Consider the following 114967-nt stretch of genomic DNA (forward strand, 5'->3'; position numbering starts at 1 on the left):
GGATCGCGCGCCGGCCTGACCTGAGGTTGCAGGGGGAAAGCCGCCACTTTATGATGGCATATCAATTTGGTGACGCGCTTTTGCGGAATCTGCATTAAAGACGCGCTCCCGTTCCCCTCCTGCCAAACAAGTTGGACCAAATGCTTCGAGGAATGCGCAAGGCCTCATCAAACTGGCTCGGCAAAACCATTATGGCCGTGGTGATGGGCGTATTGATCATCAGCTTTGGCGTTTGGGGCATCGCCGACATCTTCCGAGGCTTTGGACAGTCCACGGTGGCCACCGTCGGCCACACCGAGATTTCGCTGAACGAGTTCCGCCAGATCTACACCGACCGTCTCCAGCAGATCGGCCGCCAGTTCGGCCGTCCGCTGACGCCTGAGCAGGCGCGCGCCTTCGGCCTCGACCGCCAGGTGCTCCAGCAGACGATTGCGGAAGCAGCCCTTGACGAAGAGGCACGCCGGCTCGGGCTCGGCCAGTCCGACGATCAGATCCGCCAGCTCATCATGAACGATCCGAACTTCAAGGGCGTCGGCGGCAACTTCGATGCGAACCGCTTCCAGGCCATGATCCGCAATTTCGGCTACACCGAGCAGCGTTACGTGTCCGAACAGCGCAAGGTGTCGCTGCGCCGGCAGATCACCGGCACGATCGGCGCCGGCCTCGAGCCGCCGAAAGCCATGCTCGACGTACTGACGCGTTTCCAGAACGAGCAGCGCGCGATCGAGTTCGTCAAGCTTGACGCCGCGCAGGCAGGCACCATCGACGCGCCCTCGCCCGAGGCGCTCGCCGCCTATTTCGAGGATCACAAGGTCCAGTTCCGTGCGCCTGAATTTCGCAAGATCGCCTTCGTCGTGATCTCGCCGGAGGAGATCGGCAAGTGGACCCAGGTCTCCGACGACGACGCGAAAAAGCTGTTCGACCAGCGCAAGAACCAGCTCGGCACGCCGGAGAAGCGCCAGATCCACCAGATCGTGTTCCCGAACGTCGCCGAGGCGCAGGCCGCCCGCGAGCGCCTCGCCGGCGGGCTGTCGTTCGAGGATCTCGGCAAGGAGCGCGGACTGAGCGCCTCCGACGTCGATCTCGGGCTCGTCACCAAGTCTTCGCTCGATCCGGCGATCGGCGATGCCGTCTTCGCACTTCCCGCAGGTGAGATCAGCCAGCCGATCCAGGGGCGTCTGGGCACCGCGATCGTCAAGGTCGACAAGATCGAGCCGGGTGTCGAGGCGAACTACGCCAGTGTCGCCGGCGACATCAAGCGCGAGATCGCGACCGAACGCGCGCGCGTCAAGGTCGCGGAACTGCGCGACAAGATGGAGGACGAACGCGGCGCCGGCACCAGCGTGGTCGACGCCGCGCAGAAGCTTGGGCTCACAGCCGTCACCGTCGACGCCGTCGACCGCTCCGGACGCGCGCCGGACGGCCAGCCCGTCGCCAACATTCCGCAGGGCCTCGACGTGGTGTCGCAGGCTTTCGCCAGCGATGTCGGCGTCGACAATGACCCGATCTCGTTCCGCGGCGGCTACGTCTGGTACGATGTGCTTGCCATCACCCCCTCACGCGACCGCAATCTCGACGAGGTCCGCGACCAGGTCGAGGCGCGCTGGCGCCAGGACCAAATCGCTGCCAAGCTCAAGACCAAGGCGACCGAGATGGTGCAGAAGCTCGAACAGGGCGGCAAGCTCGCTGACGAAGCCGCCGCAATCGGCGCCAAGGTCGAGACCGCGAGCGGCTTCAAGCGCGACGACTCGCCGGCCGGCGTACCGTCGAACTTGGTTGCGGCCGCCTTCCGCACCGCCAAGGACGGCGTCGGACAAGCGCCCGTGACCGGCGGCAGCGAAGTCATCGTCTTCCGCCTCACCGATATCATCGATCCCGCGGCCGACGCCGCTTCCGACGCCGTCAAGAAGCTGAAGGACAGCATCGACCGGGCGCTGACCGACGAGCAGGTCGCCTCCTACGTCAATAAGCTTGAAACCGACATCGGGACCACCATTAATCAGGCCGCCTTCGCGCAGGTGACGGGCGCGAACCAGTGAGTTGAAAGCACGCGATGGACGACCTGAAATCGATCATTGGAAAAGTGGCGACCGGCGCCAGCCTGTCGCGCGACGAAGCGGCTTCGGCCTTCGACGCCGTGATGTCGGGCGAGGCCACGCCCTCGCAGATGGGCGGCCTCTTGATGGCGCTGCGGGTGCGCGGCGAGACCGTGGACGAGATTACCGGCGCGGTCTCGGCGATGCGGTCCAAGATGCTTACAGTCGACGCACCCGCGGACGCTGTCGATATCGTCGGCACCGGCGGCGACGGCTCCGGCTCGGTCAACGTCTCGACCTGCGCTTCCTTCATCGTCTCGGGCACCGGCCTGCCGGTGGCCAAGCACGGCAACCGCGCGCTGTCGTCGCGCTCGGGCGCGGCCGATGTGCTGGCCTCGCTCGGCGTGAAGATCGATCTCAAGCCCGAGCAGGTCGGTCGCTGCGTGCGCGAATGCGGCATCGGCTTCATGTTCGCGCCGGCGCACCACCCGGCCATGAAGAACGTCGGCCCGACCCGGGTCGAGCTCGCCACCCGCACGATCTTCAATCTGCTCGGACCGCTGTCCAACCCGGCCGGCGTGAAGCGGCAGATGGTCGGCGTCTTCTCGCGGCAATGGGTGCAGCCGCTGGCGCAGGTGCTGAAGAATCTCGGCTCCGAATCCGCCTGGGTCGTGCACGGCTCCGATGGGCTCGACGAGATCACCCTCACCGGCCCCACCTTCGTCTCCGCGCTCCACAATGGCGAGATCAGGAATTTCGAGGTGACGCCCGAGGACGCCGGCCTGTCGCGCTGCGAGCCCGGTGCGCTCAAGGGCAGTGACGCCGACGCCAATGCGATTGCGCTGCAAAGCGTGCTCGACGGCAAGCCGAGCCCCTATCGCGACGTCGCGCTGATCAACGCGGCCGCCGCGCTGGTCGTGGCCGGCCGCGCCAAGGACCTCAAGGAGGGCGTTGCGATCGGCACGAAATCGCTCGACAGCGGCGCGGCGAGCGCGCGGCTGAAACACCTGATCGCGGTCTCGAACAGCTGAGCCTTCCCATGTCCGACATCCTGACCAGGATCGAAGCCTACAAGCGCGAGGAGATCGCCGTTGCCAAGCGCGAGCAGCCGCTCTCGGCGGTCGAGGCGAAAGCCAAGGGCCAAGCCGCGCCGCGCGGCTTTGTCCGCGCGATCAAGGCCAAGCACGCCAATGGCGATTACGCGCTGATCGCCGAGGTCAAGAAGGCGTCGCCGTCCAAGGGCCTGATCCGCGCGGATTTCAATCCACCGGAGCTTGCCAAGGCCTATGAAGCGGGCGGCGCCGCCTGTCTGTCGGTGTTGACGGACACGCCCTCGTTCCAGGGCCATCTCGACTTCATGGTGGCGGCGCGCACGGCCACGTCGCTGCCAGTGCTGCGCAAGGATTTTCTGTTCGACACCTATCAGGTGGCGGAGGCGCGCGCGCATGGCGCCGATTGCATCCTCATCATCATGGCCGCCCTCGATGATGCCGCGGCCAAGGACCTCGAAGACGCCGCCCTCGCTTATGGCATGGACGTGCTGATCGAAATCCACGACCGCGACGAGCTCGACCGCGCGCTAAAGCTTCGCTCGCCGATGATCGGGGTCAACAACCGGAACTTACGCACCTTCGAGACCACGCTTGCGACCAGCGAGGCGCTGGCGCCGCTGATCCCCGAGGGCCGGCTGATGGTCGGCGAGAGCGGCATCTTTACGCCCGCAGACCTCGCCCGGCTCGAGCGCGTCGGCATCTCGACCTTCCTGGTCGGCGAGAGCCTGATGCGACAGGCCGACGTGACCGCGGCTACGCGCGCGCTGCTCGCGCGCGAGACCACGGCGCGCGCCGCGGGTACGCGCTGATATGGCGCGTAAGCCGTCGAAGAAGGCGAGCCCTGCCCTCACCCATATCGACGCCTCCGGCGAGGCTCGCATGGTGGACGTGTCTGACAAGCCCGCCACCGAACGGATCGCGGTCGCCGAGGGGCGCGTCGTCATGAGCACGGCGACGCTTGATCTGATTGTCTCGGGCAACGCCAGGAAGGGCGACGTGCTCGGCACCGCGCGGATCGCCGGCATCATGGCGGCCAAACGCACCTCGGAGCTGATCCCGCTCTGTCACCCGCTCGCGCTGTCGAAAGTCACGGTCGACATCGAGCCCGACACCAAACTGCCGGGCTGTCTCGTCCGCGCCAGCGTCAAGGTCACGGGCCCGACCGGCGTCGAGATGGAGGCGCTCACCGCGGTGTCGGTCGCCTGCCTCACCATCTACGACATGATCAAGGCGGTGGAGCGCGGTGTGCGCATCGAAGGAATCCGTCTCGTCGAGAAAACGGGCGGCAAGTCCGGCCACTATCGCGCCTGATCGCACCGTCATTTCAGCGACGAGCTGATCGATCGGAATTTTGCGCTGAGCATGCTGCCCGTGGCGTTCGCGGCATCAAGGATCGTCAACAGGTTAGATGGTTAAGCCTTGGTTGATCATCATGTGACCGACAAGAACTGACCGGCATCGTGAGACCTTGCGACAAATCCTGCACGCCTCCCGCCGCGCGCATCGATTGCATTTGTGTATTGCGGTTCATGGCGCATTAACCGCGCTTCCTAACGTCGCCTCCACATCGTTCCCGTAAACCAACGGGTGTTCTGCGGGTCAAGAACTGACCCTGACGTGTGCACGGCAACGATCCACATGATGACGAGATACGGCAGTCGCCTTTTTGACCATGCCTTCGTGCGCGGCGGACCGATCCGCTGGCTGGTGGTGGGCGGCGCACTCCTGATCGCGGCAATCGCCGTCGGCGCGACGTTGATGGCGCAGAATTTCCGCGAGCGCGCGCTGCGCAACTCTAGCCGCGAGCTGGAAAACACCGTGCTGCTGCTCGCCCATCATTTCGATCAGCAGTTGCAGGATTTCGCCGTCATCCAGAAGGATTTCGTCGACCACGTCCGCGCGAGCGGAATCACGACCGCGGAAGACTATCGCAAGCGCCTCTCCGGCCCGGACATCCACCGGATGCTGCGCTCGAAGATCGAGGCGCTGCCTTACATGGGCGGCGTCAACATCATCGATGCCGACGGCAATCTGATCAATTCATCGACGGCATGGCCGGTCCCCAAGGTCAACCTCGCCGACCGCGCCTACTTCCGGACCTTCCGATACGATCCCTATGCGCCCGATGTGCTGATCGAACCGGTGCATAGCCGCATTTCCGGCGCCTGGACCATCCTGATCGTCCGCAGGATCGTCGCGCCGAACGGCGAGTTCATGGGCGTGGTCGGGCGCGGCATCGAGCCTGCCAATTTCGAGAAATTCTTCGAGTCCGTCGTGCTCGGCGAAGGCGCCACCATCTCGATGCTGCACCGTGACGGTACGCTGCTCGCCCGCTATCCCCACGCCAGCGACCTGATGGGGCGGAATTTCAAGACCGGCTCGTTCGCGCAGCAGAGGGTCTTCGGGCTCGATCACTTCGCCGGGCGCTTCACCAGTCCGGTTGACGGCGACGACCGGCTGATTTCGGCGCGCGCCCTGCCTCACTTCCCGATCCTGATGATGGCGACCACGACACGCGCGGCGGCCCTGGCGGACTGGCGTGAGCAGATCGGCATCCTGATTTCGGTCGCCGGCGCGTCCGCGCTCGCGATTGCAGGCGTGCTGATCGCGATCGTGCGCAAGCTCCTGGAGCAGCACCGCCTCTCGCGCGAGCGGCTGACGCTGGAGAAGCAGCGCCTCGACCGCGCCGTCAACAACATGACCCAGGGCCTTCTGTTGTTCGACGCCTCGCAACAACTCGTAGTCTGCAACCAGCGCTATATCGAGATGTACCGACTGTCGGCCGAGATCGTGAAGCCGGGCTACAGTTTCCGCGACATCATCGCGCATCGCAAGGCCACAGGCTCGTTCACCGGCGACGTGGACCAGTATGTCGCGCGCGTGCTGCGCGACATCCATGTGCGCAACTCCATGGTCGTCGACACCAGTGACGGCCGTTCTATCCAGATCGTCAACGAGCCTCTCGGCGACGGCGGCTGGGTGGCGACGCACGAGGACATCACCGAGCGCCGTCGCATCGAGGAGCGCATCACCCACCTTGCCCATTACGACGCGCTGACCGACCTGCCCAACCGTGCCATGTTCCACGAACATTTGCGCGAACTGCTGGCCACCATCGTCGACGGCGAAGAGCTTGCGGTCCACTACATCGACATCGACGAGTTCAAGGGCGTCAACGACGCGCTCGGACATCTCGTCGGCGACGAGCTGTTGAAGTCGGTGGCCACGAGTATCAGCCACTGTACGGGTCCGACCGATTTCGTGGCGCGGCTCGGCGGCGACGAATTCGCGATCGTGCAGAGTGCGGTGACCTCGCCGGACCAGGTCAACGATCTCGTCGCGCGGGTCTTCGCGGCGATCCGCACGCCGTTCGACTGCATGGGCCATCACCTCACCACCGACGCCAGCATCGGCATTGCGCTGGCGCCGGGACACGGCAGTGCGCTGGACCAGATCCTGAAGAACGCGGACATGGCGATGTACGCCGCCAAGGCCGCCGGACGCCGCACCTATCGCTTCTTCGAGCCCGAGATGGACGCCAAGGTGCGCGAGCGGCGGCAGCTCGAGATCGACCTGCGCCAGGCCATCGCCCATGGTGGTCTAGAAGTCTACTACCAGCCCTGCCTCAGCCTGAAGGACGATCGCATCACCGGCTGCGAGGCTCTGGTGCGCTGGCGCCATCCCGAGCGCGGCATGGTCTCGCCGGCCGAATTCATCCCGATCGCGGAGGATACCGGCCTGATCAACGAGATCGGCGAGTGGGTGCTGGCGACCGCCTGCCGCGACGCGGCCGCCTGGCCCGACGACATCCGCCTCGCCGTCAACGTCTCGCCGGTGCAGTTCAAGAGCGGCACGCTGGCGCTGAAGATCATGGCGGCGCTGGCCGCCTCCAACCTGCCAGCGAGCCGGCTCGAGCTCGAGATCACCGAGGCCGTGCTGATCCGCGACGACGACACCGCGCTTGCGATCCTGCACCAGCTCCGTGCCATCGGCGTGCGTATCGCGCTCGACGATTTCGGCACCGGCTACTCGTCACTGAGCTATCTGCACCGCTTCCCGTTCGACAAGATCAAGATCGACCGCTGCTTCGTCAACGACATCGCAGGTCCCGACGGCTCCGCTAGCATCGTGCAGGCCGTGGTCAACCTCGCCAGCGCCCGCCGCATGACCACCACGGCCGAGGGCGTCGAGACCGAGGAGCAGCAGCGCCTGCTGCGCACACTCGGCTGCTCGGAAATGCAAGGCTATCTGTTCAGCGCCGCAAAGCCGGCCGACAAGGTGTTGGAGCTGTTCGCGCTTCATCGCAGCCGGCTCGCCCAGCGCGGTGGCAGCGAGACCCGCCGCCGCGAGGCGGGCTAGCACCAGCGCGGTTTACCGAGGAGCTCTCCGTCCCCACCTCGCCCCGCTTGCAGGGCGAGGGCATCCAACGCCATCGCGGCGAGGCTTAGTTCGGCACCGTCGTCTTCGGCGCCGGCTTCGCGGCCACCGCATTCACCGTGACGCCATGCAGGAAGTCATAGGCGGCGCGCAGCGCCTTGTCGTCCTTCTCTTCCGGCGGGACGTAGGACTGCGAACCCGTCTGCTCGGTGCCATCGGCGGCCGAGAGATGGCCGCGCATCTGGGACTCCGCCATGGTGTCGACCCGGCCTTTCAGCTCGGGCGGCACGTCCTGGAGGATCTCGATGTCGGGCGCGATGCCCTGGGCCTGGATCGAGCGGCCCGACGGCGTGTAGTAACGCGCCGTGGTCAGCGCCAGCGCGCCGTTGCCGGCGCCAAGCGGAATGATGGTCTGCACCGAGCCCTTGCCGAACGAGCGCGTGCCGATGATCGTGGCACGCTTGTGATCATGCAGCGCGCCACCGACGATCTCCGACGCCGAGGCCGAGCCGCCATTGATCAGCACCACCAGCGGCTTGCCCTTGATGAGATCGCCGCCATGGGCGGTGAAGCGCTGGGTCTCTTCCGGATTCCGCCCGCGGGTTGATACCACCTCGCCGCGCGCCAGGAACGCGCTGGACACCGACACTGCCTGGTCGAGCAGGCCGCCGGGATTGTTGCGGAGGTCGACGACATAGCCCGCGAGCTTCTCGGGCTGGATGTCCTTGGAGATCGAAGCGATCGCCTTCTTCAGGCCGTCGGTGGTCTGCTCGTTGAACGACGTGATGCGGATATAGCCGATGTCGCCGTTCTCGACGTGGAAGCGCACCGGGCGCACATGGATGATCTCGCGCGTGATCGCGACGTCGAGCGGGGCGTCCGCGCCCTTGCGCACGATGGTGAGCTTGGTCTTGGTGTCGACCGGGCCCTTCATCTTGTTGACGGCCTGCTCCAGCGTCATACCCTGCACGGCGTCGCCGTCGATCTTGCTGATGAGATCGCCCGACATGATGCCAGCCTTGGACGCCGGGGTGTCGTCGATCGGCGAGACGACCTTGACCAGGCCGTCCTCCATGGTGACCTCGATGCCTAGGCCGCCGAACTCGCCGGAGGTGGTCTCCTGCATCTCGGTCCAGGCCTTGTCGTTCATGTAGCGCGAATGCGGGTCGAGCGAGGTCACCATGCCCGTGATCGCGCCTTCGATCAGCTTGGAATTGTCGGGCTTCTCGACATAGCTCGCCTTCACCCGCTCAAAGACTTCGCCGAACAGGTTGAGCTGGGAATAGGCATCGTCCGCGCTGGCTGCCGCCCGTGCCGCCCATACTCCGCCGTGCGGGCTGGCTACGAGAAGGGTCAGACACGCTCCAGTAAGCGCGCCCAGGGGGAACAGCAGGGTTTTCCGCATGGAATGGTTGGCCTTTTCGCTTGGGGCTTGAGAGGCGCCATGCAAATGGCGATCCAGCCCGGTTCTCACAATATCATTCTGGTTTCTTCAAGGCCGGCATGCCACGCCGGCGGGTACAGTACAGAAATCCCTTCGTCCGGGCCTAAACTTTTGGCAACCTCCGGAAACCGCCTGGCGCAAAGCGGGAATCGGTCGACCGGCCCACGCCTCGCAGCTATGCGATTTTAGGATGGTTTTGGAGGCCTGGACGGGATACCCGATGGCATAAGGCTTCAAATTCTCGGGAGGACAACAATGAACGAAGCGCTCCGGCCACAACGGAACGTCGAACTCGGCGCCAGCAACGAGCCGTTCCAGAACCTGCACGAATTCATCCGGAAGGCGCGCTCCAACCTCAACCAGAACGCCTGGGACTATATCGTCGGCGCCGCCGAAACCGAGACCACGATGCGCCGCAACCGCATGGCGCTGGACGAGATCGCGTTTCGTCCGCGCGTGCTGCGCGACGTCCGCAAGGTCGACGGCTCGGTCGAGCAGTTCGGCCGCAAGATGCGCCTGCCGGTGGTGCTGGCCCCGGTCGGCGCACTGGAAATCTTCGACCCGCACGGCGCCGCCAGCGTGTCGCGCGGCGCCGGCACCTTCGGAGCGGCGCACATGCTAAGCTCGGTATCTGAGCCCGGCCTGGAAAAGACCGCCGAGGCAGCCCCCGATGCGCTACGCCTGTTCCAGCTCTATGTCCGCGGCGACGATGCCTTCGTCGCCGATGTCGTCAGCCGCGCCGAGAAGAACAATTATGCCGGCTTCTGCCTGACGGTCGACACAGCCCATTACAGCCGTCGTGAGCGTGACATCGCCAAGCGCTACGTTCGCGAGAGCCGGCTGCGCGCCACCGGCGGCGATTTCCAGAAGGGCCTGGAGTGGCGGACCGTGAAGATGGTCAAGGACAAGTTCAAGATCCCCCTGATCCTCAAGGGCATTGCCACCGCCGAGGACGCCCAGATCGCGGTCGATCACGGCGTCGAGTGGATCTACGTCTCCAACCATGGCGGCCGCCAGCTCGATCATGGCCGCGGCGCCATGCATGTGCTGCCCGAGATCGTCGATGCCGTGAAGGGCCGCGCCAGGATCATGGTCGACGGCGGCTTCTGCCGCGGCACCGACATCGTCAAGGCGATCGCCGCTGGCGCCGACCTCGTCGGCATCGGCCGGCTGCAATGCTGGGCACTGGCGGCGGCCGGTGAAGCCGGCGTGACGCGGATGCTGGAACTCCTGGAGGACGAGGTGCTGCGCTGCCTCGGCCTGCTCGGGGCCACCTCGTTCGCCGAAGTGAACAAATCCTGCCTGCATGCAGCGACGGCCACCAACGCGCCGAGCGTGTTCAGCGCGTTCCCGCTGTTCGACACCGAGCCGTATCGGTACTGACCTGAAAGGATGCAATGACCTCGCTCTCTCCCGGCAGCGCCGACGCGCTTCTGTTCGATCTCGGGCGCGTGGTGCTCGATATCGATTTCTCCAAGGCGATCGCCTGCTGGGCGGGACATGCCGGCTGCAAGCCCGAGGCCATCGCCGCGCGCTATATGCGCGACGAGGCCTACCGGCTGCACGAGGTCGGCAAGATCAGCGACGAGGCCTATTTCGAATCGCTGCGCGCGTCACTCGGGATCGGCATTTCGGATGCGCAGTTCCTGGAAGGCTGGAACGCGATCTTCGCGGGTGAGATGCCTGATATCGCGGAGCTGTTGCCGCGGGCGGCGAAGCAGATGCCGCTCTACGCCTTCTCCAACACCAATCAGCCGCATGTGGACCATTTCTCGAAGGAATATGCCGACCTCCTCGGCCATTTCCGCGAGGTGTACCTGTCCTCCAGCATCGGCCTGCGCAAACCGGATGCGGAAGCCTTCGACCATGTCGTGGCTGCGATCGGCGTGCCGGCGCAGCGAATCGTGTTCTTCGATGACCTTGCCGAGAATGTCGAAGGCGCGCGGGCGTGCGGGCTGACCGCGGTGCATGTGACCTCGCCCCGCGATGTCGGCGACGCGCTGAAGGCACTGGGAATCTGACCGTTGGCGAGGCCCTCCAGTCGGCCGATTCCGGAACAATTTCACCCGGAAATGAGGAACCAGAACACTTTGTGCATTTTTGTACGGAGTTCCAGGAACGGAATGCTGCTTCCGGACTCTTGAGTCCGTCGGGACTTCTACGGACGGACGCATCATCGTGTTGGGCAAAACCTACCTCACCAAGCAAGCCTTTCTCCTTCTCCAATTCGCCAGAACCACCTCCGATTCGGACCTTTCGGCAAAGCTGATCAGCAAGGCCGCCGACCTGAAATCCCAGGCCGATCCGCTGCCCGACAGGGATCAGGGCCCCAAAGCTCCTGATGTGGCGCCGGACGTCAGTCCGGGCCAGCAGACGGGAAGTTGATCGATGCTGGCCATGGCGCGCGTCATTCTCATCCTCGCCTTGGCCACGCTCTTACCGATCCGTCTCGTCTTTCGGATCGTGCCGCGCCGGACCTGACGCCAGCCTCTCGCAATGCAGAGCCGGCGATGCAGGATGAGTAATCCCGCTCCGCAGCTGCTTTGCCTCTGCGCCCGCACTCGGTTAGAACTCTCGCCGCCCATTCGCCCGAACGGCGCCAAGCAGGAGTTTTCACCCGTGGCCTTGATGCCGGTTTCTGACGCGCTTGCCGCGGTGCTTGCCGGCGCTGAGCCGCTGTCCGAAGAAGCGGCCCCGCTGGACGATGCCTTCCATCGCGTGCTCGCGCGCGATGTCGCGGCGCGGCGCACGCAGCCGCCGCAGGCGATGTCGGCGATGGACGGATATGCCGTGCGCGCAGTCGACGCGGCAAAGATCGATTCCCAGCTGACGGTGATCGGTGAGGTCGCGGCGGGCCGGCCGTTTGCCGGAACGGTCGGCGCCGGCGAAGCAGTACGGATCTTCACCGGCGGCGTGGTTCCCGACGGCGCCGACGCCGTCGTGATCCAAGAGGACACGGTCGCAGACGGCAGGCGCATCACCATCAAGGAAGCTGCCATCCGCGGACGGCACATCCGCCCCGCCGGCATCGACTTTCGCGAGGGCGACATGCTCTTGCTCAAGGGCACCAGGCTCACGGAACGCGACCTCGCGCTCGCGGCCGGCATGAACCATCCGCAGCTTCCCGTCCGCCGCCGTCCGAAGGTCGCGGTCCTCGCCACCGGCGACGAACTGGTGATGCCCGGCACCACGCCCGGTCATGGCCAGATCGTCTATTCCAACGGCTACGCCCTGCACGCGCTCGCCCGCCGCGAGGGCGCCGACACCATCGATCTCGGCGTTGCCGCCGACACGCTGGAGGCCACCACGGCGGGCATCCGCCGCGCGCGCGAGACCGGCGCCGACATCCTGATCACGACCGGCGGCGCCTCGGTCGGCGACCACGACCTGGTCCAGCCGGCGCTCAATGCCGAAGGTATCTCGATGGCGTTCTGGAAGATCGCGATGCGGCCGGGCAAGCCGATGATGCACGGGCGGCTCGGCACGATGCGGGTGATCGGCCTGCCGGGCAATCCCGTGTCGTCCTACGTTTGCGGTTTCCTGTTCATGGTGCCGCTGATTCGTGCGCTGTCGGGCCGCGAAGTGATTCATCATCGCCGCGAGCGCGCCGTGCTCGGCCGCGATGTCGGCGCCAATGACCAGCGCGAGGATTATCTTCGCGCGCGTCTCGAGGTGCGCGACGACGGCACGCTCGTCGCCCTTCCGGTCAATCATCAGGATTCCTCGCTGCTCGCGAATCTCGCTGCGGCACAGGCACTTCTCGTGCGCGCGCCGTTTGCACCGAAGGCTGAAACAGGCTCGCCCTGCGAGGTGTTGCGGCTCCCCGCCTGAACGTCTGGACCACATGCGTTCCCTGAACTTTGCGGCGTTCACGGTAAATTAAGCAGTTGCGGAACACATATCGAACATATAGTGTCCGTTCATGATTTGTTTCGAGCATCTAGCGGCTCGCCGCTGAATTGAACGTCTCGGAACCGAACGACATCAACCGGGGGATTTTGATCGAGATGCTAACGCGCAAACAATACGAGCTTCTGCGGTTCATCAGCGAACGCTTGAAGGAAAGCGGCGTGCCGCCCTCTTTCGACGAGATGAAGGACGCGCTCGATCTGCGCTCGAAATCGGGCATCCATCGCCTGATCACCGCGCTCGAGGAGCGCGGCTTCATCCGGCGCCTGCCCAACCGCGCCCGCGCCATCGAGGTGATCAAGCTGCCCGAGCTCCAGGCCGCCGCCGGCAGCCGCCGCGGCTTCACCCCGAGCGTCATCGAAGGCAACCTCGGCAAGGTGCGCGCCAGCTCCAGCGGGCCCGCGGACGACGGCGAACGTCCCGTCGCGGTGCCGGTGATGGGCCGTATCGCGGCCGGTACGCCGATCGAGGCCTTGCAGACCCGCAGCCATACCATCAGCGTACCGCCTGACATGCTCGGCTCGGGCGAACACTACGCGCTCGAAGTGCGCGGTGATTCGATGGTCGAGGCCGGCATCCTCGACGGCGACATGGCGCTGATCCAGCGCAACGAGACCGCCGATACCGGCGACATCGTGGTGGCGCTGATCGACGACGAGGAAGCAACCTTGAAGCGCTTCCGCCGCCGTGGCGCCTCGATCGCGCTCGAGCCGGCGAACGCCGCCTATGAGGTGCGCATCCTGCCGCCCAACCGGGTGAAAATTCAGGGCAAGCTGATCGGGCTTTACCGGAAGTATTAAGCCTATTGCGCTCGGCCGCTTGGCTGGCGGCCGCGCGTTCACGATTGGAGCGGACGATTGTCCGCTCCGGCTGGATAGTCTTTCTGGTTTTGCACAGATTATCCGGCCCCCTCTCCGGCGCTACATCCTCGGCACGCCGCACGAAGCATCCATCGCTTCGCAGGCCTTTGAGAGACCGAGGAGACAACCATGCGCAAGATCATTCTGAGCACAGTCACGGTGGCGCTGATCGCAGCATCAGCGTCGCAAGCCTTCGCCGCACAGTCGCAGCACCATGCCCGCAAGGCACCGCAGGCGACGAGCGAGCAATTCCGCGATGCCCGCAATGCGGTTGAACGGCCGTCGCAGCCGGCCTGGCAATATTCGGGTTGGTCGGCGCCTGCTGGCCGCTGACGTCGAAGCTCCCCAAATGCACGAGTGCAGGCATTGTTCCTCGTGCATTTGAAAAAGATATTGTGATTGTGGCTCGCGGACCCAAGCCGCAGATTTGCCCACAACCAAGCAGAGGGTTGCAGGCTTCCACTCTGATAGAGGCCTGCGCCTCAGAAGAGGCGCGGGTGCTCTATCCTGAATGAGGAGCACCCGATGTGTGACTATAGCCTTCATGCCGTCGCGACGCGTCCCGCAGAAGTCGGCGAGACGATCGTCACGACGACCTTCCGCGGCACCTCGACGCGCGGCTTCGCCTCCGAAGCCGACATGTCCGTCGCGGTCTGCCTGCTGCCGGGAACGGAGCTCGCCTTCGCCGACAGCGTCCGCTACGACAATCGCTGGATCTGGACGCGCACCATCAACTCCCGCGTCGGCAAGTTCGGCAAGGTCGATCCGCACATTCCCGATCGCCATCATGACGCGATCGAATTCCCCGACGGCAAATACGTGCTGGTGACTCAGCTCGTCGAAGGCCAGCGCGCAACCGTGCTGCAATTGCCGGTAACCCAGCCGGTCGGCGAACGCGAGCACAAGCCGCAGATCACCGCCGACAGGCAGCCAACGATCACCCGCCTGCCGATCGGCTGACGCAGCCTTCCCCCGGCCATGGCTGGGGCGAGGATTGAAATGTCCATCGCCGGCCGAGGCCGGCGAGATGGAGTGGTTTGCGTCTCTTTATCTCCCGCCGCACGAAGTTTGCGCTGCCCTGCCTGAATTTTGAACGTCCGCTCCGCTGCCAAATGGCCGATGCTGTTCGCGGCTTGAGGCGGCGGACACGCTCGATGAAAACCTTCATTCGCGTCGTTGAACTCTGGGTGCCTGACCGGACGCGCGTGCGGCTGGAGTTTGGCGGCGGCCTCTACAGCGAAGGCCTGTCCGCATTCAAGGCCGCGAGCGAGAACCTCCGCTTCGGATATGACCAGGGGCTTCCCGGCAAGGCATGGGCCAGCGGCCACCCGGTGATCCTCACCAAATTCGCCAACTCCTATTTCATGCGGACCGATCAGGCTCTCAAGGCCGGCTTGACCTGCGGCGTGGCCGTGCCGGTGTTTGCCGGCGAATTTTTGCAAGCCGTCATGGTGCTGCTCTGCGGCGGCGACGAGGCGCATGTCGGCGCGATCGAGCTCTGGCACAACGATGCCGAGGTCTCGCACGAGATGGGGCTCGTCGACGGCTATTACGGCAGCGCCGACATCTTCGAGTTCAACTCCCGCCACACCAAATTTCCCCGCGGCTTCGGCCTGCCCGGACGCACCTGGAAAGCGGGCCTGCCGCTGATCATCAGGGATCTGCACGATGCAAAGAGTTTTCTGCGCTGGGAGGACGCCGCCAAGGTCGGGATCAATCTCGGCGTCGGCGTGCCCTACCGGACCGGCACCAACCAGACTTGGGTCCTGACATTCCTCTCCGCCCAAGCCACGCCGATTGCGCGCCGCGTCGAGACCTGGGTCCCGAACGAGGCCCGTTCGGCGCTGGTGTTTCGCGCCGGCGATTGCAGTGCGCAGACCGACCTCGCCGCGCTCTATGCGACCAAATCCATCGCCAGGGGCGAAGGCAGCATCGGCGGGGCCTGGGCCACCGGTATACCCGCGCTCAACGATGATCTTGCGCATGACGGATCAGCCGTGGAGGCTTGCGCGGCCGGACTGAGCCGGATGGTGGTCCTGCCAGTGATCGACGGCGCAAGGCTCGAAGCCGTGCTGGCCTGGTACCTTTAGTCAGTCCGCTCAATCCTCGGCCTGCAAATCGGCTTCCGCAGGCGTAGCGTCCCGGTTGCGGGGCGCGACCGCTTTCGGCGCAAGACTCGTGTCGAAATCCCCCGCGCCGGCGGTAGCCGGTGACCAGGGACGATCTGCGCCCCTGGCCTTCACCGCCTGAACCGCAAAGCCGTCGCCGCGCCGCGTCAGCGCCAGCGCGCCCTGGCTCGCCAGACGCTGCCGATCGACCACCATCGCCGTACAATCGGGCGGCGCAGGCCGGGCCGTCACCACCAGCGCGGCGCGGCTGCAATCATCGGCCAGCGCCTCGATGCGCAGCGCCAGCGCGACCAGGCGGCCATCGGCAAGCGGCGTCACGCAGCCTGAATCGTCGCACGACACGTCGTTGGCGAGCGAGGCGCTGCCGGCATCGCGGGAGTCAGCATCGGCCGCAAGCCACTCCTTGAGCAGAAAGCTGTCCTTGTTCGTCCTGATCAGATGCAGCTGCCCATCCCTGCCCCTCACCGCAACGCTCTGCCCGTCACCGGCAATCAGGATATCGGGTTGCCGGACGGACAAACCCCAAAGGATCGCAACGAACAGCACCAGCGCGCCGGACCAGCGCAAAGGCGTGCGCAACAGGCCTATCAGGACGAGCCCGAGGCTTGCCGCGATCAGCGGCGCGGTGCCGAAGGCGCCGACGTGCCCGATGGCGCCGGGCAATGCCGCGACCCAGCGCGACACTGCGACCATCCAGTCGATGCCGATCCCCATCAGCCACCAGAACACGCCGTCGAGCCCGAAGGGAGCGGCAAGCAATCCCAACAGCCCGGCAGGCATGACCAGTGCCGAGACCACCGGCATCGCCCCGAGATTGGCGAGCACGCCGAACGGCGTGACACGGTGAAAGTGGAAGGCGGCATAAGGCGTGGTCGCCAGACCCGCGATCATCGAGGCCATGAACAGCATCGCGATCTCGCGCCCGCCCCACATCGCGATGCGCGCGGTCGCGGAATGATCGGGTGATGCGAACAGGTTCGGCATGCCGATTTGCACCAGCGCCACGAGCCCGAGCGTGGCGGCGAAAGACATCTGGAAGCTCGGATGCACCAGAGCCTCCGGCGCGACCGCAAGCACGATCAGGGCTGCCACCGCCAGCGTGCGAAAGGTGATGGCGCGGCGATCGACCATCACCGCGATCAACACCACCGCTGTCATGAAGAACGATCTTTGCGTGGCAACCTCCGCGCCCGACAGCAGCAGATAGAAAGCGGCCGCGACCAGCGCCGCAGCCGCCGACCATTTCTTGATGGCGAAGCCGCCCGCCAGTCCCGGGATCAGAGCGAGCAGCGCGCGCACCGCGAAGAAGACGACACCGGCAACGACCGCCATGTGATAGCCGGAGATCGAGAGCACGTGGCCGAGACCCGAGATGAACATGGCGTCGTTGACGGGCGTCGTGATCGCATCGCGCCGACCGGTGAGCAGCGCGGTCGCGATCGCGCGATTGTCGCCGTCGAGTGTCGCGCGAATGCGCGCGTCAATCGCATCGCGCAGTCCCTGCATCATCGCGGCGTAGCGCAGCCTGATCCCCCCGGTCTCGGCCGGCGCCGCCACCGTGATTGCACCCATTGCAAAACCGGAAGCGCCGATCCCCTGGAAGAACATGTCACGGGAGAAATCGTAGCTGCCGGGCCGCAACGGCGAGAGCGGCGGCATCAGCCGCGCCCTCAACTGCACGAAGCTGCCGACCTCGGGGGCGGTGCCCTTGCGCACGGAGAGGCGGACGCGCTCCAGCTTGACGTCGCTGCGCTGCGCTTCCATCGCGGTGACGCGCAGCACGAAACGGTCGGTGCGCTCGCGGATGTCGCGGGTCTCGACGAAGCCCGACAGCAACACGGAATAGAGCGGCTTTGCCAGCACGGTGTGACCGATGCGCGCCGTCTTCCAGGTCGCCATCGCAAAACCGGCCGCGACCGCCGCGATCATGATGGTAGGCGCAAACAGCCGGCTCCGCCGCAACAGAACGGCGCCGAGCATCAGTGCGACCGCCGTCGCAGCAACGACCCAGAGCACCGGCTCATGATCGGCGGCGAAATAGAGCGCGATGCCACAGCCGAAGGCGACGGGCACCCATGGGAACAGCCGCCCGGCGCCGGCCTCGGCGCGCGCCCATTCGCGCAGCGTCTCGACAAGCGCGGGCCAAACGCCAAAGCCCGCCGGCGCAAAGCCGCCGGCCGACGCAGGTCGGCCAACGGGCCAAGTCCCCGCGATACCCTGGGACCGAACTGGCCGCCCCGGCTCCGCCATTCCCCTGCACCTTACGATATGCGATGGGAGCGGAGGCTACCGGAACGTGCGGACGGACGAATAGCGGTACGGATCAGGAACGGGCCGCGTCAGCCCCTACTTTTCCTCTTCCATCGTCACGGCGACCGCCGCCTTGGCCGAGAGCCGGACCTTGTTACCCTCGATATCGGCGACGAGCCCCTTGTCGATGAAGTGATGGTGGCCCTTGTGGCCGCCCTCGCCGCTGTCCTTCTTGGTCAGCTTGATGCGGTTGCCCTCGACCTTGTCGACGGTGCCGATGTGGACGCCATCGGCGCCGATGACTTCCATATGCTCTGCGATGTTCTGCATGGGGGATCCTCATTGGGGACCCACACAACGCGCGGGATGCCCGTTCGTTGCCTCCGCCGGAATGACGTTGCCGTGGGCGGCGTCAGATCAGCGGCGCTTGTGACGAGGCGTGGTGGTTGACGATCTTCCAGTCGCCGTCCTCGCGCAGGATGACCCAGCTCATCTTGACGATGAGATCGGGGCGCTCGCCGGCGATGTCGAACGAGATGGTCGCGGCCATGTTGATCAAGTCCGGGCCGGCCTGCGCCGCGTTCACCTCGGAAAACGCCGCGCTCGGCTTTCGCCATCGCGGCAGGCCGTTGAAATAGTCCGTCACCCCGTCCCTGCCCCGATAGAGTCTTGGGTTGGAGCCAAAGAAGAACGCGTTCTTCGCATACAGCGACGACAGCGCGGCGGCGTCGAGCTTGGCGAAGCCGGCGCACCATTTCGCGATGATGGCGGAAACGATGTCACTGGCTTTGCTGCTCATTGTCCCCTCAGCCCTTGGCTACTTCCTTCGCAAAGGTGTCGCGCAATCCGATGGTCCTGGAGAACACCGGCTTGCCGGGCGTCGAGTCCTTGTCGCGGACAAAATAGCCCTGGCGCTCGAACTGCATCGGCTCGGTCGAATTGCTTTCGGCGACCGATGCTTCGATCCGGGCGTCCGTCAGAATCTCCAGCGACTGCGGATTGAGATCGGCTGCAAAATTCGAGGCGTCCGGGCTCGGGTTGGCGAACAGCTGATTGTAGATGCGGATTTCCGCGGGCACCGAGGTCGCCGCCGGCAGCCAGTGCATGGTGGCCTTGACCTTGCGGCCGTCGGGCGCATTGCCGCCCCTGGTCGCGGGGTCGTAGGTGCAGCGCAGCTCGACCACCTCGCCGGCATCATTCTTGATCACGCCGGTGCACTTGACGAAGTACGCGTAGCGCAACCGCACCTCGTTGCCCGGTGACAGGCGGAAGAACTTCTTCGGCGGGTTCTCCATGAAATCGTCGCGCTCTATATAGAGCTCGCGGCCGAAGCTGATCTTGCGCGTGCCGGCGGAGGGATCGTCGGGGTGGTTGATCGCCTCGAGCTCCTCGACCTGCCCTTCCGGATAGTTCTCGATCACGACCTTCAGCGGACGCAACACGCCCATGCGCCGCTGCGACGTGCGGTTCAATTCCTCGCGGATGCAGAATTCGAGCATGCCGACATCGACCACGCTGTTGGCCTTGGCCACACCGATGCGCTTGACGAATTCGCGCAGCGCTGCCGGCGGCACGCCGCGCCGGCGCATGCCGGCCATGGTCGGCATGCGCGGATCGTCCCAGCCCGCGACATGGCCCTCGCGCACGAGCTGGGTCAGCACGCGCTTCGACAGCAGCGTGTAGGTCAGGCTTAGCCGCGCCATTTCGTACTGGTGCGGCTTGGAAGGCACCGGCAGTTTCTCGATGAACCAGTCATAGAGCGGCCGGTGGTCCTCGAACTCCAGCGTGCAGATCGAGTGCGTGATGCCCTCGATCGCGTCCGACTGGCCGTGCGCATAGTCGTAGCTCGGATAGATGCTCCATTTGGTGCCGGTGCGCGGATGGTGCGCATGCAGGATGCGGTACAGCACGGGGTCGCGCAAATTGATGTTGCCCGAGGACATGTCGATCTTGGCCCGCAGCACGCGCGCGCCGTTCGGGAATTCGCCGGCCTTCATGCGGCGGAACAGGTCGAGATTCTCATCGACCGAGCGGTCGCGGAACGGCGAGTTTTTGCCGGGCTCTGTCAGCGTGCCGCGCGAGGTGCGGATCTCTTCCTGGGTCTGGTCGTCGACATAGGCGAGCCCGTCGCAGATCAGCTTCTCCGCCCATTCGTACAGGCGGTCGAAATAATCCGAGGCGAAGAACAGGTTCTTGCCCCAGTCGAAGCCGAGCCAGTGCACGTCGGCCTGGATGGAATCGATATATTCCTGCTCTTCCTTGACCGGATTGGTGTCGTCGAAGCGCAAATGGCAGCGGCCCGGAAACTCCTGGGCGATGCCGAAATTGAGCGCGATCGACTTGGCGTGGCCGATATGCAGGTAGCCGTTCGGCTCCGGCGGGAACCGGGTCACGATCTCCCTGTATTTGGCCTGGTCGAGGTCGGCCTGGATGATGTCGCGAATGAAATCGCGCCCAACCTCAGTCGCCACCGGTTCTGTGCTCATCCTGCAATCCTGTAGGGAAATCAGCGGCCCTTCTGCCAAATTCGCGTGGCTGAGCCAAGGGCTTAAGCAAGGCCTGGCAGGTCCGCTGCCGGGCTTTAGTTATGCTCCGGTCCTGTTATATACCACCGCCTCCAATGCATAGGCCCTGCCGAGAATGACCGATTCCGTCGTCACACGCTTTGCTCCCTCCCCGACCGGCTTCCTCCATATCGGGGGCGCCCGCACGGCGCTGTTCAACTGGCTCTATGCGAAGAAGCACGGCGGCAAGATGCTGCTCCGGATCGAGGACACCGACCGGGAGCGCTCCACGGAGGCTGCGATCGGCGCCATCCTCGACGGGTTGAGGTGGCTCGAGCTTGGCTGGGATGGCGACGTCATCTACCAGTTCAGCCGCGCGGTCCGTCACCGCGAGGTCGCCGAGCAGCTGCTCGCCGACGGCAAGGCCTACCGTTGCTACGCTACAGCCGAGGAGCTCACCGCCATGCGCGAAAAGGCGCGCGCGGAGGGCCGCACCCGCCTCTATGACGGCCTGTGGCGCGACCGCGATCCGGCGACCGCCCCGTCCGATGTGAAGCCGACCATCCGCCTGCGCGCGCCCCAGACCGGCGAGACCGTGATCGAGGACCAGGTCCAGGGCCGCGTGGTCTGGCAGAACGAGAACCTCGACGACCTCGTGCTGCTGCGCGGCGATGGCAACCCGACCTACATGCTCGCGGTGGTGGTCGACGACCACGACATGGGCGTCACCCATGTCATCCGCGGTGACGACCATCTGATCAACGCCGCGCGCCAGAAGCAGATCTACGATGCAATGGGCTGGGCGCTGCCAAGCATGTCCCACATCCCGCTGATCCACGGACCGGACGGCTCGAAGCTGTCGAAGCGCCATGGCGCGCTCGGCGTCGATGCCTACCGCGCCATGGGCTACCTGCCGGCGGCGCTCCGCAACTATCTCGTCCGGCTCGGCTGGAGCCATGGCGACCAGGAAATCTTTTCGACCGAGGAGATGATCGCGGCGTTCGACCTTTCCAGCGTCGGCCGCGCCGCCGCCCGCTTCGACTTCGCCAAGCTGGAAAACCTCAACGGACACTACATCCGCTACGCCGACGATCAATCACTCGTGAAGATGTTTGAGGACGTGCTCGACCACGTCGTGCCCAGCCGCGACGAGATTAAGGCCAAGTTAAACGACACCACGCGCGCGCAACTGCTCAAGGCCATGCCGAGCCTGAAGGAGCGCGCCAAGACGCTGATCGAGCTGATCGACGGCGCCTATTTCATCTTCGCCGACCGGCCGCTGGAGCTCGATCCCAAGGCGGCAGCGCTGCTGACACCGGAAAACCGCAAGCTGATCGGCCAGCTTCATTCCGCGCTGGAGAATGTCGAGAGCTGGAGTGCGGCTTCTGCGGAGGCCGCGCTGCGCGCTTTTGCCGAGGAAAATAGTCTCAAGCTCGGCGCAGTTGCCCAGCCGCTGCGGGCGGCACTCACCGGACGGTCGACATCGCCCGGCATATTTGAGGTTTTGGACGTGCTGGGACGCCAGGAAAGCCTGGGCCGGCTTAAGGATCAGGCCAAGGACTAGGCTACGACGTAAGCAGGCCATGCGTGCGGTGATCTTGCAGCGCACACAGCAATAATATACCCATCTTGACCGTACCTTCTGGAATATCCGGCCTGCCCCACCATCTTGTTGGGGCCTCCCGGGTCCGGCCCGTTTCACCACACATCGGGGACCTCTGATGGACGCAAAAGCAAGCAACAAGACCGCCACGCTGACGGTCGGAAACAAGAACTACGATCTCCCGATCCTTAGCGGCAGCGTTGGGCCTGATGTCGTCGATATCGGCAAGCTCTACGGCCAGTCCGGGCTGTTCACCTACGATCCCGGCTTCACCTCGACCGCGAGTTGCCAGTCCAAGATCACCTATATCGACGGCGATGCCGGCGTGCTGGAATACCGCGGCTACCCGATCGAGCAGCTCGCAGAGAACGGCGACTTCCTCGAGACCTGCTACCTGCTGCTCTTCGGGAGTCTGCCGACCGCCGCGCAGAAGAAGGATTTCGACGACCGCGTGATCCATCACACGATGGTGCACGAGCAGATGGCCCGCTTCTTCCAGGGCTTCCGCCGCGATGCTCATCCGATGGCGGTGATGGTGGCGTCAGTCGGCGCGCTGGCCGCGTTCTATCACGACTCCACCGACATCAACGATCCGAAGCAGCGCATGATCGCTTCCATGCGGATGATCGCCAAGATCCCGACGCTGGCGGCGATGGCCTACAAGTATACGGTCGGCCAGCCCTTCGTGTATCCGAAGAACTCGCTCTCTTTCGCCGAGAACTTCCTCAACATGTGCTTCGCGGTGCCGTGCGAGGACTACAAGATCAACCCGGTGCTTGCGGAAGCGCTGGACAAGATCTTCATCCTGCATGCCGACCACGAGCAGAACGCCTCGACCTCGACGGTGCGCATCGCCGGCTCCTCCGGTGCCAACCCGTTCGCCTGCATCGCCGCCGGCATCGCCTGCCTCTGGGGCCCGGCGCATGGCGGCGCCAACGAAGCGGCGCTTGCGATGCTCGCCGAGATCGGCACCGTGGACAAGATCCCCGAGTTCATCGCCAAGGTGAAGGACAAGAACAGCGAAGTCCGCCTGATGGGCTTCGGTCACCGCGTCTACAAGAACTACGATCCGCGCGCCAAGATCATGCAGAAGATGTGTCACGCCGTGCTCAAGGAGACCGGCCATGGCGACGATCCGATGCTGAAGGTGGCGCTCGAGCTCGAGAAGATCGCGCTCAGCGACCAGTACTTCATCGACCGCAAGCTCTACCCGAACGTCGACTTCTATTCGGGCATCACGCTGAAGGCGATGGGCTTCCCGGTCTCGATGTTCACCGTGCTGTTCGCGGTCGCCCGCACCGTCGGCTGGATCAGCCAGTGGAGCGAGATGATCGAGGATCCGCAGCAGAAGATCGGCCGTCCGCGCCAGCTCTACACCGGCGTCACCCGCCGCGACTACGTGAAGATCGGCGACCGGAAGTAAGTTCGGACCTCATGGTCCTTCGGAACGGCGCCATCGCGAGATGACGCCGTTTTTTTCGCGGAGACATTGTGGGTGGGCAAAGCGAAGCGTGCCCACCGCCTCTCAGCGACTGAAACAGCATTGGTGGGCACGCTGCGCTTTGCCCACCGATTACAGATCAAAGGACACCCTGATGCTGAGCGGAAGCTGCCTCTGCGGAAGCGTTGCCTACGAGGTCGACGCGACCCCGGGTGCCATCGTGCACTGCCATTGCGCAACCTGCCGGAAGACGCACGGATCGGCCTTCTCCACCGTCACCAACGTACCGCGCGACCGCTTTCGCTGGACCAAGGGCGAAGAATTGCTGCGCGGCTTCGAATCCTCGCCCGGCAAGACGCGCTATTTCTGCTCACAATGCGGATCGCACATCGTTGCCTCGCGCGAAGGCAAGGACACAGTGCTGCTGCGAATGGGCTGCCTGGACACGCCAATTGCCGAACGGCCCGAGGTGCACATCTGGCGATCGAACGCCGCCGTCTGGTACGACCCGAAGGCTGAGCTGCCGGAATGGCCGGAAGGCACCCAGCCGCCCGCCCCGCAACTTGCGGATCATCGGGCGGTCAGGGATGGTCGCCCTTAGGTCGCGCAGCGCAGTACCGGCAAGGAATTTCCAACTGGCATCAGCTCATAGGGCGGCTTCCAGCCTCGCAGTGCTGCGATCCGCTCGCGCCATGCATCGATCGCCGGAAACGCCGCGCGAAGATCGAAACCGGTCTCCTCGACCGGGTAGTACAGGTATCCAACGAGCGAAAAATCGACGATCGTGGGCCGCTCGCCCAGCATAAAACGGCGTTCGGCGAGATGCTTCTCGACGACCGAAAGTGCGCCGTGCGCCCTCGCGCGCACATAAGCCTGCACGTCCGGATGCAGCGGCTCCGGCGTCATGGATTGGAGCACGCGATGCGCGGCAAAGCTTCCAGTGAACCGATGGTTGTCGAACAACAGCCAGCGCGCCGTCTCGAACCGCTCCTCCGCGCCCGTCGGACCGAACGCGCCATGGGTCTCGGCGAGCCATCCCAGGATCGCACCTGACTGACTCAGGCGCCGGCCATCGACTTCAAGCACCGGGATCTCGCCCATCGCGTTGGTCGCAGCGCGCCAGGCCGGATCGCGGGTTTCACCACCCGCAAAGTCGACCCCGACCGGCTCCCAGTCGATCCCGGCGCAATTGAGAAACAACGCGACCTTGAACGAATTGCCGGACGCGCCCACGCAATGCAGCCGATATCGCGCCATTAGACAGACCCCGCGCTGGTTCGATCACCACCACGATCATCTTCGCCGGCTGCTGACAGCGTCATGGCAATAGCCCCGGCATTGCTGCCGCGCACAACAACAAGTCGACGCAACGCGTCGGCAGGCGCTTGACAGTTGAAAGGCTCCGCGCGCAAATTCTTACACTAAGTAAGAATGACGACAGGGATGAAAATGCCGGAGCAGCCGAGAAGTCGGCGGCAGACGCGCGCTGCCATTTTGACTCATTTGCTCCAGTCGGGCGGCTCGTTTCGGCCGCCGCTGGCCAAGGCCGTGCGCCTGTCTGAAGCCAGCCTGTCGCGCATCCTGTTTGACCTGAAGGCCGAAGGCCTGATCGAAGAAGTGCGGCGCCCCGCCCCTTATGTCGGTGGCCCCACGGGTCTGGTGTCGCTCGATCGCTCGGTGGCACTCGCGGCCCTTGAGCTGACCGGTGATCGGCTCAGCGTCGGCATTGGCAGCCTGTCGGGCGAACTGCATTACACCGAGCGTCTTCCGCTACCTGCAAAGCCGACCGTCGAGTCCGTCGGCCAGGTGTTTCACGAGGCGCTGACTTTGCTGCGCGACTGGACGCGGCGGCGGCGCATCAGGCTCGCACAGATCGGCGTTTCCGTTCCGGGCCTCGGCCGCTTGAGTGAGTTCGGAAACCCGATCATTCCCTGTGACGTCGCGTGCATTCGCGAGATGATCGACGAGACATTTGCCGGCGCTCCAGTCGAGTTCACCAATTCGGTCGTGGCGCATGCCATTTTTCATCGCTGCCGCACGGAAAACTACCCGTTCAGTGGTGCGCATCTGTTCGTTTTTGTCGGCCAGGGCGTTGCCGGCGCCTGGATGGACGATCCGATCGAGGACGACGCCCTCCAGCCGGTCGAACTCGGCCACATGGTGTTCGGCGCCGACGGACCGCTTTGCCGCTGCGGTCATCATGGCTGCGTCGAGGCCTATACCTCGCTTCCGGCGCTCGCCGCACTCCTCTGCATGCGCGAGGCCGAATTGCTCCAGCTCGGCAGCGAATGGGTGAACACCATCCCGATCTCATCGCGCGTGCGCCAGGAGTTGCGCCAGCGGCTGTTCCGGCTGGGCCTTGCGATCGGCAACACGCTCAACGTCAAACCATGCCGCGGCGTCGCGATCAGCGGCTGGCCGTCGCTGCTCGATGAGGACGATCGCAAGGCCGTGGTCGAGGGGATCGACGCCTGCCTGCTGGGCGGCCGGAAACTAGCGCAGGTGTCGCTCGCCTTCATGCCGCCCTCGACCGGCAATGATCCACGCGCCGCGCTGGCCTTCGCCGCCTTTTGTCTGGCGAGCCGCGGCGGCATGCCCGCCGCATCGACGGAGGCCGCCTGAACTGAGCCGCGCGGCCTCAACGCACCAACAATTTCACGCCGGGAGGAAATTGCCATGCCGATCACAACAACAAGGCGCCGTCTGCTCGCTGGATCTGCTGCCGCACTCGCGCTGCCGGCATTTGCCCGCGCGCAAAGCGCGGTCAAGCCGCGACTGACCGTGATCTCGCAATGGTCCGCAGGCAGCGACGGGGCGGCTATCACGGCGCTCGGCAAGAAATTCGAGGAGAAAGGCGGGGTTTGGCAGCACTCGCCTGTCCCCGGGTTCACCACAGAGATGATGAACAAGCTACGCGCTCAGATCATCGCCGGAGATCCGCCGGCCTGTTCGCAACTCAAGGGCCCCGAGATTGCAGCCTGGTCGAAGATTGCCCCGACCGTCGATCTCGACGCCGTTGTCGCGGCCGCCGGCTACGAAAAGGTTGTCGCTCCGGACCTTGCACGATTGCATAGGCCGGGGGGCAAGTGGATTGCACTGCCGTTGCAGATCTACAGCACCAACATGCTGTTTCTCTCCAAGCGCGCGATGGACAAAGCCAAGGCCGACAGGATCCCGGTTACCTGGGCCGACTTCAACGATCTCGCCGAGAAGATGAAAGCGAGTGGAATCACCTATCCCATCGCCAATGGTGGCACCCGCCCCGACGATGGGCAAAAATTTGAGGCCTCTCTCGCCGGCATCAGCCCGACTGCATACCGCGCAGCCATCATGAATCTCGACGAGAAGGCCTTGAAGGGCCCCGAGGTAAAAGCTGCTTTCGCACAGGTGCGCAAGATCGCCGACTGGTCGGATCCAAATGTCGGCGCCCAACCCTACGCCACCAACCTGAAGCGCTTCGTCGACGGCGACATGGGCATGTTGATCATGGGCGGGTGGGCGCAGGGCGTATTGCGCAACGCCGGCTTCAAGTTCGACGATTTCATGATCACGCCGGGCCCGAGCGACAATAGCAAGCCGGTTTTCCTGTTGAATGCCGATGCCTTCATATTCTGGCAGCGCAAGGAGCCCGATCTACAGGCCGGTCAGACGCTGATGGCCCAGCTCGTCATGGATCCGGCGATCCAGACCATGTATTCGCAAATCACGGGATCGATCCCTGTGAGGACCGATGTCGATCTCTCCGGTGAAGGCTGGTCGGATGGTCAACGGCGGACTGCTGCAGCTCTGAAGGACGCTGTCGCGAGTAATCAGGCCGTCCTGAGCCTCGCGCACAACATGGCGCAGGAAAACGGCCTGACCGCAGCGATGATCGACGTCATCACTGAGTACGTGAAGAACAAGACGATTACGCCGGAGCAGGCGATCACCCGCCTCGCCGAGGCCGTCGAGGGCGCACGTTGACCAACGCCGTCTCGACAGCAACGCGGCCGGGCCGGCCGGCGACCCCTGAAATGGTGCGTCGGCTGCCCGAATATCTGATGATCTGGGTGCCGCTGCTCTTGTCCGCCGCGCATCTCATTTCGTTTTCGCTGTGGACGATCTGGATTTCGTTCACCCCATCCACCCTTGTTCCGGTCTCGGGCTGGGTGGGCTTGCGCAACTATACTGCAGTCATGGCGAGCCGGAACTGGCAGATCGCCTTCGACAATCTGTTGCTGTTTGGCACCGCTTTCGTGCTGCTGAGTTTGATCACCGGCCTCGTGCTTGCGATCCTGCTCGATCAGCGCATTCGCGGCGAGAACGTGCTGCGTTCCATCTTCCTGTACCCGCTGGCGGTGTCGTTCGTCGTCACCGGCACGGTCTGGAGCTGGCTGCTCAATCCTGGCATTGGGATCGAGAAGCTCGTCCACGACCTCGGCTGGACCTCCTTCCACTTCGACTGGCTGGTCAACCGCGACATGGCAATCTGGACGATTGTGATCGCTGCGATCTGGCAATCCTCGGGCTTCGCCATGGCGCTCTTCCTTGCCGGCCTTCGCTCCGTCGACGCCGACATCATCAAGGCCGCGCAGATCGACGGTGCTGGACCGATCCGGACCTACCGACGCGTCATTCTGCCGACGCTTTGGCCGATCACCATAACTGTCGTCGTCGTCCAGCTGCAGTTCGCGATTTCGGCCTTCGACCTCGTCCGCGCACTCACCAATGGTGGGCCCGGAATCGCGACGCAGCTGCCAGCCCTTGTCGTCTACGACCTGATGTTCCAGCGCAGCCAGCTCGGCCGGGGAGCGGCGGCGGCGGTGCTCATGTTGCTCATCCTTCTCGCGGTCCTGCTGCCGTATGCAGCGTGGCGTTATGTCCAGCGACGGCAGGCCACCCATGCGTGACCGCAGCTTCGCGCCGAGCCGAATTCTAATCTATCTCGTCGTTTCTTTGTTCGCGGCAGCTTATCTGGCGCCCCTGGTTGTCGTCGTGCTGAACTCGCTCCGTACCAACGAGGAGATCGCGCAGGGCTCAATGATCGGCTGGCCAAAACAATTGGCCTGGGGCAACTACGTCGCTGCCTGGAGCGGTTTCTGCGTCGCCGAGACCTGCGCCGGCATCCGGCCGTACATGCTGAACTCTGCGCTCATTACGATTCCCGCAACAATTTTCTCGACCATGCTCGGTGCGGTTGCCGGTTACGCCGTGTCGCTCTGGCGTTTTCGCGGCGATAACTGGATCTACGGCATCGTGACCCTTGGCCTCTTCCTCCCCCAGCAGATGCGCTTGCTGCCCTGGACCATCGTGCTGCGGGACATCGGTCTCATCAACACACTGACGGGTCTCGTGCTGATTCACACGATCCAGGGGCTCTCCTTCACGACACTGTTCTGCCGAAATTACTATGTCGCCATTCCACATGAATTGATCAGGGCCGCGCGCATCGATGGCGCCGGGTTCTTTCGCATTTTCTGGCGCATCATTCTGCCGCTCTCGTCTCCCATCCTGATTGTCACCGTGATCTGGCAGTTCACGCACATCTGGAACGAGTTCCTCTATGGCGTGACATTCACGACGGGCCAGCAGCAGCCCGTCACGGCCGCTCTCATCGCGCTATCTGCCGCAATCGCAGATATCCCGCAGCATGGCGTGCAGAGCGCTGCGGTGATCATCGCGGCCCTGCCCACTTTGTTGATCTATCTCCTCGGCGGCAGGTACTTCGTGCGCGGCCTTACCGCCGGCGCAGTGAAATGATGGGGTTGTCATGGCAGCACTAAGCATTCGCGCCCTGTCGAAGCGCTACGCCAATCTTGAGGTGCTGAAGGGCATCGACCTCGACATCGAGAGCGGCGAGTTCACCGTGCTGGTCGGGCCGTCCGGCTGCGGCAAGTCCACGCTGCTCAACATCGTCGCGGGGCTCGATCGCGCCAGCGCAGGCACCGTGGAAATCGGCGGACGCATCGTCAACGACGTCGCGCCCAAGGACCGCGACATCGCCATGGTGTTCCAGTCCTATGCGCTCTACCCGTCGATGACGGTGCGCCAGAACATCACCTTCGGCATGGAATGCCGCCACGTGCCGAAGGCGGAGCAGGAGAAGGCGCTGGCGAATGTCGCCCGGCTGCTCCAGATCGAGCCGCTGCTCGGCCGCAAGCCGTCGCAATTGTCCGGCGGCCAGCGCCAGCGCGTGGCGATGGGCCGGGCGCTGGTGCGCGATCCCCTGCTGTTCCTGTTCGACGAGCCGCTCTCCAATCTCGATGCAAAACTGCGCGTCGAGATGCGGATGGAGATCAAGCGGCTGCACCAGCGCATCGGCGCTACCATCGTCTATGTCACCCACGACCAGATCGAAGCGATGACGATGGCAACGCGCATAGCGGTGATGCATCGGGGGGTGGTGCAGCAATTCGCCGATCCGGACACCGTGTATCGCTATCCGGCCAATCTGTTCGTCGCACGCTTCATGGGCTCGCCGCCGATGAACACGATGCCGGCACGGCTCGAGGCCGATACCGGCGGGCCGGCCATCGTGATCGGCGCGGGACGACCGGACGAGGTCCGTTTCCCACTCCAGGGATACGACGCAGCCGCGCCCTTTGTCGGCCGCGAGGTGGTGCTCGGGATCAGGCCGGAATGCATTGCCGAGGGCAGCCGCGTCTTCTCGGCCGAGGCGCCCGTCCTCGTCACGGCGCCGGTCGAAATGGTCGAGCCCACCGGCGCCGAGACCATCGTCCTGCTGCGGCTCGGCGGCGAGCAGGCGCTGGCACGCATCACGCCGGATATCCGCCCCACGCCGGGCGCCCCTGCGCCCTTCGCGCTCGATACCCGCCGCATTTGCCTGTTCGACCCCGAGACGGAGCGACTGATCGCATGACCCAGACGAACTATGCCGGCCTCGCGGACCGCGTGGTGCTGATCACCGGGGGCGCCAGCGGCATCGGCGCGGCCTTCGTGCGCGCCTTCGCGGCCCAGGGAGCCCGGGTCGCCTTCCTCGACATTGATGCGGATGCCGGCCAGGCCCTCGCGCGCGAGGTGGCGAGCACCTCCGGCTCCGCACCGCTGTTCGTGCGATGCGACCTCCTGGACATCGACGCCTTGCGCGCCGCGATGGCTGAGGTCCACAGGTCACTTGGCGATGCGGCGGTCCTTGTCAACAACGCCGCCAATGACCAGCGCCAGGTGCTTGCCGAGGTGACGCCGGCCGAGTTCGACTGGATGATCGGCGTCAACCTCAAGCACGTCTTCTTCGCTGCACAGGCGATCGTGCCGCAGATGCAGGCCCGCGGCGGCGGCTCGATCATCAACATGTCTTCCATCGCTTGGATGCGCGGCGCGCCGGCATTGCCGGTCTACGCCGCAGCAAAGGCGGCGATCGTCGGCTTCACCAACTCGCTGGCCCGGCTGGTCGGTCCCGACCGCATCCGTGTCAACGCGATTGCGCCGGGGATGGTGATCACCGAGCGCCAGCGCCGGCTGTGGTATCCGAACGAGCAGACCATCGCCGAGCTGCGCACACGCCAGGCGGTTCCCGATGCGGTGACACCCGACGACATCGCGAATATGGCGCTGTTTCTGGCGTCCGACGAAAGCCAACGGATCACGCGCCAGTGCTTCCAGGTCGACGGCGGCCTCGGCTAGCTAGCCCGCCCGCCTGCCTTTGCGCATCGTCGCCAGCACGATGTCGGCGGCGAGCACGCTCGGCGATTTGTTGCCGGTCGACATGATGGTGTCGAGCTGGGCGAACGCATCCACCTGCTGCCGGCGCAGCGGCGAATCCGTGAGCACCTCGGACAGCGCCGGTGCGAGCTTCTCCGGCGTGCAGTCCTCTTGCAAAAACTCGGGAATGACCTCCCTGCCGATCACGAGATTGGCGAGGATCACCGAGGAGACCTGGACCGCGCGGCGCAGGATGAAGGCTTCGATCGGGTTGACGCGGTACGCCGTCACCATCGGAATGCCCGACAGCGCCAGCTCCAGCGTCACCGTGCCGGATTTCGCCAACGCCGCGCGCGCGATGCGGAAGGCCGCACGCCGCTCGGCTTCGCCTACGACGATCTGCGGCTTGACCGGCCAGCTCGCGACACCCTCGCGCACGGTCGCTTCGAGATGCGGCATGGTCGGCAACATCAGCTCGAAGGCGCGGCCCTCGGACTGCAACCGGTCGAGCGTCGCACCGAACACCCCGAGATGATGCCTGATCTCGCTGCGGCGGCTGCCGGGCAGCACCAGCAAAACCGGCGGCTCGGAATCGCGCCGCCTCTGCTCGTCCACATTCGGCCGCAGCGACGGCAATTGCTCGATCAGGGGATGGCCGACATAGCTGCATGGCGGCCCGCCGAGCTTGCGGTATTCCGCCGGCTCGAACGGCAGCAGACCGAGCACATGATCGACATAGCCGAGCATGGCCCGCGCCCGGCCCGGCCGCCAGGCCCAGACCGAGGGCGAGACGTAATCGACGACCGGGATCGCGGGATTGCGCGCACGCACGCGGCGGGCGACGCGATGGGTGAAGTCGGGACTGTCGATGATGACGAGCGCGTCCGGCGTGGCCTCCGTCACGGCGCCCACGGTCGCGCGGATCAGCCGCAGGATTTTTGGCAATTGCTGCACCACCGCGGCAAAGCCGACGATCGAGAGCTCCTCGATCGGAAACAGCGACTCGAGCCCCTCGCGCGCCATGGTATGGCCGCCGACGCCTTCGAACTGCACACCATCGCCGAGCCGCTGGCGCAGCACCTTCATCAGCGCCGAGCCGAGCCGGTCGCCGGATTCCTCCGTCGCGATCAGGAAGATCTTTCGCTTTGGATCGCGGCCCTGCATCACGCCGGCAGGCCGATGATGAAGAGATATTTCGCGTCGGCCAGCGCGATCATCGCCTGCGGCTCGGCGGCGATGGTGTTGCCGGCGATGACGGCGATGCCGGCAAGGCCGGCTCTCGCGACGCCCTCGATGGTGCGCGGGCCGATCGTGGGCAGGTCGAAGCGCAAATCCTGCCCGCTCTTCGGGACCTTCACCAGCACGCCTCGCCCGGTCGCCGCGCGGATACGCCCCTCCTCGCGCAGGCGCGCCACGCGCGCGAGCAGCGCGTCGGTGCCCTCGATATCCTCGACCGCCACCACATGGCCGTCGATCACGACCGCAGCCTGGCCGATGTCGAACGAGCCGAGCGCGACCAGCACCGCGCGGCCGCGCTCGATGTCCGTCTTGCCATTGTCGCTCGGCCAGGCGCGACTGATGCAGCCCTCGGGCATCAGGAGATCGGGCGCGACATCCTTGATCCCGACCATGCGAAAGCCGCCTTGTTCGAGAATGCGCCCGACGCCGGACAACAAATGATCGTCGCCGCCGCGGAAGGCGCGGATGACATTGCCGAGCAGCCGCAACGTCGTGAAGTCGAACCGGATCTCCGAGAGCGAGGGGCGCACCAGCGTGCCGATGAAGACCAGGTCGCGGCAGCCCTCCTCGCGAAACAGCCGCATCGCGCGGCCGAGCTGGCCGACCGAGATCCAGCGGTGGCGAAATTTTTCCACCTGCGCCGGATCGCAGGCACCCCGGAGGGGAAACAGCACCGGCGAGATGCCGCGCGCGGCAAGCGAATCGGCAACCGCGAACGGCATCGCGCCGCCGCCTGCGACCACGCCGACCGGTGATGAAATCCCTGGCGCCGCCGATGTCATGACCGCGGCCATCCCAGGATCATTTCTCGATGGCGGGAAGACAGAGCGGGCGCTTGCCCTTGCCGATGAAGTCGAGCATTTCGGCGATGGCGGGATCTTCGCTCGCAAGCGGCCGCACCGCTTCGAGCCGCTCGGCGAAGATGCCGGGGCCGTGGAAGAGTTTCTGATAGAACGCACGCACGGTGGCGAGGCGTTCCTTCGTGAACTTGCGCCGCTTCATGCCGATGAGGTTGAGACCTTCCAGCGCGGCATACTGGCCGTTGACCAGCCCGAACGGGATGACGTCGTCACGCACGCCGCAGACGCCGCCGACCATCACCTGCGGGCCGATCCGCGTGAGCTGATGCACCGCGGACAGGCCGCCGATATAGACGAAGTCGCCGATCTCGCAGTGGCCTCCGAGCGTCGCCGAGGTCGCGAAGATCGCATTGTTGCCGACCATGCAGTCGTGGCCGACATGGCTGTTGTTCATGAAATAGCCGTCGTTGCCGACGCGCGTCAGCCCGCCGCCCTTGATGGTGCCGACGTTCATCGTCGCGCCTTCGCGGATGGTGCAGCCGGAACCGATCTCGAGCTTGGTGGGCTCGCCCTTGTAGCTGAGATCCTGCGGCGCCCCGCCCAGCACCACGAACGGCGAGATCACGCAGTTGTCGCCGACCGAGGTATGGCCGATGACGGTGACCTGTCCGATCAGCTTGCAGTTCGCCCCGATCCGGGCGTCGCGGCCGATGATGCAAAAAGGCCCGATCTCGGTGCCCTCGCCGATCACGGCGCCGTCTTCCACCCGTGCGGTGGGGTCAATCTTACTCATCAAGAAGGTCTGACTATGTGTTGAAGTTGCTAGGTTTTCCGCTGGTTAGCGCGACTTCGCCCGATCTGTCCAGTGACGTATCATCTCGGCTTTGTTTCAAGCGCACAGAGCGGGACGGAGCCTTATTCGCTACTCCCTACTCGCCATTCGCCAGTTCGCCGTCAATCCGTCAACATGGCCCCGACATCGGCTTCCGCGACGACCTGGCCGTTGACCTTGGCGTCGCCGTGAAACCACCACATGGTCTTGCGGCGGCCGATCGAACGCATGTGATACTCGATGGTATCGCCGGGCATCACGGGCTTGCGGAACTTGCACTTGTCGATGGTGAGGAAATACACCGCCCGCGGCTTCTCGGTGCCCTCGACCGATTTGATGCCGATCACGCCCGCGGTCTGCGCCATCGCCTCGATCATCATCACGCCGGGATAGACCGGGCGATCCGGGAAATGGCCCTGGAACGGCGGCTCGTTGAAGGTGACGTTCTTGATGCCGATGCCGCTGTAATCGGTGCGGATGTTGATCACGCGGTCGATCAGCAGCATCGGAAAGCGGTGCGGGAGCGTTTGCAGGATCATATTGATGTCCACAAGCTCGAACCTGACCGGTGCTTCCTCCGTCATTCCCGTCCCTCATCCTTCGGATCGGCCTTGCTGTCGCGCGCCAGGCGCTCCACCGCCAATATCTCTTTGAACCACTGCCTGGTCGGCTTGGCAAAAAAGCCGCCCCAGCGCCCGCCCGCCGGAATGTCGTCCTTGACGCCGCTCATGGCTGTCACCTGAGCCCCGTCGCCGATCTTGAGGTGGTTGTTGATGCCAACCTTCGCTCCCAGCGCCACGTTGTCGCCGATGGTCAGGCTGCCCGCGAGCCCGATCTGGGCCGCCAGCAGGCAGTGCCGGCCAATGGTCACATTGTGGCCGATCTGGACCTGATTGTCGATTTTGGTGCCCTCCCCGATCACGGTATCGCGCAAGGACCCGCGGTCGATGGTCGTGCCGGCGCCGACCTCGACATCGTTCTGGATCAGCACCCGCCCGGTCTGCGGCACCTTCAGATGACCCTCGGGGCCAAAGAAGATGAAGCCGTAGCCATCCTGGCCGATCGAACAGCCGGGATGGATCAGGACGTTGTTGCCGATCAGGGCGCACTGGATTACCGTGCGGGCGCCGACATTGCAGTCCCGGCCGATCTTGACGCCGGGGCCGATGACGGCGCCGACGCCGACCACCGTGCCGCTGCCGATCTCGACATCCGGACCGATGACGGCCAGCGGATCGACGATGACGCCGTCCTCGAGCCGTGCCGAGGGATCGATGATGGCCGAGGGCGCAATGCCGTCATTGCCGACCCAGGATTGCGGCCTGAGCGCGTCGCCGTGCCATTCCCGCGCGATTCCGACGAAGGCGCGGAACGGCTGCGCCACCCGCAGCACCGCCACATGCGCAGGCACCTGGGCCTCGAAGCGCGGGCTCACCAGGCAGGCGCCTGCCATGGTGAGCTTGAGCTCGTCGGCATATTTCAGATTGTCGAAGAACGTCAGATGCATCGGGCCGGCTTCGTCGAGCGAAGCAAGGCCGGTGATGACATGACCGCCCCGCGAGGGGTCGACCAGTTGCGCCTTCGTCAGCGCGGCGATGTCAGCCAGCGCTGAGGCCGGCGGCTTTGTGAAGAAGGTCGGCTGCGCCATTCCACCCCGTCGCGGTCCGGCTTCGGCATGAAGCGGCCAGGCCGCATCATGCCTTTTCTCATGGATTGAGCACGATCTTTCTGGAAACCGGCCCCAAGGAGTTTCCGAGCGGCCGGATCATGCCCTGCTGATCGAATTAGAACGTCGTGCCGCCGCCGAACCGGAATTCCTGCGTACGGTCATACTTGCCCTTGGTGAGCGGCACCGCGTAGTCGAAGCGCAGCGGACCGAACGGCGAGGCCCAGATCAAGCCGACACCGACCGACGAGCGGATGACTTTGCTGTCGTCATAGATGAGGCCAGTACAGGTTCCAGGGGACGCACCCGGGGAGATCGTCGACGGCGTACAGTTCGAGTTCCTGGGCGTGGTCAGTTCGTTGGTGACCGACCAAGTCGTCGGACCCTGGTAGTCGTAGAGACCGCCGGCGTCGGCATAGACCGCGCCCTTCAGGCCGACTTCCTTGGGCAGGAACCAGAACGGCATCTGCAATTCGAGCGAAGCGCCCCAGTACTTGGTGCCGCCAAGCGCGTCCTGCGTACCGTACGGATTCAAATCGCGCGGGCCGATGCCGTTCGGGGCAAAGCCGCGAACGAGATTCGGACCCATCTGGAAGTGATCGAGCATGCGCAGGTCGCTGCCGACCTTGGTCAGAACACCGCCCTGGAGATGGACGAGACCGACGAGATCCGACACCAGCGACTGGTAGTACTTCGCATCGGCGGCGGTCTTGAGGTAGGTGACGTCGCCGCCGACGCCGGCGAAGTCCTGCTTGAAGTCGATGAGCAGGCCGTCGGTCGGGTTCTTGTTGTTGTCCAGCGTGTTGTAGGTCAGCGAGTAGCCGAGTGCCGAGGTCAGCGTCTTGCCATTCGCGAGTTCCTTGCGCACCGGCAGCGAGGCTTCGCCGTCGCTGTAGCAGCCGAGGCCGCTGGTCGAGCTCAGGTCGATGCCGTTGAGATTGGCAAAGGCGGGGCTCGGATTGAACGCCGGATTCGGGGTGCCATCAGGCAGCGTCTGCACGTTGTTACAGTTCGCCAAGTAGGACGGCAGCGTGATTTCCTGCTGGTAGACCGAGTACCGCAGCTGGAGCGCCAGATCTTCACGCAAGGAGAAGCCGAGGCGCGGGCTGAAGCCCAGCGTCTTGGTGCCGTAGGAGATGTAGCTGTTGGAGAGCTGGGTGCGCTGATAGAAGTCGAGACCCAGCGCGATGCGGTAGTCGAGCAAATACGGCTCGACGAACGACAGCGAATAGCCGCGCGCATACTGGCCGTAGGTCACCGACGCCTTGGCGAACAGGCCGCGGCCGAGCAGGTTGCGCTCGGATACCGAGACTTCGGCCAGCGCGCCGTCGGTCGTGGAATAACCGCCCGACACCGAGAAGTCGCCGGTCGACTTCTCTTCGAGATCGACGATCAGCACCACGCGGTCGCTGGAGGAGCCCGGCTCCGTCGTGATCTTCACGCTCTTGAAGTAGTCGAGATTCTTCAGGCGGCGCTCGGCGCGGTCGACCAGCGCGCGGTTGTAGGCGTCACCCTCGGAGAGGTCGAATTCGCGACGGATCACATAGTCGCGGGTACGGGTGTTGCCGCGGATGTTGATGCGCTCGATATAGGTGCGCGGACCCTCGTCGATGTTGAACACCACCGACACGGTGTGCGCATCGAAATTGCGATCGCCGCCCGGACGCACCACGGCGAAGGCAAAGCCGCGCCGCGAGGCCTCGATCTGCATGTCCTCGACCGACTTCTCGACCGATTCGACGTTGTAGAGCGAGCCGACATTGACGCGCGAAAAGGAGCGCATCGTGCTTGGGTCGAAATTGGCAATGCTGGTGCGGAAATCGACGGTACCGACGCGGTACTGCTGGCCTTCCTCGATCTTGAAGGTGACGAGGAAGCCCTTCTTCTCCGGGTCGTATTCGGTGAGCGCGGCGACGACCTGGACGTCGGCGAAGCCGTTCTTGAGATAGAAGCGGCGGATCAGGTCGCGGTCGGCCTCGACGCGATCGGGATCATAGATGTCGTTGCTGGCGAGGAAGCTCAGCAGATTCGATTCGTGCGTCTTGATGATGTCGCGCAGGCGGTAGGACGAGAACGCGTTGTTGCCGACGAACTCGATCGACTTGACGCCGGTCTTGGCGCCCTCCTCGACCGTGAAGATGAGGTCGACGCGGTTGTTCGGCTGCTCGATGATTTCGGGCGTGACGCGCACGTCGTAGCGGCCGGAACGGCGATAGATTTCGGCGATTCGCAGCGTGTCCGACTGCACCATGGCGCGGGAGAAGGTGCCGCGCGCCTTGGACTGGACCTCGGCGGTGAGCTGCTCGTCCTTGATCTTCTTGTTGCCCTCGAAGGCAATGCGACCGATCACCGGGTTTTCCACCACGGAGACGACGATCTGGCCACCCGCGCCGCGGTTGATCTTCACGTCCTGGAACAGGCCGGTCTCGATCAGCGCCTTGAGGCCGTCATCGATGGCGCCTTGATCAAGGTGACCACCGGGGCCCGCCTTGAAATAGGAGCGGATCGTCTCCACCTCGACACGGCGATTTCCTTCGACGGAAATCGACTGGACGGTCTGAGCAAGCGCAGACGAAGACACAAAAACAGCCCCAACCGGGGCAAACACCGGCGCGCCGAACATGATCAGGGTGGCAAGCAAGCCCCCCCGGAGTCGCAGTCCAAACTTCATGCGCAACGCGCCCTTATCATTCCCTACCAGAGCCAACCCCAAGGCCGGTCTGGAGATTCCCCAAGTTCAAGCCGCTTGTAGCCAATTTCGCCGACGCCGCAAACGGCCGAGCGCACCGCAATTTCAATTTCATTCCAAGACGTTGCTCTACAGCAACGCCACAAAAAAGCCCCTATCAGGAAGCCGCCATCCGCAGGATGTCGTTGTAGGTCGCGAACACCATCAGCATCAGCACCAGACCGAGTCCGATTCGAAATCCCATCTCCTGGGTCCGCTCGGACAGCGGCCGGCCACGGACCACTTCCGCCGCGTAGAACATAAGATGACCGCCATCGAGCAGCGGGATCGGGAACAGGTTCAACAAGCCGATCGAGACCGACAGCACGGCGCAGAGGTTGATCACGAACTGGAACCCGGCACTGGCCGCCTGCCCCGACATCTTCGCGATGCCGAGGACGCCGCTGACCTCGTTCGGATTGCCGTTTCCGACGAACAGCGAGCCCAGGAACTTGAACGTGCTGGTGATGATGAACCAGACCTGCTCGACCCCGATCTTGAGGGCCTCGCCGATCCCGACCGGTGCGGTCGAGGCTTCACCGGCCTGAGATTTGTGCTCGACCCCCAGCACGCCGACGCGGTGGCTGTTGCCGAACGGATCCTTGCGCTCCAGGAGCGCCGGCGTCGCGGTCAGCGAAACGACCGTGCCATCCCGCTTCACCTGGAAAACAAGCGACGAACCCGCGCTCATCGCGACGATCCGCTGCATGTCGGCAAAGCTCTCGATCGGCTTGCCGTCGATCTGCACGACGACGTCCCCGATCTTGAAGCCGGCCGACGCGGCAGCGCCGTCGGCGACGACGCCGTCCACGCGTGCGATCGTGCTCGGCTTGCCGTAGTACAGGGCCATGCCCGCGAAAATCAGCGCGCCGAGGATGAAATTGGCAATCGGTCCGGCCGCGACGATGGCGGCGCGCGGGCCGACCTTCTTGTGGTGGAAGCTGCCAGCGCGCTCCTCGGCGGTCATGGCCGCGAGCGTCTCGGCCGACGGGGTGGACGCCTCGCTCTCGTCGCCGAAGAATTTGACGTAGCCACCAAGCGGAATCGCCGAGATCTTCCAGCGGGTGCCGTGGCGGTCGTTGAAACCAACCAGCTCAGGTCCGAAACCGAGCGAAAAGGTTAACACCCGAACACCCGCCCAGCGCGCGACCAGGAAATGGCCGAGCTCGTGGAAGAACACGACGATGGTCAGGACGAACAGGAAGGGGACGGCGTAGCCGAGGAGCCCATGGCTCAACGTATTGAAACTATGGACGAAAAAGTCGATCATCGAATTCCCTCATCCAGCGCCGCAAGGCCCTGGCCCCGAACCACCTAGGATGCCTTTAAGGCAATTTGAGGCAATAGGGCGGCGGCTCTATTTCGCGAAACATGGTCAACGGATATTGCATCGTCCGCCGAGGTCATGGGGGCCTGGTTCCCGCTCCGGATCCAGTCCTCCAGCGTCGCCTCCACCAGCCGTGCAATGGCGCCGAACCGGATCTTGCCGGCGATGAACGCGGCCACGGCGACCTCGTTGGCGGCGTTGTAGACGGTGGTCGCCCCCTTCCCCGTCCGGAGCGAATCGTAGGCCAGGCGAAGCCCGGGGAACCGTTCGAAGTCCGGCGCCTCGAAGGTCAACTGGCCGATCTTGGCCAGATCGAGCTTGGCCGCGGGTCCCTTGATCCGGTCTGGCCAGCCGAGGCAATGGGCAATCGGCGTACGCATGTCAGGCGAACCGAGCTGGGCCACGACCGAGCGGTCGGAGAACTCGACCATGCCGTGGATGATCGACTGCGGATGAACCAAGACGTCGATCTCGTCCGGCGTCAGCGCGAACAAATAGGACGCCTCGATCACCTCGAGCCCCTTGTTCATCATCGAGGCGGAATCGATCGTGATCTTCTGGCCCATGCTCCAGTTCGGATGCTTCAGCGCCTGGGCGAGCGTGGCCTGCTCGATGTCGGCGCTCTTCCAGGTCCGGAACGGGCCGCCTGATGCCGTGATGATGACGCGGACGAGCTCGTCGCGATTGCCTGAGCCAAGCGCCTGGAACAGCGCGTTGTGCTCCGAGTCGGCCGGCAGGATGCAGGCGCCCGCTTTCGCCGCGCGCTGCATGAAGAAATCACCGGCACAGACCAAGCATTCCTTGTTGGCGAGCGCGACATGCGCGCCGCGATCGACCGCAGCCAGCGCCGGCTTCAGTCCGGCGGCGCCACTGACGGCCGCCATCACCCAATCGGCCGGACGCGCGCCGGCTTCGATCACCGCGCTTTCGCCGGCGCCGCATTCGGTGCTCGTTCCCGCAAGTGCGGCCTTGAGCTCGGCGAGCTTCGAGGTGTCGGCAATCGCGACGAAGCGCGCGGAAAACTCTTTCGCGAGCTTTGCCAGCGCTTCGACATTGCCGTTCGCCGTCAGCGCCTCGACGCGGTAGCGCTCGGGCGCCGCGCGGATCAGGTCCATCGTGCTGTCGCCGATCGAGCCGGTGGCACCGAGGACCGTGACGCTGCGGACGGTCGACGCCGCAGCCTTGTTGTTACGCAATGGGACCGCGCTCATATCTTCACCAAACCATAAGACCGCTTCCGGCGCTATGCACACCATGGCGGAGGAAGCCGATAATCCATGCCATCAGGATGGCAGCGACAAAGCCGTCCAGTCGGTCCAGAAGCCCGCCATGACCGGGAATTAAGTGACTGGAATCCTTGACACCGAAGCGGCGCTTGATCGCGGATTCGAAGAGATCCCCGAGCTGCGAAACCACGGTCAGGACGGCGCTCACGAGCAACAGCGGAACCGCCTTGCCGAGCCCGCAGGCCGCAAATCCGGCCGCAACCGCAAGGCTCGCGGCAGAGCCGCCGAGCGCCCCGGCCCAGGTCTTCTTGGGGCTCACCCGCGGCCAAAGCTTCGGTCCGCCAAAGCCGCGACCGGCGAAATAGCCGCCGATATCGGTCGCCCACACCACGAGCAGCACGAACATCAACGCGGCAAAACCATTCACGGGATCCTGGCGCACCAGGATCGAGGCCAGCAGCGCAGCCGATGCATAGGCAAAGCCCGAGGCGGCCCAGACGAACTTGCCCCGCGCGAGTAGCGTCACGATCGCGCCGCCGACGAAGCCGGTGATGACAGCGGTCTTGAGCGCGCCGAAGGCGACGCAGAATCCCATGATAGCGAGGACGATCGTCCCGGACGAGGTCAGCACGGCCGACCCTGCGCTCACCACCATGAGCCATTCGGCGAACAGTCCGATCGACACCAGGGTGACGAGAAACGCCCATAGCCAGCCGCCGGCATAGGCGAGCGCAATGGCGAGCGGCGCCAGCACGAGCGCTGCGAGGACTCGCATCACGAAATTACTCGAGGCCGGCGCTGAGCCTGCCGGTGCGGCGTCGGGTTTGCTCACGAGGCGGTTTTCGCAACGAGGCCGCCGAAACGGCGCTCGCGCCTGGCATATTCGGCGATCGCGCTTTCCAGCGCGGCCTTGTCGAAATCGGGCCAGTGGATCGGCACGAACACGAGCTCGCTATAGGCGGCCTGCCACATCAGGAAATTGGACAGGCGCTGCTCGCCGCTGGTGCGGATGATAAGGTCGGGATCGGGAATGTCGGGCGCGTCGAGATGGGCCCCCAACGTCTCGGCGTCGATCGAAGCCGGATCGCGCCTGCCCTCCGCGACTTCGCGCGCGAGCTCCCGCGCCGCCTTCGCGATCTCCTGCCGCGAGCCGTAATTGAAGGCGACGACCAGCGTCAGGCGCGTGTTGTCGCGCGTCAATTCCTCCGCCTCGTTGAGGAGCGCGCAGATGTCGCCCTCGAGCCCGTTCCGCTCGCCGATGATGCGCACCTTGACGCCGTCGCGGTGCAGGCTCGCGAGATCGTTGCGGATGAAGCGGCGGAGCAGGCCGAAGAGATCGCCGATCTCGCTGGCCGGGCGCGACCAGTTTTCCGAGCTGAAGGAGAAGATGGTGAGATAGCGGATGCCGAGCTCGTGCGAGGCGCGAACCACGCGGCGCAAGGCCTCCACGCCGCGGCGATGGCCCTCGGCCCGCGGCAAGCCGCGCGCGGCCGCCCAACGCCCGTTGCCATCCATAATGATGGCAACATGCGCAGGCGCCTCGGACCTGTCGGGTCCCTCCGTGACGGGCGCGGCGGCGTTGGACATGACGGCAGCCTTAGACGGTGAGGATTTCTTTTTCCTTCGCGGCCAGCAACTGATCGATTTCGGCGATCGTGCTGTCGGTCGCCTTCTGCACGTCGCCGGCGAGACGCTCCTGGTCGTCCTCGGACATCTCGTGATTCTTTTCGAGCTTCTTCAGGACATCGAGGCCGTCGCGGCGGACATGGCGCGCGGCGACCTTGGCGGCTTCCGCGTATTTGTGCGCGACCTTGACCAGTTCCTTGCGGCGCTCCTCGTTGAGCTCGGGAATGCGCAGCCGCAGCACCTGGCCTTCGGTCGCGGGCGACAGGCCGAGATTGGAATCGACGATCGCCTTCTCGACCGGCTTGACCATCGACTTGTCCCAGACCTGCACCGAGATCAGCCGCGGCTCCGGCACGCTGACGGTGGCGAGCTGGTTGAGCGGCATGTGGCTGCCGTAAGCCTCAACCTGGACCGGGTCGAGCATCGATGCCGAGGCGCGCCCCGTGCGCAAGCCGCCGAGCTCGTGCTTGAGAGACTGCACGGCGCCCTGCATGCGCCGCTTCACTTCGTTGATGTCGAAATTACCCGTGGCCATCTCGCTTCTCCTTCAAAAACCCGGCGACATCGCCTGCGCCCTGCCCCCGGGCGACTGGCGAAACGTCAGCCGGCGACGATCGTCCCGTGGCCGGTGCCACGCAGCATGGCGCCGATCGATCCGGGCTCCGCGATCGAAAATACGATGATAGGCAGCGACGTCTCGCGGGCAAGTGCGAAGGCGGTCGCATCCATCACCTTGTAGTCGCCTTCGATGGCCTGCGAATGGGTCAGCCGGTCGAACCGCGTGGCGGTCGGATCCTTCTTCGGATCGGCCGAGTAGACGCCGTCGACATTGGTCGCTTTCAGCACCGCCTGGGCACCGATTTCGGCGGCGCGCAGCACCGCCGTCGTGTCTGTCGTGAAGTACGGATTGCCGGTTCCACCGCCGAGCAGCACGATTCGGCCCTCGGCGAGGTATTTGTGCGCCGCAGTGCGGGTGAACAGCTCGGAAATCTCGGGCATGACGAAGGCCGACAGCGTGCGCGCCGGCGTGCCCTTGCGCTCGATCGTGGCTTCGAGCGCGAGACAGTTCATCATGGTGGCGAGCATACCCATGGTGTCGCCGGTCGGACGCGACACGCCGCGCGAGGACACCTCGACGCCGCGAAAAATGTTGCCGCCGCCGATCACGACCGCAATCTCGGTGCCGAGCTGGCGGGCGGCGATCAGATCGTCCGCAACCCGGTCGATGGTCGGCTGATCGATGCCAAAGCCCTGCTGTCCCGCGAGATATTCGCCAGACAGCTTGATCACGACGCGACGATAGACCGGATCTGTCATGAGCACTTTCCTTGTCCGGGCGCCGCTTCCGGCGGCACGCCGGAAGGAACGTTCCGGCGCTTACTTCTTGCCGCTGGCCGCCGCGACCTCGGCCGCGAAGTCCGATTCCTGCTTCTCGATTCCCTCACCAAGAGCATAGCGCACGAAGCCGGCGATCTTCACGGTGCCGCCGACCTTGCCCTCGGCCTCCTTCACCGCCTGCGCCACCGACTTGCCGGTGTCGTGGATGAAGGCCTGCTCGAGCAGGCAGACTTCCTTGTAATAGGTCTTCAGGCCGGACTCGACGATCTTCTCGATCACGTTCTCAGGCTTGCCCTGCTGGCGATATTTGTCGGCGAGCACGTCCTTCTCGCGCTTGACGACCGCCGGATCGAGACCGGACGGATCGAGCGCGAGTGGGTTGGCGGCCGCGACATGCATCGCGATCTGGCGGCCGAGCGCTGCGAGCTCGTCGGCCTTGCCGGGCGATTCCAGCGCCACGATCACGCCCATCTTGCCGGCGCCCTCGATGACGGCGCCGTGCACGTAGCTCGACACCACGCCCTGGCTCACTTCAAGCACGGCGGCGCGGCGCAACGTCATGTTCTCGCCGATCGTGGCAATCGCGTCATTGATCGCGGTTTCGACCGTGACATCACCGACCTTGGCGGCCTTGATCTTCTCGACATCGGCGCCGACGTCGAAGGCGACCTGCGCGATCATCTTGACCAGGCCCTGGAACTGGCCGTTGCGCGCGACGAAGTCGGTCTCGGAGTTGACCTCGACCACGACGCCCTTGGTGCCCTTGGTGAGCGCGCCGATCAGGCCTTCGGCCGCGACACGGCCCGACTTCTTGGCGGCCTTCGACAGGCCCTTCTTGCGCAGCCAGTCCTGCGCCGCCTCTAGGTCGCCATTGGTCTCGGTCAGCGCGGCCTTGCAGTCCATCATGCCCGCGCCGGTCGACTCACGCAGGTCCTTGACCATCGCAGCTGTGATCGTTGCCATCGTTGAAAATCCTTTTGCCTGCCGGTTCACCGCGGCGCGGCATCGAAGCGCCCCGCCGCGGTCCATCTCAGGAATTCGCGTCAACTGAAATGGTGGCCGGATCCTGTCCGGCCAACCCATCGCTCTTTTTGACTATTCCGCTTCCGCGGTCAGCGCCTTGGCCTTGGCCACCCAGGCATCCGCACGGCTGGGCAGACCGACTTCTTCGCCGATCTTGTGCGCGGTGTCGTGATCGAGCTCGGCGAGCTGCCAGAAGTGGAAAATGCCGAGGTCGTTGAACTTCTTCTCGATCGCACCCGACACGCCCGGGAGCTTCTTGAGGTCGTCGGCGGTGCCGCGCGGGCCGGCAAGGCCCTGGAAGCCGGCGGTCGAGGGCAGCTCTTCGGCGACCGGACGGGCCGAAGCACCGATGTCGACACCGGAATCGCCCTGGGCGCGCGAGATGCCGTCGATCGCCGCGCGCGCGATGAGATCGCAATAGAGCGAGATCGCGCGACCCGCGTCGTCATTGCCCGGCACCACAAAGGTGATGCCCTTCGGGTCGGAGTTGGTGTCGACGATCGCAGCCACCGGGATGTTGAGGCGCTGGGCCTCCTGGATCGCGATGTCTTCCTTGTTGGTGTCGATCACAAAGATCATGTCGGGCAGGCCGCCCATGTCCTTGATGCCGCCGAGCGAGCGGTCGAGCTTGTCGCGCTCGCGCTGAAGCGTCAGGCGCTCCTTCTTGGTGTAGGAGTTGGCTTCGCCGCCGGCCAGCACCTCGTCGAGGTGACGCAGACGCTTGATCGAGGCCGAGATCGTCTTCCAGTTGGTCAGCGTGCCGCCGAGCCAGCGCGAATTGACGAAATACTGCGCGCAGCGCTTGGCTGCGTCGGCAACGCCGTCCTGCGCCTGGCGCTTGGTGCCGACGAACAGGATGCGGCCGCCCTTGGCGACTGTGTCGCTGACCGCCTGCAACGCGGTGTGCAGCAACGGCACGGTCTGCGCGAGGTCGACGATGTGGATGTTGTTGCGGCTGCCGAAAATGAACGGTGCCATTTTCGGATTCCAGCGGTGAGACTGGTGACCAAAGTGCACGCCAGCTTCGAGCAGCTGACGCATAGTGAAATCGGGTAGCGCCATAGTTCTAATTCTCCGGTTGGTTCCTCCGGAAGCGTGTGAGCAAAACAGAGCGTTGTCGCCCCGGCTGCCACCGGACGGCCTTGTGAGCCATGCTTCCGTGTGAGATGGCGCGCTGTATAGCGCGATTTCGGGCAGAAGCAAGGAAATTAGGGCCTCTGGAGGGTGTTTTGACACCCTCCTCCCTGCTGCCCGGCTTCAGGCCCCGTTGCCGGGGGATTCCGCGCCCTTCCCTGGCCCTCGCCTAGCACTTCGGCTGGTTCGGCGGGCATTTCTTCGGGGCCGCAGGGCGCGGCGGCGGAGCGGCCGGACGCGGCGGGGCTGCGGCCACCCGGGGCGGCGGTGGCGGGGCCGGCCGGGCTGCCGGCGGCGGCGCAGGCCGCGCGGCTGCGACCGGGGGCCGCGGTGGAGGCGATGCCACCCGCGGCGGCGGCGGTGGCGTCGGCCTCGCCACGGCCTGGGGTCGCGGCGGCGGAGCCGACGGCCGGGCCACCTGCGGTGGCGGGGCCGACCGCTGATTCTGCGGCCGGATCTGCTCCCGGGCGACTGGCGGCGGGGCGACCGGCTTTGCGGCAGCGGCTGGAGGCTTACCAGCCGCCGCTCCTCCTGCCGGCGTCGAAGTGGCCGGCTCATGGGTCGCTGCCTTGGCGCGATCCGACGGGCCCGCCGCGGTCGGGGTCTGCGCTCCGGGCCGCTTCGGCGGCTGACCGGGCGTCATAACTGCGGTCCCGGCGGGCGTCGTGGCCGTCGCCGCTCCCAGCGGGTGGCCCGGAGGCGTGTTGTTCGTCGGTGACTTCGGCGGCTGGCCCGGCGCCGTGACCGCGGTCCCGGCAGGTGCCGTCGCCGTCGCCGCTCCCGGTGGGTGGCCAGGAAGTGCGTTGTTCGTGGGGGCTGTCGCAGTTGGGGCCAGCCGGCCGTTTGGCAACGGCCCAGCCCCGGCCGGTGCCGGCGGCGTATTCTGGGTCCCCGGAACCGGAAGCGCGTGGCCGGCCGCCGGTGGCGCCTGCGGAGCGACTACAGCCGGCGCGACGCTGACAGGCCTCACGTGCATCGCTGCCGGTTTTGCTGTCGGGTTGCTGACAAACGCCGCCTGGCTCGGCTTGAGCTGCTGGTTGGGATTGGCCTGGATCGCCTGTGCCTGCACCTTCACCGCGGTTGGCACCGCCGTCATCCCGGCCGCGCGCCCCGGACCGTTCGCCGCAACGGCTGCGGCCGCGGCGGCATTCCCGGCCGGCAGCGCCGCCGGCGCCTGGTTGATCACGGTGTTGATGACCGTGGTGTTGTGGATGTTCGCATAGATGATGTTGTTCGGCGGCGGCGCGACATAGACCGGCGGACTGACGAACACCGGGATCGGCACGAACACCGGCTGCGGCAGCACGAACAGCCCAACAACGGCGAGCGGCGGCGCCAGCACGACGAAGTCCGGCGGCGGCGGCGGCAGGTAGTAGACCGGCGGCGGTGGTGGCGGCGCGAAATCAAATCCGGGATCGCTGAACATCAGCACGGGACGATCGACATAGAGCACCTCATCCGGTGGCGGCGGCGGCACGTCATAGTCGATCATCGCAAAGCTCGGCGGCGGCTCGACCGGCGCGGTGAGGATCGCCAGGCGCCGGCGTGCATCGCCCGCATGCGGACCGCGCGGATAGCGGCGCAGATACGACCAGTACGCTTCCGGCGTATCGGTCCGATAGGTCCGCCGCCAGGTGATGGCTTCGCGGCGTGCCGCCACGATCACCATCACGCGCTTCGACATCGGATCATTGGGATAGGCGCCGAGAAACTCCTCATAGGCCGGCAGCGTGTCGCGTTCGAGCACGGCCGCGTAGGCATCCTGCGCGCCGAGATCGCGGATCGGCTTGTTGCGGGTCGCCGCAGCCTGGTCCGGCGCGGCTGGCGGCGGCGCGTCGGGCCCGCGGTCGAAGAAGGCGAATTGCGCGCTGATCTTCTGGTCGTCCCACGGCACCTGCGCGCCCTTGCTGGCCTCGTTGACGCGCAACCTGACGCGGTCGAACACCTCCGGCAGCGACAGGCCGCCGGTGCGGATCATCTCGGCCAGCGATTGCGCGTAGATGCTGTAGGGCCCGGGCTCCTCCGGCGCTACCGTGCCGGGCGCGGCGTTGAAGGCGATCAGCATGTTCGCCTCAGGCTCGACCAGCGCAAGCCCGCTCGCGATCGGCTGGCCGCCCTCGATGAAGGGTTGCGCGCGGCCTGCGTCGAGCACGACGATGTTGGCCTTGAGCGGGATGGACGCGAGCTGGCGGACATAGTCGCTGACGCGCAAGCCTTCCGTCGGAACGTCGGTATCGCGCGTGATGTTGGAATCGACCGGGATGAAATAGTTCTCGCCGGCCAGCTGCACGCCGTAGCCGGCCAAATAGACCATCGCGACGGTGTCAGGGCCCGAGGCCTGCGCCTTCTGGATGAAGTCGCGAAAGCTCTTGCGCAGCGTGTCGCCGTCGAGATCACGCGCGCCGACCACGTCGAAGCCCGCCGCTTGCAGCGTCTGCGCGATCAGCCCGGCATCGTTCGCAGTGGTTGCCAACGGCGAATTGGCATAGGCGCCGTTGCCGACCACGAGCGCGATACGCTTTTCCTGCTGCTGCGCGCGCACCGGATCGAGCGTGCCCGCGGCCAACAGCAGCATCGGCAGAACGAAGCAAATGAAGACCTTGTGTGTCCCGCGCATGGCTTGCTTGCCCGTTATTGTTGTTGAGGTGCCGGCACGCATGAGGCGCGTGGCCAGCTGAACGGCGCTTGAACGAAAGGCTGGGATTGAGGCGGCGGCATGGCATACGATTCCGACGTCAGCTTCGCGTAAGCTTCAGTCTTTTACGCAAGTTTCAGCCTTTTCACGCGAGCTTCAGCCTTGCGCGATCAGATCCACCGTTCCGGTCGTGAGCCGGTAGATGCCGCCGACGACCTTCAGCTTGCCCTGTTCCACGGCTGCATTGAGAATCGGCGCGGCCGACTTCAGCTTCGCGACATTGTCGATCACGTTCTGCCGGATCGCCTTGTCGAGCACCTCCCCGCCCTGCTGCATCGCAGCGTTTGCGGCGGGCGCGATCGCATCGACCAGCGCGGGAATGTGTCCCGGCGGCGGCTTGTCGTCCTTGAGCGCTTTCAGCGTCGCATCGACCGCGCCGCAAGCGTCGTGGCCGAGCACGAGGATCAGCGGCGCACCCAGCACCGCGACCGCGTATTCAAGGCTGGCGATGGTCTCGGTGCCGGCGAAATTTCCGGCGACGCGGCAGACGAAGAGATCGCCGCGGCCGGTGTCGAAGGCATATTCAGGCGCGATCCGCGAGTCGGCGCAGCCCAGCACCGCCGCGAACGGATTCTGGCCGCCGGCCAGCGCTTCGCGCTCGTGCTTGAAATCGTGGCGCCGCGACACGCCGTCGACATAGCGCGCATTGCCTTCCATCAGCCGCTTCAACGCCGCATCCGGCGACAGCACGTTCTGCGGCTTGGGTGGCGGCTTGGTCTCCTTGGCGAAAGCGGCTCCGCCGGCAAGGGCCATGCTCAGAGCGGCGGCAGTCAAGTGGATGAGCGACCTCCGCGAAGGACCTATGTGGGCGCCGCGATCATGGACGCAATTCTCGCACATGCTCTGTTCCTCCAAGCCGCGCCGCCCGCGTTGATGCCGCGGCAATCATGCCGCGCATCTTAGTCGACGGCTTGCAACTCGGCGAGCTTCGTTCGTGCAGTCGCCTCGTCCAGCGGAACAAGCTCGGCCGGCCCGGGATTCGCCTCTCCAGCCGTCGCGGCGGAAACGACCGCAAGCCCGGCAGGCCGCCGAGTATCGCTCCCCCCGGCACGACGACTTTGTCGAATGCCCGGCCGGCTGCAAATGCTACAGCTGCTGCACGTCGACGACACCCACGACCGCCTTGATCGCGCCGGCGATCTGCGGCGAGACCTTGAAGCGGCCGGGGAGCTTCATCTCCACCTCGGTCTCAAGGTCGAGCATCATCACCAGCGAGACCTCGCCGTCGCCATTGGAGCGCGGCGCGATGCCGGGACTGCCGATTTTTGGCGCGGCGCCGTTCGAGCCGGCCATCTCGGGTCCCGCCAGACGCTTGGCGATCGATTCCAGCGGCCTGGTGTCGCGCACGAAGATGCGCAGGCCCTTTTGCGTCTTGGCGGCGGCATCATCCAGCGGTTCGGCGTGCAGCACGCGGGCGCGGACGTCCTCACCCTGAAGCTCGGCACCGAGCTGGAGCAGCACGGCGGCACCGGGCTCCAGCACGTCGCGATATTGCGCGAGGCCTTCGGAGAACAGCACCGCCTCAAAGTGGCCCGTGGGATCAGAGAGCCCCATGATGCCCATCTTGTTGCCGGTCTTGGTGCGCCGCTCCATCCGTGACACCACGGTGGCTGCGACCTTGCCGGCGGTGGCGCCGGTCTTCACCGCGCGCGAAAACTCGGCCCAGCTCTGCACCCGCAGCCGCTTCAGCACGGTGGCGTAATCGTCGAGCGGATGGCCCGACAGGAAGAAGCCGATCGCGTCATATTCGCGGCGCAGCCGCTCGGCCGGCAGCCACGGCTCGATCTGCGGCAGCATGATGGTCGGCGCGTCGGCCGCGCCGCCGAACATGTCGTTCTGCCCGATGGTCGCCGCTTCATGGGAGCGTTGACAGGCCGCAAGCACCGCATCCGCGCCGGCAAAGACGCGCGCGCGGCTGGGCTCCAGCGTATCGAATGCGCCAGCGGCCGCCAGGCTCTCGATGATGCGCTTGTTGACCGCACGCGGATTGACGCGCGCGGCAAAGTCGGCGAGCGAGGTGAACAACCCGTTCTTGGTCCGCTCCGCGATGATCTGCTCGACGGCCGCAATGCCGACGCCCTTCAGCGCGGCGAGCGCGTAGTAGATGGTCTTGTCGCCGACCTCGAAGGTCGCGCCGGAGCGGTTGATATTGGGCGGCTCGACCTTGATGCCGAGGCGCTGCGCCTCGGCGCGGAATTCGGAGAGCTTGTCGGTATTGTTGAGATCGAGCGTCATCGACGCGGCGATGAACTCCACCGGATAATGCGCCTTCATGTAGGCGGTGTGGTAGGACACCAGCGCATAGGCCGCCGCATGGCTCTTGTTGAAGCCGTAATCGGCGAATTTCGCCAGCAGCTCGAAGATGGTCTCGGCCTGCGCCTTCGGCACGCCGTTCTTGACCGCGCCCGCAACAAAGATGTCGCGCTGCTTGTCCATCTCGGCGCGGATCTTCTTGCCCATGGCGCGGCGCAGCAGGTCGGCGTCGCCCAGCGAATAGCCCGACATCACCTGTGCGATCTGCATCACCTGTTCCTGGTAGATGATGACGCCGAAGGTCTCCTTCAGGATCGGCTCCAGCACGGGGTGGAGATATTCCGGCTCCTCGTCGCCGTGCTTGCGCGAACAATAGGTCGGGATGTTCGCCATCGGACCCGGGCGATAGAGCGCGACCAGTGCGATGATGTCCTCGAAGCGGTCCGGGCGCATGTCGATCAGCGCGCGCCGCATGCCCTGGCTTTCAACCTGGAACACGCCGACCACGTCGCCGCGCGCCAGCATCTGGTAGCTTTCGGCATCGTCGATCGGCAGCGTGGCGAGATCGACGTGGATGTCACGCGGCTTGAGCAGCTTGATCGCGACGTCGAGCACGGTCAGCGTCTTCAGGCCGAGGAAGTCGAATTTCACGAGGCCGGCCGGCTCGACCCATTTCATGTTGAACTGGGTCACCGGCATGTCGGATTTGGGATCGCGGTAGAGCGGCACGAGCTCGCTCAAAGGGCGATCGCCGATCACGATGCCGGCTGCGTGCGTCGAGGCGTGGCGCGTCAGGCCTTCGAGGCGCTGCGCGATGTCGAAGGCGCGCGCCACCACCGGGTCTTCATCGCGAAACGCCTGGAGTTTTGGCTCGCTCTCGATCGCGGCGGCCAGCGTCACCGGCGCGGCCGGATTCTGCGGCACGAGTTTCGTCAGCTTGTCGACCTGGCCATAGGGCATTTGCAACACGCGACCGACGTCACGCAGCACGCCGCGCGCCTGCAGCGTCCCGAAAGTGATGATCTGCGCGACCTGGTCGCGGCCGTAGCGCTGCTGGACGTACTGGATCACCTCGCCCCGACGGTCCTGGCAGAAGTCGATGTCGAAGTCCGGCATCGAGACGCGTTCGGGATTGAGGAAGCGCTCGAACAGCAGACCGAACTTGATCGGATCGAGATCGGTGATGGTCAGCGCCCAGGCGACCAGCGAGCCGGCGCCGGAGCCGCGGCCCGGTCCGACCGGAATGCCCTGCCCCTTCGCCCATTTGATGAAGTCGGACACGATCAGGAAGTAGCCCGCGTACTTCATGCGCATGATGACGTCGAGCTCGAACGCCAGCCGCTGGCTGTAGTCCTCGTCGGTGGTGCCCTGCGACAGGCCGTGGACGCTGAGGCGGTTGGCGAGCCCCTCCTCCGCCTGGCGCTTCAATTCGGCGGCCTCGACCGCGGCGGCATCCGAGCTCGATGCGGCACCGACGGTGAAGAACGGCAGGATCGGCTTGCGCGTCATCGGGCGGAACGAGCAGCGCTCGGCGATCTCGACGGTGGACGCCAGCGCCTCCGGAATGTCGGCGAACAGCACCGCCATCTCGGCGCGCGTCTTGAAGCGGTGATCCGGCGTGAGCTGCTCGCGCTCGGTCTCCGCGATCAGCCGGCCACCGGCGATGCAGAGCAGCGCGTCATGCGCCTCGTAATCGTCGGTCGCGGCGAAATACGGCTCGTTGGTTGCGACCAGCGGCAGGCCTTTTGTGAAGGCAATGTCGATCAGCCCGCTCTCGATGCGCCGTTCCTTGTCGATGTTGTGGCGCTGCAGTTCGATGTAGAGGCGATCGCCGAACAGGCCGGCCAGACGCTCGCAGCGCATCGCCGCAAGCTCGGAATGGCCGGCGCTGAGCGCCAGCGAAATCGGCCCGTCGGGGCCGCCCGTGAGCGCGATCAGGCCCTCGGTCTCGCCCTCGAGCCAGTCGAACTTGATGTGGGAAGAGTGAGTGTCGGGCGTCTCCAGGAACGCACGCGAGTTCAGCCGCATCAGGCTGCGATAGCCGCGCTCCTGCGCCGCCAGCAGCACCACGCGCGACGGCAGCAGCGCGTTGCGCGCATTCGGATCCTGGTCGCCGAAATCGATCGCGAGCTCGCAGCCGACGATCGGCTGGATGCCGGAGCCCGCCATCTTGTCGGAGAACTCCAGCGCACCGAACATGTTGTCGGTGTCGGTCAGCGCCAGGGCCGGCTGGTGATCCTTCTTGGCAAGCTCGGCGAGCTTGGCGATCTTGATCGAGCCCTTGAGCAGCGAATAGGCCGAGTGAACATGAAGGTGGACAAATCCGGCGCTCGGCATGGTCGCGTGACCGCCTCTTGCAGATGAGATGGAGCGGTCGCCGGCTCCTCAAGGCATCATGCACTCGCCCGGCCGACTCGCCTCACAATAGTGGGGGCTCGCGGCGCCAGAGTCCACGCCGGAGCGGCCGGTCGGCCGCGTCGTCCCGCTTTTCCCCAAGCCGGCACCTCGAAAAGGCTTCAGTCGGGTTCCTGAGCATCGGTTTACAAAACCGCTGCCCTAGAGTTGCGGTAGTACCTGGGCCCAGATCGCGATCATCCCGACGAACAGCGCGATCGACGTCAGTGCGGCGGCTTCTTCCACGAAAATCCTGAACATGGCCTGCTCCTTCGCTAGAACGTATGAAGAACATTGTTCTCATTTCGTTCTCGGGAGTCAAGCGATCTCGGCCACCTCAAATTGCGATGGTTAACGCCATGAATTTAAACAATAAAAAAGCCCCGGCCAATGGCCGGGGCTTTCGACGATCGCTCAAACAGAGCGACTGGTCTCAGTACCTGCCGATCATCGGGCCGCCGAACTTGTAGTTCAGGCGGACGAGGCCCATGTCGACGTCCTGCTTGATGTGGTCAGTCTGAACCAGAACACCGGCGGTGGTGAAGTTCTGGTCGTTGCCGCCCAGGAAGATGTGGTTGTACTCGGCGCCAATCGACCAGTTCGGAGCGAAGCCATATTCGAGGCCCACGCCGACCGTGCCGCCCCAGCGGGTGTCGTTGGACGAAGCGACAAACGCGCCGCCCGCGGTGTTGACGTCGAACTTGTTGCCGACCACAGCCGCGCCGCCCTTCACATAGACCAGGACGTTGTTCCAGGCGTAGCCGACCTGACCGGTGATCAGACCGAACGAATCGATCTTGGTGCGGTTGTTGAAGCCGGTAAACGCGCTGGTGTTGCTGCCGGAGAAGTCGGCCCAGTTGCCCTGGCCTTCCACGCCGAACACCCACTGGCCCGACTGCATGCGATAGCCGATCTGGCCGCCGACCGTACCCCCGGTCGCGTCGTGCGAGCCTTCGCGGCCGAAGCCGGCGAGATCCCACGTCGCGTGCGACGAACCGCCGCCGCCGTTGATACCGATATAGAAGCCGCTCCAGTCGTAGATGGTGGCGACCATCGCAGGCGCCTTGGTGTAAGGCCGCGCCGCGAGATCAGCAGCCACCGCCGGCGCAGCCGCGCCGAGCGCGATGAGGCTGGCAGTGACAAGCAACAAACTCTTCTTCATTTGAATCCCGTTCCAGTTTCTTCGTAAGGCCCCCGGGCCGTTGCGACGTCTTACCAGCGATCGACGGAATTGCTGTAACCCCGACGCAACAGTTCGCCCCAAAGGCCCGCGCTTCATTAATGAAAGTTTATCAGAGGATGCGTGGAAACCCTTTGAAACAAGAGTTTTCAGCAGATCCAATGTCGAATACACATCGTACACTGTGAGCGCGCGTAACAACGCCGCGCGCACAATCGTGTGATCGGAGAATCGAAGATGCGGGCACTGCTTTCTCTCCCCATTGTCGCCACATTTTCGCTCGCGATCGCCACATTTGCTTTCGCATTGACCACAAGCACGCCGGCCCGCGCGTTCGGCACCGCTTATGCGTTCTGCCTGACCGGCGATGAATGGCCGGGGCTGAGCAATTGCAGGTTCGACAGTTACGCACAGTGCCAGGCGAGCGCGTCGGGCCGCGCGCTGACCTGTATCGCGAACCCGTATTTCGCTGGACAAAGCGATGATCCCTACGCGTATCAGAACCGTCCGCGCGCGCAGACGCCGGGCTATTTCCTGCCGCGCTGAAATGCGTAGCGCATGCCTCACGCTCGTTGCGATCAGCACGCTCGTCGTGGGCGTATCTGCGCGCGCCCAGACCTATGATCCGAGCTATCCGGTGTGCATGCAGATCTACGGCCCCGTCGGCTATCTCGACTGCCGCTACGCCTCGCTGGAGCAGTGCAGATATCTCGCCGTCGGGCGCTCCGCGACGTGCGTCGTGAACCCGTATTTTGCACAGAAGAAACCGGCGGCTGCGCGCCGGTCGACGCGCGCCCACTAGGGCGAACCCGCAACGCTCGCGCAATATCCGCAGCGCCTCTGAAGCGGCCTCACCAGGTCATGGATACGATCACCGCGATCGACAACGCGGCTGTTACCAGGACCAGGGATTGATAAATCCAGAGCCGACGGCGGGTCATTGGCGCACCTCCCCTCAAACCAGAGAAGCGCTCGGCCACAATGGTGCCTGTTGAGCCAGATCAATGAATGCTGCGCTAAAGCATAAAGAGGGCAAAGGCGATCAACGCCACCGGCAGCAAGCCGAGCCCGATCACCAGAATGCGAAAACGCAACTCGTTCCCCATGGGGAACAGGTTAGGCGGACAAGATTGCTGTGTGATGTGCAGTTTGTGCCAATTCGGGCCTATTGTGGCGGCCGCGGACTGGAAGGGGTCAGCCACTCATCGATGTGAGCAGCCGTCTCGGCTTGATCAGCCTTCCTCAGAAGCTCGTCGCGGCGAACGCAAGGTGGCATGCCTTCAGCCTGCTTGCGCAAATTCCTCGCCTCCTTGTTCGGGCGATCTCCGAGCGTCGATGATTGCTTGATGCGGCGTCGCATGTGCTGCTCCTCGATCGGCGGGAGCGCGACCGGCGTTCTCATCACCGGCAACTGCCAAGGATCGGACGGTGACGGTTCCTAACGCCCAGAACCGAATCTGGTTGCCGCTTCAAAGCGAATTGGGCCATTGCATCTGTGATGACCCGCGTTCGAATGGCGGCCACGCGCATATCGGGACGCTGATATGCGACTTGCCTCGCCTTGAGTCTCCGCTGTTGACGCGGACCGATCCGGGTCTAACTACAGCACATAATATTCTGCAGGGGTGGCGACGTTCGCTGGGCTGGTTCCCGTTGACGCCACCAATGCAGGACACATGACGATCTCGTCTCAAGCGACCTCGCTCCGCGCGACCTCGATCGCGGCTTCGGCTCCCCCTCACCTTGGCGTCATCCTGTTCTCGCTCGCGATGGGCGGCTTTGCGATCGGAACCACCGAATTCGCATCGATGAGCCTGCTGCCGTTTTTCGCCGCCGACCTCCGGGTCGACGAGCCGACTGCGGGACACGCCATCAGCGCCTACGCGCTCGGCGTGGTGCTGGGCGCGCCCCTGATCGCTGTGCTCGGCGCGCGGTTCGCGCGACGCACGCAGTTGCTGGTCCTGATGGTCGTGTTTGCACTCGGCAATGCGCTCACCGCGCTGGCGCCGAGCTATGGCTGGATGATCGCGGCCCGCTTTCTCGCAGGCCTGCCGCACGGTGCCTATTTCGGCGTCGCCGCGCTGGTCGCGGCCTCGCTCGTTCCGCAACATCGCCGCTCCCAGGCGGTCGGCCGCCTGATGCTCGGCCTGACCTGCGCCACGATCATCGGTGTGCCGCTGGCCAATCTGATTGGGCAGGCGGTCGGCTGGCGCGCGAGCTTCGGCCTGGTGTCGTTGCTGGCGTTGCTCACGGTCCTGCTGTGCGCCCTGTTCGCGCCGCGCGACCACGCCGGCAGGTCCGATCCGCTGCGAGAGCTCGCCGCCCTCAGAAGCGGACGCATCTGGATCACGCTGGCAATCGGCGCAATCGGCTTCGGCGGCATGTTCGCCGTCTATACCTACCTTGCGACGACACTGATCGAGGTCACCAAGGTCAGCACCGCGGCCATTCCGTTTTTCCTGGCCGTGTTCGGCATCGGAGCCACGCTCGGCAATCTGTTCGTGCCGCGCTTCGCGGACCGCGCGCTGATGCCGACCGCGGGCGTCATCCTGCTGGTTTCGGCCAGCGCGCTGCTGGTGTTTCCACTTGTCGCCGGCAATCCTTGGGCGCTTGCGGCAGATATCTTCGTGATCGGCGCCGGCGTCGCGCTTGGGGCTGTCCTTCAAACGCGGCTGATGGACGTTGCGGGAGACGCGCAGGCGCTCGCTGCCGCCCTCAACCATTCGGCGTTCAACACCGCCAATGCGCTCGGCCCGTTCCTGGGCGGCCTTGCCATTCGCGAGGGGCTGGGCTGGACCTCCACCGGTCCCGTCGGCGCCACGCTGGCGCTGCTGGGCTTCCTGATCTGGATCGTTGCCGCCCGCGACACCGGACCCGCTCCGGTCAAGGTCACCTCAGGAGGCGACGCTGCTCCACTGGAGAACGCTCCCGTGAGGCCGGCGCCACCGCTGGCGCCGGATTACCGAAGCCGTTCGGACCGTCCCAAGGATCCGGTGGCCTAACACTCCGGACGGGCGCGAGGTCGCGGACCGCGATCGGCCGATTGCGATGATGGCGTCGCCCCGGCACGCCACCGAAAGTTGTGACTGCGGCGATCGTCGTATAACGTCAGAATCGTCCTTCATCGCGCTTGGCTCCTCCAGTTCATGCTTGCCCGTATTTTGCTCCTCGTGGCCTCGCTGTCGATTCCCGGCGCATTGCATGCAGAAGGAACGGCGGTCGAGAAGGCCGGGCTTGAGTCCAGGCTGACGATCTATCTTGCCAAGGGGCCACCGGACGCGTGCGGGCCGGGCTGCGACCGCTGGATCGCCATCGAGGGCGAAGTCGATCAGGATGCGGCGCCGCGCATTCGCCGCTTCCTCGCCGGCGTCAAGGACATGCAGCGTCCGATCTACCTGCATTCGCCCGGCGGAAACGTGGAGCAGTCCTACGTCATCGGGCGGTTGCTGCGCAGTCGAAAGGCGATCGCGCGGGTCGGCCGCACCACTGCGACCGCGTGCGCCGCAGGCACGCAGGTGGACGCCGCGTGCCTCAAGATCAAGAACGCCGTCGGCGAGGTCGAGGCCGAACTCACCACCCGCAATGCGATGTGCAACTCGGCCTGCGGTTACCTGTTTCTCGGGGCGACATCTCGCGAGGTGGCACCCGATGCGACGATGGCGGTCCATAACTCCAGGCTGGTCCTCGTCATTCACGGGCATCCGCCAGCGAAATTGCTCGCGGAGGCCAGGCAGCGTCAGATCGAGACCTCCAACAGCCAGCGCGCGGCGTTCGTGGTGGCAATGGGAATCAGCCGCGAGCTTGACGGCCTGATCCGGACAGTGAAGTTCGAGAGCCCGCACACGCTGACGCGACCCGAGCTCTATCGTTTCGGAATCGACACGCGGCCGTTGGCCGAGACGATGTGGACGCTGGAAAAGGGAGCGCGGCCGTTCATCAGCAAGTTCGCGATGATGAAGAAGGAGAACGGCTCCGCGTTCCGGACGATGGAGTGGCGCCTGTCCTGCGAAAGCAGGAATCGCGTGCCGCTGAGGTTCGCGGGCGAGGTCGACGAGGCCACCGTCGGCAAGAGCACGATCCTGATGGCGGCGAGCGCCGACACGAACGCGGAAGCCGGAGGGCTTGCGGTGCGCCTCGGCAAGTACGAGGTCTGGAGCGGCGCCGTCGGCTCCGACATGATCAAGGCGATCCTGGCGTCCCGCCACCTCCAGGTCCGCGAGAACACCCCGATGCCGGACGGAAAGGCGGACATAACAAGATTCGACATCGACATGACGGGCCTGGCGTCGGTGTGGACGCAGCTCGTGGCGTCGTGTTCGTCGGCGACGACGGGCGCGAAGGGCCCTTGGCCCGCAATTCCGCTCTCAAACGTCAGCGCAACGCCTCCGGCTGCGCCGTCGCCGTAAGTGCGAAGGGCGCAACCGGCGAGCCTGTTGATCACCTTCAGATCTGGCACGCCCCTGTCGCGAATGTCCCAAACCGGAAAATGCTGTCGAGGGGTCCGGTAGCGGACAGACGTCGAACGATCAGGAGCGCTAAATTTCCCTCCAGTCTGTCCGGCGCCTGGTCCGCGCGAGTTTTCCGTCATGAAGAAACGGCGACGATCCGAACCGCATACATTTGAAAGCTATATTGCCGCCTCCAGAGAGCGTCTTGAGGCAGAGGCTTCTCAGCTTTCAGACGGTCCTGAAAGAGAGTGTCTGCGCGAAAAGATCAGACAGCTCGAGACTGCGGCCGCCATGAACACGTTGTTATCTGCCGATAGGTAACCGCCATGTCCACCGGCAAACCCGACGCAGTCGCACCTTCGCCCCTCAGGAAACACGCCACGGATGCGCTCCGCAGAGCACGAAAGTTGCCGGTTGGGCACGCGAGAAACGATCTAAGGCAAATGGCGATGGGGCTTCTCTGGCTCGAGAGGCGCGGCACGTCGGAGACAGTGCGGCGTGTCGCGGCGGCATTCCGCGAAATCGGAAAGAAGGGCTGAGGCCGTTATGCCGAAACCCGATCCCGAGCTGTTGCCGATACGTCCACGGTGCCCCGAATGTCAGATGCGGATGATCAGCACCAACGTCGTCGCCGAGGCCAATGGCTTTGAAGATAGAACCTTCCAGTGCAGCAAATGCGGACATATCGAAACCAGGCGGATGGCCACCGGTCCTCTGGCGTTGCCGCCCGACGTGGCCGGGACCAAGGGCAGGTTAAAGCCGCCGGAGTAGGCTTCGATTTCCGTCAAACTAAAGCATGATCCGGAAAAGTGCGCAGCGGTTTTCCGAAAAGATCATGCTCAAACAACAACCCAAAGCGCGATGACGACATCCTAATTTCATCGCGCTTTAGGTGAGGGTTGCCGCCTGCTCCAGGAGGGTCTCGTAACACTCGCAGGACAGCAGCTTCAGCGCGTCTCGATCCAGAATTTTGATGACGCCGCGCGCATATGTGATCACGCCTTTGTCTTGCATCTTGCGCGCGACCTCCGTGACGGAAGTCCTGCGGACGCCGAGCATTTCTGCGAGCAGTTCCTGGGTCAGGGCAACAGTATCGCTCGCGGCGCGATCGGAGGATTGCAGCAGCCAGCGGCAGAAGCGCTCGTCGATCTGGTGCAGCGCATTGCAGGCGGCGGTGATGCGGGCCTGTGTCAACATGACCTCGTTGTAGCGCACGCAGACATCGCGAAGCGCATCGCTGGCACCGACCACTTTCCTGAATGGCGCCGCAGCGATTTTGCTGACCTGAAGCGGCAGCTGGACGACCACTCGAACGAGTGACGTGTATAAGCCCAGTCCGGCCATTGCACCGACCACGCCTTCGCGCCCGACCGTCGCGGTTTCGATTGCCTTGCCGTCCCGCATCACCGCAAGCATCGAAAGCATGCCGTTGTGAGGGAAATAGACGTGATCGACCTCGGCGCCGGCCTCATAGATGACTTCGCCCTGCGCCAACGACCTCGTCACCAAATGCGGTTCGAGCGCGTCGAAATCCTTGCGTGGCAACGACGCAAGTAGCTTGTTATCCAGCGAACTGGGCGAAGGTGCGTGCAAATGCGGCTTTCGGCCCGATCGGTCGGGCATGTTGCCGCAGGGGTAAGATTGCGCGCTCCGAGGGGGCGCTCCGCGGGGATTTGCCTGATACTAGGATCGGCACAAGCCCTTGTCGGTCCGGTACCCGTCTTGGGCCGGTCCTCGGCCATTTCGGCGGATACTGCCGCGAATATAGTACTTTCTGGCGCGCTCGTGTGAACTATTCGCGTCCCCCCTCTCCCTATGTACGCCGTACGACCAAGTCGCGTCCGTTGCGAGCAACCGGGAACGGTATCGCTGGTTAAGAAAAATATCTCCAAACGGCCATAAATTTGACTGTGGCCGGAACGAACGACGGAATTCGTTGTTCGTTCCCATAACACCGCCTTTGTCCGGTATCCGACAAAGGAACAGGGTGAAGCGCATCTGCCCGAGAAAGCGGGCATACTGGCGCATTCTGCGATATTGCCGAGGAAGCCACGTCATGCAGCATCGCGCCTGCACTCGACCCCTCGTGCTCATTGTCGAGGATGAGGTTCTGTTGCGGTGGACGGTCGCCGAAGCCCTTGAGGCGGCCGGGTTTGACGTTGTCGAGGCCGGCAGTGCAATCGAAGCCATCTCGATACTCGAAAAGCGAGCGGATATTTGTGCGGTCTTTACCGATATTCAGATGCCCGGCTCGATCGACGGTCTGAAGCTTGCCCACCTCATCAGCTTCCGTTGGCCGCCCATCAGGATCATCGCCACTTCCGGTCAGCTCAAATTGCGAGACGACGATTTGCCGGAGGGCGGGCGTTATCTGCAAAAGCCATTTCCCATGGCCGACCTCACAGGCATGCTCGGTGAGATGATGGGTAAATGACAGCGTCGCGCAGGGTTTGTAAAAATACTTGTCGACGGATGCGAGTACGGTTTGCGCTACTGGGATCGCGGCATTTCCGTGCGGTGATGCATTTGGTCGTTATTTTTATTTAGCGACAGACTCATTTCCAGAGGCCGACGAGCGGCCAATAGGAGAACATGAACAGCACGATGAGGCCGTACATGATGGCCGCGAGCGGCAGGCCGAGGCGCATCATGTCCCGCGTCGTGAATCCGCCGGCGCCGTAAGCGATCATGGCCGGAGCTGAGGTCACGGGGATGATCGCGAGGCACTGCGCTATAACAGCGACACCGAGCACGATGCCAACGATCGGCAGGTCCGGATTGTGCAAAGAGACCAGAAAGCCGATGATCGCAGGCGTAATCGCGGTCAGGCATGACGTGATGCTGGTGAAGCAGAAGCGAACGAAGAACACGACCACGAAGATCGTGATCGCCAGCGCCGTAACCGACAGGCGTCCCATACCGGATTCGACGAACGCTACTTTCGACAACCACGCCGCACCGCCAGTCCTGGTCAGCATCTCCGCCATCGAAATGCCCGCGCCGAACAGCAGAATCGAGTTCCAGTCAATCCGCTTGTAGAGATCGTTGCAGGTGGTGACCCCGACGCCTGGCAAGACGAGGAGCAGCACGCAGAGGACCGAGATCGCGGATGCTTCGACGTGGTGGACCTTGTCAGTCGCCCAAAGCAGAATCGTCAGCGCCATGATGACCGAAGTTCGCTTTTCCGCGCTGGACATCGGTCCCAATTCCGCGATCCGAGCGGAGATGTAGTCACTCCCTCCCGGCAACTCTGTAAATTCAAACTTGAAGAGTCGGGTCGCCAGAACATACAGAGCGCCGGAAAATGCGATCGTGAACGGGAGCAAATAGACCAACCAGTCGACATAGCTGACCTGGACCTGGCCCGCGCCGGTGAGAAAATTGACTATCACCGGATTGGGCGCGGCACCTGTCAGGACGCCAACCCCGGTCACCGACGGCAGAATGCCTGCCAACAAAAGCATGGCCTTGCCGATCTGACTGCTGCGCGGCAGACCGAACGCCTCGGTCAATCCGATGACGATCGGAACGAGCGTCGCTGCCCGCGCAATTACCGAAGGGATAAAGAACGTGAGCGCGAAGGCGGTTAGGATGATGCCGAGCATGATCGCGTGCGTTCTCGCGCCGACCAGCTTCAGGATCAGGTAGGCGACGCGCTTCTCGAGCCCGGTGCTCGTGATCGCCGCGGCCATGGCCAGACCCGCCGCGACGAACAGCCAGCCACCGTTCGAGAACCCGCTCAGCGCGAGCGGTATGGCCTTTGCCGTTCCAAGAATTGTCCCCGGGTCGTTCCCCGTGGGCGAGAACCCGAGAGCGAGGATCAGGAGAAATACCAGCGCGACGGCGCTTACGCCATAAGGGATCGCCTCGGTGATCCACATCAGCACCACGAAGGCCATCACGGCGATGACGCGCTGGCCGGCCAGCGAAAGTCCGGCCGGCGACGGCGCCATGATGATAGCGGCCATGATCGCAAGACCGATGAGGACAGTCAGCAATTTCCTGGTGCTGACCTCGGTCGTTGCGGACGCAGCATGAACCAACGTCGACATGCGTATCCTCCATCTGTTTTTTGTGATCGGCAGATGCCGACCCTTGTTCAGGCTTGGTCGGCTGCCCCGAGCACCGCGACGCCGTCGGCGGCCCGCACCCCCTTCCCGTCCGGCAGGACGAAGACGGGATTGATCTCGGCCGCGATCAGGCGCTGGCCGAGCTGCGCCACCATCAACGAGAAGGCCACGATGGCCGACACCATCGCTTCGACGTCGGCTTTCGGCCGCCCTCGAAATCCGTCCAGCAACGGCCAGGTGGTCAAGTCATGCAGCATCGAGAGCGCCTCCTCCCGGCGCAGTCCGCTTCGCAGCGGCAGGAGACGCATGGTCGTATCCTTGAACAGCTCCGCAGTGACGCCGCCCATGCCGATCAGAACCGCGCTGCCGAGCGGGTCGCGATGTAGCCCCAGGATCAGCTCAGTACCGCCCGAGACCATCTCCTGGACGAGGAAGCGTTGTGGAAGCCAGCCGGTGGTCGCTTCCACGTCGACCGCCATGCGCGTCAGTCGGCCGCCGATCGTATCCGGCGTCAGATTGACAGCGACCCCACCCACGTCACTCTTATGCGTGATCTCGCCGGACAGGATCTTGAGCACGACCTTGCCGCCAAGCTCACGCGCCGCCGCTTCCGCCTCCGTCGACGTCCTGACGATCCGCTCTGCGACTGTGGGAATGCCGAACCGGGCGAAGAGCGCCTTTGCGGCCGCCTCGTCGAGCGAGCCTGCGGAGAAATCACTGATGTCGACGCAGCTCTCGGCGGTCGTTGCGATTTCGATCTGGAACGACCGCACGGCCTGAAGCAGACCCGAGAGCGCGGACGCACAGCTTTCCGCCGACGTATAGGCCGGCACACCACGGGCAGTCAGAACCGCGCCAACATTCGGCGCGTGCGGACTGACATAGGCGATGACCGGTTTGTCGGACATTGGCAGGCAGTCATGCACGGCATCTGCAAGCAGCGCCGGAGAGCCGACGGCCGAAGATCCCGCAATGATCACCAGAGCGTCATAGGACGGACTCGCAAGCAGGACGCGAATAGCACCGCGCAGAATGTCCGGGTGCAGGCCGGCCAGGGTCAAGTCGATCGGGTTGCGGTCGAGGTTGGCATGGGAGCCCGATTGCAGGGACTTCAGCTGCGCGGCGGTCGCCGCGTCGGGCGTGGGAGTCTCGAACCCGGCGACACCGAGACTATCGGAGACGATCGTTCCGGCGCCTCCGGTCGAGGTGAGGACCGCCACGCGTTTGCCGGCGAGCTTTCGTCCGGTCGCGAGAGCAGCTGGAATGTCAAGCAAGTCCTCGAACGTCTTCGCCCGGATCACGCCAAGCTGCCTGAACAAGGCATCGTACATGCGATCCGAGCCGGCCAGCGCGCCGGTATGCGAAACGGCCGCCTTTGCTCCAGCCTCCGAGCGGCCGATCTTGAAAGCCACCACCGGCTTGCCGGACTGGCGGGCTTTTCGCACCGCCTCGCGGAAGCGGGCCGGATGCCGGATTGCTTCGACATACAACGCGATCACCCTGGTGGCTTCGTCGGCGGCAAGAAACTCGATGAAGTCCGAGAGCTCGAGGTCGGCCTCGTTGCTGGTGGACACGAGCTTCGACAGCCCGACGCCGCGCGCAGCTGCACGGGAAAGCAGCGCGCCGAGAATGCCACCGCTTTGCGACACCAGCCCGATGGCGCCGGCAGGAAAGCTATCCATCGCCAGCGCCCCCGAGGCCGACAGCACGATGTTGTCGGTCAGATTGACCAGACCGATCGTATTAGGTCCGAGGATTCGCATCGTGCCGGCAGCCTCGAGGAGCTGCTTCTGGCGCAAAGCCCCCTCCTCACCGGTTTCGGTGTAGCCGCTGGCCAGCACGATGGCCGCGGCGGCACCTCTTTTCGATAGCTCCCGCACGGCGAGATGCGCGCGTTCCGCCCCGAGCAGAACGATACCGACATCGGGCACGGTGGGAAGCGCGCCCACATCCGGATAGCAGGCGAGCTCGCCTATGCGTTCGACCTTCGGGTTGACGGGATAAATCTCGCCAGAGAAGCCGTGCTTCTGCAGGAACGCCACCGGCCGTCCCGAAGTCTTGGCGGGATCCGCCGAAGCGCCGATGATGGCGACACTGCGCGGCCGAATGAGGCGTGCGATGGCGTTCATGGCATTACTCCTTCGCTTCAGATTTTGCGAGGAACGCCATTACCGCTTCGCGGTGCTCGGCGCTTGTGTAGCAGATGGCTTGCGCCTGGCTGCCAAGATCAAAAATCTCGTGCGCGGATCGCTCAAAGCTCTCGTTGAGAATTCGCTTGCCCAAAGCCAGCGCGGTGGAGGAGGCCTGAGCAAGCTCGGCTGCCCACGCTTGCGCGGCTGCAAGCAACTCGGCGGACGGCACCTTGCGATCGATGATGCCGAGGGCGAGAGCCTCGTCGGCCTCGACCATACGCCCCGTGAAGATCAGCTCCTTCGCCTTGGGAAGCCCGACCCGGCGCGGCAGGAAGTAGAGGCCGCCACCGTCAGGGATCAGTCCGCGCTTGATATAGGACCAGGTGAATTTCGATCGCTCCGAGCCGATCAGAAAATCGCATGCGAGCGCGGTGTCGGCGCCGAGGCCGGCTGCTGCGCCGTTCACGGCGGCGATGGTCGGCTTGGGCAAGTTGAGCAGCAAGGATTGCACGCGGTGCACGCCCTGCTGCCGGCTCCAGCCGTTGAACGCGACCTCGCCTTGCGGAGATTCCAGACGCCGCTTCATTCCGCTGATGTCGCCGCCTGCGCAAAACGCACTGCCGCGCCCGCTCAGCACCAGCGCTCTGATCGCCTTGTCGTACGCAACCGTCTGAAGGGCCGAGACGAATTCCGAGCGCATGTCGTCGCTCATGGCGTTTCGGCGATCGGGCCGGTTCAGAGCGATGGTCGCCACGCCGGCGTCGACCGAGAATTCGATGAGCTGATAGGTCACGGGCAAGCCTTCGATTGTGGTTGGTGATAGGCGCGGATTTCATTGCAAGAGGACGCACGGGTCCGGCCGCGCCGGCTGGTGCCGATGCGGGACTCCTGGCGCGAGGGCGCCGATGGGATCAACGATGTATCGATTTCAATCCGGGCGTCTGTCGCGTCGAAGTCGACGAAGCGGACCAGCCGGACGTTACCCAACAGGATCTTGAGACATTGCGTTTCGTACCCCCGAGATGCGTTGCGTTTGTTTTATTGCTTGCTTCTATACTCAATTGTCATAAAAGCGGGTACCCCTGCATTTCCACTAAATGGAATTTGGCAAGGAAGGCACCATGGCTTCGCTGCGGCAATATTCGGGTGGCGCAAATGGAAACCGGTCGCTGGAGAGGGGCATCGAGATCCTGCGTGCCTTTCGGCCCGGCGTCGATACGCTCGGCAACGGCGAGATCGCCGAGCGCACCGGCCTGCCCCGCTCCACTGTCAGCCGGCTGACCAAGACGCTGGTCGCATTCGGCATGCTCGATGAGGTCCGAACCGAGCGATACTATCGGCTTGCAGGCGCGGTTCTCAGCCTTGGCCACGCTGTCCGTATGGGATCACCGGTGCTTAGGGTCCTTGGTCCCTTGATGCGGGCCGAATCGACGCGGCGCAAGTTGAACGTCGGTCTCGCAACGGCTGATCGCGCGATGATGGTTTATCTGGAATCCATCCGCTACAATCCGCGTCCGACGCTGCGCAGCATCGTCGCCGGTCAACAGGTGCCGATGGAGTTGACCTCGCTCGGCCGCGCCTATCTCGCAGGTATCCCGGAGGACGAACGGGACATGCTGATCGCGCAATTCAGGCGACGCAATGCTGCCGCCACGAAGGCGCTGATCGCCGACGTGCAGAAATCAATCCGGGCCGTCAGGCGCAACGGATATTGTGCGGTCTCTTGGCAGCCCGGCGTGCTCGCCGTCGCCACGCCGATCATGATCGAGGGCCTGCCGGTTTATGCGCTCAACATGAGCGCGCAAGATATCGAGCCCGCTGACGCTTTTGCCGAAGAGATTGGCGAATACCTCATGGCCTTCGCGGCACGCTGCCAGGAAGCGCTTTGCAGCCCGCCAGATTCCATGGACACACGTGCGCTCGCCCCGAAGCAGCCTCGAATACACGTCTAGCTAGATCAAGCACTTTGTTGACGGCTGGCCTCTACGGGTCTCCCCCCTCAACCGGCGTATAGATCACGAGCTTCAGCGCCGGATCGTCATTGGCCTGAAAGCTGGTGTGCTCGAAATGCAGCACGCCCTTGGCGGGATGGTTCATGGTTTTGCGGCCCGACGCCGTGCTGCGGATCTCGTGCGCCTCCCACCATTTGACGAATTCCGGACTGCCCTGCCGCAGCCGCGCCAGCAATTCCATGAAGGCGGGATCGCCGGCCCAGACGTCGTGGGTGGCGCGAAACATCGCCACCATGCCTTTGGCCACGTCCGCCCACCCGGCACCGTAGGATTTTCGCGTCTGCTTGTTGGTCATCATCAGGAGCAGCGTGTTGCGATCCTGTTCCGGCAGGCGGGCGAACGCAAAGACCTCCTCGGCGGCGTCGTTCCAGGCCAGCACGTCCCAGCGCCGTCCCGTGATGTAGGCCGGCTGGTTCAGGCTTTCGATCATGCGCCGGATCGGCGGTGGAACGATCTCGGGCACGAAGGCGCGCCTGTCGCCGTCGCGCGCCAGCGCCTTCAAATGGGTGTGCTCGGTCTTGGTGAGACGCAGCGCACGCGCCAGCGCATCGACGGTGGTGACCGAGGGGCTGACGGTGCGGCCCTGCTCGAGGCGGATGTACCAGTCGACGCCGATGCCGGCGAGCTGGGCGACCTCCTCGCGGCGCAGACCCGCGGTGCGGCGCCTCTGCCCTGCGGGAAGGCCGACGGTCTTCGGCGACAGCTTTTCGCGGCGTGAGCGGAGGAAATCGCCGAATTCGACGCGGCGTGGGTCGGTCATGGTTTGCTCCCGCGATGGAGGGTCTGGAGAATACTAGGATAATACCAGGCCTTCCTGGCCCTGCAAAGGCGGCGCATATGAGCTGCACCCGAGTTTGAGGTGAACATCATGAAAGCCGCCGTACTTAAATCCTTCGGATCTCCGCTCGTGCTCGAGAATGCCCCGGAACCGGTGCTCGGCACCGGCGAGGTCATCGTCGATGTCGTCGCCACGCGTGTGCTGTCCTACATGAACGAGGTCTTCAGCGGCGAACGCAATTATGCGCTCGATCTGCCGATCATCCCCGGCCCCGGCGGCATCGGCCGGGTGCGCGCGATCGGCCCGGACGCAACCAAGCTCAACGTTGGCGACTGGGTGTTCTGCGACCCGACGGTGCGCTCGCGCGACGATGCCGTTGCGCCCGACATCGCCCTGCAAGGACTCACGGCCGCCGGTGCGGGCGGCATGCGCCTGCAACAGCATTTTCGCCACGGCTCGTTTGCCAAGCAGATGCGGGTGCCGACCGAGAACGTCAAACGCCTCGGTGCGATCACGTCCGAGGACGCCACCCAATGGTGCGCGCTGGGGACCCTGCTGGTACCCTATGGCGGCTTCCTCGCCGCCAACCTTCAGCCGGGCGAGACTGTGCTGGTAAGCGGGGCCACCGGCAATTTCGGCAGCGCGGCGGTGTCGGTTGCGCTCGCAATGGGCGCGGCCTGCGTGGTGGCGCCCGGCCGCAACGAGACAATTCTCGCCGATCTCGTCCGCCGCTTCGGCGAACGGGTGAAGCCGGTGAAGCTTACCGGCAATGAGAACGACGATCGCGAGGCCATGAAGCGCGCGGCACCAGGGCCGATCGACTGCGTGTTCGACATCATGCCGCCCTCGGTGAGCACGAACGTGGTCCGCGCCGCGATCATGACGGTGCGCGCTTATGGACGCGTAGTGCTGATGGGCGGCGTCGGGATGGCGGGCGGCGCGGGGCTCGACCTGCCCTACCCCTGGATCATGCGCAACTGCATCACCATCCACGGCGTCTGGATGTACCCGCCGGATGCGGCAGCGCGCCTGATCGCGCTGGTGCGCGCCGGGCTGTTGCGGCTCGGCGAATACGAGACCACAGCCTTCGACCTCGACCACGTCAATGAGGCGGTGGCGCATGCCGCGGCCAATGGCGGACCGTTCAAATTGACGGTGATCCGGCCGTAACCCGCCTGACGCGGCGGCGGTGCGCCGTCGCGGCTATTTTGCCCAGCGCGTCAAATGGCTGGCAGGCGTCACCCCGGCAATGGCCGGCTACTGTGCATGGGGTTGTTCTCGACTTTTTTATTCGAGCTCGACCACCTGGCCGTCGGCCAGCGACACTCGCCGGTCCATCCGGCCGGCGAGTTCCATGTTGTGGGTCGCAATCAGCATCGAGACCTTGGTCGCTTTGACGAGCTGCATCAGGGCCTGGAAGACGTGGTCCGCGGTGTGCGGATCGAGATTGCCGGTCGGCTCATCCGCGAACAGCACCCGCGGCGCATTGGCCACCGCGCGCGCGATCGCGACGCGCTGCTGCTCGCCGCCCGACAGCTCCGCCGGGCGGTGCGTGATGCGGTCGCCGAGCCCGAGATAGCCGAGGATCTCCTTGGCGCGCTTGACGCTCTCGGACTTCTTCAGGCCGCGGATCATCTGCGGCATCATCACGTTCTCGAGCGCCGAGAACTCCGGCAACAGCCGGTGCGACTGGTAGACGAAGCCGATCTCGGTGCGGCGGAGCTGGGTGCGCTCGATGTCGGGCAGTTGCGAGGTCGGCGAGCCCCCCACATAGACCTCGCCGGAATCCGGCGCTTCCAGGAGGCCCGCAATGTGCAGCAGCGTCGACTTGCCGGAGCCCGACGGCGCCACCAGCGCGACCGACTGTCCGGCCCACAGCGCGAGCTTGGCGCCATCGAGGATCGTCAACGGCACCTCGCCCTGAAGATACTGCCGTTTTATCTCGTGGAGATAGATGACCGGTACATCTTCCGCCCCCTGCTCCCGCTCCATCAGCCCCTCACTCGTACCGCAGCGCTTCGACGGGATCGAGGCGCGCGGCGCGCCACGACGGATAGAGCGTCGCCAGGAACGACAGCGTCAGCGCCATGATGACCACGGCCGTGGTCTCGCCGACGTCGATCTCGGCGGGCAGCTTTGAGAGGAAGTAGAGCTCCGGCGAGAACAGCTCGGTGCTGGTCAACCAGGACAGGAATTGCCGGATCGACTCGATATTGAGGCAGATCACCAGCCCGACGATGAAGCCGACCAGCGTGCCGACCACGCCGATCGAGGCGCCCGTGATCAGGAAGATCCGCATGATCGAACCCTGCGAGGCGCCCATCGTGCGCAGGATCGCGATATCGCTGCCCTTGTCCTTCACCAGCATGATCAGGCCGGAGACGATGTTGAGCGCCGCGACCAGCACGATCATGGTCAGGATCAGGAACATCACGTTGCGCTCGACCTGGAGCGCGTTGAAGAAGGTCGAGTTGCGCTGCCGCCAGTCGACCAGGAACACCGGCCGGCCCGCGGCCTCGGTCACCGACTTTCGAAACGAGTCGATCTTGTCGGGATTGGTGGTGAATACCTCGATCGAGGTGACGTCGTTGCTGCGGTTGAAATAGGCCTGCGCCTCTGCAAGCGGCATGAACACGAAGCCAAGATCGTACTCGGACATGCCGATCTCGAACACCGCGACGATCTTGTACGGCTTGATGCGCGGCGTGGTGCCCATCGGCGTCACCGCACCCTTTGGCGCCACCAGCGTCACGCTGTCGCCGGCATGCAGCGAGAGCTGATCGGCAAGGCGGCGGCCGATCGCGACCCCCTGCCCGTCGTCAAAGCCCTCGAGCGAGCCCTGCTTGATGTTCTTGGCGATCGAGGTGAGGTTGTTGAGATCGTCGGAGCGGATGCCGCGCACCAGCACGCCCGAGGCGTTCCACGGCGAGGACGCCAGCGCCTGGCCGTCGACCACGGGAGCCGCGAGCCGGATGCCCTGGACCTGGCTGATGCGCTCGGCGACGTCCTTCCAGTCGGTCAGCGGCGATTCCAGCGGCTGGACCAGGATATGGCCGTTGAGGCCCAGGATCTTGTCGAGCAGCTCCTTGCGGAAGCCGTTCATCACCGCCATCACGATGATCAGCGTCGCCACGCCCAGCATGATGCCGAGGAAGGAGAACCCGGCGATGACCGAGATGAATCCCTCTTTGCGGCGCGCCCGCAAGTAGCGCGCCGACAGCATCCACTCGAATGGCGCAAAAGGCGCGGTTTTCGCGGTCTCGGTCATGGTCTCATCCATCGCTCGATAATCCCATGATTCGGGGTCAATTGTGGCCGCATTGGCGGCCTTGACTTCGCGCGATGAACAATATTCAGCCGACCAGCCGCGCGACCGCGTCCGCCGGCGACATCGTCTGGCGTGAACCATCGCTACGCCGCTTGAGCTCGACCTTGCCGTCGGCAAGCCCCTTCGGCCCGATCATGATCTGCCAGGGGATGCCGATCAGGTCGGCGGCGGCGAATTTGGCGCCCGCGCGCTGGTCGGTGTCGTCATAGAGCACGTCGACGCCCTTGGCGCTGAGCTCAGCATAGAGCTTTTCGCAGGCCGCATCGACCGCCGCGTCACCCTGCTTGAGGTTCAGCACCACGGCGCGGAACGGCGCCACGGCTTCCGGCCATTTGATGCCGGCATCGTCATGGCAGGCCTCGATGATGGCGCCGAGGAGGCGCGACACGCCGACGCCGTAGGAGCCGCCATGGATCGGCACGTCGACGCCGTCAGGGCCCGCCACCATCGCCTTCATCGGTTCGGAATATTTGGTGCCGAAATAGAAGATCTGACCGACCTCGATGCCGCGGGTGTTCAGCCGCTTGTCCGCGGGCACTTCCTGCTCGAACCGCGCGGCGTCGTGAACGTCCTCGGTGGCGGCATAAACCGACGTCCATTGCTTGATGATCGGCGTCAGGTCGCCCTCATAGTCGACGTCCTCGCCCGGCACCGGCAAGTCCAGCACGTCGCGATTGATGAAGACAGCGGATTCGCCGGTCTCGGCGAGCACGATGAATTCGTGGCTGAGATCGCCGCCGATTGGGCCGGTCTCGGCGCGCATCGGAATCGCCTTCAGCCCCATCCGCGTGAAGGTGCGCAGGTACGCGACGAACATCTTGTTGTAGGCGACGCGCGCCGCTGCCTCGCTGAGATCGAACGAATAGGCGTCCTTCATCAAAAATTCGCGGCCGCGCATCACGCCGAACCGAGGACGCTGCTCGTCGCGGAATTTCCATTGGATATGATAGAGATTCAGCGGCAGGTTCTTGTAGGACTTGACGTAGGCGCGGAAGATCTCGGTGATCATTTCCTCGTTGGTCGGCCCGTACAGGAGCTCGCGCTTGTGGCGGTCGGCGATGCGCAGCATCTCCGGGCCGTAGGCGTCGTAGCGGCCGCTCTCGCGCCACAGGTCGGCGAGCTGGAGCGTCGGCATCAGCAGTTCCAGCGCGCCGGAGCGGTCCTGCTCCTCACGCACGATCTGTTCGATCTTCTTCAGCACGCGGAAGCCGAGCGGCAGCCAGGCATAGATGCCGGCCGCCTCCTGCCGGATCATGCCGGCGCGCAGCATCAACCGATGCGAGACGATCTCCGCCTCTTTCGGATTTTCCTTCAGAATGGGCAGAAAGAACCGCGACAACCGCATGGCAATACTCGAAGAATCAGTGACGGATTGCAGTGAAACCGGATTGGGAGCGAAAACACAAGACCGGGAATGAGGAAAAGCCGCTAACACAGCGGAATTCCTTGTCATTTTTCCGTCGACTTCAGGTTCAGCTTGAACCGCGCGGACATCATGGCGGCGTCACCTCGAGCTCGTCCTCGAGCGTGATCTTCTCGAAATCTGTCACCAGCGCGTCGATCCGCAGATGCCAGCGGCCGGCGAAGGGAAGCGCGACCTTGCGCACATGCCAGTAGCCGTCGGGCCCGAGCTCGGCGTCGCGCTCGATCGGCTCGATGCCGCGCTCGGGCAGGCTCAAGGTCAGCGTCGCCTCCTTGGCCTTGAGCGGCGTCGCCTCGCCGGTCATGAGCTGAAGCACGAAATCATCGACACCGGCCTTGCCCGGCGACACCAGCACCTGGAACATCGCCTTGTCGGTGTGGATGTGGATCGCCAGCGGCGTCTCCGGAATGATCGTCCGTGGCGGCGGCGTGAAGCGCCAGCCCGCGACGACGGCGAAGATGCCGAGGGCGACGATGCATTCGAGCACGATCGCGCGCTTGAGGGCGGGCGCGGCCTTGTGATCCCGCACCAGCGCCGGCGTCAGTCGGAAGCGGTTGAGCGCGGCGAGTGCCAGCAGAGACAAAACCAGCGCCAGCTTGATCGAGAGGATGAGGCCATAGCTGGTCTCGACGAGCGCCGACAGCTTTTCGAGCTGGATGATCGCGAGCAGCAGGCCAGTCAGCGCCAGCGCGGCGACCACCGGCACGGCGATACGGGAAAAGCGGTTCAGAACAGGTAACGTCGCGGCCGTCGGCTTTGACACCAGTGCTGTGAGCGGCGCCAGGGCGCCGATCCAGAAGGCGACCGCGAGGCCGTGGAGGAAGATCGCCGGCCGCGTCAGCATTTCGGGCGGCGCCGTTGCGGCGTGTCCGGTCATCGCAAGCGACAAGCCCACGCCAACAAACCCGATGGCGGCAAAAGCGCGTGCGTACCACGCGCTGCGCAGCGCCATCAGCGCGTGCGACATGGCGACGATGGCGACCAGCAAGGCAGGGCCTGCGCTGGTCGCGAAGGCGATTGTCCAGGGGGCCATCGTTACAAGAGCCGCCGGCGGCAGACCGAGGAGATCGAGCCCCAACGCGCCCAGGGAGACAACGGCGCTCGGGAGGCCGATCGCGAGCGCAGCGCGCGGCACGGTCATGCCTATCATCGACCATGCAATCGCGCGCGCAAAGAACACCCCGCCGACGCCGACGAAAAGCCCGAGATAGAGACCGATCCGAGCGAGCCAGATCAGCGCGTTCAGCCCGCCGTCGACATTGGCCGGCGGCTTCGTCGCCGTCGGCGCGCCGATCGAGAAGATCACCGATCCCGCGACGGGATGGCCGTCCTGCGAGATCACGCGGTAGCTCACGACCGCTGTGCCCTGCGGCAGGTCCGGCGGCATCGCGACCGAAATGCTCTCGCCCGTTGTCGTAACCCGCGCATCGTCCCGTGCCCTGCCCGCTCCGTCGATCAACTGGATCGCGCCCGGCGTCACCGCCTCGTTGAAACGCAGCTCCACTGCCTTCGGCGCGCTCGCAAGGATGCTGCCGCTCGCCGGCTCGACCGAGATCAGCGCCGCATGCGCGAATGCGCCGGTCGAATAGCCGACGAGGATCAGCAGTGTCGCGAGCGCAGCGAGAAGGCGCATTACGGCGTTGGCAACAGCTTCACGCCCGGGGCCGGCGACTTGTTCTCATGCTGCCTTGCCCCTTCCGCCGGGATTTCGATCCAGCGGCTGACACCCTTCTCGCATTCCTGCACAACGGGGAAATACAGCATGGAGTTCGGCTTCAGCGTGTCGGTGAGAAAGCTGCTGATGACGAACTCGTCGTAATTGTGGTCCGGTAGCTTGCCGCCGGACCAGACCACTTCCTTCGCTCCCGACGACAGCTTGTTGCCGTGATAGTCGTACTCGCTGGCATATTTGCCCTCGACGACGTCGACATTCCAGCCGGCCTTCGGCATCGGCTTCGCGGCGATGACGCCTTCGGGGATCTGCACGCGGATCTTGACTGTCGGCGAGCCCGAACAGCCATGCGGCACGGCGAAGACGGCCTTGTAGGACGCGCCGACCGTGGCCTGCTTGCCTTCCAGATAGACGTGTGCTTGCGCAGGCGATGCGGCGAGCACAGCCATCAGGATCAACCAGGGTGTCTTCGACATGTTCGGTCTCCCGGGAGTTAGATCGCGCTCGTCACATCTTCATTCCCGAATGATCGGGCATTTTCTTCATCATCATGTGGCCGCCATCGCCGGGTGCCTGGGCACCGACACCCTGGACATCAAGCGCCACGGTAACCTTGCCCGCCTTCTCGAACTCGAGCGTGACCGGCACCTTCTCGCCCTCCTTGAACGGGCTCTTCAGCTCCTGGAGCATCAGGTGGTAACCGCCAGGAGCGAGCTTCACCGTCTTGCCAGGCTCGATGACAAGGCCCTTGTCCAGCGGGCGCATCTTCATCACGCCATTGTCCGTCGTCATTTCGTGGATCTCGGCCTTGCCCGCAATATCAGCAGAAACGCCGATGAGCTTGTCGGGCGCCGAGCCCTTGTTCTCGATGGTCAGGAAGCCGCCGGCAACCTTGGCGCCGCCCGGCGTCGCCCGGCTCCAGGCCTGGGTGATGACGAGATCGCCGGCCTTGACGTCCTCGGCGCGCGCCGGCGCGGAGAGCACCGCCGCCGAGAGTGCAGCGAGTGCGAAAATGCGTGAGAGCTGGTTCATATTGATTGCCTTTCTTGTCGCCGTTGAGATTGTCCCACCCGTCAGAACGTATACTTGCCGGCGAGAACGAAAGTTCGTCCCGGGAACGGATGGAACAGGAAGTATTGCTCGTTGAAGAGATTATCGATGCCGAAGTCGAACGCGAAATTCTTCGTCGCGTTGTAATGGATCTTCAAGTCCACAACGAAAAAGTTATCGAAGGCGCCGTAGACGTGAGGGATGATATCCGAGTTGTCCAGCGTCGAATATTGCTTGCCGCTGTAGCGCGCCGCAACCGTGTAGGCCCAGCTGTCGTTCGGCCGGTATGTGACGCCGAACTTGGCGCGCCAGTCGGGCACAAAGGGCACGCGCTTGCCGACCACACTGGTTGGGCCCTTCCAGTTCGGATCGGAGATGATCCTGGAATCGACGTAGGTGACGCTGCCGAACACTTGCAGGCCGCTCACGAGCAAATTGTCCTTGTCGCCTGACAATTCGACGCCCTGCATACGAACGGCCGCGACGTTGCTGACCGCCGTCTGCACCGATTGCGCGCCGCCCGCATCAGTCACCGTTGTCGATTGCGAGATCAGCGCATTATTGGTCCGCTCGCCGAAGACGGTGAGCCGCACCCGCCCGTCGCCCCAGCGCCGCTCGAGATTGAGCTCTCCGGTGAAGTCCTGCTCGGGTGACAACAACGGATTGGCCAGATAGGTGACACCACCGACGCTGATGTTCTGATAGAGCTCGGTCACCGTCGGATAGCGGTAGGCCTCGCCGAAATTCGCAGTGATGTTCCAGTCCTTGTTGGGATCAAACGACAGCGCCGCCTTCGGCGAGAAATTGGTCGAGGACAACCCCGGCTGCCACGTCGGCACGACCGACGTGATGACGCCGGCACTGGTAGCGGTGGTGTTGAGGTTGAAGCCTTCGACCGCTTGCCAGCTCTCGAGCCGTCCGCCCAGCGTCAGCTTGACGATTGGCGTGATCTTCCAGGCGTCCTGCGCCCAGAGTGCTTCGGTGCGCGTCTCGCCGACGCCGGTCGAATAGAGCTGGCCGTTGCCGGTCGAGGGGGCGTTGTACCAGACCGTCGAGGCATAGACGGGGTTTTCGAGCCGGTAACGGTCGCCATGCACGCCAAAGCTGATCTCGTGCTGACCGTCGATCCCGAACGGACGCCAGATGCCCTTGGCGTCGGCGTTCTGCCAGTTGGTGCCGTCCATCCGTGTCACTTTGCCGTTCAGGGAGTAGCCGAGGCCCGGTGACGGCACGACCGTATAGGGATTGACCAGAGTGTCCTGGAGATAGTTGTAGCTCGAGGCCGAGAGGTCGAAGTCGAAGATGCCCTTGGTATCGCTTCTGACCGACACGGCGTTGCTCACATGGAGCTGATCCCAGGTGTATTTGCTGCTGGCAAAGCCGCTGACGCCTCCAAAGGTCGGCAGGCCCGTCGCGGCCGATTTCAGATAGGTCTGCGGATCCGAGGTCTGGTGATTGTTCCAGATGCCGAACGAGTACGTCGCCTGCACCAGCGGCGTGATGTCGTAGGCGAGGCGCAGATTGCCGGACGTCTGCTGCGAATGCGCCAGCACTCCGGTGCCAACGACGTCGGCGATACCTCCGGTCTTGTTGAGTGCGGCAAAGCCGCCTGTCGTGCCGGCAGGAAATGATCCGTTGGTGGTGTACGTCAGCGGCTGCTGAAAACTGTCGAGATGATTTGCACTGACGAGCCATGACAGCTTGCCGTCGCGATTGCCGGCGGCGGCGCTGGTCTGGCTCGTGACGTAGGTGTCCTTGGTGCCGTATTGTTTCCACGGCATCACCGAGACTGTTTCCTTGGCCACGGCAAACGGCTTGTCCGGCATCTTGGAGGTGATCAGCAGCGCGCCGCCGATCGAATTGCCTGGATAGGCGGCGGCAAACGGACCATTGAGGAAATCGACCCGCCCGATCGCTTCGGGCGAGATCAGGTTCCATTTCGGCGAGGCGCCGGAGTTGTTGTTGCCGATCAGCGCCGAGATCAGCAGGTCGTCGTAATAGATCAGCGTGCGTGCACTGGAGTTCAGGCCCCAGCTTCGCGTCGCCAGCACCGCCTGGTTGTCGCCGTCGTTGCGCTTCCGCACGAACAGGCTCGGCATGTATTTGACGGCGTCCTCGGGGTCCTTGAGGTTGATGGTCTCGTCGGCCTCCTTCGCCGTAATGCTGAAGGATCGCTGCGGCAGCTGATAGCGCGCCACCGCTGCCGGTGGGTCCAGCGACGCTCGAGCGCTGCCGGCGCCTTGGTCATTGGTAGCGGTCACTGCGGCCGCACGGTCGGCCACCGGCCTTGCCGATGACCTCCTGGCTCCAGCAGTCTGCACCACCGCCGGCCAGCGCGGCTTGGGTTTCACCGTCGCGGGTGCATCGACGGTCACCGCCGGCAGCGCTCGTTCGCTGCTCTGTGCGAAAACGCTGCTTGACGACGCAAGCAGCGTGGCCTGAACGGCAACGACACTCACGCCGCGGCGGGCATGACGACGTAACATGGGGCATTCCTGACGCCGGCAGCCATTCGCCGGCCAATTGACACATCAATCGCCGGCGGACGGACCGCGGCGACACCGAGGGTCGTCAGGAAAGATGGGGAGGCCCGCGCGCCTGGGCGATTGAGCCGTTATGGGTGGCGACGGTGGGCGCATCCGCATCATGCCACATCACGCGTTCGGCGTGGCGGAAGGGAGTGGAGAGCGTCGCCTGAGGCGGCGAATCGAACGACGCGTTGGCGTGCGCCAGGCAACACAGCGCGCAGGCGCCGGCGTGCGCTGATGGCGCGCCCTGGTCGTCCGGACCGCCCCTCTCGCTTGCGCTATGGCAGATGACGGCGGCCTGGAGCGGATCGGCAACGGCCTGGCCGGCCGCCCAGCAGGCGGCAATCGGCGCCAGCACCTGCATCACCAGCGCGAGCAGGACGATCGGTAGGAATTTCTGCAGCCGTGCGCGCATCCGCCGAACCATTTATTCGCCTACTAACTAAACACGACCGGCCACGGAGTCGAGAGCGCTTTTTGGACGAGATCGACACAGGTCAAACTCAATGCTGCGCTTGTCCCTATTCAGTTCACAAGGTGAATAGCGGGATGCATCGTGCCAAGCCCCCCGACGACGGTCAGAATGGCAAGGCCGAGAGCAAGCTCGATGGTGCTGTTGCGCGTGAGCCGGCGCAATGCGTCATTGCCGGACGGGGCAAGCCGCGGCGTCACGGAGAACCGGTTGATCAAGGCGAGTATCAGCATAAGCGCGAACAGGACGAGTTTGAGCAGCAGCAACTGCCCATAGCCAGTGACGAACAGCGCGTGCACCGAGCCGACCAGGATGACAGTGTTGATGAGCCCTGTTGCCACGAGCGTTACCACGCTGACCATGCCCATGATCGAAAACCGCCCCACGACGTCGCGGGCTAGCGAAACCGCCTTGCTTCGGCAGGCCGCAGCAAGGAACAGGATCAATGATGCGAGGCCGCCGATCCAGGCCGCGGCCACCATCAGATGCAGCGCATCCGCGGCAAGATGCAGGTCGCCGGCCTCGCCAACGGTTGAGCCGGCATGACCGCACCAGGCGAGGCTTGCGACAAATGCGAGCCCAGCCGCAAATCCAAGCCATTGCACGATCGGCACACGATCGTAGACGAGGCAAGCCGCCAGCCAGATCGCAAGGCCTGCTCGAACCGTTGTCACCTGGCCGAACTGTGTTTCGTTGATCACCGTCGAGAGCACATCCGCGGTCAACGCTTCGAGCGGCATCCCGCTCATCGACACGGCCTGAAGCAACAGCCAGATCCCGCCAGAGATCACGGCAACGGCGAGGCCGATCCATGAGACCCGCAGGGTCGGCGTCGCGAACGGAGTTGGCACGGTCGCTTCCGGGCGCAGGGCCGGCGCAGCGATGGCGGTCCGAAAGACGACATCTCCAACCGTGATCGCGGTCGCCGCGAAGTGCACCGCGCGCGTCGCTACCAACGGCGCCTCTGCTGCAGACCAGTCCATCGGCGGTCAAGTCCTCATGGACCGACCTGGAAGGTGAAGCTCCCGTCGGTCGTATGGGTATCAACGGAGAGCACGCGCCAGTTCACGTGGAAGGTACCAGTGCCGCCCGATTTCAGCGAGACCGACATCTGGTTGCCGCTGACGCGCGCCTTGCCGGCATCCACGCGCTGCCCGGAGGGACCTGTGACGGATATCGAACTGAACGCCGCTTCCAGCTTCTGGGTGAACCAGAGCGTCACCTCGCGCGGAGGGCTCGCGACCTTGTTGCCGACGCGCGGCTCCGCATGGTCGAGAAATGCGTGTGCGCTCGCTTCGCCGGCCATCAGCGACGCCAGGAGGAGCAAGATCGAACTCAGGGAACCTCGCATCGCTCAATTCCTTGCAAAGGGGCTTGCGGGCTGGACAGCGCCGCCGAAAATGGGCTTGCCGATGCCACGCGGGTCGATGTCGTCCAGATACAAATGCAATTGGGCGATAAAGCCGACATTGGTGCCACTTTGTCGGTTGATCGGAATCAGCGCCTCGACGGCGACTTGAAACGTGTTGCCGACCCAGATGACACCGGGATTGATCGTCCCCGTCGTCGTCGTGCCTGAGGTCAGCGTGTTTGCCACCGGCGTCTGCAGGTTGGCTTCGACGAGCGGGATCAAATGATTGATGAACTCCGGGAGCCCGAGATCAACGACCGAGGATTTCAGATAGGGCATGCTGTATTGAATGGTGCCGCCCCAGTTCAGCACGCGCGCATGGAATTCGGTGTCCGCAGTCAGTTCGCCCGTATCCGGATCAATCCCGACACTGGTCGAAAAATTCCTGCCCGGGATCGCGTAGCCGACCTGGCCCGTGATCGCCACCGGCCGCAACCACGAGAACGTATCAGGAAGATCACCAAGGCCTTTGCCGAAATAAATCGTCGGCGTGTAGGTATTGAACGGGTCCGCACCGACGCTCTTTGCGCCCGTACCGCCCCATTCCACGCTCAAGCCCACCGACATCACGAACTCATGCTCGGGGTTCTTGAACACGCGATATTTGAACGTCGTATCCAGATTCTGGAATCCATTGGCTCCGGGAACCGTCCGATCGATCGGCCCAAGGAAGGTGTAAGTCGTGCCAAACGACACCGCGAAATCCTCGGTGATACGCTTGGAGAACTCACCCGATACGTCGCGTTGACGGACAGGAGGAATGTCGCCCGTCTTGAAGCTGTCGACCGTGGGAAGCGACAGCTCGTCGTTGACGCCGGGATCATCGATGCCGAGCGTTGCCGGGAAGAAGCGGTTGCCAACGATTTCGTGGGCTACGCCGCCGGAAAGAGGAATAAGCGCAATCGCGGTGCCCCAAAGGCCCGCACGCATGTGAGAGATCGACATGAAAGGTCTCCGCAGATTGACGTGCCCGTTCAGCGGCCGGTTTGGCCGCGAAGCTCACGTCGCCTGCGGTGGTGCGCGCGCCTGCGCGTTGGAGCCGCCGCGCGAGCTGACCATGGCGGCGCCAGCGTCGCGCCAGACCACGCGCTCGGCGAGTCGGAATGGCGTGGAGAACGTCGCCTGCGGCGAATCGAGCGACGCGCTGACCTGCGCCAGGCAACAGATCGAACAGCTTCCGGCATGTGCAGCTGGCACACCGGTCTGACCCTCCGCGCCAGCGCCCGACGGATCAGTGCTGTGGCAGATGACCGCGTTTTGGAGCGGATCGGCAACGGCCTGGCCGGCCGCCCAGCAGGCGGCTATCGGCGCCAGCACCTGCATCACCAGCGCGAGCAGGACGATGGGTAGGAATTTTTGCAGCCGTGCGCGCATCCGCCGAACCATTCGTTCGTCTGCTAACTAAACACCGGGCCGGCCCCGAGTCGAGGTCCGTTCCAACGGCTTCCTGGCCCAGCGCAAACTTCCCGAAAACTGTGGCCGGGGGTGCCCATCCGGAGAGGACGTCCGGCATTTGAGGCAGTCGAACCGTCCTGCCTATCCACAGATTTCTTATGTTTATCATACGCTTACAGGGTCAATAATCCGATCATTTCGTCAATTGCTCGAATTTTGAACAATCGTTGCCGAAAATGATGACAAGTGAGAAAAGTTGATCTAGCATCCCTCTTGCTCAGGCTGGCCGCGAGGTCGAAGTCTGGTGGTCCAAGTCTCGGGAGGAGCCCCTGGCGCGCAAAACGCAGCGTCGCCCCGCCAATCAAGATCAAATCTTAGAATCGGGGATAATAGGGTCGACACAATTTTGAGCGGGGCTAGGGCCCCGCTCTTTTTTTGTCCGCATGGCCTCTCTGCCGATGAATGCTTCCTCTAATCTGATCGAACAGAGCCTCGAACTTGCGGCGGCGCGCTGCGCGGATCTCACGCCGCTCGTTTACCAACGTCTGTTCGATGAGCATCCCGAAACACCCACGATGTTCCGCTCGCAAGGCAGCGAGCTCGTGAAAGGATCGATGCTCGCGCTGACGATCGAGGCAATTCTCGACTTCGCAGGTCAGCGCAGCGGACATTTCCGGCTGATCGCCTGCGAGGTCGTCTCGCACGATGCCTATGGCACGCCGCGCGAGCTGTTCATCGGCTTCTTCGCCGTCATCAGGGATACGCTACGCGACCTGCTCGGCGACGAATGGTCGCCCGAGATGGCGCAAGCCTGGGACACATTGCTCGTCGATATCGACGCGTTCGCTGGCATCGCAGCGTAACGCTTTGCGCTGCACCAACGCGCCCCACGACGATTTCCCGCGCGATTGCAGATTGGGTGGCGTGATCTCCTCGATTGTGAGACACTTTCCGTATCGGTCGCGCAAACAATGACGCGCCGACGATAAAATATATGGGAGCGAGCGATGTCCGGCACGAAAGATTTCTCGACGACGAGGCGCGATCTTCTTCAGGCGGCAGCGACCGCCGGCGCCGCGACTGCCATGCTCGGCAGCATAGGCATAAACCCAGCACTTGCAGCCGAAGTCGGACGATCCGAGAAGCCGCTGAAGGCGGCGTTCTCCAACGCAGGCCTCCAGGCGACCTGGTGCGCGCAGGGCAAGCAGGCCGCTGAATTCTGGGGCAAGCTGTTCAACGTCGAAGTCACCTGGTTCGACGGCCAGCTCGACGCGGTGAAGCAGCGCGCCGCGATCGACAACATGGCCTCGCAGAAATGGGATTTCGTCGCGATCCAGGCCTTCGGCATCGGTACCCTCACCCAGCCCGTGCAGAAGATGATCGACGCGGGCACACCCGTGATCGACATGGACACGCTGATTGCTCCTCTCGATCAAATCAACGTCCACTCCTTCCTCGCGCCCGACAACGAGTTCATGGGCGCTTCGGTGACGCAGGCGCTGTGCAACGCGATGGGCGGCAAGGGCAAGATCATCATGACCCAGGGCGCGCTGGGCCACACCGGCGCGCAAGGGCGTGCCAAGGGCTTCAACACGGTCGTCAAGCAGTTCCCTGGTATCGAGGTGCTCGACACCCAGCCGGCCGACTGGGACGTCTCCAAGACCGCGCGCCTTTGGGAGACCTATCTGACGAAATATCCGCAGATCGACGCGGCGTTCTTCCACAATGACGACATGGCGCTTGCCGCTGCCAACATCATGAAGGCGCACAACCGCACCAACATCCTGATCGGCGGCGTCGACGCCATGCCACCGGCGATCCAGGCGGTGAGCGAGGGACGGATGTTCGCAACCGTACGCAATCCGTCCTGCCGCATCCATGGCGGCGCGATCATTGCGGGCGTCGCCGCGGTGGCGGGTGGCGAGAAGAGCGGACAGGGCATTCCCAAGAACGTCGTCACCGACGGTCCGGTCGTGACCAAGGCCAACGCCGCCGGCATGCAATGGATGCAGGATCACTTCCTGATCTGAGCCTCCATGCCAGAGGATCGTTCGCCTATCCTGGAACTCCAGGGCATCACAAAGAGCTTCGGCGGTGTCGAAGCGCTTCGTGGTGTCGATTTTGCGCTCTCACCCGGCGAGATCCACGGTCTCGTCGGCGAGAACGGCGCCGGAAAAAGCACGCTGATGAAGATCATCGCCGGCGTGCACACCGAATTCTCTGGCCGCTTCCTGATCGACGGCAAGGAGACGCATTTCCGCTCGGCCCGCGATGCGCGCGCGGCCGGCATCGCCATGGTGCACCAGGAGCTCAGCGTCGCACCCGACCTCACGGTCGCGGAAAACGTGTTCCTGGGCAATCAGCCGACCAACCGGCTCGGTCTCGTGCAATGGCGGCGCATGGCGCGCGAGGCCGGCGAGCAGCTCGCCCGCTTCGGCATCGACGTCGATCCGATGAGCCGGCTCGGCGATCTCCCGATCGGGCTCCAGCAATTGATCGAGATCGCCCGCGTGCTGTTCTCCGGCGCCCGCATCGTCATCCTGGACGAGCCGACCTCCGCCCTCTCCCCGCCGGAGGTCGAGCGACTCTTCTCCACCCTCCGACGATTGCGCGAGCAAGGCACCGGCATCGTCTTCATCTCGCATTTCATCGAAGATATCTTGCGGGTGTCCGACACAGTCACCGTATTCCGCAACGGACGGAAGGTCGCCGAAACCACAGCCTCAGCAACCAGCAAGGGCGCGCTGATCGAGGCCATGATCGGCCGCGGCGGCGAAGCGCTCGAGCACAGCTACAGCGACGATTTGATGCTGCCGCGGTCGAGCGACAGCTCGGTGGTCCTGAAGGCTGATCAGCTTTCGCTGGCCCGCAGCCTTCAGGACGTTTCGTTCGAAGCGCGCGCCGGCGAGGTGCTCGGCATCTACGGTTTTATGGGCTGCGGCCAGCAGGAACTGTCCCGCATCCTGTTCGGCAAGCTCAAGCCGGACAGCGGCACCCTCGCCGTCGAGGGCACCCCGAAAACCTTCGCCAGCACTGCCGCCGCGCGGCGCGCCGGCGTGGCGCTGGTGCCGGAGAGCCGACGGGCGATGCTGTTCCTCCAGGAGCCGGTCTACAAGAACATCTCGATCAGCATTCTGGATCGCATCTCGGCGCTCCTGCTCAAGCCAACCCAGGAGCGCGATATCGCGAAACGGCAGGTCGACCAGTTGCAGATCAGGCCGCCGGTGGTCGGCCTCGACCTCGGCATGCTCTCCGGCGGCAACCAGCAGAAGGTCGCACTCGCAAAGTGGCTGACCTACCCGCCGAAGCTGCTCGTGCTCTGCGAACCCACGCGCGGCATGGATGTCGGCGCCAAGAACGACGTCATCAACATCGTCCGCGACCTCCGCGCCAAGGGGCTTGCCATCATCGTGCTGTCGACCGAGCCGGAAACGGTGCTGTCGCTGGCCGACCGCATCCTCGTGCTCAAGCGCGGCGCGGTGGTGCGGGAATTTGCGAACGAACCGGTCAGCAAGGACCGCCTGCTGGAGGCGGCGTGACGGAGAAGCCAATGGCGAGCAGCGAGACAGTTCCAGCGGCCAAGCATGGGGCCAGCGGCCTCCGCCCCTTCCTGCGCTCGCAGATGCGCAACATCGCACCGTTCCTGACGCTGATCTTCCTGTCGGCCTTCTTCGCCCTTGCGAGCCCCTCCTTCGCGACGCTCGACAATCTCGGCAACATCCTGACTCAGGTGTCGGTGACCGGCATCATCGCCGTCGGCCTCACCTTCGTGATCCTCTGCGCGGAGATCGACCTCTCGATTGCCAGCATCGCCAACGTCACCGGCATCGCAGTCGCCTATTTCACGCTCCAGGAATCCTACGTCAACATTCCCAACATCCCCCTTCCCGGCGCTGCGGCGATCCTGCTGGCCATTTTGCTCTGCGCGGCTCTCGGCCTCGTCAATGCGCTTGGGCTGACCGTGATCGGCATCCCCTCCTTCATCATGACGCTCGCCATGATGCAGATCGCCGCCGGCATCTCGGCGCTGCTGGTGCGGGGCCAGATCGCCTACAAGGTGCCAGACCTGATCACGACACTCGGCTCCGGCTCGATCGGCGGCATTCCCTGGATCGTCATCGTCGCCGCGATCATGCTGCTCGGCGGCCATCTGGTGCTGACCTACACGCGCTTCGGCCGCTACGTCTATATGGTCGGCGGCAATCGCGAGGCGGCCGAATATTCCGGCCTCAATGTCAAGCTCATCCTCGGCGCGGTGATGGTGATCTCGGCGGTGTGCTCAGGCATCGGCGGCATGCTCGGTGTCGCCCATTTCGGCAGCGCGCAGCAGAACGAGTTCGATACCTACCTGCTCGACTCCATCGCTGCCGTCGTGGTCGGCGGCACCAGCCTGTTTGGCGGCCGCGGCGGCATCGGTAACACCATCGTCGGGCTGTTCGTTCTCGGTGTTCTGAATAACGGCCTCGACCACGTCAACATCGACAGTTTTTTGAAGATCCTGATCCGCGGCGTGATCCTGCTGGCGGCACTGATCATCAACGTCTATGCGCAGCGGCTGCGGGAGAAGGCGGCGGAGTAGACCGTCCTCAAAACAAAAACGCGAAAACAACCCCATGCACAGTACAAATCATTGAGAGATTTGGCATGGAGTGACTCGAGTGCCTGCCGCGACGACGTTTGACTCGTCGGGCAAAACAGGAGCACGGTGTCATCATGGCACCGTGTCGATGGACTCAGGACCGCTCCCCACGCTCCGTCATTGCGAGCGCAGCGAAGCAATCCAGACTGTCACTGCGGAAGGATTCTGGATTGCTTCGCTGCGCTCGCAAGGGCGATGTGGAGGCAGAGGAGCAATCTAGTCCGACGGAAGCCGCGAGAATCGGAAATCGCAGTGGCTCGCGCCGCCAGCCAGCGTTTGTGTCCTTTCCAGGCGGATGCCTCGCGTTGCGTAGGCATCGAAATCAAGTCCACAAATGTTCGGCAAGAGTTCTTTGTCTCCATGGCGAGCCGCGAATTTGCAGAAGCCGCAAGCCTTGTAGTTGATGCCGAATTCAAAATTGTCCCCCGGGCCCGGCGCGACGAAATCGTAGACGAAATCTTCCGGAAACTCTTTCTGATGGCTTTTTGTAGCGCTTCTTGTCGCCTGCTCGCGCAGCAAAGTCTGGTTTTCTGACGACATGAATTGACGCCCCGAAGCGAGACGTTCGGCTTCGGGCACGGTGAGCAATTGCGCCTTGTAGGTCTCTCGCTCGATTTCGCCGATCAACGACAGCGACAACCCGTGTCGGCGGAGCACCCGGCTGATGGCCATAAAGCCCATGAGACGCATGAAAAAATCGCTCATGCGATTTGCCGCGCCTCCGACATAGGGCATTTGGGTGAGCACGATTTCGAATTCGTCCATCACCTCCTGCCTGATCCCATCAATGTTGGAGAGAGGCGTGCGCTCGCGCAACATCGCTTCGGCGAGGTCGATGCGATGATGCATGGCGGCCTCCATTGCACCGCGATGCGACTCGTAAAAGGGATGGATGCTCTCAGTCATTGGACAGCTCTCTAACACGAGTAGCCTGGTCGGCGGGCCATGCGATCTCCGGACGTTGCGAACCGAACGTAACCGGGGACGCCAAGTCGGCGCAAAGCATCGTTCCTTCGGTCAAGCACTAGAAAATCTATTGCAAGGCCGTGGCCCATCAGTGTCAAACTACAGCGCGATGACCTACACGCTTCCTCCACTCAACGCGCTCCGCGCATTCGAAGCCGCCGCGCGGCATCTCAGCTTCAAGCTGGCCGCGCACGAGCTGCACGTAACGCCCGCCGCCGTGGGGCAGCAGGTGAAAGCGCTGGAGGCGCGCCTCGGCGTACGCCTGTTCGAGCGGCTGCATAAGCAGCTCATCCTGACCGCGGCGGGTCAGGCCTATCTGCCCGGGATATCCGATGGTTTTCGTCGCATTGCGGACGCAACCTCGCAATTGAAACCGGCAGGTGCGGTGCTGCTGCAGTTGGGAATCCATGCCAGCTTCGACCTGCGCCGCCTTGAATTGGCGGAGTTTCGCAGCGCGCATGCGGACATCGGTTTGCGGGTGCTCCAGCCCGCCGGCTTGCACGAGTTGGTCGAGGGCAAGGTCGACCTGCTGATCGCCCGCGGTCTTGGCCATCATCCGGGCTATCGCTGCGACCGGGTCAATACGGGATCCGGTTTGGGTGATTGGCTGATTGCGCCTGAAGGCACCGCGGATTGCCCCGAGGTCATAAGCTTCCGCGAATGGCTGCGCGCCCTGCCGGCCGAGAACCGGCTGGCAAGCCGCCGCCCTCGTCTGGTCGGCATCGTCGGAAGTTGAGGCGACCGCGAAGCCGCAAGAATTCGGCGGCCAAGGCCCGGAGGTGGCCGACGTTTCCACCGAGCTTCAGAAGCGAATGGACAGCCCTACAAAGCACTGTTGAGAGCATCACTCGGAGGCCAGTGCCGCCTGACCGGCAATCTCCTCCGCCCGCCAGCATCGCACCGAATGCCCATCAGGACGCGTTTCCAGCGCCGGCCCCGGCTCGCGCCGGCACACCGCTTCCGCATAACGACAACGCGGGCTGAACGCACACCCGTCCGGCGGATTGAGCGGATTTGGCAGGTCTCCCCCTGTCGTCGCAAGCGGTGCATGGCGCAGCGGATCGGGGATGGCTGAGATCAGGGCTTGCGTGTACGGGTGCGCCGGCCGTTCGAAGATTTCACGCCAGTCGCCATTCTCGACGATGCGGCCGAGATACATGACGGCGACCCGGTCGCTCATGTGTTCGACGACGCCGAGGTCGTGGCTGATCATGATGTAGGAAAGGCCGAGCGTGTCCTTCAATTCCAGCAGCAGATTGATGATCTGGGCGCGGATCGAGACATCGAGCGCCGATACGGGCTCGTCACAGATGACAATCTTGGGATTGAGAATCAGGGCGCGCGCAATGCCGATGCGCTGACGCTGGCCACCCGAGAATTCGTGCGGGTAGCGGTCGGCCTGTTCGGGCCGCAGGCCGACATGCCGCAGCATCGTGGCAACCCGATCCTCGATCTCGCTTGCGACGGTCACGCCATGAACGCGCAGGGGGTCTTCAAGCGTGCGACGAACGGTCTGGCGCGGATTGAGCGAGGCGTAGGGATCCTGAAACACCATTTGCACGATGCGGGCCAGCGCCTTTCGATCGCCGGATGGCCGCCCCGTCACAACCTGCCCGTCCAGCACGATGCGGCCGCGCGTCGGCGTTAGGAGGCCAAGGATCGAAAGTGCCACCGTCGACTTGCCGGAGCCGGACTCGCCGACGAGGCCGAGGCATTCGCCGCGCTTCAGCGTGAGATCGACACCGTCGACGGCACGCAAGAGACGCCTGCCGCGCCCCAGCAGGCCGCCCCCCAGCGGAAAATGAACCGCGAGATCCTCGACGCTGAGAATGACATCGTCGCCTGGCCTCCCGTGACCCGATCTGTCTTGCGGCTCATGCATGGTGGTGGCACCTGACCAAACCGCCGGCCTCCAGCCATGTCGTTTCCGGCACAATGGTCCGGCAGATATCGGTCGCCTGTGCGCAGCGCGGATTGAACCGGCAGCCATCCGGGAAATTCGTGATGGCCGGGACGACGCCCGCGATCTCCTGGAGCCGGGTACGGCCAAGCGCGGCGCGGCTGCCCAGCCGCGGCAACGAGTCGACCAGGCCGCGCGTATAGGGGTGCGAGGGTGCCCGGAAAATATCGGCCGAGCCGCGCTCCTCGACGATGCGGCCGGCATACATGACGGCCACGCGGCGACAGACGTTGGCGACCAGGCCGAGATCGTGGCTGATCATCAAAATGGCCGTTCCTCGCTCGGCGCATAAATTCCGCATCAGCTCGATGATTTCCGCCTGCACGGTCACGTCGAGCGCGGTCGTCGGCTCGTCGGCAATCAGAAGATCCGGACCACATGCCAGCGCGATGGCGATCATCACGCGCTGGCGCATCCCGCCGGAAAGCTGGTGCGGGTAATCCTTCACGCGTCGCTCGGGCGCGGGAACGCGGACGCTTGCCAGCGCTTCGACCGCAAGCTGGTTGGCCTCCCGCCAGCTCTTGCCCTTGTGCAGCACGAACATCTCGGCGATCTGCCGGCCTACCGGTGAGACCGGATTAAGCGCCGTCATCGGTTCCTGGAAGATCATGGCGATACGATTGCCGCGCAGCTCGCGCTGTCCGGCGGCTGGGAGGTTCTGGATCTCCCGCCCGTCAAATCGGATGACGCCGCCGCCGATCGACAACGGCTGCCGCAGCAGGCCGATCAGGGCGAGCGCCGTGATGCTCTTGCCGCAGCCGGATTCGCCGACAAGCCCGAACGTCTCGCCGCGATCGAGGCGGAACGAAACACCCTCCACGGCAGGAACCTTGCCGGATCCGTGGTCAAGATCGATGCGCAAATCCTCGACTTCGATCAGCGGCGCGCCCGTCATGTCCGCCGGCTCCGCGATTGTGGATCGAGGATGTCGCGCAGGCCATCACCGAGCAGGTTGAGGCCGAGCACGGTCAGGAAGATGGCGAGGCCGGGAAAAACCGAGAGCCACGGCGCCGTCGTGATCTGGTCGCGGGCCTCCGACAGCATGCTTCCCCAGCTCGGATACGGCGGGCGGACGCCGAGGCCGAGGAACGACAATGCGGCTTCGGACAAGACCGCGCTGCCCATCCCCAGCGTGCCGATGACGATGATGGGCCCCAGCATGTTCGGCAGTAGCTGCGTGATCATGATGCGCAAATCGCCGTAACCGAGCACGGTTGCAGCCTGCACATAACCCTGACTCCTCAGCGACAGCGCCGACGCCCGTGCGATCCGGCACGTGAAGGACCAATTGGTCAACCCGAGCGCGATGAGCAAGCTTGTCAGACCGGGTCCAAGCACCGCCATGATGGCAAGCGCGAAGATCAGGGAGGGGATCGCGAGCATGAGATTGGTCAGGCCGTTGACGACGTCATCCCACCAGCCACCCAAATAACCGGCGCTCAGGCCCAGTGCCACGCCGATAACGCTATTGATGAGCTGCGAGACGATGCCGACCGTCAGCGAAATGCGCGCGCCGTACAGCACGCGGGAATAGATGTCGCGGCCCTGCCCGTCGGTCCCGAACCACCAGGTCCAGCTCGGGGCCTCCTCCGCATTCATCAAATTGGCGTCCATGACAGGATCGGTGTGCGCCAGCCAAGGCGCGAGCAGGCCGACGACGATCGCAACTGCGAACAGCGCCCCGCCGATGACCAGATTGGCGCGGAGCTTCATGCGTATCTGATCCTGGGATCGATCACGCCGTAGAGCACGTCGATCAGCAAGTTGATCGCGAGAAAGAACAGCACCACCACGAGAATGGAGCCCTGGACGGCGGGAATGTCGCGCTGGAGGACACTGTCGACGAGCAGCGAGCCAATGCCGGGCCAAGAGAACAATTTCTCGACGACCACCGCCTGCCCCATCAGCGCGCCGAATTGCAGACCGACCGTCGTGAGAATGAGGACGAGCGCGTTGCGCATGACGTGCCATTTCACGACCCGGGTCTCGCTCATGCCCTTCGAGCGCGCCGTGCGGACGAAATCAGCGGTCATGATCTCGAGCACCGCGGCGCGCGTGGTCCGGGCCAGCAGCGCCATCGGCGAGACGCCGAGTGTCACGGCCGGCAGGATCAGATATTTGCCGCCCCCATCGCCATAGCCGAAACTCGGCAGCCAGCCGAGTTTCAACGCAAACAGGTACATCAACAGGAGCCCGAGCCAGAACTTGGCCATTGAAAGGCCCGACACCGCCACGACCATCGATGCGGTGTCGACGAGACTGCCCGGCCGCAATGCAGCGATGAAACCGAGCGGCACGCCGATGACGATCGCGAACGCCATGGATGCGAATATCAGTTGCAGCGTCGGCCACGCCCGTTTGGCGATCATGGTCGTGACCGGCTCGCGCGTCCGGAACGAGGTCCCGAAATCACCGGCCGCAAGCTTGGCGATATAGGAGCCGAAGCGCTGGTAGACTGGCTCGTCGAGACCGAGCTGCTTCTTCATGCGCGCCTCGACCTGCGGATCGCTGTCGTCGCTCATGGTCGAGACGATGCTGCCCGGCACGACACTGAACAGCGCAAAGACCAGCAGCACGACGGCGAGCACGGTCGGTATGGTTTGCAGGATTCGACGGATCAGGAAGGAAAGCATCGGCATTTTTCCTCTCTCCCTCCATCGTTCGTCGCGATGGAGGGAGCGCGAGAGCGCGTATCACTTCGCGGGCGAGGTCTCGTCGACCCAGAGGTCTTCGACGTTCTGATGGGTCAGCTCGGTGGCGTTCAGCTGAATCCCCTTGAGCCACGGCTGCACCGCCATGACCGCCTTGTTGTAGTTGAAGAACCAGACCGGTGCCTCTTCATAGAGCAGCGCATTGGCCTTCTGCAGCAGCTGGCCGCGCTTTGCGGTGTCGTCGGTCTGCCCGGCCTCATCGATCAACTTGTCGAAGTCGGCATTCCTGAAGTTCATGTAGTTGCAGGCGGATTGCGGCGTCGCAGAGTGGAAGCATTTCAGCGCCGCCTGGGGATCCGGGCCGGTCTGCTGGGAATAGATGAAGGCCTGGTAGTCGCCGCTGCGAACCACCTCCGACAGCACCGCGGCCTCGACCTGCTTGACCTTCGCCTTGATACCCACCCTGTCCAGCATCGGGATGACGGCCGTGACAATCGGCAGGCCCCAGCTTTCGTTCTGGCTGGTGGTCCATTCGAATTCAAAGCCGTTGGGATAGCCGGCGTCCGCGAGCAGCTGCTTGGCCTTCGCGGGATCGAAGGCATAGGGCTTCATGGTCTTGTCGTAGAGGGGCGAGGTCAACGGGAGCCAGCTGGTGGCACGATAGGCCTTGCCTTTGACCAGCTTGTTGATGATCAGATCGGTATCGATCGCGTAGTTGATCGCCTGCCGGACGCGCTTGTCGGCGAACGGCTTGAAGGCGGGGTTCATCCCCATGTAACGCGTGAAGACCTCGGCGACTTCGACGATGGTGCCCTTGAGGTCGGGGTCGGCCTGATAGGCGACATACTGCGCGGGTCCCAGCACCGAGGTGTCGATCTCCTTGTTGCGGAAGGCGACATCGCGTGCCGCGGCCTCGCCCATGATCGACACGATCATCTTGTCGGCGTAGGGCTTGCCGGGCTTGTAGAACCGGTCCCACCGCTCCAGCACGATGCGCGATCCCGGCACGTGCTCGACGAATTTGAAGGGTCCAAGACCGATCGGTTTCTGGAGAAAGGTCTCCTTGGTGGCCTCGTCGGCGGGATAGATCGAGGTCAGCGCGGTGAAGAGGTAGAAGCCCGGATCGACCTTCTCGGTGAGCTTCATCTCGAGGGTGAAGTCGTCGATCTTCTTCAGGCCGGAAATCTCCTTGGCCTTGCCCTTCTCCACGTCGGCCGCGCCCTCGATCACGCGGACATAGCGCGCGCCGGGATAGGCCTTGCTGCCGTCCATGATGCGGTTGTAGGACCAGATGACGTCGTCGGCGGTCATCTTGCGGCCATTGTGGAAATAGGCGTCGTCGCGCAGCTTGAAGGTGTAGACGAGACCGCCGCCCGAGACGATGACCTCCTTGGCAAGTTCCGGAACCGGCTTTCCTTCCGCGGAATCCCAGATGTAGAGCGACCGGTGCAGACCCTTGGCGAATATCTCGTCCTGGGCGCGCTGTGTCGTATGAATGTCCAGGCTTGTGAAACTCGAACCATAGGGCGCCGTCATGCGGATGGTCCCGCCCTTGCGCGGTGTCTGGGCCTCCACTGATCCGGCGAGCGCCAGTCCCAAGCCAGCGACGATCGCCATTGTCCTGAAGATCATTTGTCCTCCAACGATGCAGGTGCCTTCCGGTCGGCGAGTTGACCATTCACAGCATGTCGAGCGCAAGCTCCTCGTTTGGTCCGGAGACCAACGACGGTCGCCAGGGTCGATCCCGGTTCCGGAAGATCGCCCTCCGCTCGCGAGCCGTGGCGTGCGGGAGCCCCGATTTATCAATACTCGCTCTAACCGGTCGCAAACTCAGGCATCCAGGTGCGCAGCTCACGGGCGGCTGTCGTGACGCTGGCGATGTCGGGAAATTCTGCCGTATCCACCATCAGGGCGCGGGCCAACCCGACGCTTCGCGCCTCGCTCACCGCCCGCTTGCGCGGGTCCTCGACCAGCTCGAAATCAATGTTGTGGGCGAGACCGAAGATGCGGCGGTTGATCTTGGCTCCGGCAAAGCCGACGGCGTCGCCGAACAGCCGCTGCATATAGGCCTTCCGCTCGGCTTCCAGCCGCGCACTTCCCGTCTCACCGGCAAAGAGCGTGGCCGGATACGCATCGCCCCTGGCATCAGCCCGCCACAGATCAAGGAACTTTCGCGCGAACTCGTTCCAGACCTGCTCGACCGTCCCGAGCACCCAGGCCTCGAACGCACGCCGCTCGTCAGGCGAACGCTCATGACCCGCCGATGCAAAATACGCCATCAGGAGATTCGCGATGACCGCGCCGACGTCAAACCCCATCGGGCCATAGAAGGCAAATTCGGGATCGATCACGCGTGTCTGATCGTCCGTCACCATGATCGAACCGGTGTGCAGGTCGCCATGGATCAGCGCTTCCGGGCTCGCCATGAATTTGAGCTTCAGTCGGGAGACGGCGACGTGCAGGTTCATGTCCCCGCGCAGGCTCGCGGCGAACTGGTTGAGGTACGGCACAGTCCAGCGGTTCTGCACGGCGATACGGTAGGGATCGGTGAAGATCAGATCCTCGGTGATCTTGCACAGCGCATGGTTGCCGGCGAAGGCCGCGATGGCCTCCTTCTTCTCGGCGGCAGAAAGCGCGAGGTCGGAGGTAAAGAACAGCGTCCGCGCCATGAAGGTGGTGATGTCGTCGACGAAGCGCGGATATTGGGTGCCGGCGACCAGCCCCTTGCGCATGATGATGTGGGGCTCGAGCAGCTCCATCACCGTCAGCGCCAGCGTCTCGTTGTGATGCAGCAGCGTCGGCACCAGGCCGGGCGCGAGCTGGGCCTGCCGGGACAGGGCGAGATATTCGTAGTGAGCCCGCGACAGCGGCAGCGGCCAGCTCTCGCCGACGAGGCGGACATAAGGCAGCGCCTGCTTCACGGCGATGCCGCCACGGTCACCCTTGACGATGAAGACGAGATTGAGATTGCCGTCGCCGACCTCGGTGATCGACCAGGACACCGGCTCGGCGCCGAGCAGCGCTGCGATATCCGGCAGGCCCGCGAGATAGTCCCGCAAGGCCGCCTCATGCAGAATCCGGTAGTCCCCCGCCTTCCCCTGCGCCATGATGATCCCATCCCATGCTTGGCATGGCCGGATCGTTACTCCCGCTCCAGGAAGCTCGAGCCGATCTCGGCCTTTCTTTTGATCGGATCGTAATCGCAATAGACGCTGTCCGCCACCAGCGTGTAGCTGGCGCTGACGGTGTATTTGTCGAGCTTGACCGAGTTCAGCCCGATCACCGAGGTGCTCTTGCCCCCGTTCCACTTGAACGGCGTCGAGCTCTGCGTCCGCTCGCAAGCCATCACCGCCTCGTTGAAGACATAGCCCTCGACGAACGCCTTCAGCGTCCGCACCTGCACGGCCATCTTCCACTCAAAATAGCCGATGCCGCCGAGGCCGGCGACGATCAGCACCAAGAGCGCAATGACTATCCTCTGAAAAGTCATTCGTTCCCCCCAAACAACCACGCAACCGGAAATTCCAGCCGAGAAATCTAGAACGGCATTCCCATCAATTTCGACAAGCGTTCGACCTGTAGATAGCCGGCGTGATAGGCCGCCAAACCGAGGGCAAAGATGACCGCCGAGATGATCGTAGTCCAGATCAGTTTGCGCCGCATGCCGGTCAGGATCGGTGCGCCGGGATCGGTGCCGGGCGCACCAGCACCGTCTTCATGCTGGCTGCGTATGCCGAACGGCAACGTCAAAAACAGCGCGATCCACCAGATCACGAAGTAGATCGCGAGCCCGGTCGAGATTTGATAGGCCATGGTCCGGCCCTACGCCTGCTCGATTTCGACCAGCGCGCCCGAAAAATCCTTCGGATGCAGGAACAGCACCGGCTTGCCGTGGGCGCCGATCTTCGGCACGCCGTCGCCGAGCACCCGGGCGCCCTCCTTCACCAGGGTATCGCGCGAGACGATGATGTCGACGACCTCGTAGCAGATATGGTGGATGCCGCCGTCGGCATTGCGTTCGAGGAATTTCGCGATCGGCGAGGCCTCACCGAGCGGCTCGATGAACTCGATCTTGGTGTTGGGCAGCGTCGCGAACACGGTGGTGACGCCATGCTCGGGCAGCGCGACGGCCTCCGAGATCTGCGCCCCGAAGGCTGCTCCGTAGATTTTTGCGGCCTTGACGGCGTCCTTGGTCGCGATCGCGACATGGTTGAGCCGGCCCAACATGGTTCTCTCCCTCAGTGCACGATCCGGAAAGCGCGTGAAGCGGCTTTCCGAGCGATCATGCCTACACAGTTACACTGTCAGGACGTGTACCAGACAGGGGGGCTTTTTACCCCAATGTTCGTTGATCACCGCCCGGACAGCGCGCCGCACCGACTCAGCCAGGGCATCCGCATCGCGGCGGCGCGCCTTCGGCAGGCCCTCGATGGTGGAGACCACGGCGTCGAAGACGAGATCGTCGAAGGGCTCGCCGGCCCGGTTCTTCTCGGGGATTCCGACGAGATCGACCTCGGGATCGTCGGCAAGCTCGCCCTGCTCCGTCATGGCGACGGCGACGAAGGCGCAGCCCGAAAACGCCATCCGGCGCCGCTCGGCCACCGCGCGGGATTTGGAGTCCTCCAGGATCGTGCCGTCCTTGTAGAGACGGCCCGCCGGCACCTGGCCGACGATTCCGGGATCGCCGGGGCCAAGCTTGACGAGATCGCCATTGCGGACGACCAGCACGCGCGGCACGCCGGCGGCGCGCGCGAGCTTGGCGTGCTCGTGCAGGTGCAGGGCCTCACCATGGACGGGGATCAGAAGCTGCGGCCTGACCCAGCCGATCATGTCGCGCAACTCGTCGCGGCGAGGATGGCCGGAGACGTGGACCAGATGGTCGCGGTCGGTGATGACCTCGACGCCCTGAAGCACCAGATTGTTGATGATCGAGCCGACGGCCTTCTCGTTACCGGGAATGGTACGCGAGGAAAAAATCACGCAGTCGCCGCGGTTGAGCGTGATCTCGGGATGGTCGTCATTGGCGATGCGCGCCAGTGCTGCGCGGGCCTCGCCCTGGCTGCCGGTGCAGAGCGCCAGCACCTTGTCCTGCGGCAGATGGCCGTAGACGTCGGTCGAGCGGAAGCTTTGCACGCCGTCGAGATAGCCGGTCTCGCGCGCGACCTGCGACACGCGCTCCATGGCGCGGCCGACCACGACGATTTCGCGATCGGCGGCCTTGGCGGCATCCGCCACCGCCTTGATGCGCGCGACGTTGGAGGCGAAGGTGGTCACCGCGACGCGCCCCTTGGCGGCCTTGACCAGCCCGGCAATGGTCCTGGCGACCTCGGCTTCGGAGGGCGAGCGGCCGTCGCGCACCGCGTTGGTGGAATCGCCGATCAGGGCGAGCACGCCCTCCTCGCCCAGTTCGCGCAGCCGCTTTTCGTCGGTCGGGCGACCGATGATCGGGGTCGGGTCGATCTTCCAGTCGCCGGTGTGCAGCACCGTGCCGATCTCGGTGTGGATCGCCAGCGCATGCGATTCCGGAATCGAATGCGCGACCGGGATGAACTCGACGTTGAACGGGCCGATATCGACGCGCCCGCCCGACGGCACCACCGTCACCGGGATCTTCGGTGCGTTGCGCTCGGCAGCGCATTTGGCCTCGAACAGCGCGGCGCTGAACTGGGTCGCATAGATTGGGCATTTCAGCTTCGGCCAGAGGTCGATGATGGCGCCAAAATGGTCCTCATGGGCATGGGTCAGCACCAGCCCCATCAGGTTCTTGCGTTCCTTCTCCAGGAAGCTGATGTCGGGCATGATCAGGTCGATGCCCGGCAGATGCTCCTCGTCGCCGAAGGAGACGCCAAGATCGATCGCGAGCCAGGCGCGCTGCTGGCGGTTGCCAAGCCCGTAGATCGACAGGTTCATGCCGATCTCGCCGACGCCGCCGAGCGGGGCAAACACCAGTTCGTCAGGTTTCGCCATCACGCAGCTCCCACGGAGGCGGCCGAGCCAAAGAACACCTCGCCGGCCGCCACCGGCAGGCGTCGGCCGTCAGTGGTGCGGACGATCAGGCAACCGGTGTCGTCGATCGTGTCGAAAATGCCTTCGAGCGTCATCGTTCCCGTGTTGATCGCGACCCGCTCGCCGAGGCCAGCCGCGCGCTCGAGCCACAGCCTGCGGATTTCGGCAAAGCCGCGGCCGTTGTCCCAGATGCCGCGGAACTCCACCCAGGTATCGGAGAGCGCCGAGAACAGCTCCTCCGCGCTGATCTGGACGCCAAGGGCTGCGAGGGACACCGCGGGCGTCGGCGTGCCCTCCGGAGCCACCACGACGTTGGTGCCGATACCGACGACGACGGCGAGGCGGTCGCCGACGGCTTCGGCCTCCAGCCCAATGCCGACCAGCTTCCTGCCGTTGGCCAAGACGTCATTCGGCCATTTCAGGGCGTATCGGGGCCTGTCAGGGCCAAGCCGCAGCGCGGCCTCGAGGCTGACCTTCTCAAGGGCGGCTTCCTCCGCCAGCCCCGCTGCAAAACCGATCGTGGCGGCAACCGCAGGGGCCACGTCGACGACCTCGAGCACGCTGGCCGCCAGATTGCCACGCGGCGAGATCCAAGCGCGCTGGCGCCGGCCGCGGCCGGCGGTCTGCTCGGATGTCACGAACCAGGTCGGACCGCGTTCGCCGGCGCGCGCGCTTTCGATCGCGTCGGTATTGGTCGAGCCGGTCCGTTCAGAAGCTGCGAGCTTGTAGCCCGCCGACAAGGCGCGAGGACCGAGCGCGAACCCCATCCTAAAACAGCGACTTGGCAGCGGCGGAGGCGACACTCACCACCGGGCCCGCGAACAGCGCAAACAGGATGTTGAACAGGCCCGCCACCGCCAGCACCGTCTTCACCTCGACGCGCACCGGATCGACCTGGCCGGCCGGCTCGTCGAAATACATCGTCTTGACGATGGTCAGATAGTAGTAGGCGCCCACCACGCTGGAGAGCACGCCGATCACCGCCAGCGTGAACAAATTGGCCTTGATGGCCGCGACGAAGACGTACCATTTGGCAAAGAAGCCGGCGAGCGGCGGAATGCCGGCGAGCGAGAACAGCAGCATCGCGAACATGAAGGCGAGCAGCGGATTGGTGCGCGAGAGGCCCGCGAAATCACTGATCTGCTCGACGGCCTGGCCGTTGCGCTTCATCGCAAGGATGATCGAGAACGAGCCGAGCGTCATCGCGACATAGATCACGATGTACATCAGCACGCCCTGTGCGCCCTCGACCGTGCCGGCGGCGAGGCCGACCAGCGCAAAGCCCATATGGCCGATCGAGGAATAGGCCATCAGGCGCTTGATGTTGCTCTGGCCGATCGCGGCAAAGGAGCCGAGCACCATCGAGGCAATCGCCACGAACACCAGGATCTGCTGCCACTGCGAGACGATACCGGGGAATGCGGTCAGCGTGACACGGGTGAAGACGGCGAGCGCGGCGACCTTCGGCGCCGATGCGAAGAAGGCGGTGACCGGCGTCGGCGCGCCCTCATAGACGTCCGGCGTCCACATGTGGAACGGCACGGCCGAGACCTTGAAGCAGAGGCCTGCGAGCAGGAAGACGAGGCCGAACACCAGGCCGACATTGGCGGCCGTCGCGGTTGCCGCGATGCCGGTGAAGGTGACCGTGCCGGTGAAGCCGTAGATCAGCGAGGCGCCGTAGAGCAGCATGCCTGAGGACAGCGCGCCCAGCACGAAATACTTCAGCCCGGCTTCGGTCGACTTCGCGTTGTCGCGGTTCGAGGTCGCCACGACGTAGAGCGCGAGCGACATCAGTTCCAGGCCCAGATAGAGCGAGATCAGGTCACCGGCCGAGATCAGCACCATCATGCCGAGCGTCGAGAGCAGCACCAGGATCGCGTATTCGAAGATGCGGCGGGACGGGTCGGACAGGAACTCGGTCGACAGCACCAGCGTCACCGCCGAGCCGATCAGCGCCAGGATCTTCATGAAGCGCGCAAAGTCGTCGACGATGAAGCTGCCGCCGAAGGTCACCTGCTTGCCCGCAGGCAGCATGTATTCGAGCACGCCGACCACGATCAGGAGCAGGACCGCAAGCGTCGTGACCGTCTTGGTCGTCCCCTGCCCGCGATAGGCTCCCAGCATCAGCAGTGCCATGGCGCCGACCGCGAGCACGAGCTCGGGCAGCACCGGCGCCAGTTGATATCCTGCAGTCTCAAAGCTCATGGCGATATCCTGACCTGCCCGGTCACTGGAGCAGTGCGGCGGCCTTCACAGCCGTCACAGCGGTGTTGTAATTGTTGACGAGTTGCTGGACCGAGGCCGCCGACATATCGAGCACCGGCTTCGGATAGACGCCGAACAGGATCGTCAGTGCGATCAGCGGGAACAGCGTCAGGCACTCCCGGAAGGTGAGATCTTTCATGCTCATCAGCGACGGCTTCACCAGCGCCCCGAACACGACCTTGCGGTAAAGCCAGAGCGCGTAGCAGGCCGACAGGATCACGCCGAAGGTGGCGAAGAACGCGGTCGGGATCGAGACCTTGAAGGTGCCAAGCAGCGTCATGAACTCGCCGACGAAGCCGGAGGTGCCGGGCAGACCGACATTGGCCATGGTGAAGACCATGAAGGTCAGCGCGTAGAGCGGCATCCGGTTGACGAGGCCGCCATAGGCCGCGATCTCGCGGGTGTGCATGCGGTCGTAGACCACGCCGACGCAAAGGAACAGCGCGCCGGAGACGATGCCGTGAGAGATCATCTGGAACACGCCGCCGGAGACGCCCTGCATGGTGCCAGCGAAGATGCCCATGGTGACGAAGCCCATATGCGCGACCGAGGAGTATGCGATCAGCTTCTTCATGTCCTCCTGCATCAAGGCCACCAGCGAGGTGTAGATGATGGCGATGGCCGAGAGCACGAAGACCAGCGGCGCGAAATCATGCGAGGCCAGCGGGAACATCGGCAGCGAGAAGCGCAGGAAGCCGTAGCCGCCCATCTTCAGCAGGATCGCGGCCAGGACCACCGAGCCCGCGGTCGGCGCCTCGACGTGCGCGTCGGGGAGCCAGGTGTGCACCGGCCACATCGGCATCTTCACCGCAAAGGACGCGAAGAAGGCGAGCCACGCCCAGGTCTGCAAGCTGCGCGGCACGGCCGTGTGCATCAGGGTCGGGATGTCGGTGGTGCTAGCGTTCCAGTACAGCGCCATGATGGCGAGCAGCATCAGCACCGAGCCGAGCAGCGTGTAGAGGAAGAACTTGAAGGACGCGTAGACTCGGCGCGGGCCGCCCCAAACCCCGATGATCAGGAACATCGGGATCAGGCCGCCCTCGAAGAACAGATAGAACAGCACGAGATCGAGCGCCGAGAAGGTGCCGATCATCAGCGTTTCCAGGATCAGGAACGCCATCATGTATTCGCGCACTCGGCTCGTGACCGACTTCCAGCTCGCGATGATGCAGAACGGCATCAAGGCGGTGGTCAGGATCACGAAGGGCAGCGAAATGCCGTCGACACCCATGTGATAGGTGATGCCGGTGGCGAGCCACGACGCCTTCTCGACGAACTGGAAATCGGCGACCGACGGATCGAAGCGCAGCACCAGGAGCACCGACACCGCGAAGGTGATCAGCGTGGTCCACAGCGCGATCCAGCGCGAGTTGCGCCGGGCGGCCTCGTCATCGCCGCGGCTGAGATAGACGATCAGCGCACCGACCAGCGGCAGGAACGTCGTGACCGATAGGATGGGCCAGGTCGTCATTTACTGGCCTCCAAAGCCGAACATGAACCAGGTGATCAGGCCAGCGGCACCGATCAGCATGGCGAACGCGTAGTGATAGAGATAGCCGGTCTGGATCTTCACGACGTTGCGGGTAACGTCCAGCACGCGGGCCGAGATGCCGTCGGGACCGAGCCCGTCGATGATGAAGCCATCGCCCTTCTTCCAGAGCTGATAGCCGATCCACTTCGCCGGACGGACGAAGATGAAGTCGTAGAGCTCATCGAAGTACCATTTGTTGAGCAGGAACTGGTACAGCCCCGGCTGGGTGTTGGCGAGTTCAACCGGCAGATACGGCCGGCGGATGTAGAACAGGTACGACACCAGGAAGCCCAGCACCATCATCACCGTGGGCAGGAACGCGATGGTCTCGGGGATGTGGTGCATCTCCTCGATGATGTGCGGGTTCATCTTCACGGACTCGCGGAAGAACTCCTCGATGCCGTGGCCGGCGAACAATTCCTTGAACGGAAAGCCCGCGACGATCGAACCGACCGCGAGAACGCCGATCGGGATCAGCATCCAGATCGGGGCCTCATGCGCCGCCTCATAGTGATGCTCGTCATGCGGCTCGCCGTGGAAGGTCTTGAAGATGAGGCGCCACGAATAGAACGAGGTCAGGCCGGCCGCGATCACCGTCATCAGGAAGCCGTAGATCGCAAACGGATTCTGCGAGGCGTAGGCGGACTCGATAATCGCGTCCTTGGAGAAATAACCGGCCGTGAGCGGGAAGCCCGTGAGCGCCAGCGTGCCGACCACCATCACCGCATAGGTGTACGGGATCTTGCGCCACAGGCCGCCCATGTTGCGGATGTCCTGCTCGTGGTGCATCGCGTAGATCACCGAGCCGGAGCCCAAGAACAGCAGCGCCTTGAAGAAGGCGTGGGTGAACAGATGGAACATGCCGACCGAATAGGCCCCTGCCCCCATCGCCACGAACATGTAGCCGAGCTGCGAACAGGTCGAGTACGCCACGATGCGCTTGATGTCGTTCTGGACGAGGCCGATGGTCGCGGCGAAGAACGCGGTGGTCGCGCCGAAGAACATCACGACGGCCTGCGCATTCGGTGCAAGTTCGAACAGCGGCGACAGGCGCGCCACCATGAACACGCCGGCGGTGACCATGGTCGCGGCGTGGATCAGTGCCGAGACCGGGGTCGGGCCTTCCATCGCATCCGGCAACCAGGTGTGCAGCAGGAACTGCGCCGACTTGCCCATCGCGCCCATGAACAGCAGCAGGCAGGTCACCGTCAGGGCATCCGCGTGCCAGCCGAGGAAGTCGATGGTCTTGCCGGTCAGGCCGGGGGCTGCATGGAAGATCGTCTCGAAATCGGTCGAGCCGACGAGTGCGAAGATCGCAAAGATGCCGAGCGCGAAACCGAAATCGCCGACGCGGTTGACCACGAAGGCCTTGATCGCCGCCGCGTTCGCCGACGGCTTCTGGTACCAGAAGCCGATCAGGAGGTAGCTGGCGAGACCCACGCCTTCCCAGCCGAAAAATAGCTGCACGAGGTTGTCCGCCGTCACCAGCATCAGCATGGCGAAAGTGAACAGCGAGAGATAACCGAAGAAGCGGGGCCGGTACGGGTCCTCATCCATGTAGCCTATGGAATAGAGGTGCACGAGCGAGGACACGGTGGTCACCACCACCAGCATCACGGCCGTGAGCGTGTCGACCCGCAGCGCCCACCAGACTTGGAGGTCGCCGGAGAAGATCCACGGCAGCAGCTGGATCCGGGCGTCGTGGTGCATGAAGCCGACGTCAACCAGCGTCATCCAGGACAGCGCCGCGGACACGAACAAGAGCGCGGTCGTGATCAGCTCCGCCCCGCGCGAGCCCGCCGCAGCCGGCTCGACCGGGCCGTGGTCGTCGTGCGCGTGATCGTCGTGGCCATGATCATCATGGGCGGCCGTCGCATGGGCGTCGCCGTGACCGTGATCGTCGTGATGCTCGACGGTGTCGCCCGAGGGGTTGCGGGCATGCGCGCCGAACAGCGCGATCAGGCCGGCCAGAATGGCGCCCAGCAGCGGCAGAAAAACGATTGCCTGGACCATAGCCGGGTTAACCCTTCATCAGATTGACGTCCTCAACCGCGATCGAGCCGCGGTTGCGGAAATAGACCACCAGGATGGCGAGACCGATCGCGGCTTCAGCAGCCGCAACGGTCAAGACCAGCAGCGCGAAGACCTGGCCGACGATGTCGCCGAGGAAGGTCGAGAATGCCACCAGATTGATGTTGACCGAGAGCAGGATCAGTTCGATCGACATCAGGATGACGATGATGTTCTTGCGGTTCAGGAAGATGCCGAGGATGCCGAGCGTGAACAGGATCGCGCCGACCGCCAGATAGTGTCCGAGCCCGATCGTCATTTCACCCACTCCGCCGCATCGGCGTCCGAGAGCCCCTGCCCCGACGCCACCTTGCGCATCGCCATCGCCATCTCCGGCGTGCGTGCGTTCTGAACGTTGATGTCCTGCCGCTTCACGTTCGCCTTGTGGCGCAGCGTCAGCACGATGGCGCCGATCATCGCGACCAGCAGCACCATGCCCGAGAGCTGGAAGTAGTGGATGTACCTCGTATAAAGCACGAGGCCGAGCGCTTCGGTGTTGCTGACATTGGTCGGGATCGCCGCCGTGATCGTCCTGGCGACGCCGGGATTGATGACCCAGAAGCCGACGGTGAGCAGCAGCTCGAACAGGAAGATGCCGCCGATCACCAGCCCAACCGGCAGGTACTCGATGAAGCCCTCGCGCAGCTCAAGGAAGTCGACATCGAGCATCATGATCACGAACAGGAACAGCACCGCGACCGCACCGACATAGACGACGATCAGGATCATCGCCAGGAATTCGGCGCCCATCAGCACGAACAGGCCGGAGGCGTTGACGAAGGCCAGGATCAGGTACAGCACGGAGTGCACGGGATTGCGCGAGACAATCACCATCACCGCCGAGGCGACGCAGACGCCGGCGAAGAGATAGAAGAACAGCGCGGGAAGGATCATGCTCTCATCTCACCGGTAAGGCGCGTCGAGCTCGATCGCCTTCGCGATCTCGCGTTCCCACCGGTCGCCATTGGCGAGCAGCTTGGCCTTGTCATAGAACAGTTCCTCGCGGGTCTCGGTCGCGAATTCGAAGTTCGGGCCTTCGACGATGGCGTCGACCGGGCAAGCCTCCTGGCAGAGGCCGCAATAGATGCACTTCACCATGTCGATGTCGTAGCGCACGGTGCGGCGGGTGCCGTCGTTGCGGCGGGGGCCGGCCTCGATGGTGATGGCCTGCGCCGGGCAAATCGCTTCGCACAGCTTGCAGGCGATGCAGCGCTCTTCGCCGTTGGGATAGCGGCGCAGCGCATGCTCGCCGCGGAAGCGTGGCGAGATCGGGCCCTTCTCGAACGGATAGTTCAGCGTCGGCTTCGGCTGGAAGAAATAGCGCATGGCGAGGAAGAACGCCGAGACGAATTCCGACAGCAGGAGCGAGCGCGCAGTGGCGTTGATGTTGATACCCATGACGGCCCTCACTTCGGCGCGATGCCGGCGAAATGCAGCACGCCGGCCACCACCACCACCATCGCCAGCGACAACGGCAGGAACACCTTCCAGCCGAGGCGCATCAATTGGTCGTAGCGGTAGCGCGGCACGATCGCCTTTGCCATCGCGAACAGGAAGAACATGAAGAACACTTTGAGCGAAAACCAGATGATCCCCGGCACCCAGTTGAAGGGCGGCAGGTCCACCGGCGGCAGCCAGCCTCCGAGGAACAGGATCGTCGCCAGCGCGCACATCGTGACGATCGCGACATACTCGCCGAGCATGAACAGCAGATACGGCGTCGAGCCGTATTCGACCATGAAGCCGGCGACGAGCTCGGATTCCGCTTCGACCAGGTCGAACGGCGGACGGTTGGTTTCCGCCAGCGCCGAGACGTAGAACACCACGAACATCGGGAACAGCGGCCACACATACCAGTTCAGGATGGTGAGCTGCGGCAGCCCGATCAGGCTGGCAAGGCCGCGGATATGCTGCGCTTCGACGACGGCCGAGAGGTTCAGCGTGCCGGCGCAGAGCAGCACAGTGATGATGACGAAGCCGATCGAGACTTCATAGGACACCATCTGCGCAGCCGAGCGCAGCGCGGCCAGGAACGGGTATTTCGAGTTCGACGACCAGCCGGCCATGATGATGCCGTAGATCGACAGCGACGAGATCGCGAAGATGAAGAGGACGCCGACGTTGATGTCGGAGATCACCCAGCCGAGATTGGTCGGGATCACCGCCCAGGCCGCGAGCGCGAGCACGCAGGACACCAGCGGCGCCAGCAGGAACACGCCCTTGTTGGCGCTGGCCGGAATGATCGGCTCCTTCAGCACGAACTTCAGCAGGTCGGCGAAGGACTGGAACAGGCCCCAGGGCCCGACCACGTTCGGGCCGCGACGGATCTGCACCGCCGCCCAGATCTTGCGGTCGGCGAGCAGGATGTAGGCGATCGCGACCAGCAAGACGACGAGCACCAGCACGCTCTCCGCGATCATGATGATCAGCGGCCAGAGGAAACCGGTCCAGAATGCGCTCTCGAAGAATTCCATCGGCTCACTCCGCTGCGGTCAGCATCTGCCCGGAGGCAAGCCGCGAGCATTCCGCCATCACGGCAGACGCACGCGCGATTGGGTTGGTCAAATAGAAGTCCTCGACGAGCGGCTTGAACGGCGCCTTCTCCGTCGTGCCGCCCTTCCCCGCCAGCTTCTTGATCTGGTCGGCGGAGCCGGCCTCGATCTGGTCGAGACGGATCAGATGCGGGACCGCCTTGAAGATCACCTGGCGCAGGGCCGAAAGCGAGTCATAGCCGAGCTTCTTGCCGAGCGCTTCCGACAGTGCGCGCACGATCGCCCAGTCCTCGCGAGCTTCGCCCGGCGGGAACGCGGCGCGGCCGGTCATCTGCACGCGGCCTTCGGTGTTGACGTAGATCGCCGACTTCTCGGTATAGGCGGCTGCCGGCAGGATCACATCGGCGCGGTGCGCACCGCGGTCGCCATGGGTACCGATATAGACGACGAAGGTGCCGTCCGGCGCCTTGATCTCATCGGCGCCGAGCAGGAACAGCAAGTCCAGCGTGCCGAAGGTCGTCATCTGCGCGGCGTTCAGCCCGCCGGGACCTGCGACGAAGCCGATATCGAGCGCACCGACGCGCGAGGCGGTCTCGTGCAGCACGCCAAAGCCGTTCCAGCCGTCCTTCACCGCGCCGACATCGAGCGCGAGCTTGGCCGCGCTTGCGAGAATGGCGGCGCCGTCGTGACGCGACGCCGCGCCCGCGCCGACCAGGATGATCGGCTTCTTGGCGTTCTTCAACACGTCCATGAAGGAGTGCTTGCCGGCCGCGAGCTCGCTGAGCGTCTCGCTGCCAGCGCCGAGATAATCGTAGTCATAGGTCATGTCGGCCTTGGCGCCGATCACGCCGACCTTGAAGCCGCCGGCGCGCCAGCGCTTCCGGATGCGGGCGTTGAACACCGCCGCTTCCTTGCGCGGATTGGCGCCGATGATGAGCAGCGCATCGGCCTGCTCCACACCGACCAGCGTCGGATTGAAGATGTAGGAGCCGCGGCCGAGCGCGGGATCGAAGGCGTCCCCGCCCTGCACCGCCAGATTGGCCGAGCCAAACCTGGCCAGCAGATCCTTCAGCGCGAACATCTCTTCGACGCCCGAAAGATCGCCGGCGATTGCGCCGATCCGCTTGCCGTCGGTGCGAGCCACCTTGGCGGCGATCGCGGCGAAGGCCTCCTGCCAGCTCGCCGCGCGCAGCTTGCCGGCTTCGCGGATATAGGGCCGGTCCAGCCGCTGGGTGCGCAACCCGTCGACGACGTGGCGGGTCTTGTCCGAGATCCACTCCTCGTTCACGGCCTCGTTGATGCGCGGCAGCACGCGCATCACCTCGCGGCCGCGGGTGTCGACGCGGATCGCCGAGCCGATGCCGTCCATCACGTCGATCGACTGGGTCTTGCCGAGCTCCCACGGGCGCGCAGCGAAGGCATAAGGCTTCGAGGTCAGCGCGCCGACCGGGCAGATGTCGACGAGATTGCCCTGCAATTCCGACGTCAGCGCGTGCTCGAGATAGGTCGTGATCTCCATGTCCTCGCCGCGGCCAGTCGCGCCCATCTCGGGAGCGCCGGCGACTTCCGCCGAGAAGCGGACGCAGCGCGTGCACTGGATGCAGCGGTTCATCGAGGTCTTGACCAGCGCGCCGAGATATTTGTCCTCGACGGCGCGCTTGTTCTCGGCGAAGCGGCTGGTGTCGACACCATAGCCCATCGCCTGGTCTTGCAGGTCGCACTCGCCGCCCTGGTCGCAGATCGGGCAGTCCAGCGGATGGTTGATGAGAAGGAATTCCATCACGCCTTCGCGCGCCTTCTTCACCATCGGCGAACGCGTGGAGATTTCCGGCGGCTCGCCCTTGGGACCCGGGCGGCAGTCGCGCACGCCCCAGGCGCAGCTTGCGACCGGCTTCGGGCCGCCCTTCACTTCGACGAGGCACATCCGGCAATTGCCGGCGATCGACAGCCGCTCGTGATAGCAGAAGCGCGGAATCTCGGCGCCGGCGGCCTCGCACGCCTGGAGCAGCGTGTACTCGGCCGGGACATCGATCTCTTTGCCGTCGATGATGAGCTTGGTCATGCTTCCTACTCCGCCGCGACCATGTTCACGGGATCGCGGACGCCGGCATCGTCGATGTCGGCTTTGTGCGAATACTGGTCGATGCGCGCTTCGATCTCATGACGGAAATGCGCGATCAGGCCCTGGATCGGCCACGCGGCTGCGTCGCCGAGCGCGCAGATGGTGTGGCCTTCGACCTGTCTTGTCACCTCTAACAGCATGTCGATCTCGCGCTTGTGGGCGCGGCCCTCGGCCATACGGGTCAGCACGCGCCACATCCAGCCGGTGCCCTCACGGCACGGCGTGCACTGGCCGCAGCTCTCGTGCTTGTAGAAATAGGAGATGCGGGCGATCGCGCGGATCAGGTCAGTGGACTTGTCCATCACGATCACGGCCGCGGTGCCGAGGCCCGAGCGCAGCTTGCTCAAGGAGTCGAAATCCATCGGCGTGTCGATGATCTGCTCGGCCGGGACCATGCGCACCGACGAGCCGCCAGGGATCACGGCCTTGAGATTGTCCCAGCCGCCGCGGATGCCGCCGCAATGCTTCTCGATCAGCTCACGGAACGGGATGCCCATGGCTTCTTCGACGTTGCAGGGGCGCTCGACATGGCCGGAGATGCAGAACAGCTTGGTGCCGACATTGTTCGGACGGCCGATGCCGGCGAACCACGCCGCACCGCGGCGCAGGATATCGGGCGCAACGGCAATGGACTCGACGTTGTTGACGGTGGTCGGGCAGCCGTACAGGCCGACATTGGCCGGGAACGGCGGCTTCAGCCGCGGCTGGCCCTTCTTGCCCTCGAGACTTTCGAGCAGCGCGGTCTCCTCGCCGCAGATATAGGCGCCGGCGCCGTGCGCGACATAGATGTCGAACGGCCAGCCATTGACGTTGTCCTTGCCGACCAGCTTGGCCTCATAGGCCTGGTCGATAGCGGCCTGGAGGTGCTCGCGCTCGCGGATGAACTCGCCGCGGACATAGATGTAACAGGCATGCGCGTTCATCGCGCAGCTCGCGATCAGGCAGCCCTCGACCAGGAGATGCGGATCATGCCGCATGATCTCGCGATCCTTGCAGGTGCCGGGCTCGGATTCGTCGGCATTGACGACGAGGTAGCTCGGCCGGCCGTCGGTCGATTCCTTCGGCATGAACGACCATTTCAGACCGGTCGGGAAGCCGGCGCCGCCACGGCCGCGCAGGCCGGAGGCCTTCATCTCGTTGATGATCCAGTCGCGGCCCTTGTCGATGATGGCCTTGGTGCCATCCCAGGCGCCGCGGCGCCGCGCACCCTCGAGCCCCCAATCGTGGAGGCCGTAGAGGTTCTTGAAGATGCGGTCCTTGTCCTCGAGCATATCAGTGCTTTCCGATCAACGATTGGCCTGCTTGTAGGCAAGCCCGGCGGCGCAGACGGCGAAGGTCAGCGCCCAGAGCAGACTGGTTTCCTGCGTCGCGTTCATCATGAAGCGCTGGAGCAGGAACATGAAGGCGGCCGCGCCCGCGGCATGCATGGCAACGAAGCCCCATTTCTTCACGGCTTCGTTCCCTTCGATTGCTTGAGACGGGAGACCCATCAGGAGGTCTCCTTCAGCGTGGTCGGCCCGCCCGCCGGCGCGGAGAACTGACGGCCGTTCTGCGGACCGGGCTTCGGCGGATTGCCGGAAGCGAAACCGTCGAGCACCTTGCCGAAGGTCTCCTTGGTCAGGTCCTCATAGGTGTCCTTGCCGATCAGCACCATCGGCGCGTTCACGCAGGCACCCAGGCACTCCACCTCTTCCCAGCTGAAATTGCCGTCCTTGGAGAGATGGAAGGGATCGTGATGGATCCGGCTCTCGCAGACATGGATCAGGTCTTCGGCGCCGCGCAGGCGGCACGGCGTGGTGCCGCAGACCTGGACGTGAGCCTTCTTGCCGACGGGTGCGAGCTGGAACATCGTGTAGAAGGTCGCGACCTCGAGCACGCGGATATAGGGCATGTCGAGCATGTCGGCGATCGCGCGGATCGCAGCTTCCGACACCCAGCCGTCGTGCTGTTCCTGGGCGCGCCACAGGATCGCGATGACGGCGGAGGCTTGCCGGCCGGCCGGATATTTTGCGATCTGCTGTTTCGCGAACGCAAGGTTCTCGTCGGTGAACGCAAAGCTCGCGGGCTGGACTTCCTTGGGCGCTAATCGGCGGACGGACATCTCTTATTCTCTCACTGCATGCGGCGCGCGGTTTTCGCATTCAGGGCATTGATCCTGTCCTGCCAGAATGCGCTTGCGGTGCCGAAAACGTTGTAGCCGACGTGGGTCGAGACCTTGATGCGGTCGAGGATCGACAGCTCCGTCACGGTCTCCAGCCGGTTGGTGCGCGGATCGAGCACGATCAGCTTCATCGGAGTCTGTTCGAGGATGTAGCGCGACACCGCATGGCTGCGGTCGCTGCCGTGCTCCTCGCACATGATGACGCTGTCGGCCTCGAGCAGCCGGGCGCCGCCCTTGATCGCCTCGATCTCGACGCCCTCGACATCGAGCTTGATCAGATATTTGCCGCTGGCTGCGACCTTGCCGTCGTCGATGAGGTTGTCGAGCGCGATGACCGGAACGTCCTCGCCGCCGGCCGACGCACCACCGGCGATGCTGAAGGCCTCGTGCTTGGTGCCGGACAGCCGCGCGGTGCCGCGGGCCGCGCCGATCGCGCATTTCATGGTCTCGAAGCGGTTGCCGTTGACGCGCACATTGTTGGCAAGCTTCGGATAGTTCTGCCCGGACGGCTCGATCGCGATCGCCTGGTGGGCGCCGAACGGCTTGCTCGAAACCAGCACCGACCAGTAGCCGTAATTGGCGCCGCAATCGAGCAGCGTGTAGTCGACGTCGATGGAGTCCGCGAACAGCAGCTCGAGCTCGTCTTCGTAATTATAGGAGCGGTTGAGCAGCTTGCTCCAATAGCCGTCGCCGTAAGGGAATTCGAACACGGCGTCGGGGTTGAGCTTGATCGCGATGTTACGCTCGGGCAGAGCCTTGCGCAGCAGATTAGCGCAGGCGATGTAGCCCATATGCGAGAAGTGCGACGAGATCTTCGATCCCGTCACCAGCGCCAGCGCAGCCGTCCGCTCCCACAGGTTGGCCCCTTCAAGGACCCCCGAGGCACGGTCAAACTGGATTGGCGCCTGCGCCATCACCGATCGACCTCTCCGAACACGATGTCGAGCGAACCGAGGATCGCCGAAACGTCGGCGAGCAGATGGCCGCGGCAGATGTGATCCATCGCTTGCAGATGCGCAAAGCCCGGCGCGCGGATCTTGCACTTGTAGGGCTTGTTGCTGCCGTCGGAGACGAGATAGACGCCGAACTCGCCCTTGGGCGCCTCGACCGCGGCATAGACCTCGCCGGCCGGCACGTGGACGCCTTCGGTATAGAGCTTGAAGTGGTGGATCAGCGCTTCCATCGAGCGCTTCATCTCGCCGCGGCGCGGCGGCGCGACCTTGTTGTCCTCGACGACGACGGGCCCCTTTCCGTCCGGTGCGTTCAGCTTCTGGATGCACTGCCTCATGATGCGCACGGACTGACGCATCTCTTCCATGCGGATCAGATAGCGGTCGTAGCAGTCGCCGTTCTTGCCGATCGGAATGTCGAAATCCATCTCGGCGTAGCACTCATACGGCTGTGACTTGCGCAGATCCCAGGCAGCGCCCGAGCCGCGCACCATCACGCCCGAGAAACCCCACTCCCAGGCTTCCTTCAGCGGCACCACGCCGATATCGACGTTGCGCTGCTTGAAGATGCGGTTGGCGGTGAGCAGGCGATCGAGATCCTCGACCACTTTCAGGAACGGATCGCACCAGGCCTCGATGTCATCGACCAGCTTCTGCGGCAGGTCCTGGTGCACGCCGCCGACGCGAAAGAAGGCCGCATGCATGCGACTGCCCGAGGCGCGCTCGTAAAACACCATCAGCTTCTCGCGCTCTTCAAAGCCCCACAGCGGCGGGGTCAGCGCGCCGACGTCCATCGCCTGCGTGGTGACGTTGAGAAGGTGCGAGAGAATGCGGCCGATCTCGCAATAGAGCACGCGGATCAACTGGCCGCGGCGCGGCACCTCGATGCCGAGCAGCTTTTCGGCAGCCAGACAAAAGGCGTGCTCCTGGTTCATCGGCGCGACGTAGTCGAGCCGGTCGAAGTACGGGATCGCCTGCAAGTACGTCTTCTGCTCGATCAGCTTTTCGGTGCCGCGATGCAGAAGGCCGATATGCGGGTCGACGCGTGCGACGACTTCGCCGTCCAATTCGAGCACCAAACGCAGCACGCCGTGCGCAGCCGGATGCTGCGGGCCGAAGTTGATGGTGAAATTTCGGAGGTTCTCAGGTTGCTCGTTCATGATCAGACCTTCGGCCCTGCTTTTTCATCGCCCGGAAGGACCGGATAGTCGGCGCCCTCCCACGGCGACAAAAAGTCGAACTTGCGGAATTCCTGGCTGAGCCGGACCGGCTCGTACACCACCCGCTTCTCCTGGTCGTCGTAGCGGACCTCGAGAAAGCCGGTGGTCGGGAAATCCTTGCGCAGCGGATGCCCCTCGAAACCGTAATCCGTGAGAAGGCGGCGCATGTCGGGATGACCGACAAAGATCACGCCATAGAGGTCGTAGGCCTCGCGCTCGAACCAGTCGGCACCGGGAAACACGTCGATCAGCGACGGCACCTGCGTGGTCTCGTCGGCCTGAGCCTTGAGCCGGATCCGCGTGTTCAGCGTCGGTGACAGGAAGTGATAGATCACGTCAAACCGCTTCTCGCGGTCAGGATAGTCCACCGCCGTAATGTCGGTGAAGTTGATGAAGCGGCAATTCGGATCGTCACGGAGGTACTTGACCACCTCGACGATCTTGCTGGCCTCGACATCAACCGTGAGCTGGTTGAAGGCCACCGCGTGAGCGGTGGCGGCGCCCGGAAGCGCGCTAACGATCGTTTGCCCCAGGGCGTCGAGCTTGCCATCGTCCATGACGTAAAACCTTAGCGTTCGATGGTGCCGGTGCGCCGGATCTTCTTCTGGAGCAGCAGCACGCCATAGAGCAATGCTTCCGCCGTGGGCGGGCAGCCCGGCACGTAGATGTCGATTGGCACGATACGGTCGCAGCCGCGCACGACCGAGTACGAATAATGGTAGTAGCCGCCGCCATTGGCGCAGGAGCCCATCGAGATGACGTAGCGCGGCTCCGGCATCTGGTCGTAGACCTTGCGCAGCGCCGGCGCCATCTTGTTGGTCAAGGTCCCTGCGACGATCATCACGTCGGACTGCCGCGGCGAGGCACGCGGCGCGAAGCCGAAGCGCTCGACGTCGTAGCGCGGCATCGACACCTGCATCATCTCGACGGCGCAACAGGCGAGACCGAAGGTCATCCACATCAGCGAGCCGGTGCGGGCCCAGGTGATGAGGTCGTCGGTCGCGGCCACGAAGAAGCCCTTGTCGGACAGCTCGGAATTGACCTCGAGGAAGAACGGATCATTGGCTCCGACCGGCTTGCCGGTCGACGGATCCAGGATGCCCTTGGGGGCCGGCGTTACGATCGGGCCAGCTGATGGTGCAGGGTTCAATCCCATTCGAGTGCGCCTTTCTTCCATTCATAGGCGAACCCGACCGTCAGCACGGCGAGGAACACCAGCATGGACCAGAAGCCGGTCGCGCCAAGCTTGCCAAACGCCACCGCCCAGGGAAACAGGAACGCCACTTCGAGGTCGAAGATGATGAAGAGGATCGCGACCAGATAGAAGCGGACGTCGAACTTCATGCGGGCGTCGTCGAAGGCGTTGAAACCGCATTCATACGCCGACAGTTTTTCCGGGTCCGGCTGCTGGAACGCCACGATGAAGGGCGCGATCAGCAGCACGAGGCCGATGAGGCCCGCTACCCCTATAAAGACGACGAGTGGAAGATAGTTCTGCAGAATGCCGCTCATTGACGAGCCCTTTTTCCCGCAGCCTCGGGACAGCCACGGATTCGTCCAGTTTGGAATTGTTCTGAGCCTTAGCGCAGTGCACCAATGGGCGCAAGACACGCTATTTTCAGGCCCTTTGCCGCCCCAGAACGGTGAAAATCCCGGAATCACCCCGCGCTGGTATGGAGCAGATCGGAAAAGCCAGCAAGGGCGGCCACAGTTTTGCAGGGCAGCACTTCTGGGATTGCGGCGCACAGGTGCCGGCAGCTACTTGCCGCGTAGTGTCTGCCCAAATTGCCCGGTTTTCTTGGTGCGGCGGCGCACCCAGACCCAGGCGATGACCAGTACGGGGGCTCCCACCGTCACCCAGGCGACATACTGACCGACCGTACCACAAAGCAGTGCAGCCAGCAGGCCGGTGATGGTCGCAGTCGCGAGCAGGATAGGTGCAGCAAAGACACGTATCCACAGGCGCGAAGGGCCGGACGAGCCATGCATCACGACGGGACCGGGGCCCGCTTGACGAATGCATCAGTGCGGGCGGGCGTTCGCTTGCGCCGCCGGGCCAGCCAGAGATAGAGACCGCTGCCGATCACAACGATCGTGAGCATGTCGAGCGCGGCCCAGATCAGCTTCAGCGGCATGCCGCCGTAGTCGCCGAAATGCAACGGCTGCGAGATCAGCAGCGCCTGGAGATAAAGCGGCAGCGCCCGGCTGTCGGCGACCTCCCCGGTTTCGCCGTCGAGCAGGACCGGCTTCAACAGCCGCGCCGTTAGGGCCGTATCGCCGCGCATGAAGGCGGCGAAATGGTGCGAGGACGTAAACGGCGTGCCTGGAAATGCGATGAAGGCGATCTCCATGCCGGGAGCCGCCTGCTTCGACCGCGCGATCACGTCGTCGAGCGAAGCAAGCTGCAATGGCGGCGGCTTGCCGGCATAAGGCGCGACCATGCTGGCAAGCTCGGTCGCCTTCCACTGGTTCAGCATCAGCTCGGCCCAGGTGTTGACGACGCCGGTC

The 114967-nt window shown here is 64.3% G+C and carries 106 protein-coding genes (1 of these 106 running past the window's edge); 34 read left to right on the forward strand and 72 right to left on the reverse strand.

Features of this window, described 5'->3' with window-relative positions:
- Positions 1–140: 140 nt before the first annotated feature.
- From ABIB73_RS02545 to ABIB73_RS02565, 5 genes are all read left to right on the forward strand, one after another.
- Positions 141–2039 carry a SurA N-terminal domain-containing protein gene (locus ABIB73_RS02545; protein ID WP_354221110.1) on the forward strand — a complete coding sequence of 633 codons (1899 nt, stop codon included), beginning with the start codon at positions 141–143 and terminating at the stop codon, positions 2037–2039.
- 14 nt (positions 2040–2053) lie between these two features.
- Positions 2054–3067, forward strand: coding sequence for an anthranilate phosphoribosyltransferase (trpD, locus tag ABIB73_RS02550; RefSeq protein ID WP_354221112.1), 1014 nt, complete (start codon positions 2054–2056; stop codon positions 3065–3067).
- A gap of 8 nt (positions 3068–3075) precedes the next feature.
- The gene (trpC, locus tag ABIB73_RS02555) at positions 3076–3897 is read left to right on the forward strand and encodes an indole-3-glycerol phosphate synthase TrpC (protein WP_354221114.1); all 822 of its coding nucleotides are present in this window, start codon (positions 3076–3078) and stop codon (positions 3895–3897) included.
- Position 3898: 1 nt separating this feature from the next.
- The gene (gene moaC / locus ABIB73_RS02560) at positions 3899–4399 is read left to right on the forward strand and encodes a cyclic pyranopterin monophosphate synthase MoaC (protein WP_354221116.1); all 501 of its coding nucleotides are present in this window, start codon (positions 3899–3901) and stop codon (positions 4397–4399) included.
- A 327-nt stretch (positions 4400–4726) separates the two neighbouring features.
- Entirely contained in the window at positions 4727–7447 is a 2721-nt protein-coding gene (locus ABIB73_RS02565) for a bifunctional diguanylate cyclase/phosphodiesterase (RefSeq protein ID WP_354221118.1), read from the forward strand.
- 85 nt (positions 7448–7532) lie between these two features.
- On the opposite strand, the gene ABIB73_RS02570 is transcribed toward ABIB73_RS02565, so the two are convergent.
- A complete protein-coding gene (locus ABIB73_RS02570; RefSeq protein ID WP_354221120.1) occupies positions 7533–8870 on the reverse strand; it encodes a S41 family peptidase in 1338 nt (445 codons plus the stop codon).
- Positions 8871–9164: 294 nt separating this feature from the next.
- On the opposite strand from ABIB73_RS02570, the gene ABIB73_RS02575 reads away from it, so the two are divergent.
- The 8 genes from ABIB73_RS02575 (at position 9165) to ABIB73_RS02610 (ending at position 15768) form a co-directional block, all read left to right on the forward strand.
- The gene (locus ABIB73_RS02575; RefSeq protein ID WP_354221122.1) at positions 9165–10292 is read left to right on the forward strand and encodes an alpha-hydroxy acid oxidase; all 1128 of its coding nucleotides are present in this window, start codon (positions 9165–9167) and stop codon (positions 10290–10292) included.
- A gap of 14 nt (positions 10293–10306) precedes the next feature.
- Entirely contained in the window at positions 10307–10930 is a 624-nt protein-coding gene (locus tag ABIB73_RS02580; protein ID WP_354221124.1) for an HAD family hydrolase, read from the forward strand.
- A gap of 157 nt (positions 10931–11087) precedes the next feature.
- Complete coding sequence (locus ABIB73_RS02585) at positions 11088–11294, forward strand: hypothetical protein (protein WP_354221126.1); 207 nt, start codon at positions 11088–11090, stop codon at positions 11292–11294.
- A 234-nt stretch (positions 11295–11528) separates the two neighbouring features.
- Entirely contained in the window at positions 11529–12740 is a 1212-nt protein-coding gene (locus tag ABIB73_RS02590) for a molybdopterin molybdotransferase MoeA (RefSeq protein WP_354221128.1), read from the forward strand.
- Between the two features lie 176 nt (positions 12741–12916).
- Positions 12917–13618 carry a transcriptional repressor LexA gene (lexA, locus tag ABIB73_RS02595; protein WP_354221130.1) on the forward strand — a complete coding sequence of 234 codons (702 nt, stop codon included), beginning with the start codon at positions 12917–12919 and terminating at the stop codon, positions 13616–13618.
- A gap of 189 nt (positions 13619–13807) precedes the next feature.
- On the forward strand, positions 13808–14011 hold the full coding sequence (locus ABIB73_RS02600; protein ID WP_354221132.1) for a hypothetical protein: 204 nt from the start codon (positions 13808–13810) through the stop codon (positions 14009–14011).
- A 192-nt stretch (positions 14012–14203) separates the two neighbouring features.
- Entirely contained in the window at positions 14204–14638 is a 435-nt protein-coding gene (locus ABIB73_RS02605; RefSeq protein WP_354221134.1) for a hypothetical protein, read from the forward strand.
- A gap of 194 nt (positions 14639–14832) precedes the next feature.
- On the forward strand, positions 14833–15768 hold the full coding sequence (locus tag ABIB73_RS02610; RefSeq protein ID WP_354221136.1) for a GAF domain-containing protein: 936 nt from the start codon (positions 14833–14835) through the stop codon (positions 15766–15768).
- A gap of 9 nt (positions 15769–15777) precedes the next feature.
- Here ABIB73_RS02610 and ABIB73_RS02615 read toward each other — a convergent pair whose 3' ends face one another.
- The 4 genes from ABIB73_RS02615 to ABIB73_RS02630 form a co-directional block, all read right to left on the reverse strand.
- Entirely contained in the window at positions 15778–18057 is a 2280-nt protein-coding gene (locus tag ABIB73_RS02615; RefSeq protein WP_354221138.1) for a ComEC/Rec2 family competence protein, read from the reverse strand.
- 96 nt (positions 18058–18153) lie between these two features.
- Positions 18154–18387, reverse strand: a complete 234-nt coding sequence (locus ABIB73_RS02620; protein ID WP_354221140.1) for a DUF2171 domain-containing protein — start codon at positions 18385–18387, stop codon at positions 18154–18156.
- Between the two features lie 82 nt (positions 18388–18469).
- Positions 18470–18856: a nuclear transport factor 2 family protein gene (locus ABIB73_RS02625; RefSeq protein ID WP_354221142.1), complete on the reverse strand. Its 387-nt coding sequence runs from the start codon at positions 18854–18856 to the stop codon at positions 18470–18472.
- A 7-nt stretch (positions 18857–18863) separates the two neighbouring features.
- Entirely contained in the window at positions 18864–20543 is a 1680-nt protein-coding gene (locus ABIB73_RS02630; protein WP_354221144.1) for a glutamine--tRNA ligase/YqeY domain fusion protein, read from the reverse strand.
- Positions 20544–20697: 154 nt separating this feature from the next.
- On the opposite strand from ABIB73_RS02630, the gene gltX reads away from it, so the two are divergent.
- The 3 genes from gltX to ABIB73_RS02645 all read left to right on the forward strand — a co-directional run bounded on the left by gltX (position 20698) and on the right by ABIB73_RS02645 (position 24206).
- Positions 20698–22125, forward strand: a complete 1428-nt coding sequence (gene gltX, locus ABIB73_RS02635) for a glutamate--tRNA ligase (RefSeq protein ID WP_354221146.1) — start codon at positions 20698–20700, stop codon at positions 22123–22125.
- Between the two features lie 157 nt (positions 22126–22282).
- A complete protein-coding gene (gltA, locus tag ABIB73_RS02640) occupies positions 22283–23587 on the forward strand; it encodes a citrate synthase (protein ID WP_354221148.1) in 1305 nt (434 codons plus the stop codon).
- Between the two features lie 172 nt (positions 23588–23759).
- Positions 23760–24206 (forward strand): GFA family protein, encoded by a 447-nt coding sequence (locus ABIB73_RS02645; protein WP_354221150.1) that lies wholly within the window; start codon positions 23760–23762, stop codon positions 24204–24206.
- Here the strand turns inward: ABIB73_RS02645 and ABIB73_RS02650 are convergent.
- A complete protein-coding gene (locus tag ABIB73_RS02650) occupies positions 24203–24862 on the reverse strand; it encodes a glutathione S-transferase family protein (RefSeq protein WP_354221152.1) in 660 nt (219 codons plus the stop codon). The genes ABIB73_RS02645 and ABIB73_RS02650 overlap by 4 nt on opposite strands.
- A 186-nt stretch (positions 24863–25048) precedes the next feature.
- Between ABIB73_RS02650 and ABIB73_RS02655 the strand changes: the two genes are divergently transcribed.
- Genes ABIB73_RS02655 through ABIB73_RS02680 form a run of 6 tightly spaced genes read left to right on the forward strand, consistent with a single transcriptional unit; the run spans position 25049 to position 31228 of the window.
- A complete protein-coding gene (locus ABIB73_RS02655) occupies positions 25049–26227 on the forward strand; it encodes an ROK family transcriptional regulator (protein ID WP_354221154.1) in 1179 nt (392 codons plus the stop codon).
- 54 nt (positions 26228–26281) lie between these two features.
- Positions 26282–27568, forward strand: a complete 1287-nt coding sequence (locus tag ABIB73_RS02660; RefSeq protein ID WP_354221156.1) for an ABC transporter substrate-binding protein — start codon at positions 26282–26284, stop codon at positions 27566–27568.
- A 50-nt stretch (positions 27569–27618) separates the two neighbouring features.
- Positions 27619–28494, forward strand: coding sequence for a carbohydrate ABC transporter permease (locus tag ABIB73_RS02665; protein ID WP_502918399.1), 876 nt, complete (start codon positions 27619–27621; stop codon positions 28492–28494).
- The gene (locus ABIB73_RS02670) at positions 28487–29344 is read left to right on the forward strand and encodes a carbohydrate ABC transporter permease (RefSeq protein WP_354221160.1); all 858 of its coding nucleotides are present in this window, start codon (positions 28487–28489) and stop codon (positions 29342–29344) included. Before ABIB73_RS02665 ends, ABIB73_RS02670 begins: the two co-directional genes overlap by 8 nt.
- 10 nt (positions 29345–29354) lie before the next feature.
- On the forward strand, positions 29355–30464 hold the full coding sequence (locus ABIB73_RS02675; RefSeq protein ID WP_354221162.1) for an ABC transporter ATP-binding protein: 1110 nt from the start codon (positions 29355–29357) through the stop codon (positions 30462–30464).
- On the forward strand, positions 30461–31228 hold the full coding sequence (locus ABIB73_RS02680) for an SDR family NAD(P)-dependent oxidoreductase (RefSeq protein WP_354221164.1): 768 nt from the start codon (positions 30461–30463) through the stop codon (positions 31226–31228). Before ABIB73_RS02675 ends, ABIB73_RS02680 begins: the two co-directional genes overlap by 4 nt.
- Here the strand turns inward: ABIB73_RS02680 and lpxB are convergent, their stop codons facing one another.
- The 18 genes from lpxB to ABIB73_RS02770 all read right to left on the reverse strand — a co-directional run bounded on the left by lpxB (position 31229) and on the right by ABIB73_RS02770 (position 54689).
- Positions 31229–32413, reverse strand: a complete 1185-nt coding sequence (gene lpxB, locus ABIB73_RS02685) for a lipid-A-disaccharide synthase (protein WP_354221166.1) — start codon at positions 32411–32413, stop codon at positions 31229–31231.
- Positions 32410–33267, reverse strand: a complete 858-nt coding sequence (locus tag ABIB73_RS02690; protein ID WP_354222531.1) for an LpxI family protein — start codon at positions 33265–33267, stop codon at positions 32410–32412. The genes lpxB and ABIB73_RS02690 overlap by 4 nt, the downstream gene beginning before the upstream one ends.
- A gap of 19 nt (positions 33268–33286) precedes the next feature.
- Complete coding sequence (gene lpxA / locus ABIB73_RS02695) at positions 33287–34078, reverse strand: acyl-ACP--UDP-N-acetylglucosamine O-acyltransferase (RefSeq protein WP_354221168.1); 792 nt, start codon at positions 34076–34078, stop codon at positions 33287–33289.
- A gap of 161 nt (positions 34079–34239) precedes the next feature.
- Complete coding sequence (fabZ, locus tag ABIB73_RS02700) at positions 34240–34701, reverse strand: 3-hydroxyacyl-ACP dehydratase FabZ (RefSeq protein ID WP_354221170.1); 462 nt, start codon at positions 34699–34701, stop codon at positions 34240–34242.
- On the reverse strand, positions 34698–35765 hold the full coding sequence (gene lpxD, locus ABIB73_RS02705) for a UDP-3-O-(3-hydroxymyristoyl)glucosamine N-acyltransferase (RefSeq protein WP_354221172.1): 1068 nt from the start codon (positions 35763–35765) through the stop codon (positions 34698–34700). Before lpxD ends, fabZ begins: the two co-directional genes overlap by 4 nt.
- Before the next feature lie 136 nt (positions 35766–35901).
- Positions 35902–38454, reverse strand: a complete 2553-nt coding sequence (gene bamA / locus ABIB73_RS02710) for an outer membrane protein assembly factor BamA (RefSeq protein WP_354221174.1) — start codon at positions 38452–38454, stop codon at positions 35902–35904.
- Between the two features lie 175 nt (positions 38455–38629).
- Entirely contained in the window at positions 38630–39781 is a 1152-nt protein-coding gene (gene rseP, locus ABIB73_RS02715; protein ID WP_354221176.1) for an RIP metalloprotease RseP, read from the reverse strand.
- A 44-nt stretch (positions 39782–39825) separates the two neighbouring features.
- Positions 39826–41049 carry a 1-deoxy-D-xylulose-5-phosphate reductoisomerase gene (gene dxr, locus ABIB73_RS02720; protein ID WP_354221178.1) on the reverse strand — a complete coding sequence of 408 codons (1224 nt, stop codon included), beginning with the start codon at positions 41047–41049 and terminating at the stop codon, positions 39826–39828.
- A gap of 4 nt (positions 41050–41053) precedes the next feature.
- The gene (locus tag ABIB73_RS02725; RefSeq protein ID WP_354221180.1) at positions 41054–41896 is read right to left on the reverse strand and encodes a phosphatidate cytidylyltransferase; all 843 of its coding nucleotides are present in this window, start codon (positions 41894–41896) and stop codon (positions 41054–41056) included.
- A complete protein-coding gene (locus ABIB73_RS02730) occupies positions 41893–42651 on the reverse strand; it encodes an isoprenyl transferase (protein WP_354221182.1) in 759 nt (252 codons plus the stop codon). Before ABIB73_RS02730 ends, ABIB73_RS02725 begins: the two co-directional genes overlap by 4 nt.
- 10 nt (positions 42652–42661) lie before the next feature.
- Positions 42662–43225 carry a ribosome recycling factor gene (gene frr, locus ABIB73_RS02735; RefSeq protein WP_354221184.1) on the reverse strand — a complete coding sequence of 188 codons (564 nt, stop codon included), beginning with the start codon at positions 43223–43225 and terminating at the stop codon, positions 42662–42664.
- 65 nt (positions 43226–43290) lie between these two features.
- The gene (gene pyrH, locus ABIB73_RS02740) at positions 43291–44007 is read right to left on the reverse strand and encodes a UMP kinase (protein ID WP_354221186.1); all 717 of its coding nucleotides are present in this window, start codon (positions 44005–44007) and stop codon (positions 43291–43293) included.
- 60 nt (positions 44008–44067) lie between these two features.
- Positions 44068–44991 carry a translation elongation factor Ts gene (tsf, locus tag ABIB73_RS02745; protein ID WP_354221188.1) on the reverse strand — a complete coding sequence of 308 codons (924 nt, stop codon included), beginning with the start codon at positions 44989–44991 and terminating at the stop codon, positions 44068–44070.
- 132 nt (positions 44992–45123) lie between these two features.
- Positions 45124–46113 carry a 30S ribosomal protein S2 gene (locus ABIB73_RS02750; RefSeq protein ID WP_354221190.1) on the reverse strand — a complete coding sequence of 330 codons (990 nt, stop codon included), beginning with the start codon at positions 46111–46113 and terminating at the stop codon, positions 45124–45126.
- 241 nt (positions 46114–46354) lie between these two features.
- Entirely contained in the window at positions 46355–48802 is a 2448-nt protein-coding gene (locus tag ABIB73_RS02755; RefSeq protein ID WP_354221192.1) for a caspase family protein, read from the reverse strand.
- Between the two features lie 174 nt (positions 48803–48976).
- Positions 48977–49720: a carbonic anhydrase gene (locus ABIB73_RS02760; RefSeq protein ID WP_354221194.1), complete on the reverse strand. Its 744-nt coding sequence runs from the start codon at positions 49718–49720 to the stop codon at positions 48977–48979.
- A 246-nt stretch (positions 49721–49966) separates the two neighbouring features.
- Positions 49967–53470 carry a DNA polymerase III subunit alpha gene (gene dnaE, locus ABIB73_RS02765; RefSeq protein WP_354221196.1) on the reverse strand — a complete coding sequence of 1168 codons (3504 nt, stop codon included), beginning with the start codon at positions 53468–53470 and terminating at the stop codon, positions 49967–49969.
- Positions 53471–53960: 490 nt separating this feature from the next.
- Positions 53961–54689 (reverse strand): outer membrane protein, encoded by a 729-nt coding sequence (locus tag ABIB73_RS02770; RefSeq protein ID WP_354221198.1) that lies wholly within the window; start codon positions 54687–54689, stop codon positions 53961–53963.
- Between the two features lie 255 nt (positions 54690–54944).
- Here ABIB73_RS02770 and ABIB73_RS02775 point away from each other — a divergent pair, with 255 nt between their 5' ends.
- The 4 genes from ABIB73_RS02775 (at position 54945) to ABIB73_RS02790 (ending at position 59113) form a co-directional block, all read left to right on the forward strand.
- Positions 54945–55253, forward strand: a complete 309-nt coding sequence (locus ABIB73_RS02775; RefSeq protein ID WP_354221200.1) for a DUF3551 domain-containing protein — start codon at positions 54945–54947, stop codon at positions 55251–55253.
- A gap of 1 nt (position 55254) precedes the next feature.
- Complete coding sequence (locus tag ABIB73_RS02780) at positions 55255–55509, forward strand: DUF3551 domain-containing protein (RefSeq protein WP_354221202.1); 255 nt, start codon at positions 55255–55257, stop codon at positions 55507–55509.
- Between the two features lie 874 nt (positions 55510–56383).
- A complete protein-coding gene (locus ABIB73_RS02785) occupies positions 56384–57709 on the forward strand; it encodes an MFS transporter (protein ID WP_354221204.1) in 1326 nt (441 codons plus the stop codon).
- Positions 57710–57853: 144 nt separating this feature from the next.
- Complete coding sequence (locus ABIB73_RS02790; protein WP_354221206.1) at positions 57854–59113, forward strand: hypothetical protein; 1260 nt, start codon at positions 57854–57856, stop codon at positions 59111–59113.
- A 641-nt stretch (positions 59114–59754) separates the two neighbouring features.
- Here ABIB73_RS02790 and ABIB73_RS02795 read toward each other — a convergent pair.
- A complete protein-coding gene (locus ABIB73_RS02795) occupies positions 59755–59943 on the reverse strand; it encodes a hypothetical protein (RefSeq protein WP_354221208.1) in 189 nt (62 codons plus the stop codon).
- Between the two features lie 100 nt (positions 59944–60043).
- Positions 60044–60748, reverse strand: a complete 705-nt coding sequence (locus tag ABIB73_RS02800) for a Crp/Fnr family transcriptional regulator (protein WP_354221210.1) — start codon at positions 60746–60748, stop codon at positions 60044–60046.
- 463 nt (positions 60749–61211) lie between these two features.
- Between ABIB73_RS02800 and ABIB73_RS02805 the strand changes: the two genes are divergently transcribed.
- The gene (locus ABIB73_RS02805; protein WP_354221212.1) at positions 61212–61589 is read left to right on the forward strand and encodes a response regulator; all 378 of its coding nucleotides are present in this window, start codon (positions 61212–61214) and stop codon (positions 61587–61589) included.
- 121 nt (positions 61590–61710) lie between these two features.
- On the opposite strand, the gene ABIB73_RS02810 is transcribed toward ABIB73_RS02805, so the two are convergent.
- Genes ABIB73_RS02810 through ABIB73_RS02820 form a run of 3 tightly spaced genes read right to left on the reverse strand, consistent with a single transcriptional unit; the run spans position 61711 to position 66150 of the window.
- On the reverse strand, positions 61711–63207 hold the full coding sequence (locus ABIB73_RS02810) for an SLC13 family permease (protein ID WP_354221214.1): 1497 nt from the start codon (positions 63205–63207) through the stop codon (positions 61711–61713).
- Positions 63208–63254: 47 nt separating this feature from the next.
- Positions 63255–65354, reverse strand: a complete 2100-nt coding sequence (locus ABIB73_RS02815; RefSeq protein WP_354221216.1) for an acetate--CoA ligase family protein — start codon at positions 65352–65354, stop codon at positions 63255–63257.
- Between the two features lie 4 nt (positions 65355–65358).
- A complete protein-coding gene (locus ABIB73_RS02820) occupies positions 65359–66150 on the reverse strand; it encodes an enoyl-CoA hydratase/isomerase family protein (RefSeq protein ID WP_354221218.1) in 792 nt (263 codons plus the stop codon).
- Positions 66151–66478: 328 nt separating this feature from the next.
- Between ABIB73_RS02820 and ABIB73_RS02825 the strand changes: the two genes are divergently transcribed.
- Complete coding sequence (locus ABIB73_RS02825) at positions 66479–67309, forward strand: IclR family transcriptional regulator (RefSeq protein WP_354221220.1); 831 nt, start codon at positions 66479–66481, stop codon at positions 67307–67309.
- Positions 67310–67340: 31 nt separating this feature from the next.
- Here ABIB73_RS02825 and ABIB73_RS02830 read toward each other — a convergent pair whose 3' ends face one another.
- The gene (locus ABIB73_RS02830) at positions 67341–68129 is read right to left on the reverse strand and encodes a helix-turn-helix transcriptional regulator (protein ID WP_354221222.1); all 789 of its coding nucleotides are present in this window, start codon (positions 68127–68129) and stop codon (positions 67341–67343) included.
- Between the two features lie 108 nt (positions 68130–68237).
- Here ABIB73_RS02830 and ABIB73_RS02835 point away from each other — a divergent pair, with 108 nt between their 5' ends.
- Positions 68238–69317, forward strand: coding sequence for a zinc-binding dehydrogenase (locus ABIB73_RS02835; protein WP_354221223.1), 1080 nt, complete (start codon positions 68238–68240; stop codon positions 69315–69317).
- A 117-nt stretch (positions 69318–69434) separates the two neighbouring features.
- Here ABIB73_RS02835 and ABIB73_RS02840 read toward each other — a convergent pair whose 3' ends face one another.
- The 12 genes from ABIB73_RS02840 to ABIB73_RS02895 form a co-directional block, all read right to left on the reverse strand.
- Positions 69435–70139: an ABC transporter ATP-binding protein gene (locus ABIB73_RS02840; RefSeq protein WP_354221225.1), complete on the reverse strand. Its 705-nt coding sequence runs from the start codon at positions 70137–70139 to the stop codon at positions 69435–69437.
- 7 nt (positions 70140–70146) lie between these two features.
- The gene (locus ABIB73_RS02845; protein ID WP_354221227.1) at positions 70147–71427 is read right to left on the reverse strand and encodes a lipoprotein-releasing ABC transporter permease subunit; all 1281 of its coding nucleotides are present in this window, start codon (positions 71425–71427) and stop codon (positions 70147–70149) included.
- Positions 71428–71500: 73 nt separating this feature from the next.
- Complete coding sequence (gene proS / locus ABIB73_RS02850) at positions 71501–72820, reverse strand: proline--tRNA ligase (protein WP_354221229.1); 1320 nt, start codon at positions 72818–72820, stop codon at positions 71501–71503.
- A 148-nt stretch (positions 72821–72968) separates the two neighbouring features.
- A complete protein-coding gene (locus tag ABIB73_RS02855; protein ID WP_354221231.1) occupies positions 72969–74531 on the reverse strand; it encodes a copper resistance CopC/CopD family protein in 1563 nt (520 codons plus the stop codon).
- Entirely contained in the window at positions 74531–75046 is a 516-nt protein-coding gene (locus tag ABIB73_RS02860) for a YcnI family copper-binding membrane protein (RefSeq protein ID WP_354221233.1), read from the reverse strand. Before ABIB73_RS02860 ends, ABIB73_RS02855 begins: the two co-directional genes overlap by 1 nt.
- A gap of 31 nt (positions 75047–75077) precedes the next feature.
- On the reverse strand, positions 75078–75602 hold the full coding sequence (locus ABIB73_RS02865) for a copper chaperone PCu(A)C (RefSeq protein ID WP_354221235.1): 525 nt from the start codon (positions 75600–75602) through the stop codon (positions 75078–75080).
- Between the two features lie 41 nt (positions 75603–75643).
- Positions 75644–78106, reverse strand: a complete 2463-nt coding sequence (locus ABIB73_RS02870) for a TonB-dependent receptor (protein ID WP_354221237.1) — start codon at positions 78104–78106, stop codon at positions 75644–75646.
- Between the two features lie 85 nt (positions 78107–78191).
- Positions 78192–78563, reverse strand: a complete 372-nt coding sequence (locus ABIB73_RS02875; RefSeq protein ID WP_354221239.1) for a DUF2946 domain-containing protein — start codon at positions 78561–78563, stop codon at positions 78192–78194.
- A gap of 110 nt (positions 78564–78673) precedes the next feature.
- Positions 78674–79603: a copper homeostasis membrane protein CopD gene (copD, locus tag ABIB73_RS02880; RefSeq protein WP_354221241.1), complete on the reverse strand. Its 930-nt coding sequence runs from the start codon at positions 79601–79603 to the stop codon at positions 78674–78676.
- A 14-nt stretch (positions 79604–79617) separates the two neighbouring features.
- On the reverse strand, positions 79618–79971 hold the full coding sequence (locus ABIB73_RS02885; RefSeq protein WP_354221243.1) for a copper resistance CopC family protein: 354 nt from the start codon (positions 79969–79971) through the stop codon (positions 79618–79620).
- A gap of 3 nt (positions 79972–79974) precedes the next feature.
- Positions 79975–80976 carry a hypothetical protein gene (locus ABIB73_RS02890; protein WP_354221245.1) on the reverse strand — a complete coding sequence of 334 codons (1002 nt, stop codon included), beginning with the start codon at positions 80974–80976 and terminating at the stop codon, positions 79975–79977.
- 54 nt (positions 80977–81030) lie between these two features.
- Positions 81031–81405, reverse strand: coding sequence for a DUF2946 domain-containing protein (locus ABIB73_RS02895; protein ID WP_354221247.1), 375 nt, complete (start codon positions 81403–81405; stop codon positions 81031–81033).
- A gap of 479 nt (positions 81406–81884) precedes the next feature.
- On the opposite strand from ABIB73_RS02895, the gene ABIB73_RS02900 reads away from it, so the two are divergent.
- The 4 genes from ABIB73_RS02900 to ABIB73_RS02915 all read left to right on the forward strand — a co-directional run bounded on the left by ABIB73_RS02900 (position 81885) and on the right by ABIB73_RS02915 (position 86005).
- Positions 81885–82289 carry a globin gene (locus tag ABIB73_RS02900; RefSeq protein ID WP_354221249.1) on the forward strand — a complete coding sequence of 135 codons (405 nt, stop codon included), beginning with the start codon at positions 81885–81887 and terminating at the stop codon, positions 82287–82289.
- A 144-nt stretch (positions 82290–82433) separates the two neighbouring features.
- A complete protein-coding gene (locus ABIB73_RS02905) occupies positions 82434–83456 on the forward strand; it encodes a sugar ABC transporter substrate-binding protein (protein ID WP_354221251.1) in 1023 nt (340 codons plus the stop codon).
- A gap of 6 nt (positions 83457–83462) precedes the next feature.
- Positions 83463–84965: a sugar ABC transporter ATP-binding protein gene (locus ABIB73_RS02910; protein WP_354221253.1), complete on the forward strand. Its 1503-nt coding sequence runs from the start codon at positions 83463–83465 to the stop codon at positions 84963–84965.
- 11 nt (positions 84966–84976) lie between these two features.
- Positions 84977–86005, forward strand: a complete 1029-nt coding sequence (locus ABIB73_RS02915) for an ABC transporter permease (protein ID WP_354221255.1) — start codon at positions 84977–84979, stop codon at positions 86003–86005.
- Between the two features lie 276 nt (positions 86006–86281).
- Here the strand turns inward: ABIB73_RS02915 and ABIB73_RS02920 are convergent, their stop codons facing one another.
- On the reverse strand, positions 86282–86971 hold the full coding sequence (locus tag ABIB73_RS02920) for an L-2-amino-thiazoline-4-carboxylic acid hydrolase (RefSeq protein ID WP_354221257.1): 690 nt from the start codon (positions 86969–86971) through the stop codon (positions 86282–86284).
- A 169-nt stretch (positions 86972–87140) separates the two neighbouring features.
- Here ABIB73_RS02920 and ABIB73_RS02925 point away from each other — a divergent pair, with 169 nt between their 5' ends.
- On the forward strand, positions 87141–87767 hold the full coding sequence (locus ABIB73_RS02925) for a LysR family transcriptional regulator (RefSeq protein ID WP_354221259.1): 627 nt from the start codon (positions 87141–87143) through the stop codon (positions 87765–87767).
- A gap of 108 nt (positions 87768–87875) precedes the next feature.
- Here ABIB73_RS02925 and ABIB73_RS02930 read toward each other — a convergent pair whose 3' ends face one another.
- The 29 genes from ABIB73_RS02930 to ABIB73_RS03070 form a co-directional block, all read right to left on the reverse strand.
- Positions 87876–88913 (reverse strand): ABC transporter ATP-binding protein, encoded by a 1038-nt coding sequence (locus ABIB73_RS02930; protein WP_354221261.1) that lies wholly within the window; start codon positions 88911–88913, stop codon positions 87876–87878.
- Positions 88906–89886: an ABC transporter ATP-binding protein gene (locus ABIB73_RS02935; RefSeq protein ID WP_354221263.1), complete on the reverse strand. Its 981-nt coding sequence runs from the start codon at positions 89884–89886 to the stop codon at positions 88906–88908. The genes ABIB73_RS02930 and ABIB73_RS02935 overlap by 8 nt, the downstream gene beginning before the upstream one ends.
- Positions 89883–90704, reverse strand: coding sequence for an ABC transporter permease (locus tag ABIB73_RS02940; protein WP_354221265.1), 822 nt, complete (start codon positions 90702–90704; stop codon positions 89883–89885). Before ABIB73_RS02940 ends, ABIB73_RS02935 begins: the two co-directional genes overlap by 4 nt.
- A complete protein-coding gene (locus ABIB73_RS02945; RefSeq protein WP_354222533.1) occupies positions 90701–91624 on the reverse strand; it encodes an ABC transporter permease in 924 nt (307 codons plus the stop codon). Before ABIB73_RS02945 ends, ABIB73_RS02940 begins: the two co-directional genes overlap by 4 nt.
- 60 nt (positions 91625–91684) lie before the next feature.
- Positions 91685–93274, reverse strand: coding sequence for an ABC transporter substrate-binding protein (locus ABIB73_RS02950; protein WP_354221267.1), 1590 nt, complete (start codon positions 93272–93274; stop codon positions 91685–91687).
- A 182-nt stretch (positions 93275–93456) separates the two neighbouring features.
- On the reverse strand, positions 93457–94749 hold the full coding sequence (gene mtnK, locus ABIB73_RS02955; protein ID WP_354221269.1) for an S-methyl-5-thioribose kinase: 1293 nt from the start codon (positions 94747–94749) through the stop codon (positions 93457–93459).
- Between the two features lie 35 nt (positions 94750–94784).
- Positions 94785–95132, reverse strand: a complete 348-nt coding sequence (locus ABIB73_RS02960; RefSeq protein ID WP_354221271.1) for a hypothetical protein — start codon at positions 95130–95132, stop codon at positions 94785–94787.
- A gap of 47 nt (positions 95133–95179) precedes the next feature.
- Positions 95180–95455: a DUF1467 family protein gene (locus tag ABIB73_RS02965; protein ID WP_354221273.1), complete on the reverse strand. Its 276-nt coding sequence runs from the start codon at positions 95453–95455 to the stop codon at positions 95180–95182.
- Positions 95456–95464: 9 nt separating this feature from the next.
- The gene (gene mce / locus ABIB73_RS02970; RefSeq protein ID WP_354221275.1) at positions 95465–95869 is read right to left on the reverse strand and encodes a methylmalonyl-CoA epimerase; all 405 of its coding nucleotides are present in this window, start codon (positions 95867–95869) and stop codon (positions 95465–95467) included.
- A gap of 69 nt (positions 95870–95938) precedes the next feature.
- Positions 95939–97609, reverse strand: coding sequence for a ribonuclease J (locus tag ABIB73_RS02975; protein WP_354221277.1), 1671 nt, complete (start codon positions 97607–97609; stop codon positions 95939–95941).
- Positions 97609–98415 (reverse strand): biotin--[acetyl-CoA-carboxylase] ligase, encoded by an 807-nt coding sequence (locus ABIB73_RS02980; RefSeq protein WP_354221279.1) that lies wholly within the window; start codon positions 98413–98415, stop codon positions 97609–97611. Before ABIB73_RS02980 ends, ABIB73_RS02975 begins: the two co-directional genes overlap by 1 nt.
- Position 98416: 1 nt before the next feature.
- Positions 98417–99853: an NADH-quinone oxidoreductase subunit NuoN gene (gene nuoN, locus ABIB73_RS02985; protein WP_354221281.1), complete on the reverse strand. Its 1437-nt coding sequence runs from the start codon at positions 99851–99853 to the stop codon at positions 98417–98419.
- 22 nt (positions 99854–99875) lie between these two features.
- Positions 99876–101384 (reverse strand): NADH-quinone oxidoreductase subunit M, encoded by a 1509-nt coding sequence (locus ABIB73_RS02990; RefSeq protein WP_354221283.1) that lies wholly within the window; start codon positions 101382–101384, stop codon positions 99876–99878.
- Complete coding sequence (gene nuoL, locus ABIB73_RS02995) at positions 101385–103457, reverse strand: NADH-quinone oxidoreductase subunit L (protein ID WP_354221285.1); 2073 nt, start codon at positions 103455–103457, stop codon at positions 101385–101387.
- Positions 103458–103464: 7 nt separating this feature from the next.
- A complete protein-coding gene (nuoK, locus tag ABIB73_RS03000; RefSeq protein ID WP_008547737.1) occupies positions 103465–103773 on the reverse strand; it encodes an NADH-quinone oxidoreductase subunit NuoK in 309 nt (102 codons plus the stop codon).
- Entirely contained in the window at positions 103770–104408 is a 639-nt protein-coding gene (locus ABIB73_RS03005; RefSeq protein ID WP_354221287.1) for an NADH-quinone oxidoreductase subunit J, read from the reverse strand. The genes nuoK and ABIB73_RS03005 overlap by 4 nt, the downstream gene beginning before the upstream one ends.
- Positions 104409–104417: 9 nt before the next feature.
- Complete coding sequence (nuoI, locus tag ABIB73_RS03010) at positions 104418–104906, reverse strand: NADH-quinone oxidoreductase subunit NuoI (protein WP_027529879.1); 489 nt, start codon at positions 104904–104906, stop codon at positions 104418–104420.
- Positions 104907–104920: 14 nt separating this feature from the next.
- Complete coding sequence (gene nuoH, locus ABIB73_RS03015) at positions 104921–105988, reverse strand: NADH-quinone oxidoreductase subunit NuoH (protein ID WP_354221289.1); 1068 nt, start codon at positions 105986–105988, stop codon at positions 104921–104923.
- A gap of 4 nt (positions 105989–105992) precedes the next feature.
- Positions 105993–108068, reverse strand: a complete 2076-nt coding sequence (gene nuoG / locus ABIB73_RS03020; protein ID WP_354221291.1) for an NADH-quinone oxidoreductase subunit NuoG — start codon at positions 108066–108068, stop codon at positions 105993–105995.
- Between the two features lie 5 nt (positions 108069–108073).
- The gene (gene nuoF / locus ABIB73_RS03025) at positions 108074–109399 is read right to left on the reverse strand and encodes an NADH-quinone oxidoreductase subunit NuoF (RefSeq protein WP_354221293.1); all 1326 of its coding nucleotides are present in this window, start codon (positions 109397–109399) and stop codon (positions 108074–108076) included.
- Positions 109400–109414: 15 nt separating this feature from the next.
- Positions 109415–109618: a hypothetical protein gene (locus ABIB73_RS03030; RefSeq protein WP_354221295.1), complete on the reverse strand. Its 204-nt coding sequence runs from the start codon at positions 109616–109618 to the stop codon at positions 109415–109417.
- Positions 109618–110229 (reverse strand): NADH-quinone oxidoreductase subunit NuoE, encoded by a 612-nt coding sequence (gene nuoE / locus ABIB73_RS03035; RefSeq protein ID WP_354221297.1) that lies wholly within the window; start codon positions 110227–110229, stop codon positions 109618–109620. Before nuoE ends, ABIB73_RS03030 begins: the two co-directional genes overlap by 1 nt.
- An 11-nt stretch (positions 110230–110240) precedes the next feature.
- A complete protein-coding gene (locus tag ABIB73_RS03040) occupies positions 110241–111203 on the reverse strand; it encodes an FkbM family methyltransferase (RefSeq protein WP_354221299.1) in 963 nt (320 codons plus the stop codon).
- The gene (locus ABIB73_RS03045) at positions 111203–112399 is read right to left on the reverse strand and encodes an NADH-quinone oxidoreductase subunit D (protein ID WP_354221301.1); all 1197 of its coding nucleotides are present in this window, start codon (positions 112397–112399) and stop codon (positions 111203–111205) included. The genes ABIB73_RS03040 and ABIB73_RS03045 overlap by 1 nt, the downstream gene beginning before the upstream one ends.
- Before the next feature lie 2 nt (positions 112400–112401).
- Positions 112402–113016, reverse strand: coding sequence for an NADH-quinone oxidoreductase subunit C (locus ABIB73_RS03050; protein ID WP_354221303.1), 615 nt, complete (start codon positions 113014–113016; stop codon positions 112402–112404).
- Positions 113017–113027: 11 nt separating this feature from the next.
- Positions 113028–113609: a NuoB/complex I 20 kDa subunit family protein gene (locus ABIB73_RS03055; RefSeq protein ID WP_502691310.1), complete on the reverse strand. Its 582-nt coding sequence runs from the start codon at positions 113607–113609 to the stop codon at positions 113028–113030.
- Entirely contained in the window at positions 113606–113971 is a 366-nt protein-coding gene (locus ABIB73_RS03060) for an NADH-quinone oxidoreductase subunit A (protein ID WP_027550614.1), read from the reverse strand. The genes ABIB73_RS03055 and ABIB73_RS03060 overlap by 4 nt, the downstream gene beginning before the upstream one ends.
- A 246-nt stretch (positions 113972–114217) precedes the next feature.
- Complete coding sequence (locus ABIB73_RS03065) at positions 114218–114451, reverse strand: hypothetical protein (protein WP_354221306.1); 234 nt, start codon at positions 114449–114451, stop codon at positions 114218–114220.
- Positions 114448–114967, reverse strand: the final stretch of a protein-coding gene (locus tag ABIB73_RS03070) for a PepSY-associated TM helix domain-containing protein (protein ID WP_354221308.1). Its footprint extends 617 nt past the window's final position; the window shows 520 of its 1137 coding nt (coding positions 618–1137); its start codon lies off the right edge, out of view; its stop codon occupies positions 114448–114450. Before ABIB73_RS03070 ends, ABIB73_RS03065 begins: the two co-directional genes overlap by 4 nt.

Origin of the sequence: Bradyrhizobium sp. F1.4.3 (assembly GCF_040548375.1) — a bacterium.
In the GTDB taxonomy this organism is placed as follows: Bacteria; Pseudomonadota; Alphaproteobacteria; order Rhizobiales; family Xanthobacteraceae; genus Bradyrhizobium.

Bases quoted from the DNA above. Each gene is read 5' to 3' on its own strand.
- ABIB73_RS02775 (WP_354221200.1), top strand. From the start codon at position 54,945: ATGCGGGCACTGCTTTCTCTCCCCATTGTCGCCACATTTTCGCTCGCG.
- mtnK (WP_354221269.1), bottom strand. From the start codon at position 94,749: ATGGCGCAGGGGAAGGCGGGGGACTACCGGATTCTGCATGAGGCGGCC.
- ABIB73_RS02785 (WP_354221204.1), top strand. From the start codon at position 56,384: ATGACGATCTCGTCTCAAGCGACCTCGCTCCGCGCGACCTCGATCGCG.
- ABIB73_RS02580 (WP_354221124.1), top strand. From the start codon at position 10,307: ATGACCTCGCTCTCTCCCGGCAGCGCCGACGCGCTTCTGTTCGATCTC.
- ABIB73_RS02805 (WP_354221212.1), top strand. From the start codon at position 61,212: ATGCAGCATCGCGCCTGCACTCGACCCCTCGTGCTCATTGTCGAGGAT.
- ABIB73_RS02570 (WP_354221120.1), bottom strand. From the start codon at position 8,870: ATGCGGAAAACCCTGCTGTTCCCCCTGGGCGCGCTTACTGGAGCGTGT.
- dxr (WP_354221178.1), bottom strand. From the start codon at position 41,049: ATGAGCGCGGTCCCATTGCGTAACAACAAGGCTGCGGCGTCGACCGTC.
- ABIB73_RS02645 (WP_354221150.1), top strand. From the start codon at position 23,760: ATGCTGAGCGGAAGCTGCCTCTGCGGAAGCGTTGCCTACGAGGTCGAC.
- ABIB73_RS03045 (WP_354221301.1), bottom strand. From the start codon at position 112,399: ATGAACGAGCAACCTGAGAACCTCCGAAATTTCACCATCAACTTCGGC.
- gltX (WP_354221146.1), top strand. From the start codon at position 20,698: ATGACCGATTCCGTCGTCACACGCTTTGCTCCCTCCCCGACCGGCTTC.
- ABIB73_RS02935 (WP_354221263.1), bottom strand. From the start codon at position 89,886: ATGACGGGCGCGCCGCTGATCGAAGTCGAGGATTTGCGCATCGATCTT.
- ABIB73_RS02565 (WP_354221118.1), top strand. From the start codon at position 4,727: ATGATGACGAGATACGGCAGTCGCCTTTTTGACCATGCCTTCGTGCGC.
- ABIB73_RS02835 (WP_354221223.1), top strand. From the start codon at position 68,238: ATGAAAGCCGCCGTACTTAAATCCTTCGGATCTCCGCTCGTGCTCGAG.
- lpxD (WP_354221172.1), bottom strand. From the start codon at position 35,765: ATGGCGCAGCCGACCTTCTTCACAAAGCCGCCGGCCTCAGCGCTGGCT.
- ABIB73_RS02545 (WP_354221110.1), top strand. From the start codon at position 141: ATGCTTCGAGGAATGCGCAAGGCCTCATCAAACTGGCTCGGCAAAACC.
- ABIB73_RS03005 (WP_354221287.1), bottom strand. From the start codon at position 104,408: ATGATCCTTCCCGCGCTGTTCTTCTATCTCTTCGCCGGCGTCTGCGTC.
- ABIB73_RS02665 (WP_502918399.1), top strand. From the start codon at position 27,619: ATGGTGCGTCGGCTGCCCGAATATCTGATGATCTGGGTGCCGCTGCTC.
- ABIB73_RS02905 (WP_354221251.1), top strand. From the start codon at position 82,434: ATGTCCGGCACGAAAGATTTCTCGACGACGAGGCGCGATCTTCTTCAG.
- ABIB73_RS02810 (WP_354221214.1), bottom strand. From the start codon at position 63,207: ATGTCGACGTTGGTTCATGCTGCGTCCGCAACGACCGAGGTCAGCACC.
- ABIB73_RS02910 (WP_354221253.1), top strand. From the start codon at position 83,463: ATGCCAGAGGATCGTTCGCCTATCCTGGAACTCCAGGGCATCACAAAG.
- ABIB73_RS02925 (WP_354221259.1), top strand. From the start codon at position 87,141: ATGACCTACACGCTTCCTCCACTCAACGCGCTCCGCGCATTCGAAGCC.
- lpxA (WP_354221168.1), bottom strand. From the start codon at position 34,078: ATGAGTAAGATTGACCCCACCGCACGGGTGGAAGACGGCGCCGTGATC.
- ABIB73_RS03040 (WP_354221299.1), bottom strand. From the start codon at position 111,203: ATGGCGCAGGCGCCAATCCAGTTTGACCGTGCCTCGGGGGTCCTTGAA.
- gltA (WP_354221148.1), top strand. From the start codon at position 22,283: ATGGACGCAAAAGCAAGCAACAAGACCGCCACGCTGACGGTCGGAAAC.
- ABIB73_RS02770 (WP_354221198.1), bottom strand. From the start codon at position 54,689: ATGAAGAAGAGTTTGTTGCTTGTCACTGCCAGCCTCATCGCGCTCGGC.
- ABIB73_RS02840 (WP_354221225.1), bottom strand. From the start codon at position 70,139: ATGGAGCGGGAGCAGGGGGCGGAAGATGTACCGGTCATCTATCTCCAC.
- ABIB73_RS02625 (WP_354221142.1), bottom strand. From the start codon at position 18,856: ATGAGCAGCAAAGCCAGTGACATCGTTTCCGCCATCATCGCGAAATGG.
- ABIB73_RS02610 (WP_354221136.1), top strand. From the start codon at position 14,833: ATGAAAACCTTCATTCGCGTCGTTGAACTCTGGGTGCCTGACCGGACG.
- ABIB73_RS02960 (WP_354221271.1), bottom strand. From the start codon at position 95,132: ATGACTTTTCAGAGGATAGTCATTGCGCTCTTGGTGCTGATCGTCGCC.
- ABIB73_RS02885 (WP_354221243.1), bottom strand. From the start codon at position 79,971: ATGCGAGGTTCCCTGAGTTCGATCTTGCTCCTCCTGGCGTCGCTGATG.
- nuoK (WP_008547737.1), bottom strand. From the start codon at position 103,773: ATGACGATCGGGCTCGGACACTATCTGGCGGTCGGCGCGATCCTGTTC.
- ABIB73_RS02870 (WP_354221237.1), bottom strand. From the start codon at position 78,106: ATGTTACGTCGTCATGCCCGCCGCGGCGTGAGTGTCGTTGCCGTTCAG.
- ABIB73_RS02900 (WP_354221249.1), top strand. From the start codon at position 81,885: ATGAATGCTTCCTCTAATCTGATCGAACAGAGCCTCGAACTTGCGGCG.
- ABIB73_RS02890 (WP_354221245.1), bottom strand. From the start codon at position 80,976: ATGTCGATCTCTCACATGCGTGCGGGCCTTTGGGGCACCGCGATTGCG.
- nuoG (WP_354221291.1), bottom strand. From the start codon at position 108,068: ATGACCAAGCTCATCATCGACGGCAAAGAGATCGATGTCCCGGCCGAG.
- lexA (WP_354221130.1), top strand. From the start codon at position 12,917: ATGCTAACGCGCAAACAATACGAGCTTCTGCGGTTCATCAGCGAACGC.
- mce (WP_354221275.1), bottom strand. From the start codon at position 95,869: ATGTTGGGCCGGCTCAACCATGTCGCGATCGCGACCAAGGACGCCGTC.
- copD (WP_354221241.1), bottom strand. From the start codon at position 79,603: ATGGACTGGTCTGCAGCAGAGGCGCCGTTGGTAGCGACGCGCGCGGTG.
- ABIB73_RS02630 (WP_354221144.1), bottom strand. From the start codon at position 20,543: ATGAGCACAGAACCGGTGGCGACTGAGGTTGGGCGCGATTTCATTCGC.
- trpD (WP_354221112.1), top strand. From the start codon at position 2,054: ATGGACGACCTGAAATCGATCATTGGAAAAGTGGCGACCGGCGCCAGC.
- ABIB73_RS02790 (WP_354221206.1), top strand. From the start codon at position 57,854: ATGCTTGCCCGTATTTTGCTCCTCGTGGCCTCGCTGTCGATTCCCGGC.
- ABIB73_RS02875 (WP_354221239.1), bottom strand. From the start codon at position 78,563: ATGCGCGCACGGCTGCAGAAATTCCTACCGATCGTCCTGCTCGCGCTG.
- ABIB73_RS02650 (WP_354221152.1), bottom strand. From the start codon at position 24,862: ATGGCGCGATATCGGCTGCATTGCGTGGGCGCGTCCGGCAATTCGTTC.
- frr (WP_354221184.1), bottom strand. From the start codon at position 43,225: ATGGCCACGGGTAATTTCGACATCAACGAAGTGAAGCGGCGCATGCAG.
- ABIB73_RS02940 (WP_354221265.1), bottom strand. From the start codon at position 90,704: ATGAAGCTCCGCGCCAATCTGGTCATCGGCGGGGCGCTGTTCGCAGTT.
- ABIB73_RS02950 (WP_354221267.1), bottom strand. From the start codon at position 93,274: ATGATCTTCAGGACAATGGCGATCGTCGCTGGCTTGGGACTGGCGCTC.
- ABIB73_RS03050 (WP_354221303.1), bottom strand. From the start codon at position 113,016: ATGGACGATGGCAAGCTCGACGCCCTGGGGCAAACGATCGTTAGCGCG.
- ABIB73_RS02865 (WP_354221235.1), bottom strand. From the start codon at position 75,602: ATGAACCAGCTCTCACGCATTTTCGCACTCGCTGCACTCTCGGCGGCG.
- nuoE (WP_354221297.1), bottom strand. From the start codon at position 110,229: ATGTCCGTCCGCCGATTAGCGCCCAAGGAAGTCCAGCCCGCGAGCTTT.
- ABIB73_RS02990 (WP_354221283.1), bottom strand. From the start codon at position 101,384: ATGACGACCTGGCCCATCCTATCGGTCACGACGTTCCTGCCGCTGGTC.
- ABIB73_RS02670 (WP_354221160.1), top strand. From the start codon at position 28,487: ATGCGTGACCGCAGCTTCGCGCCGAGCCGAATTCTAATCTATCTCGTC.
- ABIB73_RS02690 (WP_354222531.1), bottom strand. From the start codon at position 33,267: ATGACATCGGCGGCGCCAGGGATTTCATCACCGGTCGGCGTGGTCGCA.
- ABIB73_RS02860 (WP_354221233.1), bottom strand. From the start codon at position 75,046: ATGTCGAAGACACCCTGGTTGATCCTGATGGCTGTGCTCGCCGCATCG.
- ABIB73_RS02660 (WP_354221156.1), top strand. From the start codon at position 26,282: ATGCCGATCACAACAACAAGGCGCCGTCTGCTCGCTGGATCTGCTGCC.
- ABIB73_RS02920 (WP_354221257.1), bottom strand. From the start codon at position 86,971: ATGACTGAGAGCATCCATCCCTTTTACGAGTCGCATCGCGGTGCAATG.
- ABIB73_RS02750 (WP_354221190.1), bottom strand. From the start codon at position 46,113: ATGGCGCTACCCGATTTCACTATGCGTCAGCTGCTCGAAGCTGGCGTG.
- dnaE (WP_354221196.1), bottom strand. From the start codon at position 53,470: ATGCCGAGCGCCGGATTTGTCCACCTTCATGTTCACTCGGCCTATTCG.
- ABIB73_RS02915 (WP_354221255.1), top strand. From the start codon at position 84,977: ATGGCGAGCAGCGAGACAGTTCCAGCGGCCAAGCATGGGGCCAGCGGC.
- fabZ (WP_354221170.1), bottom strand. From the start codon at position 34,701: ATGACGGAGGAAGCACCGGTCAGGTTCGAGCTTGTGGACATCAATATG.
- ABIB73_RS03030 (WP_354221295.1), bottom strand. From the start codon at position 109,618: ATGGGTCTCCCGTCTCAAGCAATCGAAGGGAACGAAGCCGTGAAGAAA.
- ABIB73_RS02680 (WP_354221164.1), top strand. From the start codon at position 30,461: ATGACCCAGACGAACTATGCCGGCCTCGCGGACCGCGTGGTGCTGATC.
- ABIB73_RS02600 (WP_354221132.1), top strand. From the start codon at position 13,808: ATGCGCAAGATCATTCTGAGCACAGTCACGGTGGCGCTGATCGCAGCA.
- ABIB73_RS02945 (WP_354222533.1), bottom strand. From the start codon at position 91,624: ATGCTTTCCTTCCTGATCCGTCGAATCCTGCAAACCATACCGACCGTG.
- ABIB73_RS02655 (WP_354221154.1), top strand. From the start codon at position 25,049: ATGAAAATGCCGGAGCAGCCGAGAAGTCGGCGGCAGACGCGCGCTGCC.
- moaC (WP_354221116.1), top strand. From the start codon at position 3,899: ATGGCGCGTAAGCCGTCGAAGAAGGCGAGCCCTGCCCTCACCCATATC.
- ABIB73_RS02980 (WP_354221279.1), bottom strand. From the start codon at position 98,415: ATGGGGTTCGCGCTCGGTCCTCGCGCCTTGTCGGCGGGCTACAAGCTC.
- bamA (WP_354221174.1), bottom strand. From the start codon at position 38,454: ATGAAGTTTGGACTGCGACTCCGGGGGGGCTTGCTTGCCACCCTGATC.
- ABIB73_RS02675 (WP_354221162.1), top strand. From the start codon at position 29,355: ATGGCAGCACTAAGCATTCGCGCCCTGTCGAAGCGCTACGCCAATCTT.
- ABIB73_RS02620 (WP_354221140.1), bottom strand. From the start codon at position 18,387: ATGCAGAACATCGCAGAGCATATGGAAGTCATCGGCGCCGATGGCGTC.
- proS (WP_354221229.1), bottom strand. From the start codon at position 72,820: ATGCGGTTGTCGCGGTTCTTTCTGCCCATTCTGAAGGAAAATCCGAAA.
- ABIB73_RS02575 (WP_354221122.1), top strand. From the start codon at position 9,165: ATGAACGAAGCGCTCCGGCCACAACGGAACGTCGAACTCGGCGCCAGC.
- nuoH (WP_354221289.1), bottom strand. From the start codon at position 105,988: ATGGAATTCTTCGAGAGCGCATTCTGGACCGGTTTCCTCTGGCCGCTG.
- rseP (WP_354221176.1), bottom strand. From the start codon at position 39,781: ATGATCGACTTTTTCGTCCATAGTTTCAATACGTTGAGCCATGGGCTC.
- ABIB73_RS02855 (WP_354221231.1), bottom strand. From the start codon at position 74,531: ATGCGCCTTCTCGCTGCGCTCGCGACACTGCTGATCCTCGTCGGCTAT.
- nuoF (WP_354221293.1), bottom strand. From the start codon at position 109,399: ATGCTCGAGGACAAGGACCGCATCTTCAAGAACCTCTACGGCCTCCAC.
- ABIB73_RS03060 (WP_027550614.1), bottom strand. From the start codon at position 113,971: ATGAGCGGCATTCTGCAGAACTATCTTCCACTCGTCGTCTTTATAGGG.
- ABIB73_RS02615 (WP_354221138.1), bottom strand. From the start codon at position 18,057: ATGGCGGAGCCGGGGCGGCCAGTTCGGTCCCAGGGTATCGCGGGGACT.
- trpC (WP_354221114.1), top strand. From the start codon at position 3,076: ATGTCCGACATCCTGACCAGGATCGAAGCCTACAAGCGCGAGGAGATC.
- pyrH (WP_354221186.1), bottom strand. From the start codon at position 44,007: ATGACAGATCCGGTCTATCGTCGCGTCGTGATCAAGCTGTCTGGCGAA.
- ABIB73_RS02730 (WP_354221182.1), bottom strand. From the start codon at position 42,651: ATGTCCAACGCCGCCGCGCCCGTCACGGAGGGACCCGACAGGTCCGAG.
- ABIB73_RS02825 (WP_354221220.1), top strand. From the start codon at position 66,479: ATGGCTTCGCTGCGGCAATATTCGGGTGGCGCAAATGGAAACCGGTCG.
- ABIB73_RS02605 (WP_354221134.1), top strand. From the start codon at position 14,204: ATGTGTGACTATAGCCTTCATGCCGTCGCGACGCGTCCCGCAGAAGTC.
- ABIB73_RS02930 (WP_354221261.1), bottom strand. From the start codon at position 88,913: ATGCATGAGCCGCAAGACAGATCGGGTCACGGGAGGCCAGGCGACGAT.
- ABIB73_RS02845 (WP_354221227.1), bottom strand. From the start codon at position 71,427: ATGGATGAGACCATGACCGAGACCGCGAAAACCGCGCCTTTTGCGCCA.
- tsf (WP_354221188.1), bottom strand. From the start codon at position 44,991: ATGGCAACGATCACAGCTGCGATGGTCAAGGACCTGCGTGAGTCGACC.
- ABIB73_RS02895 (WP_354221247.1), bottom strand. From the start codon at position 81,405: ATGCGCGCACGGCTGCAAAAATTCCTACCCATCGTCCTGCTCGCGCTG.
- ABIB73_RS02815 (WP_354221216.1), bottom strand. From the start codon at position 65,354: ATGAACGCCATCGCACGCCTCATTCGGCCGCGCAGTGTCGCCATCATC.
- nuoL (WP_354221285.1), bottom strand. From the start codon at position 103,457: ATGGTCCAGGCAATCGTTTTTCTGCCGCTGCTGGGCGCCATTCTGGCC.
- ABIB73_RS02975 (WP_354221277.1), bottom strand. From the start codon at position 97,609: ATGGCGAAACCTGACGAACTGGTGTTTGCCCCGCTCGGCGGCGTCGGC.
- ABIB73_RS02755 (WP_354221192.1), bottom strand. From the start codon at position 48,802: ATGCGCGGGACACACAAGGTCTTCATTTGCTTCGTTCTGCCGATGCTG.
- nuoN (WP_354221281.1), bottom strand. From the start codon at position 99,853: ATGAGCTTTGAGACTGCAGGATATCAACTGGCGCCGGTGCTGCCCGAG.
- ABIB73_RS02780 (WP_354221202.1), top strand. From the start codon at position 55,255: ATGCGTAGCGCATGCCTCACGCTCGTTGCGATCAGCACGCTCGTCGTG.
- ABIB73_RS02830 (WP_354221222.1), bottom strand. From the start codon at position 68,129: ATGACCGACCCACGCCGCGTCGAATTCGGCGATTTCCTCCGCTCACGC.
- ABIB73_RS02965 (WP_354221273.1), bottom strand. From the start codon at position 95,455: ATGGCCTATCAAATCTCGACCGGGCTCGCGATCTACTTCGTGATCTGG.
- ABIB73_RS02760 (WP_354221194.1), bottom strand. From the start codon at position 49,720: ATGTGCGAGAATTGCGTCCATGATCGCGGCGCCCACATAGGTCCTTCG.